We start from the raw sequence: 115,343 nt of genomic DNA on the forward strand, positions 1-115,343 counted from the left end.
CATCGCGGCGCTGTCGGCGGTGGCCTGGGCCACGCCGTTCCGGCTGGCGCACCAGACCCGCGCCACCGGCCCCAGCCAGGCGCAGTTCAACGACCAGATCAGTTTCTGCGAGCCCGACTCCGGTGGCACCCTGGACCGCGCGATCCAGGTGACCGAAGCGGTGCCGTTGACCGCGGGCGGCTACCCGATCTACTGCCGCTCCAGCGAAAGCGGCGAGAGCTGGCCGGCCATCTACGAGAAGGCCTACGCCAAGCTCAAGACCGGCACCGCCACCGACATGCCCGACATCACCCAGACCGCCTGGGGCGATTGCGTGTGGGCCACCGCCCAACTCAACGGCGGCACGCGTCACTACTACAACACCGCCGACCACAGCGCCGACGAGCTGTGGCAACTGCTGCGCTCCAACTGCCTGTCGTATCGCACCTTCAATCCGATGACGGCGTGGACTTACTCGACCGGCGATGCGGCGCCCGACCATGTCGACTACGCCAGCGCCCACGTGGTGGGCTCGCACTGCTACACCGTGCTCGGCTGGGCGTACGCCCGGTGCCGGCGCTGGATCGTGCTGCGCAACCCCTGGGGCAACACCGAGGCCACCGCCAGCGTGCTGGACGCCACCATCTCGATGTACGACGTGAGCTGGTGGCGGCCAATCACGCTGAAGACCACCGATGGCGTGTTCGCGATGGAGATCGGCGCGTTCAAGAAATACTTCGCCGGTTTCGGCACCGCCCATTGAACGCGCCGTGGCCGCCCTCCGCACCAGTCCGAAGCCTGCGCCGCGTCTGCCCCGTGGCAAGCGGCGCGGGAGAAGCAACCGGGCAAACCGGGTGCAATCGTTCGCGCTGCGCCTCGGGGCCGGGTCAGTCCTGACCCGGTCGCAGCGCCGCCGGCGGGGCCGCGGCCCGGCGCCATGCCGTTTTCACGCCGGCGGCCACTGGCACACTCGTTGCCAGAGTCGACGCAGATGCGGGATGTCGCCATGACCAAGCCCTCGACTAGCGGGTCCCCGGCAAGCGATGACGACGAGATTCGCCATTCGGTGCTGGCGTATCTGCAGGATCACCCGCGCGCGGCAGACACCTTGCGCGGCGTCGTCAACTGGTGGTTGCCGCAGCAGCGCTACGAGAACAGCCGCCAGCGCATCGAGCAGGTGCTGTCGGCGCTGGTGGCGGAGGGCCTGCTGCATCGCGACCGGCTCCCCGATGGCGAGGTGTTGTACGCGTTGAACGAGCACCGGCGACCGCCGCCGCATTGATCGCCACAGGGGTTTTCACTTTCGGAGGACCGATCCCATGCCATCTGCGCTCACCTATCCGGGCGTCTACATCGAGGAAATTCCCAGCGGCGTGCGCACCATCACGGGGGTGGCCACGTCGATCGCGGCGTTCGCCGGCTGGGCGCCGCGCGGGCCGACCGGGCGCGCCGCCCTGGTGCTCGGCTACGCCGACTTCGCGCGCCAGTTCGGCGGCATCGACAGCCGCAGCCTGCTCGGCTACGCGGTCAACCAGTTCTTCGCCAACGGCGGCCAGCAGGCTTACATCGTGCGCCTGGTCGACGCCAGCGCGAAGGCGGCCAAGGTCACCCTCGACGGCAAGCTGCTGCTTGCCGCGAGCAGCGAAGGTCTCTGGGCCAACGACTTCGCCGTGGTCATCCGGAAATCGAGCTTCGACGCCAGCCGGTTCCGCCTGAGCGTGGTGAACTGGCAGCTCGACCCTGCCGGCGTGGCGGTGGAGACGTTCGACAACCTGTCGATGAAGGCCGACGACGCCCGCTTCGTCACCAGCGTGCTGGCCGCGCAGTCCGCCTACGTCACGGCTGCGGTGCAGGGTGGAGCCACCGATCCGCCTGCGGATACCGCGGCCGGCAACATTCCCGACGGCGCGAAGCTGGCCGGCGGCGCCGACGGCACGGTGCTGGCGCCGAACGACCCTGCGTTCGAGACCGCGCTGCTGCCGCTGTCCGGCACCGGTGGTCTGTACCAGCTCGATCGCGTCGACCTGTTCAACCTGCTGTGCGTGCCCGGCGAAACCGGTACCGGCACGATCTCCGCCTTGCAGAAATTCTGCCGCGATCGCCGCGCGTTCCTGATCGCCGACAGCGCCGATGGCACCACCTTCGACACGCAGAAGGACGGCCCCGGCGACATCACCGGCGACGACGCGATCAACGCCGCGTTCTACTACCCGTGGATCATCGCCGCCGATCCGCTGCAGCAAAACCGGCCGCGCGCGTTCCCGCCCAGCGGCTTCGTGGCCGGCATCTACGCGCGCACCGACGCAGCGCGCGGCGTGTGGAAGGCGCCCGCCGGCAGCGAGGCCAGCGTGACCGGCGCGCTCGGCGTCGGCACCGTGCTCACCGATGGCGAAAACGGCGTGCTCAATCCGCGGGCGATCAACTGCATCCGCAACTTCCCGGTCTACGGCACCGTGGTGTGGGGCGCACGCACCCTGCAGGGCAACGACGAACGCGGCTCGGAGTGGAAGTATGTGCCGGTGCGGCGCACCGCACTGTTCATCGAGGAGAGCCTGTATCGCGGCACCCAGTGGGTGGTGTTCGAGCCGAACGACGAACCGCTGTGGTCGCAGATCCGCCTCAACGTGGGCGCCTTCATGCAGAACCTGTTCCGCCAGGGCGCGTTCCAGGGCAAGACGCCGAATGACGCGTACTTCGTGAAGTGCGACAAGGAAACCACCACGCAGAACGACATCAACCTCGGCATCGTCAACATCGTGGTCGGCTTCGCGCCGCTCAAGCCCGCCGAGTTCGTGGTCATCCAGCTGCAGCAGATGGCCGGCCAGATCCAGTCTTGAGGAAACCACCATGGCTCAGTTCAGCGTCAATGCGCAGCGCTTCGATCCGTACAAGAACTTCAAGTTCCGGGTGAAGTGGGATGGCCGCTACGTGGCCGGCGTCAGCAAGGTGTCGGGCCTGAAGCGCACCACCGAGGTGGTCAAGCACCGCGAGGGCGGCGACCCCAGCAGCACGCGCAAGTCGCCGGGGCGCACCGAGTACGAGGCGATCACCATCGAGCGCGGCGTCACCCACGACACCGAGTTCGAGAAGTGGGCGAACAAGGTGTGGAACTTCGGCGCCGGGCTCGGCGCGGAAGTCTCGCTGAAGGACTTCCGCAAGGACCTGATCCTCGAGGTCTACAACGAGGCCGGCCAGCTCGCGCTGGCGTACAAGCTGTACCGCTGCTGGGTCTCGGAGTACCAGGCGATGCCCGACCTGGACGCGAACGCGAACGCGGTGGCGATCCAGCACCTGAAGCTGGAGAACGAGGGCTGGGAGCGCGATGTCGGTGTGTCGGAGCCGGCCGAGCCGAGCTTCACCGTACCCGCCGGCTGAGCGCCATGCACACGCCCACCCCCGCGCAGCTGCTGCAGGTCTGGGAACGCGGGGGCGACCCGTCCGCCGCGGCACGGGGACTGTTGCTGCTCGGCTGCAGCTGCGACGAATACTCCGCCGAAACGCAGGCAGCCTTGCCGCTGGGCCGGCGCGATGCGCTGCTGCTGGAGTTGCGCGAGCGCCTGTTCGGCGCCGCGATCGACGCTGTGGCGGCGTGCCCGCATTGCGCGGCCACGGTCGAGGCGACGTTCCGCTGCGATGACCTGCGGCTGCCGGATGCGGACGCCGCCGCCTCCACGCTGGAGCACGCCGCGCACGGCATCCGCGTGCAGTTCCGCCTGCCCGACAGCCGTGACCTGCTGGCGCTGGAAAGCTGCGGCGACGCCGGGGCCGCGCGCGCCATGCTGCTCGAACGTTGCGTGCTCGCCGCGCAGCATGGCGGCGAATCGCTCGAGCCGTGCAGTTTGCCGCTCGAGCTGCAGGCGCAGATCGCGCTGGCGATGGCGCAGGCCGATCCGCAAGCCGACCTGCAACTGGCGTTCCGCTGTCCGGACTGCGGTCACGAATGGCAGCCGCTGTTCGACGTCGCCCGCTTCCTGTGGCAGGAGCTGCACGCCTGGGCGCTGCACATGCTGCGCGAGGTGGACACGCTGGCGCAGGCCTACCACTGGGCCGAGGCCGACATCCTCGCGCTGAGCCCGCGCCGCCGCCAGGCTTACCTGGAGCTGTGCGCGCCATGAACGATTTCCTCGACCGGCTGGCGGCACGCGCGATCGGCAGCGAGACCACGCTGGCGCCACGGCTGCCGTCGCTGTTCGAACCGCTGCAGCGCGCGCCGGTCATGCCGCCGGCCGACGAGAGCGAGGCACCCGCGCGCGCTCGCGAGGCGAGCCCGGCAGTGCCGCCAGTGCCGGATGTCGCACCGCCACCGCGCGCGCCGACCCATGCGCGCGAGTCGATCGAGCCACGTGCCGCCCGCGTCGCGCCGGTGGAGCGCCCGGCGTTGCCGACGACGGCAGGCACCGCCGCCGATGTACCGCACGCGCCGATAACGTCGCCGCCGCGCGCGGCCTCGCCGGTGCGCGCCATCGGCGCCGAACAGGCCAGCACCCCGCCCACGCCGGAACGTCCGGCGGTCACTTCCTCGTTCGCCTTCCCGCGCCCGCCGCGCGTGGCGCGCACTCGCCGGGAAACCGCATCGGCGCCCGCACCGAACGGCGTCTTGTTGGCCGCACCAGCGCCGGTGTTTGCCGCGACCGGCGCGGCATCCACGCGATCCGAACGCACCGTCGCCGCGCGGGCCGCCGCCGCGCGAGCCGAAGGCAAGGCCGATGCAGCGCGCGAGCCGGTGGTACACGTGAGCATCGGCCGGCTCGAAGTGCGCGCCGCGCCGGCGGCTGCCGCGCCGCCGCGTCGTCGCGACGGCCCGCAGCCCGGCAGCCTCGACGACTACCTGCGCCAGCGCGGTGGCAAGGCCTCGCCATGAGCAACGTGCTGGCCATCGCCGCGACCACGCGCACGTTGCGCAACCTGCTGCTGGCGCAGATGCCAGTGCTGGATGCGGAACTGAGCGACCTGGAAGTGACCCTGCAGCCGCCGGACGTGGCGCGCAAGGGCATCAGCAAGGCGCAGCTCAACCTGTTCCTGTACCAGGTGGTCGCCAATGCCGCCTGGCGCAACCTCGACCTGCCGGGGCAAGTGCGTCCCGGCGAGACCGCGCCGCCGCCGCTGGCGCTGAACCTGCATTACGTGATCACCGCCTGGGGCCGCGGCGAAAACGACAACGATGCGCTCAGCCACCGCGTGCTGGCCGCCGCGATGAGCACCCTGCACGACCGCGGCGTGCTCGACGGCAACGACATCCGCAACGCGCTGCCGGACAACGACCTGGCCGGCCAGATCGAGCGCGTGCGCGTCACCCCGCTGCCGCAGAGTGTGGACGAGCTGTCCCGGCTGTGGACCGCGTTCCAGACCAACTACCGTGCCTCGGCCGTCTACGAGGCGGCGGTGGTGTTGATCGACAGCCAGGCGGCGATGCGCGCGCCGCTGCCGGTGCTGCGGCGCGGCCCGCAGGATCGCGGCGTGATCGCCACCGCGTCCGCCGCCGCGGTGCTGGACGCGCTCGACTACCCGCGCCATCAGGCTGCCGTGCGCCTTGGCGAGGACATCGTGCTGAACGGTCGCCAGCTCGCGACGGATCATGCGCTGGCCCGCTTCAGCAGCCTGCGCCTGGACGCGCCGATCGATCTCGCGCCGCAACCCGGCGACGCGGCCGGCACGTTGCGCGTGCATCTCGCCGACACCGCCGACGATGCCGACGCCGTCGCGCGCTGGGCGCCGGGCATCTACACCGTGGCCCTGCGGGTGCAGCCGCCGGAACTGCCGCCGCTGCTCAGCAATGAGCTGCCGCTGGTGCTGGCGCCGCGCATCACGCTCGGCTCGCTCGCCGCCGCGGCCGGCGACTTCGCCTTGAACCTGACCTGCACGCCGCGCATCCGCGACGGCCAGCGCGTGTTCCTGCTGTTCGGCGATCGCCTGCTGGTGCCGGCCAGCCTCGGCAACCCGGCCGACACGCACCAGCCGACCGCACTGGTCTTCCAGCTCACCGGCGTGGCCGCGGGCAGGTACACCGTGCGCCTGCGCGTGGACGGCGCCGACAGCATCCCGGTCGACTTCAGCGGCAGCGTGCCCGCGTTCGCCGCGGACCAGCAGGTGGTCGTGTCATGAACGACTACGCGCCGTGGCTGGAAGCGAACGACCGCTACCTCGCCGGTGCGCTGGCCGAGCTGCGCGCGCGGCTGGAGCGCGCCGCGCAACGGCACGACACGCCGCCAGCGGCACCGGCGGCGGCCACCGCGCTGATGGAATCCGCGCCGGCGGTGAGCGCGCCGGCCGGGCCCAAGCATTCCTGGGTCGCGCGGATCTTCAGCGGCCAGCACACACCGCCGCCGCTCGCAGCGGCGAATGCCGACGAACCGCCCGCCGCCCGACCGCTCGTCGCCGCGGTGCCGGATGACGGCACGACCGCTGCCGCACCGGACGACGACGAGGGCGGCCACACCCCGGCGCTGGCCGTGCTCGCGAACCGCCTCGGCCTGTCCGCGTTCGAGCGCGACGTGCTCCTGCTGTGCATCGGCATGGAACTGGACACGCGTTTCCCCGCGCTGTGCGCGCAGGCCCAGCACGATCCGGCGCGGCCGTACCCCACCTTCGCGCTGGCCTTCGCCGTGCTCGATGCGCCGAGCTGGGACGCGCTGTCGCCGCAGCGGCCGCTGCGCTACTGGCGCCTGCTCGACATCCACCAGCCCGGCGCGCAGCCGCTGATCGGCGCGGCGCTCAGCGCCGACGAGCGCGTGGTGAATTTCGTCAAGGGCATGAACTACCTGGACGACCGGCTGACGCCGCTGCTCACCGCCTTGCCGCCGGCCACGCTGCCGCCGTCGCAGCAGGCGATCGCCGATCAGCTGCTGGACAGCCTGCACCACGTGCCGCCGGGCGAGCCGCTGCCGCTGGTGCAACTGCTCGGCAGCGACAGCGTCAGCAAGCAGGCGATCGCGCAGGCCATTGCCGCCGCGTTTGGCGCGCAGGCCTATCGCCTGTCGGCCGAGCTGCTGCCGGCCGCGGTCGCCGAACAGGAAACCCTGCTGCGGCTGTGGCAGCGCGAAAGCCAGCTGCTGCCGCTGGCGCTGTACCTCGACGCGGCCGAGGTCGAACACGGCGACGCCACTGCCGCATGGGTCAGGCGTTTCCTCGCGCGCACCGGCGGGCTCGCCTTCGTCGACGCGCGCGAGCCGTGGGCGGGTGCGGCCACGCAGGCGCTCAGCGTCGACGTGGCCAAGCCCACCGCGGTCGAGCAGCGTTCGCTGTGGCAGCGCCTGCTCGGCGACGCCGCTGGCGCGCAGCCGCAGCAGCTGGCCGGCCACTTCGATTTCAACCTGGGCAGGATCGAGCAGATCGCGCACGCTGCGCTGGCAGCGGCCGAGGACAAGCCCGCCGCGCTGGCGCAGACGCTGTGGCAGGGCGCACTGGCGCATACGCGACCGGCATTGGATCAACTCGCCCAGCGGATCGAGCCGAAGGCCGGCTGGGACGACCTGAAACTGCCCGACAGCGAGAAGGCCCTGCTGCGCCAGATCGCCGACCAGGTTGCCCAGCGCACCACCGTCTACGACGACTGGGGTTTCCGCCAGCGGATGAATCGCGGGCTGTCGATCAGCGCGCTGTTCACCGGCGAAAGCGGCACCGGCAAGACCATGGCGGCGGAAGTGCTGGCGCAGGAACTCGGCCTGTCGCTGTACCGCATCGACCTGTCGGCGGTGGTCAGCAAGTACATCGGCGAGACCGAGAAGAACCTGCGCAAGCTGTTCGACGCGGCCGAGGGCGGCGGCGCGATCCTGTTCTTCGACGAGGCCGACGCGCTGTTCGGCAAGCGCAGCGAAGTGAAGGACAGCCACGACCGCTACGCCAACATCGAGGTGAACTACCTGCTGCAGCGGCTGGAGTCGTTCCGCGGGCTGGCGATCCTGGCCACCAACATGAAGGGCGCGCTGGACAGCGCGTTCCTGCGCCGGCTGCGCTTCGTCATCAACTTCCCGTTCCCCGGCACGGCCGAACGCCGCGCGATCTGGGCCTCGGTGTTCCCGGCGCAGGCGGCGGTGGGCGCGCTGGACTTCGACCGGCTGGCGCGGCTCCCGCTCACCGGCGGCAGCATCCAGGGCATCGCGCTCAACGCGGCATTCATGGCGGCCAAGGCTGGCGTGTCGATCGGCATGCCGCTGCTGCTGGATGCCGTGCGCACCGAATACCGCAAGCTGGACAAGCCGATCAACGAAGCGGACTTCCGCTGGCTGGAAAGCGCCGGAGGCAAACCGTGAACATCGAGCTTCACATAGAGCGGCTGGTGATCGACGAAGCCGCGCTAGGCGGCGAGCGCGCTGCCGGCGTGCGTGCCGCGATCGAGCGCGAACTGGCCCGGCGGCTGGCGCAACCCGGCGTCGTCGACGCGCTGCGCGGTCTCGGCGCCGTGGCCACGCTGCCGGCGGCGACGCTGCCGGCGGCCAGCCATCCGCACGAGCGCCTCGGCGTGCGCATCGCCACGGCGGTGCAGCACGGCCTCGGCATCACGCCCGCCGCGCGCGTCGCGGGCAAGGAGCATTGACATGAAAGCGATCCCCAAACCCCGTCCCGACGGCATCGTGCGTTTCGGCAAACGGAAGGCCAGACGCGACGACCGCAACCTGATGTTCGCCGCCTTGCTGAAGGCACCGCCCGCGCTGCCGGCCGAATACGACTTCGACGTGGTCCACCACGGCATCCCCACGCCGATGTTCGGCAACGACCAGTACGGCGACTGCGTGATCGCCGGCCGCGCGCACCAGACCCTGCGCTTCGAGAAGGCCGAGCAGAACAAGCTGATCGCGATCAGCGACAACGACGTGCTGCACGAATACTTCGGTGAAACCGGTGGAGCGGACAGCGGCCTGGTCGTGCTCGATTCGCTGAAGGAATGGCGCAGCAAGGGCTGGCTCGCGGCGAAGCGGCGCTACAGGATCAAGGCCTTCGCGCAGATCGACCAGGCCAGGCGCAACGAGGTCAAGCGCGCGGTGTTCATGGACATCGGCGTCGGCCTCGGCTTCAGCCTGCCCGATGCGGCGCTGACCCAGTTCTATGCCGGCAAGCCGTGGGCGGTGGTGAGCGGCAAGGCCGGCCAGCCGAATCCGCGCAACGGCCACTACGTCTACGTGCCCGGCTACACCCGGAGCGGCCCGGTCTGCGTCACCTGGGGCCGCAAGCAGCAGATGAGCTGGGCCTTCCTCGTCAAGTACTGCGACGAAGCCTACGCGGTCATCGACGCGATCGACACCGCGAAGAAGAAGCGCGGACTGGATGCGGGCAAGCTCGACGCCTTCCTCGCCGGGTTGCGCAATACGAAGCGGGCGGCGAAGAGCGCGGCTACGCGCACCGGAGGCGGACGTGGCTGAGCGCAGCGCCAGTATGGCGGCGGCGCAGGTGGCCCCGGCGGCCGCCTTCGTGCTGCAGCGGAAGTGCGGCTGTGGCCGGCATGTGCCGGGCGGCGGAACCTGCGCCGAATGCGCCCGCAAGCGCCATCCCTTGCAACGCAAGGCCGGGCCATCCCTCGCGTCCGGCGCCCAGGTACCGGACGCGGTGCTGGCCGTGTTGCGTTCGCCCGGAACGCCGCTCGATCCGGCCGCCCGCCAGTACATGGAGCCGCGGTTCGGCCGCGATTTCTCCGCGATACGCGTGCATGCCGACGACAGTGCGGCGGCTTCGGCCAGGGCCGTGGGCGCGCTGGCATACACCGTGGGGCAGCACATCGTGTTTGCCGAGGGGCAGCTCGCCCCGCGCTCCGCCGCGGGGCGCCACCTGCTGGCGCACGAGCTGACGCATACCATCCAGCAGGGCACGTCACCGGCGTCGTTGAGTCCCCGGCTCGCCGTCGGTGCAGTGGATTCGAGCGCCGAAATCGAGGCGGATCGCGTTGCCGACCGGGTGGTGACCGGTGCCGCCGTGCCAGCCGTACGCGCCGCGCCTTCCGCCGCCTTGCAGCGCAAGCCCGGGCCGACCCTGGTCGACGCGCCCGCTCCCACCGACGCGGAACCGGATTTCAAATCGCCGCAGATGCGAGGTGGCCGAGGGCGTGCTGCCAGCGTCGATGGCGGAAAGCGTGGCGATGACCAGGTCGTCATTCGCATCATCCGCTATCTGTGTGCCTGCGCCGGACGCAACGTCACGCGCACCAGGGCATCCGCGCAGCTGACTCCGAATCCTGGCGTGACGCTGGAGATCTGCAGCGGCAAGGTCACCGCGCGGGTTACTGGCGACATCGTTCCCAAGACTCTCACGACGGGTACGGCGAAAGTCGGCGTGGACGTCAACGTTGCCGACAAAGTGAATGTCGGAGTCCAGGGGCAGGTTCAGAACATCGGCAAAGAACCGCAGGCCGGCGGTTCGGCGGACCTCCGCATCAAGCTGCCCAACGGCGGCCAGATCGGCGGCAGCGGCGGAGTCCTGAAGGGGACGCAGACAGGGAAAGTGGACTTGCAGGCGGGGGCCGGCTACGAAATGCCGGGTGGCACCAGGATCGGCGTTCAAGTAACCGATACGCCGGGCGGTCCCTTCACGATCACCGGTGGCGTGGGCGGAAATCTTCCCGGCCAAACCGTCAGCGACCGGACCTGCCGCGAATGCCGCTGCCCGGTTTCCTACCAGTGCTACGAGGACATTCCACCGCGCGATGTCCAGGAGCCGGTCACCGTGGATGTCGTGCAGCGCGGCCGGTTGCGCTACTACTTCAGTCTGGACAGCGACCGCGACACGCTTGATCCGCAGTTGAAGGGAGAGTCGAAGCACACCCTCGATGAGGTAGCGCAGCAGGTCGCGGCGGGAAGCCAGGTCAATTCCATCAGTGGCTATGCCTCGCCGGAAGACAACCGCGAAAAGCCCGAGCCGAACCAGAAGCTCTCGCTGTCGCGCGCACGGCGCCTGCGCGACCTGCTGGCTCAACGGCTCGGCCCGCGCGTCCCGCTGCCGGCGCCGATGGCCGGTGGCGAACTGCTCGGGCGCGTGCCGACGATCGCGCCGGGCAGCAGCCTTGCCGACGCCCTGCGCGACGTGGGCTTCGGCGATGCGGAAGACGTCACCCAGTTCCTGGTCGGCGGCGACATCCCCAACCCCCGGCTTGCTGATCAGTTCCTTGGCCTGCTCGATCGCGTCACCGACCCGGGTGAGCGGTTGAAGCTGTTCGGCGTGGCCGCCGGTTCGCCGGCAGCGCCGAAGCTGCTGGCCGCGATCGAACAGTTCCGCAAGAACCGGGGCCGGGGGCGTCGCCCATGGGAAGGCATCTTCGGCTACCTGCGCTACGCGACGGTCGAACTCGGCACCACGCACAAGGAACAACGCATGGAGCAGCACCGGACCAGCGGCTCGCTCACCCCCATGAACGAGGCGGCCTGCAAGCCCTATTCGCGCCAAGCGGAGGACGTGGGCAAGTTCGGCCCGGCTGAGAGGGAGCCGGACAGGAATGCCGATTGTCCCCTGGGCGAACCACGCAACCAGCCGGAGACCGCAAAGCAATGCAACTACGACTGATCCTGCATGGGCCGGGCCGGCTGGACCGCTTGCCTGGCTGCGGCGGCCAGCCATGAGCACCTTCCCCGGCTCCCCGCGCATTCTCAAGGGCGGCATCGTGCTGATCGACGCGGCCAGCTCGGCGGTGTTGCGGGTGATCGCGCTGCAGTACAACCCCGATTCGCTCACGCGCTCGCTGCAGGTGCAGGCGGTCAGCGCGGATGGCGGCGATCGTTCAGAGGTGCTGCGCCTGAAGGGGCCGCCGGTGGAGACGCTGAAGCTGGAGGTGGAGATCGACGCCACCGACCAGCTGGAATTTCCGGAGCAGAACGGCGGGGTCACCCAGTCCGGCATCTTCGCCCAGCTGGCGGCACTGGAAACCATGGTCTACCCGAGCAGCGGGCAACTGCGCGCGAACGATGTGCTGGCGCAGATCGGCACGCTGGAGATCGTGCCGATGGAGACGCCGCTGGCGCTGTTCGTGTGGAGCAAGTCGCGCATCCTGCCGGTGCGCGTCACCGAGTTCGGCATCACCGAGGAAGCGTTCGACACGGCGCTGAACCCGATCCGCGCCAAGGTCAGCCTGGGCTTGCGCGTGCTGTCGGTGAACGACGTGCCCTCCGGGCACAAGGCCGCCAGCCTGTTCATGAGCTACCTGCAGCAGAAGGAGCGCCTGGCCGGCGGCGCGGGCGGCCAGCTGTCCGCGCTCGGCTTGAGCGGCGTGCCGTGAATACCCCGCGAACACATCGGAGAGCGACATGCGTATCGAGGAAATGATTGCCGCCGTACAGCAGGCCCTCGGCGTGGAGGTGGACGGCAAGGCCGGCCCGCAGACCTGGGGCGCGATCTACGCGCGGCTGGTGGACAAGAAGATCGATCAGATGAAGCCGGCCGAAGCCGTTTCGCCGGTGGACGGTCGCAGCGAGAAGGTGATCGCCACGCTGCTGCCGCAGGTGCGTCCGATTGCGCGCGCCCTGGTGCAGAAAGCCGCTGCCGCCGGGATCACCATCCGCGTGATCAGCGGCCTGCGCAGCTACGAGGAGCAGGCGGCGTTGTATGCGCAGGGGCGCACGGCGCCGGGGAAGAAGGTGACCAACGCGCGCGCCGGCTACTCCAACCACAACTTCGGCATCGCCTTCGACATCGGCGTGTTCGAGGGCAACCGCTACCTGCCGGAGTCGCCGAAGTACAAGGCCGTCGGCGCGCTGGGCATGGACCTGGGCCTGGAGTGGGGCGGCAACTGGAAAACCATCGTCGACCAGCCGCACTTCCAGTTGCGACCCGCCTGGGCGGCCGACGAAAGCGAGCAGCAGATGCTGGCCGAACTGCGATCGAGGAAGGATCGCGGCGAGGCGGTGTACGCCTGACATCACCGGAACGATCGACACGCCCGCGACGGAGCAGCTTCCATGACCTCGAACTTCCCGCCCACCAGCCGCTACGCGCTGACGCCCACCACGAGCCTCGTGCGCGCCGACGGCACCGCAGTGACGTACCTGAAGCGCCGCTTCGTGCCGCCGCCGGAAAACCTCGCCCTGCTGCAGTGGCATCGTGTGGTGCAGGGCGAGCGGCTGGACAACATCGCGGCGAAGTACCTGGGCGACCCCGAACAGTTCTGGCGGCTGTGCGACGCGAATCGCGCGCTGTGCCCGGAGGAACTGACCGCGACGATCGGGAAAAAGCTGCGCATCACCTTGCCCGAAGGCATCCCGGGGGTGCCGCATGCTTGAGGGCGTCCACCTGACGCTGTTGGTCGGGCCGGTGGTGCCGGTGCCGGTGCCGCAGCTCGTGCTGGACGCGCTCACCCGGATCGAGGTGAACGCGCCGGACGAAGCTGCCGGCGCGTTCACCCTGCAGTTCACGCTGAGCGTGCAGTCGCCGCTGCACACGCTGTTCCTGCTCTCGGGCGGCGGCGTGGTGCCGCTGCTGCGGGTGATCGTGGTGGTCACCGTGAACGGCATGCCGCAGGTGCTGATCGACGGCGTGGTGACCCGCACCGAAGTGGTGCCGGGCGCGGACCAGCGCCACACCACGCTGCAGGTCACCGGCGACGACCTCACCGCGGTGATGACCAAGCTGGAATTCTCCGGCCTGCCCGGCCTGCCGTATCCGGCGATGCCGGCCGAGGCGATCGTGGCGCTGCTGCTGGCGAAATACGCGTTCCTCGGCATCGTGCCGCTGGTGATCCCCAGCATCGCGATCGACGTGCCGATCCCGACCAATCGCATCCCGACCCAGCAGGGCAGCGACCTGGAATACATCCGCCTGCTGGCCGAGCGCGTCGGCTACGTGTTCTACCTCGAGCCCGGCCCGCTGCCCGGCATGAGCACCGCGTACTGGGGGCCGAAGATCAAGGTGGGCGTGCCGCAGCCGGCGCTGAACGCGGACATGGACGCGGCCAGCAACGTCGACGAGCTCAGTTTCAGCTACGACGGCAACGCGCGGCAGCTGCCGGTGGTCTACATCCAGAACGAGCAGACCAAGGTGCCGTTGCCGCTGCCGATCCCCGACATCGGCCCGCTCAATCCGCCGCTGGGCCTGATCGATCCGCCGCCGCAGCAGTTCCGCCCCTTGCCCGAGACCGCGAAGTATTCGCCGCAGCGCGCGCTGCTGCTGGGCATGGCCGAGGCGGCGAAATCCGCCGACACCGTCACCGGCCGTGGCAGCCTCGACGTGGTGCGCTACGGCCGCGTGCTGCAGCCGCGCCAGCTGGTCGGCGTGCGCGGCGTCGGCCCCGCGTTCGACGGCCTGCACTACGTCACCCAGGTGCGCCACACGATCCGCCGCGGCGAGTACCGGCAGAGCTTCCAGCTGTCGCGCAAGGGCCTGGTTTCCACCGTGCCGCTGGTGCCGGCATGAGGATCCCGTCATGAACCGGTTCTTCGGCAAGTACCGCGGCACGGTGGTCCAGAACGTGGACCCGGAACAGCGCGGGCGCATCCAGGTGATGGTGCCGGACGTGTCCGGGCTGATCCCGTCCAGCTGGGCGATGCCGTGCGTGCCGATCGCCGGCAAGCAGAGCGGCGTGTACGTGGTGCCGCAGATCGGCGCCGGCGTGTGGATCGAGTTCGAGCAGGGCGACCCGGATTATCCGGTCTGGGTCGGCGGCTTCTGGGGCAGCGCGGCGGAAGTGCCGGCGCTGGCGCTGGCCGGCAATCCGGCCAGTCCGAGCGTGGTGCTGCAGTCGGGCCTGCAGAACACCATCGCGATCAGCGACGTGCCGGGGCCGGCCGGCGGCATCCTGCTGAAGAGCGTCACCGGCGCGATGATCATGGTCAACGAGATCGGCATCACCATCTCCAACGGCCAGGGCGCCACCATCGTGCTGGCCGGGCCGACGGTGACGGTCAACAACGGCGCGCTGGTAGTGACCTAGGGAGATGCGCGATGCCGGGCTTCCTCATCCATGTCGGTGCCAGCGTGCTCTGCTCGCACGGCGGGCAGGCGCAGGCCACCGCACCGAATCCGCGCGTCACCGTCAGCGGCCAGCCCACGGTGACGATGCCGGCGCCGTGGCTGGTCGCCGGCTGCGCGCTGCCGCCGCCGACGGCGGCAAACGGGCCATGCGTCAGCGCGCAGTTCGTCACTGCCGCCACCCGCGTGACTTCCAACGGCCAGCCGCTGCTGCTCATCGACAGCCAGGCGATCTGCGCGCCGACCGGCACGCCGCTGCTGATCGTCGCCAGCCAGACGCGCGTCACCGCGATGTGAGGACGTCATCATGAACATGGATTACCCATTCCATTTCGACAACCGCGGCCGCAGCGCGGAAACCGGCGACGACGAACACGTGCGCGACATGATCGAGCAGCTGCTGTTCACCAGCCCCGGCGAACGCGTGAACCGGCCCGACTTCGGCAGCGGACTGCTGCAGCTGGTGTTCGCGCCGAACAGTCCGGAGCTGGCCGCCGCGCTGCAGTTCACCCTGCAGGCGGCGCTGCAGCGCTGGCTGGGCGACGTGATCGACGTGGGCAAGCTCGAAGTCAGCAGCGAGGACGCCGCCCTGCGCGTCGACCTCAGCTACACCGTGCGCGCCAGCGGCGACACGCGCAGCGACAGCTTCGTGCGGAGCCTGCCATGAACCGCGCGAACGCCCATGCGAGTCCCGGCACGATCGGCTGCGCGCCGCTGCCGGCCTGCGGCGTGCCGGCGCGGCGCGACAAGTTGCGGCTGGCCGGCACGCTCAACGGCATCGACTACGTCGAGGTGAGCGACGACGGCGTGAGCCTGTGCGTGCATTTGTTCGGCGAGATTCCGCAGGGCCTCGGCGTGGCCAACGTGCGGATCAGCGGCGGCGACCGTATCACCGGGCTGCGCGTGCTCAGCGTGAACCCCGAGCTGGAACCGGAGCTGCACGACGATGCCTGCCTGCGCGTGGTGCTCGATCGCGAAGGCGACCATACCGCGTACTGCCTGTGCCTGGTGGATGCGGCCTCGGGCAACGACCCGGCGAGCTGGCAGGCCTATCCCGGCTTCGATCCGCGCTACGCCTGCGTCACGCTGCACTTCCGCCTGGACTGCGCGAAGACGCTGGATTGCGCGGACGAGGCGCCGTGCGTGTCGCCACCGTCGCCCGCGCCGGAGATCAACTACCTGGCGAAGGACTATGCCAGCTTCCGCCAGCTGTTCCTCGACCGCCTCGCACTGGACCTGCCGGCATGGCAGGAGCGCCACGTGCCGGACCTCGGCATCGCGCTGGTGGAGACGCTGGCATACACCGCCGACTACCTCAGCTACTACCAGGACGCGGTCGCCACCGAGGCCTACCTGGGCACCGCACGCAAGCGCATCTCGGTGCGCCGGCATGCGCGGCTGGTCGACTACCGCATGCACGAAGGCTGCAATGCGCGCGCCTTCGTCACGCTGGCATCGAGCAACGACCTGAGCCTCGAGCTGGACAACCTGCTGTTGCTGGTGCCGCCGCCCGGGCAGGGCCATCCGCAACCCGGCGTGATCGACGTGGCCCAGCTCGACGCGGCGCGCGCGCAGGGTGCGCTGATCTACGAGCCGATGCCGCTGGACGGCATGGCCACGTTCGACGTGGTCGCCGCGCACAGCGCGATCCGGCTGCACAGCTGGGGCGACGAGCTGTGCTGCCTGCCACGCGGCAGCACACGGGCGACCCTGATCGACACGCCGCCATCGACGCTGCCGGCAGCGACGGACGCCGTCGCGGCCACGGTGCTGCAACGTGCGCTGAAACTCGTGGCTGGCGACCTGCTGATCTTCGAGGAAGTGCGGGGACCGCAGACCGGCAACCCGGCCGATGCCGATCCCGCACACCGGCACGCGGTACGCCTCACGGACGTCCGGACGTCCGTCGATCCGCTCGACGGAACGTTGCTGCTGGAGGTGGCGTGGGATGCCTGCGACGCGCTGCCATTCGACCTGTGCCTGTCGGTGCGCACGCCGGCGCCGGACTGCGCCTGGCTGCACGACGTCAGCCTGGCGTGCGGCAATGTGCTGCTGGTCGACCACGGCGAACACGTGCGCGGCCAGTGCACGTCCACCGCGATCTGCATGCCGACCGGCAGCGACGGCGATTACCCCGGGCTGACCGCCGCGCTCGCCGCGATGCCGGATGCCTGCACGCGCTGCGGCACGCTGGTGGAGGATTGCTGGCTGGTGCCGGGCGGCACGCACTACGGCTGCTGCCGCTGCGACGGCGCGGTGCAGGACGTGCGCCGCCCGCCCGTCGACACCGGCCACGTATTGCCGGATACGCCGCTGACCTGGGCCGAACCATTGCCGCCGCATGCGCCGGTGTGTCGGCTGCTGGCGCGCGACCCGCGCCAGGCGCTGCCTCAGTTGAGCGTATACGGCGGAGCGCTGGCCGACGTGCTGGTCGCCGGCACGCCCGATCCGCGCTGGCAGTGGCAGCCGCGCCAGGACCTGCTGGAGAGCGGTCCGGACGATCGCCACTTCGTGGTCGAGATCGACGACGACGGCGCCGCCCACCTGCGCTTCGGCGACGGCGTGCTGGGCGCGCAGCCGCAGGCCGGCGACTTCTTCCGCGCCGCCTCGCGCATCGGCAACGGCCCGGCCGGCAACGCGGGGCGCGACAGCATCGTGTGGCTGGCGCTGAAGTCGGGCGTGCTGTCCGCCGACCTGGTGCCGCGCAACCCGTTGCCGGCCAGCGGCGGCACCGCGCCGGAGAGCCTGGCCGAGGTGAAGCTGTATGCGCCCGGCGCATTCCGCGCCAAATCACTCCGCGCAGTCGTCGCCGACGACTACGCGAGGTTCGCCGCGCAGGCGCCGGAGCTGCAGGGCGCCGCCGCCGCGCTGGAGTGGAGCGGCAGCTGGTACGCCGCCGACGTGATGGTTGACCCGCTCGGCCGCGAGAACCTGCCGGCCGGGCTGGCGCGGCGGATCAGGGCGCAACTGGAGCGCTATCGCCGCATCGGGCACGACGTCGAGGTGCATGCGGCCTGCTACGTGCCGCTGCGCATCGCGTTGTTCGTCTGCGTGCTGCCGGACTTCCTCGTCGCCCACGTCGAGGCCGAGCTGCGCGACCGCTTTGGTTCGGGCCTGCGCCGTGACGGCACGCCCGGTTTCTTCCATCCGGACCGGCTGAAGCTGGGTGCGCCGGTGTTCGCCAGCGCCCTGCTGGCCGAGGCGCAGTCGATCACCGGCGTGGCCCACGTCGAAGTGTCGTGCCTGGCGCGCGCCGACGACCCGACCGAGGGCGTGCCCGACGACGGCGTATTGCACCTGGCCGCGCGCGAAATCGCCCAGCTCGACAACGACCCGGATCATCCCGACCACGGCAGCATCAGCTTCAACATGGGAGGTGGCCGATGAGCTGCTGTAGCGCCTGTGGCAAACACGCCTGCGCCTGCGGTTGCGGCGCGACCGCCGGCACGCCGTTGTCGTTGACCAACCGGCCGGGGCTCAACAGCCTCGCGTATCGCGTCGGCACCTATGCCGACTTCCGCGCCACCATGCAAGCCGACTTGAGCGATGCCGCACTGCCGGCGCTGGCCGGGCTGCGCACGCGCGAGCAGGACGATCCGGCGATGGCGCTGCTCGACGCGTGGGCGGTCGGCGCCGACGTGCTCACGTTCTACCAGGAACGCATCGCCAACGAAGGCTACCTGCGCACCGCCACCGAACGCCGCTCGGTGCTGGAGCTGGCGCGGCTGGTCGACTACCGCCTGCGCCCCGGCGTCGCCGCCAGCGTGTACCTCGCCTACACGGTGGAGAAGGATTCGCCGCCGGTGACGATTGCCGCCGGCGCACGCGCGCAGTCGGTGCCCGCGCCGGGCGAGCAGATGCAGACGTTCGAGACCGCCGAGCCGCTGGATGCGCGCCACGAATGGAACGCGCTGCAGCCGCGACTGACCCGGCCGCAGAACATCACGCTCGACAACGTCGCCGGCCTCGGCGAGCTGTGGATCGCGAGCACCGCCAGCAACCTCAAGCCGAACGATCGCCTGCTGTTCCTGTTCGGCGACCTCGCCACCGGCGTGCAGGCGATCCGCCTGGTGCGGTCGGTCGAGGTGCAGCAGCAGAGCGGGCGCAGCAAGGTGTCGTTGCAGCCGGTCGACGCGGCGACGGTGCAGATCGTGGCGGCGGCGAACCAGGCGATCGCCGCGTTGAACGCGTCGGCCGCCGGGCCCCATCGCGAAAGATGGCTGGAAGGCATCGAGTCCGCGCGCAGGGATCTGCTGCTGGGCGGCGACAACGGCGGCAGCTTCGACGCGCTGATGAGTCGCCGGCTGGATGGCATTCCCGCCGGGCCGCCGGCCGTCGACGATTTCAAGAACGCGGTGGATGCGGCGTTCGGCACGGCTCCGCCGTCCGCCGTGTCGCCGGGCGGCTTCGGCGCGCTGTTCGGCGCGCTGACGCTCACGCCGACCCTGCAGCCGGCCAGCCGTTTCCGCCTGCAACGCAACGTCGCCAGCGCGCTGGGCAAGGCCAGCGACGTGCGCCCGCAGCTGCTGCTGAATTTCGAGGCGCGGCTGGCCGACAACTTCTACCGCGCCTGGACCAGCGTGCCGCAGGGCGAGCCTTCGCCGGCACTGAGCGGTGTCCATGCACTGCGCGTGTCCGCACCGCTGTTCGGCTACAACGCGCCGCAAAGCATCTCCATCACGCAGACGCCCGATGGTCATGGCGGTTCGACCTCGAAGGTCGCCACCACCGAGCTTTCGCTGGACGAGGATCCGAATGTCGTGCGCCTGGACAATGGCTACGACGGTGTGATGGCGGGCAGTTACCTGGTCATCCAACCGTCTGGCGACGTTCCCACGGTGGCGCGGGTGAAGAGCGTGCAGGTTCATCCGCAGCTGAGCTACGGCATCAGCGGCAAGACCACCGAGATCACGCTCGATGATCCGTCGGCGGATGGCGACTCGGTGGTGTGGCAGGTACCCAGCATGACGGCCTTGCGCAGCACGCAGGTGCATGCGCAGAGCGAACCGTTGTCGCTGGCCGAGCTGACCATCGCCGACACGGTCGGCCGGGTTGCCGATGACAGCGCATCGCGCACGACCAGGGACAACGCCACCCGGCTCACCCTCGACACCGCCGTCGACGGCCTCAAGGCCGGGCGCTGGGTGATCGTCGAGGGCCGGCGCAGCGACGTGCCGGGTACCGATGCGGTGACCGCCGCCGAGCTGGTGATGCTGGCCGCGGTGGAGCAGGGCGTGGACGCGAACCTGCCCGGCGACACGGTGCACAGCACCCTGGTGTTCGCCAACCAGGGCCTGGCATACAGCTACGTGCGCGACAGCGTGACGGTGCGCGCCAACGTGGTGCGCGCCACCCATGGCGAGACGCGCAACGAGGTGCTCGGCAGCGGCAATGGCGCGTTGTCGATGCAGGCCTTCGTGCTGAAGCAGTCGCCGCTGACGTACGTTTCCGCCGCCACCGTCGACGGCGTGCAGAGCACGCTCACGCTGCGCGTCAACGGCATGCAGTGGCACGAGACGCGCAACCTCGCCTTCGCCGGCGCGGCCGAGCGCCACTTCGTCACCGCCATCGACGACGGCGGCAAGACCACCGTGCAGTTCGGCGACGGCACGCACGGCGCGCGGTTGCCTACCGGCATCGAGAACATCGTCGCCACCTACCGCAACGGCATCGGCACGCCGGGCAACGTGCGCGCGCAGCAGGTCAGCCTGCTGGCGACGCGGCCGCTCGGCGTCAAGGACGTGATCAACCCGTTGCGTGCCTCCGGCGGCGCCGACGCGGAGACACGCGACCAGGCGCGCCGCAACGTGCCGCTGGCAGTGCTGGCGCTGGACCGGCTGGTCTCGGTGCCGGACTACGCCGACTTCGCGCGCACGTTCGGCGGCGTCGGCAAGGCGGCGGCGGTCAAGCTCGGCCACCGGGTGCAGGTGACCATCGCCGGTGCCGCCGATGCGCCGATCGACCCGAGCTCCGACCTCTACCGCAACCTGCTGCAGGCACTGCAGCGCTACGGCGATCCGTCGCTGTCGGTGCGCCTGGACATGCGCGAGCTGCTGGCGCTGACCGTGAGCGCGAAGGTGGGGCTGTTGCCGGACTTCGCATGGGAATCGGTCGAGCCGGCCGTGCGCGCGGCGCTGCTGGACGCGTTCGGCTTCGAGCGGCGCGCGCTGGCGCAGAGCGTCTATCTCAGCGAACTGGTCGCCTGCATGCAGGCGGTGCGCGGCGTGGCCTGGGTCGACGTGGACGCGTTCGGCAGCCTCGACGAGGCGTCCCTGCTGGCCGGCTTCGGCGCCGGCGACAACGGCAAGCAGGGCGATGGCGCCGCGTTGATGACCCACGTCACCGCCGCGACCGCCACGACGGTGTCGCCGCGCGTGCCGGTGCTGCCCGCCCGCTACGACGACACCGGCACGCTGCGCCCGGCGCAGCTCGCCTACCTGCCGCCGAACGTCCCCGACACCTTGCTGCTGCAGGAGGCCATGCCATGACTGTGCGCCCGGATCGGCTGTACGACCTGCTGCCGGTGGTCTATCGCATGCGCGATGCGGAGCAGGGCTGGCCGCTGCGCGACTTCCTGCGCGTGCTGGCCAGCCAGGCCGATGTGCTCGAGCAGGACATCGCCCGGCTGTACGACAACTGGTTCATCGAGACCTGCGACGACTGGGTGGTGCCGTATATCGGCGACCTGCTCGGTTACAGCTTGTTGCCGGAAGCGGCCACGCTGGGCGAGGACGGGCGCCGCGACGCCAGCCTCGGCCGCATGCTGGCGCCGCGCGCCGACGTGGCGAACACGATCGACGCGCGGCGGCGCAAGGGCACGCTGTCGCTGCTGGAAGACCTGTCCCGCGACGCGGCGGGCTGGCCGGCGCGCGCGGTGGAGTTCTACCGCCGGCTCGGCTGGATGCAGCACCTCGATCATCAACATCCGCACCGCGGCGGCATGGCCGACCTGCGCGATCCCGGGCGGCTGCAGCGACTCGGCTGGGCGAACGGCGCGTTCGATCCGTTCGCGCACAGCGTCGACCTGCGGCGCATGGGCAGCCGGCATCGGCGCGGCCGCCACAACATCCCGGCGGTCGGCGTGTTCGCCTGCCGCCTGCGCAGCTACCCGGTGAGCTGCACGCCGGCGTACTGCATCGAGGAGCGTGGCCCGCAGTGCTTCAGCTTCAGCGTGCTCGGCAACGACACGCCGCTGTTCCAGCGCCCGATGGCGGAAACCGAACCCACCCACATCGCCGACGAGCGCAACCTGCCGCTGCCGTTGCGCCGCTGGCGTTTCGCCGAGCGCGGGCCGCTGGCCGACTACGCCAGCGTGGCGGCCAAACTCTATGGCGACGGCCGCAGCGTGCAGGTGTGGGCGCCGGACTGGCCGGCGAAGGGGCAGGGAGTGCCGGTGCCGCGCGAGCTGCTGGTGCCGGCGGATCTGTCCGGCTGGCGCGGGCAGGTCAAGCGCGGGCGCGTGGCAGTCGACCCCGAGCGCGGCCGCCTGCTGTTCCCGGCCAACCAGCGGCCGAAGCGCGGCGTGTGGGTGAGCTACCAGTACGGCTTCGCCGCCGACCTCGGCGGCGGCGAATACGCGCGGCTCACGCCGGAGCTGGAAGGTGCCACGCGCTACGTGGTGCATGCCGCCTTGCCGGATCACGCGGCGAGCGTCGGCTGGCCGACCGGCCACTTCGGCAGCATCGCCGACGCACTGGCGGCGTGGGCGCAGGCCAAGGCGGCCACGCCGGCGTTGCGCGCACTGGTGATCGAGCTGGCCGAAAGTGGCGTGTACGAGGGCAGCATCGACTTGCAGCTCGATGCGGGCGAGGCGATCCAGCTGCGCGCCGCCGAGCGCACGCGGCCGGTGCTGCGCCTGCTCGACGTGCGTGCCAGCCAGCCGGACGCGCTCAGCGTCAGCGGCCGCGCCGGCAGCCGCGTGCTGCTGGACGGCTTGCTGATCGTGGGTCGCGGCATCGAGGTGCACGGGCCGGGCGACGAGGCCGCCGCAGACGACGACCTGTGCGAGCTGCTGATCCGCCACTGCACGCTGGTGCCGGGCTGGGCGCTGCACTGCGACTGCGACCCGAAGCGCCCGGGCGAGCCCAGCGTCACGCTCGATGGCACGCGCGCGGCGCTGCGTGTCGAGCACAGCATCCTCGGCGCGATCATGGTGATCAGCCCCGAGCGCCGCGGCGAGCCGCCGCCGCTGGAACTGTGCGACAGCATCCTCGACGCCACCGGCATGGAGCGCGTGGCGCTGGGTGCGCCGGACGAGGTGGTGGCGTACGTCGAGGCCGGCTTCCGCCGCTGCACGGTGATCGGCGAAGTGCAGGCGCATGGCATCGCGCTGGCCGAGGACTCGATCTTCGCCGGTCCGCTGCGCGTGCTGCGCCGGCAGCAGGGCTGCGTGCGCTTCTGCTACGTGGCGGGCGGTTCGCGCACGCCGCGTCGCTTCCACTGCCAGCCCGACCTGGCGCTGGCCGCGGTGGCACCGGAGCAGCGCGAGCACGAACGGCTGCGCGTGGTGCCGCAGTTCCGCAGCCGGCGCTACGGCACGCCGCACTACCTGCGCCTGGCCGACGGCTGCTGCGCGGAGATCCGCCGCGGCGCGTCCGACCGTTCGGCGATGGGCGTCTGGCACGACCTGTACGAACCGCAGCGCGAGGCGAACCTCGCGGCGCGGCTGACCGAATACGTTCCGGCGGGCACGGACGCCGGCATTCTTTTCGCGAATTAGGAGATCGACCATGAAAGGCGACTTCGCACGCGTCAGCTTCGACCCGACCCTGCATTACAGCCAGGTGTTCCAGCAGCAGGGACGCGTGCTGCTGGAGGCGGACTGGAACGAACAGGCGCACATCCAGCTGCACCTGCTGCGCAGCCTGGCGCGCGACCTGGTCGGCCCGTGCTGGGCCGCCGGCAGCGGCTTCGGCATCACCGCCAGCACCACCAACGCCGACGGCAGCAGCAAGCCGTTGCCGCTGACCGACTGGCAGCTGGCGCCGGGGCATTTCTACGTCGACGGCATCCTGTGCGTGAACGAGGCCGCGTGCACGCTGGCGCAGCAACCGAACGCGCCGACCCCCGACTATGGTGTGGCCGACGGCAAGAGCGGTTTCGAGAATCCACCGGCGGGTTTTGCGCTGTGGCTGGACGTGTGGGAGCGGCACCTGTGCGCGCTGGAGGCGCCGGGCATCGCCGACGTGGCGCTGGACGGCGTCGACACCGCCTCGCGCGCGCAGGTGGTATGGCAGCTGCGCCTGCTCGACCAGCCGCGGGCGCAGCAGCAGCTCGACGACGTCACCGCGGCACTGAAGACGCGCCAGCAGGCCGCCGGCAGTTCTGCCGACGCCGCTGCGATCAAGCAGCAGCTCGCCGAGGTTGCGCAGTTGCGCAAGGGTCTCGACGGCGGCAACCAGACCAACGCCTCGCCCTGCGCGTTGCTGCGCCAGCTGCTCGGCGCGCGTGCGGCGTACGCGTTGCCGCGATTGCGCGCGGAGCTGGCTCCGCAGGAGTCCGACGACGATCCCTGCGTGATCGCCGCCGACGCGCGCTACCGCGGCTGCGAGAACCAGCTGTACCGGGTCGAGATCCATCAGGGTGGGCCGGCCGGCACGGCCAGCTTCAAGTGGTCGCGCGAGAACGGCTCGGTGGTGTTTCCGGTCATGCGCAGCGACCTCGGCGCGGCGGCCGATGACGGCAGTGCGCCGCTCACGGTGACGCTGGCCCGGCTCGGTCGCGATGCCCGGCTCGGGCTGGCGGCGAACGACTGGGTGGAACTGGTCGACGACCGCTACACGCTGGGGCAGCGCGCGTATCCGCTGCTGCAGGTGATCGCGATCGACCTGGCAAGCTGCAGCGTCACCCTGAACGTGCCGAAGAACACCACGCCGTGGCCGCTGGACGACGACCCGCGCCGGCATCCGCTGCTGCGCCGCTGGGACCAGCGCGAGGCGGTGAATGCGCAAGGTGTGCTGGCCGTGGCCGAAGGCGCGCCGATCGCGCTGGAGGACGGCATCCAGGTCAGCTTCGAACCGGGCGGGTTGTATGCCACCGGCGACTACTGGCTGATTCCCGCGCGGGTGGCCGGCAACGGCCAGCTCGACTGGCCGATGACGGGTACGGCGCCCGCCGCGCTGCCGCCGCGCGGATTGCATCACCACGCGGTGCTTGGCGTCAGCGGCGACAACGGCGGCTACGACGAATGCTGCTGCCGCTTCGACAGCCTGTGCGAGTTGCTGCGTGCCTCGACCAAGGCCACGCCCGGCACGACCACGCACAAGTTGTCCGCCGCGCCCACGGCCGGCGCGGCCAAGTCCACGGTGGCGGGTGGTGCCAGGCGCAAGCGAACCCGCAAGCCGGTGAAACCCGCCGGCCCGGCCTGAGCATCGTCGTGCCGACGTCTTTTCCGCCCGAGAACATCAACGAGGAAACGGCCCCATGGATCCGCTGACCGCCCCCTACTTCCCGATCATCTACGTCCGCGGCTACGCGATGACGGCGAACGAGATCGCCGACACCGTCGCCACGCCGTACATGGGCTTCAATCTCGGCTCCACCAGGGTGCGCCAGGCCTGGGACGGCACCGTGCGGCGCCACGTGTTCGAATCGCCGCTGGTGCGGCTGATGAAGGACTACGGCTACCGCGACACCTACACCGATGGCAGCGAGATCGACGGCGCGCTGCCGGCGCGCAGCGTGGTGATCTACCGTTACTACGAAACGGCCGATACCGACCTTGGCGATGGCAAGGTACTGTCGATCGTCGAGGCCGCCACCGGCCTGCGCGACCTGATCCGCAAGCTGCGCGACCAGGTTTGCGGCGCCGACGCGGCGCGGAAGAAGGCATTCCGCGTATACCTGGTCGCCCATTCGATGGGTGGACTGGTATGCCGCAGCTTCCTGCAGAACGACAAGATCAGCACCGGCGCCGACCGTGCCATGGTGGACAAGGTGTTCACCTACGCCACCCCGCACAACGGCATCGAGATGGCCGGCTTCAACGTGCCGGCGGTGCTCGGCCTGTGGGACATGAACAACTTCAACCGCAAGACCATGGCCGGCTACCTCGGCCTGAAGGGCACGCCGGAGCGCGTGGACACGCTGGACGGCAAGTTCGATCCGCAGCAGTTTTTCTGCTTTGTCGGCACCAATCACCGCGACTACGAAGCCGCGCTCGGCGTGTCGCGCAAGCTGGCCGGCGAGATGAGCGACGGCCTGGTGAAGATCGAGAACGCCACCGTGAGCGGCGCGCCGCGCGCGTTCGCCTACCGCAGCCACAGCGGCGTGTACGGCGTGGTCAATTCCGAGGAGGGCTACCAGAACCTGGTGCGCTTCCTGTTCGGCGACATGCGCGTGGACGGCACGCTGGAGGTCGACGCGCTGCCGCTGCCGGCCTCGGTGCAGAAAGCCAAGGACGACGGCAAGCAGGTGCGCGCCTCGTACTATTTCGAGGCCACCGTGGCGCCGCGCGGCACCAACAGCTACCGCCTGACCGAGCGCCGCCGCGACACCTTCAGCGCGGTGCTGCGCAGCTTCGACGAACTGCTGCGCCCGGCCAACGCCGGGCTGGACGCACCGCGCTCGCCGGTGCTGTTCTCGGCCTTCCTCGACACCAGCAAGATCACCTCCGGCAAGACCGTCGTGTTCAGCGTGGAGCTGACCGTGTCGACCACCGGCTACACCATCGACAACAAACTGTGGCTGGACAAGCACGTCGAAGGCGAATACCTGTTCCGCGACACGCTGGTGGTGCGTGCCACGCAGACCGACGAAGGCTGGAACCTGCGCTACCTGCTCGTCGACGAGCAGTCCAGCGAGAGCCTGGGCACCCTGGTCGAGCCGCAGGGCGACGGGGGTTACCTCATTCCGCTGTCGTCGCAGAAAGGCTTCCAGGGGCGATTGCGCCTGGCGGTGTCGATGACGCGCGGAAAGGCATAGCCGCCGCCATGCAGCCCGGCTGCCGCCGGTGCGGGCGGCGGCAGCACGTACACTACGCGCATGAACGATTCCGCCGCCGCCTCGCCGTGGCACGTCAGCGTCGCGCCCATGATGGATTGGACCGACCGCCACTGCCGCTACTTCCACCGGCTGCTGTCGCCGCGCGCGCGGCTGTACACCGAGATGGTGACCAGCGCCGCGCTGGTGCGCGGCAAGCAGCTGCGCCTGCTCGAACACAGCCAGCAGGAACATCCGCTGGCGTTGCAGCTGGGCGGCAGCGAGCCGCAGGAACTGGCACAGGCGGCGCGCTTCGGCGCGGAGGCCGGCTACGACGAGATCAACCTCAACGTCGGTTGCCCCTCCGACCGGGTGCAGTCGGGCCGCTTCGGCGCCTGCCTGATGCGCGAACCGGCCCTGGTCGGCGAGTGCGTGAAGGCGATGCGCGATGCGGTCGAGGTGCCGGTGACGGTGAAGTGCCGCATCGGCGTGGACGACCAGGATGACTACGCAGGCCTGCAGCACTTCACCGAGACCATGCTTGAGGCGGGCGTGCGCGTGCTGGTGGTGCACGCGCGCAAGGCCTGGCTCAAGGGCCTGTCGCCGAAGGAGAACCGCGAGATCCCGCCGCTGGACTACGAGCGCGTGTACCGGCTCAAGCGCGAGTTTCCCGAGCTCGTGGTGGTGGTCAACGGGGGCATCACCACGGTCGAGCAGGTGCGTACCCACCTGGCCCGGCTGGATGGGGTGATGCTGGGCCGTGCGGCATACCACGATCCGTACCTGCTGGCACAGATCGAGCACGCGCTGCATGGCGAGCCGCTGCCTACCCGGGAAAGCGTGCTGCAGCGCCTGCGGCCCTACATCGAGGCCGAGCTGGCGCGCGGCACCGCGTTCAAGCACATCAGCCGCCACCTGCTGGGCCTTTACCAGGGCGAGCCTGGCGCACGCGCATTCCGCCGCGCGCTCAGCGAGGGCGCGCATCTGCCCGGGGCAGGCTGGGCATTGCTCCAGCAGGCCATGGCGCCGTGCGCGGCGGCAGCGTGACAGGCGCGCCCCGTCCGGCCAGTATTCAGGCCTGACCTCTTAGGCTGGGCGTTCGCTCAACGCCGGACAGGATATTCACGCATGATCAGGTACAAGAGCATGCTGCTGGCAGCCCTGATCCCGTTCGGGGGCGTGGCGGCGGCGCAGACGGGCAAGCCGGCGGTGACGCTGGATCAGGCGGTGCTCCAGGTGCAGCAGGAAACCGGCGGCAAGGTATTGTCGGCGGAGTCGCGCGGGGTCGGCCGCCGGATGGAGTACCGCATCAAGGTGCTCACCCCGAACGGCCATGTGAAGGTGATGGCGATTTCCTCCGAAGCGAGCAAGAATCCGGGGTCGGCCCAGTCGACCAAGAACCCGCCCGGGCGGAATGCGGGCAGCAAGGAGAAACATTGATATGCGCATCCTGTTGGTGGAAGACGAGGCGCCGTTGCGCGAGACGCTGGCAGCCCGGCTGAAACGCGACGGCTTTGCCGTCGATGCGGCGCAGGACGGCGAAGAGGGCATCTATCTCGGCCGCGAGGTGCCATTCGACCTGGCCATCATCGACCTTGGCCTGCCCAAGATGTCGGGCATGGACCTGGTCAAGGCGTTGCGCGAGGCGGGCCAGCGCTACCCGATCCTGATCCTCACCGCGCGCGGCAGCTGGCAGGACAAGGTCGAGGGGCTGAAGTACGGCGCCGACGACTACCTGGTCAAGCCGTTCCACGTCGAGGAGCTGCTGGCGCGCATCAACGCGCTGGTGCGCCGGGCCAGCGGCTGGTCCAAGCCGATCCTGGCCTGCGGGGTGATCAAGCTCGACACCACCGCGCAGACGGTGACGGTGGAGGGCAAGCTGGTCGACCTCACCAGCTACGAGTACAAGGTGCTCGAATACCTGATGCTGCACGCGGGCGAACTGGTCTCCAAGGCCGACCTCACCGAGCACATCTACCAGCAGGATTTCGACCGCGACTCCAACGTGCTGGAAGTCTTCATCGGCCGCCTGCGCCGCAAGCTCGATCCGGAAGGCACCCTGAAACCCATCGAGACGGTACGTGGACGCGGATACCGCTTTGCCATCCCGCGCACCGACGGCGACGACGAATGAGCCATCGCCCGCGCGCCGCCCGCTGTCGCTGGCGGCGCGCGCGGCGATCGCCACCGGATTCGTGCTGGCCGGCTTCCTCGGCCTGGTCGGCCTGACCCTGTCGCAGGCGAACAAGGAGCGTGCGCTGAGCGCGCTGCACGACCGCCTGCAGAACTTCGCAATCGCCTACATCACCAACTTCGACGTCAACCGCTACGGCCGCATCCTGTCGCCGGACACCTCGCCGGATCCGAATTTCTCGCGCCCGGGTTCCGGCCTCTACGCGGTGGCGGTGGGCGACAAGGACTTCCGCTGGGAGTCACCCTCCGCGATCGGCCGTGACTTCAGTTTCCTGGTGCCGCTGGAGCCGGGCGCCAGCCGCTTCGTCGGCCCGATCGACACGCGCATGGGTCGCCTCTACTACTACAGCTACGGCGTGGCCTGGGACACCGAGGCGGGCAAGTCGGTGCGCTTCACCGTGATGGTGGCGCAGACCGAGGATCAGCTCGAGGGCGGCAACATGGCCTACCGGCGCGCGCTGGTGATCTGGCTGTCGATCCTGGGCGTGATGCTGATGGTGCTCCAGCTATTGCTGCTGCGCTGGAGCCTCACCCCGCTGCGCAAGGTGGCCAGCGACATGAGCCGGGTCGAGCGCGGCGACAGCGAGCAGTTGGACAGCCAGTACCCGCTGGAACTGACCGGCCTGACCGAGCGCATCAACGCCTTCATCACCAACGAGCGCGAGCAGCGCACGCGCTACCGGCACACGCTGGCGGATCTCGCGCACAGCCTGAAGACGCCGCTGGCGGTAATCCGCTCGCAACTGGAATCCACCACCGGCGAGGTGCTGGCCGGGCGCAGCACGGCGGTGCTCGATCAGGTGCGCCGGATGGACGAACTGGTCGCCTATCAACTGGCCCGCGCGGCCACCTCTGGCCGGCAGACTTTCGCCAGCGCGGTGCCGATCGCGGGCGCGGCCGAGGATCTGGTGCAGGGTCTGGAGAAGGTCTACGCGGCCAAGAACGTGTTGTGCGAGTTCGACATCGGCGAGGGCGCGGCGTTCTACGGCGAGCAGGGCGACCTGCTCGAACTGCTCGGCAACCTGCTGGAGAATGCCTTCAAGTGGGCCTCCCACCGCGTGTTGCTGGAGGTCAAGGCGCAACCGGAGCACGGGCGCAAGCGGCCGGGCCTCTACATCAGCGTGGAAGATGACGGCCCCGGCATCGCCGAGGACAAGATCGAGAAAGTCCTGCAGCGCGGCGTGCGCGGCGACGAGCGCGTGCAGGGCCACGGCATCGGCCTGTCGATCGTGCAGGACATCGTGCACGCCTACCAGGGCGAACTGGTGGTCGATCGTTCGCCGGAACTGGGCGGCGCACGCTTCAGCGTGCGGCTGGCGGCGAGCTGATCCTGCTCAGCGGCGACAGCCGCCGCACGGCTCCTCGCCGTCGGCGGGCGAGGGGCCGTAGAACGCGTGCAGCAGTTCGGCCACCGCCGGCTCGGTTTCGCGCAATACGGCTGGCTGCGAGTAGTGCAGCTCGCTGACCACGGCGAAATACTCGCCGGCGCTTTCGGTCGCGTAGTGGTCGATCGGCGCGTGGCCGGGGCCGGCGGCCAGCAGGCGGTCGTAGGCGCGCTGGAACTCCCCGATCCAGCGCCGCCGCGGAATCTCGCGCAATGGCGGCACGCCGTCGGGCGGGCCGTCGAGCATGTCCAGCTTGTGGGCCATCTCGTGCACGACCACGTTGTAGCCGTCCCACGGCTGCTCCAGGTCCAGTTGCACGTCGGCCAGGGACAGCACCAGCGGGCCATGCTCCCAGGCCTCGCCGATCAGCACCTCGTCGCTCTCGGTGACCACGCCGGTGTGGTCGTCATGGTGGCTGCGGCGCACCTTGAACTCGCCCGGGTAGATCAGCACGTCGCGCCAGCCGCGCAGGCTGGTCGCACCCTGCTGCAGTGCCGGCAGGCAGGCCTGCATGGCAATCAGCAATCGCCAGTAGTCGTCCAGTACCGCGCCGGCCAGCGCGTGAAAGCGCTTGCGCGCCAGGAAGATGCCGGCGAGCTGGCGCAGTTGCAGTTGTCGCGCGGGGTCCAGCCGACGCGCCAGCGGACAGGCCGCCAGGGCGCGCCGCCACAGCGGGTCGGCGATCGGTGCAGGTTCAAAGTGTGCCCGCAGGGATGTCCACCAACGGCGCGGCATGCCGCCGAACGCTTACTGGATCGACCCAGGCAGCAGCGATTGCCAACCCAGATGTGGCCGGGGCGCAGGGGCCGGTGCCGGCGAAGCCGCGCCGGAACGGTCGTTGCTGCTGCGCACGGCGCCGCTGGTGCTGCTGCTGCCGGGGCTGCTGTTCTCGCGGTTCATGCCCAGCACGTCGCCGGCGATGCCGTCTTCGCTATCGTGCGATGACGCGTTGCTTGCGGTTGGGCTGCCGCTGTCCACGCCCTGGCTATCGAGGCTGGCCGCTGCTGTCGCGCCGGCGAAGGCGAGGCACAGGATGCAAGCGATGATCCGGTGGGTGGCGCGCATGGCAGTGAAACTCCCCAGGCCGCAAGCGAAGAATCCGATCGTCGCAGAAACCGGGCGCTGCTGCCAGTGCAAGCGGCGGGCGCGCGTGCCGCAGTGCAGCGTGCGGCAGGCTAGAATGATTCGATGGTTCTTTTCTCCACCGTTCCCCTGCCTCGCGCTGCCCCCACGGCGCGCGCCGCCGCGCGCCGGGTTCGCTGATGCAGCCGCTGCAATTGCTGGCCTTGCTGGCTCCCGGCGCACCGCTTTCCGGCGCGGCGCTGGCCGAGCGCAGCGGGGTGACCCGGGCGGCGATCTGGAAGCAGGTCGAGGCACTGCGTGCGCGGGGCGTGCCGGTGCAGACCCGCGGCCGGGCCGGCTATTGCCTGCCGTGGCCACTGCAGATGCTCGACGCGCAGCGCATCCGCGCCGCCTTGCCGGCCGATGTCGCACGCACGCTGGGTACGCTGGAAGTGCACGACGAGCTCGACTCGACCTCCAGCGAACTGCAGCGGCGGCTTGCCGATGCAGCCGACCTTTGCGTGGTGCTGGCCGAATCGCAGAGTGCCGGGCGCGGCCGGCGCGGTCGCGACTGGCTGTCGCCGCCGGGGTTGAACATCTATCTCTCCTGCCTGAAACGATTCGGTGCGGGCTTCGCGGCGCTGGGCGGCCTGTCGCTGGCGATCGGCGTGATCGTGCTGCGCGCGCTGGATGAACTGGGCGTTGCCGGTGCGGGGCTGAAATGGCCGAACGATGTCTTGGCCAGCGACGGCAGCGGCAAGCTGGCGGGCATCCTGGTCGAGCTCAGCGGCGAATTCCAGGGGCCGTGTTCGGCGATCATCGGCATCGGACTCAACCTGCGCCTGACCCCGGCCCTGCAAGGCCAGGCCGGCCAGCCGGCCACCGACCTGGCCAGCCTGTGCGCGGGCGCGCCGCCGGATCGCAACCGCGTGGCCGCGGCGCTGATCGCTGCGTTGGCGCAAGGCCTGGCCGAGTTCGAGCGCGAAGGCTTCCACGCCTTCGCCGCCGACTATGCGCGCCACGACCTGCTGCGCGGCCGGCCGCTGCAACTCAGCGGAGCGCTCGGCACGTTCGACGCACTCGGCGCAGGCATCGACGCGCGCGGCGCCTTGCGGGTGCAACTGCCTGACGGCAGCGAGCGGCGCATCGACAGCGCCGACGTCACGGTGCGCCGCGCATGAGACTGCTGCTGGATCTGGGCAATTCGCGCCTGAAATGGGCGCTGCAGGGACCGTCGCCCGCATGGCTGGCGCAGGGCGTGCTGGAGTGGCGCGAGGATCTGGCCACGCTGCCGGATGCGGCGTGGGCGGGTTTTCCGCGATCGACCCAGGTAGTCGGCGCGTCGGTGGTCGACGACGCGCGCGAGCAGCGCGTTGCCGCCGTGCTGCGGCAGGCATTCGACAGCGCGCCCGAATGGCTGCGCACCCCGGCCAGCGCCTGTGGCGTACGCAATGCCTATGCCGAGCCACAGCGGCTGGGCGTGGATCGCTTCCTCGCCATGGTTGCCGCGCATGCCACCCATCGCGAGCCGTGCGTGCTCGCCAGCGCCGGCACCGCGCTGGTGCTCGATGCGCTGGCCGCCGATGGCCGGCACCTGGGCGGGTTGATCGCGCCGGGCGTGCAGCTGATGCAGCGCTCGCTGCTCGACGCGACTGCGCTGGTGCGCCCGCAGCGACCCGGCGACGTCCTGCAGCTGGCCGACAACACCGCCGATGCGGTGACCTCCGGCTGCTGGCAGGCCGCCGCCGCACTGATCGAGCGCTTCCATGCGCAGATGCGTCCGCGCCTGGGCGGCGAACCGGCGCTGATCCTCGACGGCGGCGATGCGCCGCGACTGGCGCCGTTGCTGTCGCTGCCCGTGCAAGTCGGCCAGGACAGCGTGTTGCGTGGCCTGGCATTGTGGGCGGATGCGCACATGCCGACGCCGGCCAGCCACTAGAATGAGTGGTTGGCGGTCTTGATGGGGGTTCGATGTTCCTGCGTCTGCTGTTTGTCCTGTTGAGCGCGCTGAATATCGCGGTCGGAGCGTGGCTGCTGCTGGGCCAGCCCTATCGGCACGTCGGCGACGCCACCGACCCGGGCGTGGCGCCACTGCAACTGTTGTCGGAACTGCCCGCGGCGGAAGGCACGATCGCGGTGCCCGAAACGCCGGCCGCGGCCGTCGATGCCTCGCAAGGCTTTCGTTGCATGGCGCTGGGGCCGTTTGACACGCCGCAGGACCTGCGCAGCGCGCGCCAGGCGCTGGACCGGCACGTCGCGCGCATGCGCTCGCGCCAGCAACAGACCACCCAGCCCAGCGCGTGGTGGGTCTACCTGCCCGCCGCCGCCAGCCGTGCGCAGGCGTTGCAGACGGCCCGCCAGCTTGCCGCGAAAAACATCAACGACTATTTCGTGGTCGGCTCCGGCGACCAGGCCAACACGGTGTCGCTCGGCCTGTTCCGCGACCCGGCCAATGCGCGCAAGCGCCTGGACCAGGTGGCCGCCGCCGGCTTTCCCGCGCGCATGAGCGAGCGCAGCGAAAGCGTCCCGGAGTACTGGCTCGACCTCGCCATCGGCGCCGCCCAACCCTTCGACTGGCGCCAGTACCTCGGCGCCAGCGACCTCGGCACGCAGGACATCCGCTGCTTCTGAGCGAGCGCAGCGCCCCGCTGCTAGAATCCCCGCCTGCGCCGGCATAGCTCAGTTGGTAGAGCAGCTGATTTGTAATCAGCAGGTCCCGGGTTCGATTCCTGGTGCCGGCACCATCCGCCTGCATGGCCGCCGCCGCGCCATCCGCCCGCGGCGCGCCGACTCCCCACAGCAACTGTAGGCCTGCGCTGACAGACCCGGCGCCAGGCCTCGACACATCCTTGGCAAGCTCCGGTGCGCCCCTGCGCGCATCGGTCTCTATTCTTCGGCCGAGGGGGCGCCCATGAGCGTGGTCCTGACCATCAAGGAAAGCCGCCACGGCCTGTGGCGCATCTGCAGCGGCCCGGACGTCCTGTTCGACCGCCTGCGCTTTGCCCATGCCATCCGCCTGGGTCGCGGCCTGGCCCGCGAGGAGCACGCCAGCTCCGGTACCGCCGCCCGCGTGGAGATGATCTGCAACGATTTCAGCATCCCGCTGGTGCAGTACGCCGAGGTACGCCGCTCCCCGATGACCGCCGTGTCCTGAGCCCAAAGCTTGGCGGTACGTTGCGGCGCGGCGTGCGTGCGTCGCGAAATTTGTTACGATCGCTTCAACGGCTACGCAGGGGTAGCCGGGAGTGATCGACATGCAAACACCGTATGTGCAGCCCGCCCTTTGGCGCGGCTTGCAGCTGTTTGCAGGGATGCTGTGGGGGAAACCGGCCAAACCAGCTACCGCGGGCGTGACAGCGCGTGCGGCGGGCGATCTGGTGACGTGGCGGGCCGGCGCGCGATCGCGCCGCGAGGATGAACTCGAACGCATGCGCGACGACGCACCTCTGACTTGACGGCGTCCTGACCCGGTTTCGGGCTCGTCGTTCCGGCGAAGGCAAGCTGTTGTCCGCAGCAGATCCGTCCTTGACGTCCACCGCGTCAAGGCGCAAGACGGGCGTTGCGTGGCCCACCTCGACACGCCCGCTTGCCCCTTCGTCGGTCCGGCGGAGGCTGGCATTGTCCTTCCGTCAGCCACCACACGGCGCGCGGGCCATGGCAGCCCACGGGCCTCGGGTTTCGCTGTCGTCGCAGGCCACCCGCCCGTCATGGGTGGTGGGTCACGCATCGCGCGTGACGCGGCCCCCACGACCTGATCCGTTAGACTTGCACCATGCGCGGCGGTCATCGCCGCGCATGCATTCTTGCGTCCACGACCGCGCACCATGTTTGCGCGATGTCCCGGTACAGCGCCATGGACGCCGCGTGATCCACCGTGCCGGTGCACCGCGTCAGCGTGCGCGCCGGACTCCACCGCAGGCAAGAACTTCATGAACACACAAACCGTTTCACTGATCGGCGTTCCCACCGACATCGGCGCCGGCCACCGTGGCGCCTCGATGGGGCCGGAAGCCATGCGCGTCGCCAACCTGGCCGCCAAACTCGAACAGCGCGGCCTGCAGGTAATCGACCGCGGCAACCTGCAGGGGCCGCTCAATCCGTGGCTGCCGCCGGTCGACGGCTATCGCCATCTCGACGAAGTGGCCGCATGGAATACGGCCGTCTATACGGCTGTTCGCCAGGAGCTTCAGTCCGGCCGCCTGCCGATCATGCTCGGCGGCGACCATTGCCTCGCCATCGGCTCGATCAGCGCGGTGGCCGACCACTGCCGCGAAACCGGCAAGCAGCTGCGCGTGCTGTGGCTCGACGCGCATTCGGATTTCAACACCGCCGAGGCGACGCCGTCGGGCAACATCCATGGCATGCCGGTGGCCTGCCTGTGCGGCCGCGGCCCGCAAGTATTGACCGGGATCGGCAGCCACACCCCGGCGATCACCCCCGACGTGATCCGCCAGATCGGCATCCGCTCGGTCGACTACGGCGAGAAGCAGCTCGTGCGCGAAGCCAACGTGGGCATCTTCGACATGCGCCGGATCGACGAGGACGGCATGAAGCGGGTGATGGAGCAGGCACTGGAAGGCATGGACGACAACACCCACCTGCACGTCAGCTTCGACGTCGACTTCCTCGACCCCAGCATCGCGCCCGGCGTCGGCACCACCGTGCGCGGCGGCCCCGGTTATCGCGAGGCGCAGCTGTGCATGGAAATGATCTCCGACAGCGGCCGGCTGGCCTCGCTCGACCTGGTCGAACTCAACCCCGCCTTCGACCGCCGCAACGCCACCGCCAAACTGGCAGTGGATCTGATCGAGTCGCTGTTCGGCAAATCCACGCTGATCCGCTGAAGCGGATCGCAAGACCGCTTCATGCGTGCACCATTCCTTCAATACGCGTGCAACGTGTTGACTGAGCAGATTCGTAGGGAAACCTCAGACTCTGCCCATCTTTCTGTGCTGGACTGGGGTCTGGAAACCGCCTAGCTATTTGTATGGGCCTCGCTCATCGAAGAAAACTAACAGGATCGGACTAGTGATTGCCGCGATCAGGTGGGCCAGCGAGGAGAGAAAAAACCTTCGTTGCTTGGCTTGCGACGATGCGTAGAACCTCAAACCCCAAGGCATGCCGCTAAAGAAGGCCCGCAGATACCACCGATTTGCGGCGGAAAAGTCATTTTTAGTATTCTGAAGCACATGGCCCATTATCATCATGGCCTTGGCATTCCCGTCGACAGAGACTGCTCTCTCGCATAAATCAAGAACCTCGTTTGCATTTTCCCTTTCGCTAAGTCTGTACAGCATTCTTGCCCGACCAATTAGGCCTTCACTTTGAAACTCGCCTTCTTCTGAAGATAGCTCGGAAAAAGCACTTAAAGCAACTGGGTTGTTGTTTCCACCAAAGGCACCTTCTTCTTCGAGCCTCGCATAGATATATCGCATTCCAGTAGCACTTGGAAATGAAGAAGGATCGGATTTAGATCTATCCAATAATTTTTTAACCTGATCAAAGTCATCCTTATCAAGGCAACGCATAATTTCACGAAGCTTTTTTTCCGCAAGATATAACTGACTAGTTGATTTCACGCGCTTGTCTCCGACTAATGCCGCCGACCATGGCCACCGTTACTTTATATAGGATGCGAGCCAGGGCGGGCTCTAGATTTTAGGCGGTGGCGGTGGCGGTGGCGGTGGCGATGGCGGCTCGGGCGGTGGCGGACGGCAGGCGATAGGGGCCACCACTGGACGGCACAGGAACGGCTGCGTCCAACCCCAGTGCCGTGGTGTCGCCTCGACCGGGCAGGTGGATGGCGATACCTTGCCAGGCTTCGCCGCGGGAGAAAGCCATGTTAGGCCCGAACGCCAAACCGGGAACGCTTCCCTGGGAGCAACGTTGCGCGCTCCAGCCAGTCGACGTCGGGTAGGTCGCGGCCATCAACGGCACATCGACATCCCAATTGCCCGTGCCTCGAAGCAGAGAGTCGTAGGGCTGGATATCGTCCTGCGGTTGCAGCTCAATGGCCAACGTGCGGGCAAGTTGCACAGGCAAGCCGAAATTGCCCGGCACGTCGATATCGGTGACGGAAAACGACGTCGAGCCATTTGAAAGGCTGACATGTTCGCCCGCAAAGCCGTTCTCTAACGCTGAAATTTGCTGAGTGGCCTTGATGCGCTTGGCATATTCGACCCATGTCGGAATGCCGCCTCCGCTGTCCAGTGCGAACGCCCTCGGCGCGGCACACAGCGGCACCAGCAAAACCATCAGACAAAATGCCACTCGCGTGGCAAACCCTTGCGGTAGCCGCATCGTGTTCCGAGCCATGCTTCCCCCTTTTCCCTGTGCCGCTTCGGCGGAAATCCCTCGTGCACAGGCCTTGCGTAGCCTTGCGCGGCGCGTGGTACGGCGTGTTCGCTCTCAATACTCGCCGCAAGTTCATGCGTCAAGGGGTTGCTGGCGGCAAGCTTTCGCCGTTGATGCAAGATCATGCATGAGGAGACGCATTGACCGCTCCCATGAGGCTGTGCAGGAGCTGCATAGTGGGCGCGCTCGTTGCCTGCCGGCGTGCTACCAGCCCCGCGGTTCAATCCGCGCGGTCCGATGTCGTAGACTGGCGTTTTCCTTGCGCGGCGCAGCATGAACACCCGAGTCCTTACCGGCATCACCACCACCGGCACCCCCCACTTGGGCAACTACGTGGGCGCGATCCGCCCCTCGGTCGAGGCCAGCCGACGGGCGGACGTGGATGCGTTTTTCTTCATGGCCGATTACCACGCCCTGATCAAGAGCGACGACGCGGCGCGGATCGAGCGGTCGCGGCTGGAGATTGCGGCGAGCTGGCTGGCGGCGGGGCTCGATCCGGCGCGGGTGACGTTCTATCGGCAATCGGACATCCCGGAAATCCCCGAGCTGACCTGGTTCCTCACCTGCATCGCGTCCAAGGGCATGCTCAACCGCGCGCACGCATACAAGGCGGCGGTGGACAAGAACGCCGCGGCAGGCGAGGACGCCGACGCCGGCATCACCGCCGGCCTGTACATGTATCCGGTGCTGATGGCGGCCGACATCCTGGCGTTCGATGCGCACCAGGTGCCGGTGGGGCGCGACCAGATCCAGCACATCGAGATGGCGCGCGATCTCGGCCAGCGTTTCAACCATCTGCATGGCCGCGAGTTCTTCGTGCTGCCCGAGGCGCTGATCGAGGAGCAGGTGGCCACGCTGCCGGGGCTCGACGGGCGCAAGATGTCCAAGAGCTACGACAACACGATCCCGCTGTTCGCCGGCGGCAGCAAGGCGCTGCGCGAGGCGATCATGCGCATCGTCACCGACTCGCGTGCGCCGGGCGAGCCGAAGGATCCGGACGACTGCGCGCTGTTCACCATCTTCCGCGCCTTTGCCAGCGAGACCGAAACGGCGGCATTCCGCCGTGCGTTGGAGGAAGGGCTGGGCTGGGGCGAAGCCAAGCAGGTGCTGTACGAGCGCATCGAAACCGACGTGGCGCCGATGCGCGAGCGCTACGACACGCTGATGGCCGACCCGGCCGCGATCGAGGTGATCCTGCAGGAAGGCGCGCGCAAGGCGCGGGCGATCGCCACGCCGAAAGTGGCCGGCCTGCGCGAGGTGCTGGGTTTGCGTGCGATGCGCACGGCTGGCGCAGCGGCGGGCCCGGCGCGGCCGGCGAAGGTGCAGCGCGTCGCACGGCTGGCCAGTTTTCGCGACGACGACGGCAGCTTTCGTTTCCGCCTGTTCTCGGCCGAGGGAGAGGAGCTGCTGCTGTCGGTGCCGTTCGCCGACCCCAAGGCGGCGGGTGCAAGCCAGAAGCGCCTGAAGCAGTTGGGCGCCACCGCGGCCGTGGTGCAGGTGCGCGGCGCGAATCTGGTGCTGGAGATCGATGGCGAGGCCGTGGCGAGCACGCCGGATTATCCGGACGAAGCCGCGCGCGAGCAGGCGCTGACGCGCCTGCGGCTCGCGCTGGACCAGCTCGCGACGCAGGATTGAATGGCCGCGGTGCTCTCGCCGTTCCGACTCGCCGCCGCGCCCTGAAAGGAGATATCCGTGCGTTACCTGTCCATCCTGTTGCTGGCCCCCTGGCTGCTGGTGCTGTGCGTGATCTACTGGATCTGGCCGCGCAGCCTGCCGCGAACGGCGGGCCGGCGCACGTTCGACGTGCTGGTGCTGCTGCTGGCCGGCATCGCCACCGCGCTCGCCGCGCTTGCCGGTTTCGATTCGGCCGTGCTGCCGGAGCCGGGCGAATTCGGCCCGGTCAGCGGGTCGATCTGGCAGCAGGTGCTGCCCGCGTTGTGGGGCTACGGCGCATTTGCCGCGGTGATCGTGCCGGCGCTGGTGCTGCGCCAGTGGTGGTGGGGGCACAAGCGCTGATCGTGTCCCGGCGCGGCGCGGGCCGCGCCTGCGTCATGCCCTTTGCATGACCAATGGCCGTCGAGGAATTCAAACCTTCGCGGCAAGCTGTGCATCTACCCCATGCCGAGCGCGCCGGTTCCACTGCGCCGCGCGGCATTCTTTCCCCGTGGATTCCCCGACATGCGCCTTGCATGCCTGTTGTTCCTGACCCTGGCCGCGGCCTCGGCGCCAGCGCTCGCCGTCGAGATTGACGGTCACATCCAGCCGGCCGAGTGGGCCGGCGCACGACACATCACCGATTTTCGCCAGACCCAACCGCTCAACGGCCAGCCCGGCACGCTGCATACCGAGGCCTGGGTGCTGGCGACGCCGGAGGGGCTGGCGGTGGCGTTCCGCTGCGACCAGCCACCGGAGGTGCCGCGCACGCGCCAGCGCGTGCAGCGCGATTTCGACGACCAGGTGGACCGCGTCAACGTGATGGTCGACTTCAACGGCGACGGGCGCACCGGCTACGATTTCGTGGTCAGCTCGACCAACGGCATCAACGATGCGGTGATCACCAACGAGAGCCGGTTCAACAAGGACTGGGACGGCAGCTGGCAGCACGCGGTGAGCGAAGATGCGGCCGGCTGGAGCGTGGAGATCCTGATCCCCTGGTACACCGCGCCGATGCATGCGGCGAAGGAAGGCCAGCGCACGCTCGGCATCTATCTCGATCGCGTCACCGGCTCCACCGGCGAACGCGACGCATGGCCGGTGGCCAGCTTCATGCGCCCGCGCTTCCTGTCCGAGTTCGAGCGGATCGAGGTGCCGCAGTACCACCAGTCGCTGTTTGCGATCACGCCGTATGCGTCGGGCCTGTACGACAACGTGCGCGGCCGCAGCCATTTCCAGCAGGGCGCCGACATCCTGTGGAAACCGAACGGCCAGTTCCAGCTGACCGCGGCGTTGAACCCGGATTTCGGCCAGGTCGAGAGCGACGACCTGGTGGTCAACTTCGGCGCCACCGAAACCTACGTCAGCGACAAGCGCCCGTTCTTCACCGAGAACCAGGGCATCTTCGATTTCAGCCTACTCGACGACAACAGCCAGCTGGTCTACACGCGCCGCGTCGGTGGTCCTTCGGACGATGGCATGGGCGCGGCGGACATCGACGCCGCGGTGAAGCTCAACGGCAGCGTCGGCACCACCAGCTACGGCGTGCTGGCCGCCGACGAGGACGGTCAGGCCGGGCGCTTCTTCGGGGCCGCGCGGGTGACCCACGACTTCGGCACGCAGAGCCTGGGCATGCTGCTGACCCGCGTCGACCGGCCATGGCTGGATCGCGAGGCGACCGTGCTCGGCGTCGATCACCACTGGTAGCCCACCGCGCAGCTGACCATCGCCACCAACGTGGTGGCCAGCGACATCCTGCAATCGGGAACGCACACGCGCGACAGCGGCGGCACCGTCATCGCCGACCTGGAAATGGGCGACGGCTGGCGCCAGCAATGGCTGGGCATGCACTTCGGCGACCGGCTGCAGGTCAACGATTTCGGCTACCTCGAACGCAACAATTTCAACTACGCCCACTGGGAGGTGCGCAAGCGCTACGCCTCGCTGCCGGCGGACTCGGCCTACAGCTCGCACGACTGGCATTTCCGCGTCGACGCGCTGGACAACGACCACGGCCTGCGCCTGCGGCGGCAATTGCGCATCCGCCGCACCAGCACGTTGCGCGACGGCACCACCGAGGATGCACAGCTCAACGTCAACACGGCCGGCTGGGACGACTTGCTGACGCGCGGGCATGGCGCGCTGTTCCTGCCGCCGTCGCTGGATTTCTTCTACGAGCGCATCAGTCCGCGCCACGGCGATTGGGCGTTCAAGCTGGATGCGGAGGTTTTCACCGGCGGCCTCGGCGGCAACCGGCAGGCCGCCTTCGACATCGAGTTCGTGCCCACCTACTTCATCAACGACGCCTTCAGCGTGTACGCCGGGCCGTCCTGGCAGCGCATTCCGGACTGGCTGGTCTGGCAGCACGACAACCTGATCGGTCGCTTCGACCAGCACACGCTGCAACTCGATGCCGGTTTCGACTGGGCCATCGACCCGCGCCAGGAACTGCGCGTGAAGCTGCAGGCGATCGGGCTGGACGCTCGCCTGCGCGGCGGCTACCGCGTCGGCGCCAGCGGTCGCGCCGAGGCCAGCGACGAGCCGATCGACGACTTCAACGTGCGCAACCTCGGCCTGCAGATCCGCTACCGCTACGAGCTGGCTCCGCTGTCCTACCTGTACGTGGTCTACGGCCGCGGCGGTTACGCGATGGATGGCCTGGCGCGCCACACGGGCGATGTCCTCGGCAACAGCTTTGCGTTGCGCGACGACGAGCAACTGCTGGTCAAGCTGAGTTACCGCTTCGACATGTAGCGGCGCGCGTCGTCGCATCCGCGCGACTTCCGTGGGCGCTCCACCCGGATCGAGGCGGCGCAGTGCGAGAATGGCCGCATGGTCGCGCTCAAGTATCTCCAGGCATACCCCGCCACGCTGCAGGGCAAGGTGCGCGCGCTGATCGCGCAGGAGCGCCTGGGCGAGCACCTGGCCAGGCGTTACCCGGCGCGCCACGACGTGCAGAGCGACAAGGCGCTGTATGCCTACGTGGCTGCCTTGAAACAGAAGCACATGAAGAATGCACCCGGCATCGACAAGGTGCTGTACGACGCCAGGCTCGACGTGCTGCGCAACGCGCTTGGCCTGCACACCGCGGTCTCGCGCGTGCAGGGCGGGCGGCTCAAGGCGAAAAAGGAGATCCGCGTGGCCAGCCTGTTCAAGGCCGCTGCGCCGGAGTTCCTGCAGATGATCGTGGTGCACGAACTGGCGCACCTGAAAGAGATGGAGCACAACAAGGCGTTCTACCAGCTGTGCACGCACATGTTGCCGGACTACCATCAGCTGGAGTTCGACCTGCGTGTCTACCTGACCTGGCGCGAGCTGCCGTCGAACGACACCACCCCCTCGCAGGCATGACGATGGACAGCGCGGCGTTGCAGAAATACCTGTTGCAGTTGTTCGAGCGCCACGACGTCGAGCTGGAAGCGGACGAGGACGGCTGGCTGGTCACCGACGGCGATTTTCCGGCGATCCGCGCTGCCTGGCATGCGGGTGCGGCGAGCGAGCCCGGCCGGCTCGACGTCGACGTGGTGCTGAGCGAGGAGCGCTACATCGAGGAGAGCTTCGCCGGAGCGGGCGGCGGCGACACCGGTTGCCGCGACGCGCTGCGCGCGTTCGAGCACGATGCGTTCCACCCGCTGCTGGCCGCGTGCTGGTACGTCACCGACGACCGCCGCATGCGCATTGCCGCGTGGGAGATCGGCGTGCGCACGTGGGACGTGTTCATCGGCCCGTTCAGTGCACGCGGCGCGGATGCCGCCAGCATGCCCACCGAGGCGCTGGCGTCGATCGAGACGGCATTGAAGCGCGAAGCGCTCAGCCCCGAACTGCACTGGGTTCGCCTCGTGCACAGCCATGCCGCGGATGGCGATTCGCGCTGCGAGGCACTGCTCGACAACGAGCTGTGGACCGCCGGCACGCTGGCGCTCGCCAGCGTCGCATGGCCGCAAGCCGGCGACTACAGCGCGCGCTGTTTCCTGTTGCTGGACGTGCGCGATTATTGAACGGGCGCCACCCGCCGGGCACGCGCGAAGTCTTCCGGTTTGGGTGGTGAATCCCTGGCGGGCATGGCGCAGCGATAGCAAGCTGGCGCTACCGCAGATGCGGCAACCACAGCATCATCGACGCGGCGAAGATGCCGGCTGCCGTCAGCAGCGTCGCGGCAAACAGGCTCGCGGCCATGGCCGTGCGTCCGCGCGACCCGCCTCGTTCCTGCGCGTGGAAGTAGAGCTGGAGCACGGCCAGCGGCAGCAGGTACTGGGCGAACGCGAGGATGGTGAGCGCCGGCCCGGTGAACGTCTCCGGGTCGAAACCCGCCGGCCCCTGGTTCAGCAATATCCAGAACGTCAGGCCGATGCGGAAGAACCACACGCCGCTCACCGCCAGGAACAGGCGCAGCGCCCAGCGCCGATGCAGTGCGAAGCGACGGTCCATGGCGTGGCGCAACGCCATCGCCGCGCACAACAGGATCAGGATCGCGTTGATGCTGATCGCGACGTGCTGCCATGGGCCGCCCACCTTGGTTCCCGTCCATACCATCGCCAGGCCACCCACGCCCATCACGAACGCCGAGGCGAGATAGATGCGTCCGTTCCAGCGATGGAAACGCGGGAACCGCCGCCGCACGCCCGTCGCCAACTGAAGCAGGCCGCCGATGGTGATCAGCGCCGCGAAAGCCAGGTGCGCGGCCACCGCGGCGTTGTGCAGCGGATCTCCCGCCACGTGGGCGCGTGGAAAGATCCGGTTCCAGGCGTCGAATTGGCCGAGCAGCGCGGTGCGGCCGTAAAAGCCGAACAGGTACGCGACGAAGATCAGCTGGCCCAGTCCGGCCACCACGAACCAGCCCGTCGCCGCGGCCTGCAGCACGGATTTTCCGTGCGCAGGTGGTCGCGTGCCAGCGAAGGCCGCCGCCGGTGAATTGCGTATCCGTGGATCGGAGGCGCAAAGGCTGTCGCTGGCAGGCGTCGTCGCGTCGGGCGGAGGAGTCATCGGGCCGGTTCCGGAGTGCATTGCCCGGCAGTGTTGCCAGTGGCGGCATTGCCGGGAACACGTCAGGCGACGGACGGCGGTTTGAGGTTGCCGAGGCACGGTGGGAGACGACGGCGAGCGCTGCCGCCGACCGGTTTCCCCGCGCGCCGGCCTGCGCGCCCGAAGTCGGAGGGCAGCGCCTCGACTTCCTCGCCCTCAAGTGCGAACGGATCTGGATCGGGTACGGCGGTACTGCGCGTCGCCGGTAGCGCAGGATGTTGTCCGGGAACGGGCGGGCCGTGCCCGCCCGCGAGCGTGAAAGAAACAGGGCACCCGCGGGCGCCCTGTTTTCTGCCGGGGGTCGCCCGCTCAGTTCGGCAGGGACAGATCGTCCAGCAGCGCCTTGAGGAAGCGGGCGGCTTCGCCGCCGGTGGCGGCGCGGTGGTCGAAGGTCAGGCTGATCGGCATGCGCCGGTGCACTTCGATGCCGCCCATCACCGCCACCACGTCGTGGCCGAGCTTGCCGGCGCCGATGATGGCGACGGTCGGCGGCACCACGACGGGCGTGGCGTAGCGGCCGGCGAACATGCCGAAGTTGCTCAGGCTGATGGTGTAGCCGGACAACTCGGAGGCCGGGATGGTGCGGTCCTCGACCTGCGTGCGCAGGCGCTTGATCGCGGTGCGGATGCCGGCCGCGTCGAGCATGTCGGCGTTGCGCAACGCCGGCACGAACAGGCCGTCGTCGGTGTCCACCGCGATGCCGATGTCCACCTGCGGGTGCAGCGTGCGGGTGAGGTTCTTGCCGTCGAACCACGCGTTCAGCGCCGGCACCGTCTTGCACGCGGCGACGATCGCGCGGATCAGGCGCGCGGTGATGTCCTGCTTGCCGATCCAGGCGTGCAGGTCGGCGTCGTCGACCAGGGTGGTCGGCACGACCTGCGCGTGGGCGTCGGCCATCACGCGGGCCATGTTGCGGCGCACGCCCTTCAACTGTTCCGGCTGGCCGCTGGCGGTGACGCTCGGCGGCGCGGTGCGCACCGGTTTGCCGGCCAGCGAGACCGGGCTGCGTTGCGGTTCCGGCCGCGGCAGTTCGGGCGCCAGATGGCGTCCGGCAGAGGCCGGCACAGCGCGTGCCGGCGCGGCACCGAGCGCGGCGGTGCCGTTCGCGGCGGCGTCCTTGACGTCCTTCATCGTGACCACGCCGCCGGCGCCGCTGGGGCGCACGCGGGAGAGGTCGACCTTGAGTTTCTTCGCCAGCGCGCGTACCGCCGGCACCGCCTTCACGCCGCCGATGCTGGCGGCCTGCTCGACGTGCACGGTGTTGCCGCTGACCATCGCGCCGACCACGGTGCCTTCGTCCTCGCGCTCCTTGCCGGTCTGCGCGATCTCGCCGCCTTCGTCCGAGGCGATCACCTGGTCGTCGGCGTCGTCCGGGTTCGGCGTGGGCGTGCCGACGCCGGCGGCCGGCTTTTTCGGGCCGTGGTGGTGGCCGGTGGCCTCGGCCTCGGCGCGCTGCTTGGCGTTCGGATCGGGTTCGAACTCGGCCAGCGCGGCGCCGGTCTCGATGATGTCGCCGGGTGCGCCATGCAGCTTGACGACCTTGCCGGTGTAGGGCGAGGGCACGTCGACCACCGCCTTGGCGGTTTCCATCGAACACAGCGGCGCGTCGAGCTTGATGGTGTCGCCCACCTTCACGTGCCATTCGACCACGGTCGCGTCGGGCAGGCCTTCGCCGAGGTCGGGGAGGTAGAACGTCTTGATGTCAGCCATTGGTTTTTCCGGGAATAGGGAATAGGGAATGGGGAATCGGAAGAGCGGGCGGGCATTGCGCTTTGGCTTTGCCCATTCCCTATTCTCTATTCCCGATTCCCGGCGGCAAGCTCAGCTTGCCGCCAACGTGCGCTTCGCCGCGTCGACGACGCGTTCCACGCTCGGCAGGTATTTCATTTCCAGGCGGAACAGCGGGATGTGGGTGTCGGGGCCGGTGACGCGTTCGACCGGGGCAAGCAGGTCGTAGATGCATTCCTCGGCCAGGCGAGCGGCAATCTCGGCGCCGAAGCCGGCGGTCTTGGGGGCTTCGTGCACGATCACGCAGCGACCGGTCTTGGCCACCGACTCGGCGATGGTGTCGAAGTCCAGCGGGGTCAGCGTGGCCACGTCGATCACTTCGGCGCTGATGCCTTCGGCGGCCAGCGCGTCGGCCGCTTCGAGCGACTCCTTCACCTGCGCGCCCCACGTGACGATGGTGACGTCGCTGCCGTCGCGCAGCACGAAGCACACGTCCAGCGGCAGGGCTTCGCCATCGTCCGGCACCTCTTCCTTGTACTGGCGGTAGATGCGCTTGGGCTCGAAGAACATCACCGGATCGGGGTCGCGGATCGCGGCCAGCAGCAGGCCGTAGGCGCGCGCCGGGGAGGAGGGCAGCACCACGCGCAGGCCGGGGATATTGGTGAACAGGTGCTCGTTGGCCTCGGAGTGATGCTCCGGTGCGCGGATGCCGCCGCCCCACGGCGCACGCCACACGGCCGGCACGGTGAGGCGGCCGCGGGTGCGGTTGCGCATGCGTGCCGCATGGCAGGCGATCTGCTCCATCATCGGGTAGATGAAGCCCTCGAACTGCGCCTCGGCGACCGGCTTCATGCCCTGCACGGCGAGGCCGACGGTGACGCCGGCGATGGTGGTTTCGTCCAGCGGCGTGTCGAGCACGCGCAGTTCGCCGAATTTTTCCTGCAGGCCCTGGGTGGCGCGGAATACGCCGCCGTTGACGCCGACGTCTTCGCCCAGCACCACGACCGATTCGTCATGGGCCATTTCGTAGGCGAGCGCCTGGGTGACCGCTTCGATGAGAGTGATTTGTGCCATGGCTTAGTGGGCCTTCTGGTCAAGCGAGAGAACGTGGTCGCGCTGTTTTTCGAGGTCGGCGGGCAGCTCCGCGAAGGTGTAGTCGAACATCGCCGAGACCGGCTGGGTCCTGGTTTCCAGGTACGCGTTGACCTCGTTGTCCATCCACTCGTCGCATTCGGCCTTCCACGCCTCTTCCTTGGCGTCGTCCCACACTTTCTTCTTCACCAGCCAGTTGCGCAGGCGCTTCATCGGCTCCTTGGCCCAGGCCTCGTCGACCTCTTCCTTGCCGCGGTAGCGACGCGCGTCGTCGGCGGTGGTGTGGTCGCCCAGGCGATAGGTGACCAGTTCCAGCACGCTGCCGCCTTCGCCGTTGCGCGCGCGATCGAGTGCGTCCTCCATCGCCTTGCGCACCGCGATGATGTCGTTGCCGTCGACCTGGATGCAGAACAGGCCGGCCGCGATGCCCTTCTGTGCCAGCGTCGGCGCACCGGACTGGATCTTGCGCGGCACCGAGATCGCCCACTGGTTGTTGACGATCACCGCCACCAGCGGCAGGTTCTGCGCGCCGGCGATGTTGATCGCGCCGTAGAAATCGCCCTTGGACGAACCGCCGTCGCCGATGGTGCACACCGCCACGCGCTTCTCGCCGCGGATCTTGAACGCCAGCGCCGAGCCGGCCGCGTGCAGGCATTGCGTGGCGATCGGCACGCTCCACGCGAAGTCGTGGCGCGCCGGCTCCTTCTGGTAGTCGTTGCCGCGTTCGTCGCCCCCCCAGTACATGTAGACCTCGCGCGGCTGCACGCCGCGATACAGCTGCGCGCCGTATTCGCGGTAGCTCGGTGCGTAGACGTCTTCGGGCTTCATCGCGCTGCCGATGCCGACATGGGCAGCCTCGTGGCCGAGGCAGCTGGCGTAGGTGCCCAGCTTGCCGGTGCGCTGCAGCGCGATCGACTTGGCGTCGAACACGCGGGTGGACAGCATCAGCTTGTACAGCTCGACCATGTGGTCGAGGTCCTTGGCGAAGGCCGGGAGATCCTTGCGGACTTCCTTGCCTTCGGCATCGAGGTACTGCAGGTATTCGATTTCAAACTTGGCGGCGATGGTCACGACTCGCTCCGGAGTGAGTACAGAGGAAAACCTGGTGGCGCATGTCCCGCCGGTTGCGATCGGGCCGCAAACGACTGCGCAAGACCGCGCTTGATAACAGGCTGGCATGTTGCACTGCAAGGTACAGTGCAGCATGCGTGGCGGTATGGAAGGGCGGTTGCGGAGCCCGAAACCCCTGCAGGAGAGCACTCCGTGCGCGATGCTTCCGCGAATCCCGGATTCCGTTCCGGAAAGCATCGCGCACGGGGAGGGCTGCGCCTCTGTCCTGGATCAAGGTTCATGCGTCGCCCCAGCCGTTACCATGCCCGTTTCCGATGACACGACGGAACACCATGAGCGACAACCAGCGCGATCTCGAAGCGGGCATCCAGACCGACCTCAACGGACAGATCACCTACGGCGGCTACCTGCAGTTGGACACCTTGCTGTCGGCGCAGCAGCCGCTGAGCAATCCGCCGCATCACGACGAGATGCTGTTCATCGTGCAGCACCACGTGGCCGAGCTGTGGATGAAGCTGATGCTGCACGAGCTCACCGCCGCGGTGGCGCACCTGCAGCGCGATGATGTCGATGCCTGCCTGAAGATCCTGGCGCGGGTGAAGCAGGTGCAGCGCCAACTGTTCGAGCAATGGGCGGTGCTGGAGACGCTCACTCCGTCGGAATACCTGGAGTTCCGCGGCGTGCTGGGGCCATCGTCGGGTTTCCAGTCGCTGCAGTACCGCAAGATCGAGTTCACCTTGGGCAACAAGAATGCGGCGATGCTCAAGGTGTTCGCGCATGACCCGGTCGCGCAGGCCGGATTGCGTGCGGTGCTGGAGGCACCCAGCCTGTACGACGAGTTCCTGCGCTACCTGTCGCGCCGCGGCCATGCGGTGCCGGCCGAGCTGCTCGATCGCGACTGGACCCAGCCCTACCGCCGCAACGCGGGCCTGCTGCCGGTACTCAAGCGCATCTACGAGGGCCGTGCGGATTTCTGGCCGGAGTACCACCTGTGCGAGCAGCTGGTGGACGTGGAGGAGAGCTTCCAGCTGTGGCGCTTCCGCCACATGAAGACGGTGGAGCGCATCATCGGCCATCGCCGCGGCACCGGCGGCTCGTCCGGGGTGAGTTTCCTGAAGAAGGCACTGGACCTGGAGTTTTTCCCCGAGTTGCTCGACGTGCGCACCGAACTCGGCGTCTGACGACGGCGACTCGCTCAGCCGGAAACGGCGTCGAGCGCGTCGGCGTCGATGCCGAACTCGCGCGCCAGCGCCGCCGCGCCCAGCGGGGTAGGTGTCAGTGCGCGGCTGCTCGGCCGCCGGCGCAGCCAGCCGACCCGATCGATCATGCCGTGCGCCAGATCGCGTCCCAGCGTACCGCCGACGTGATGGCGGCGTTCGGTCCAGTCCAGGCATAGCCGGCCGCGCAAGGTGGCCGGGCTGTCGGCGGCCAGCAGGTCGAGCCGCTGCAGCGCGTCGCGTCCTGCCCGGCTGAGGCCGCAACCGTCGCCATCGAGTTGCAGCCAGCCGCGTTGCAGCAGCGATTCGCGCAACAGCACGCCGAGCTGGCCGGCCAGATGGTGGTAGCACAACCGCGCACGCCACAGCGACGGATCGCCCGGCCGCTGGCGCGGTGGCGGTCGTGGCATCAGGCTGGCCATCGCCTCCAGGGCGGCGGCCACGTCGGCATTGGCCAACCGGTAGTAGCGGTGGCGGCCCTGCGGCTCGACCGCGACGAAGCCCTCGGCGACCAGTCGCGCCAGGTGCGCGCTGGCAGTGGCGGCACTGATGCCGGCCAGTTGGGCCAGCTCGCCGGCAGGCAGGGCGACGCCATCCAGCAGGGCTGCGAGCATCGCGGCGCGGCTGGGTTCGGCCAGTGCGGCGGCGGGTTTGAACAGGTGTTCGGGCCAGACGGTTTTGCGCATGCCCGCAGTGTAAGTCGGCGGCCGCGGGGAGGTTTCGTCGCGCGACGAAGCATGGCGGTGGCGACGGTGCGCCGGCGTGCCGCGGGTTGACGGCGCGCCGTGGGCCGGTTACATCTTCGACGCAATATCTTGCGACCACGCCGGCCGCAGCTGGCGCATCACTCTCACGGAAACCCCATGACGACGAGCAACTCCACGGCCGCGCCGCTGCCGGAATACCCGCAACTGCTTGGCCACCCGCGACCGCTGTGGATGCTGTTCATGTCGGAGTTCTGGGAGCGCTTCGCGTTCTACGGCATGCGCTGGGCGCTCACGCTCTACATCGTGGCGCAGTTCTGGGACGGCAACGACGCCGGCCAGGCGGATGCCAGCCGCACCTACGGCGCGTACCTGGCGCTGGTCTACGCCACCGCGGTGTTCGGCGGCTACGTGGCCGACAAGATCCTCGGCTACCAGCGCTCGATCCTGCTCGGCGCGGTGGTGATGGCGGCCGGCCTGTTCATGATCATGCTGCCCAGCCACGAGGTGTTCATGCTGGGCCTGGCCACGATCATCGTCGGCAACGGCCTGTTCAAGCCGAACATCTCCTCGATGGTCGGCCAGCTCTACGCGCCGGGCGACTCGCGCCGCGACCGCGGCTTCACGCTGTTCTACATGGGCATCAACGCCGGTGCGCTGATTGCGCCGGTGCTGACCAGCATCCTGGCCAACAAGGTGTTCGGCACGCCCGGGCACCACAGCTACAACGTGGTGTTCGCCGCCTCCGGCGTGGGCATGCTGATCAGCCTGGTGTGGTTCTGGTTCGGCCGGCGCCAGCTCGGTCCGGTCGGCCGGCCCTCCCCGGAGATGGCCAACCCGATGCGCGTGGTGTACGTGGCGATTGGCGTGCTGGTGGCGATCCCGCTGGTGTACCTGCTGATGGATCGCGCCGGCGCGGTGGTGCTGCAGTGGCTGCTTACCGCGCTGTTCCTGGGCGTGGGCGTGATGCTGGTGATCGAGGCGATCCGCACCGGCCGCGTGCAGATCCAGCGGGTGATCGCGATGCTGATCATCTTCACCTTCAACGTGCTGTTCTGGATGTTCTTCGAACAGGCCGGCAGCTCGTTCAACTTCCTGGCGCAGCACATCGTGGATCGCGACCTGGGCGGCTGGATGTTCCCGATCGGCTGGTTCCAGTCGGTCAACCCGGTGGCGATCGTGCTGCTGGCGCCGCTGATCGCACTGGCCTGGGGCTGGCTGGACAAGCGGCGCATCGAGCCGTCGATCCCGCGCAAGTTCGGCCTGGGCCTGATCGGCAACGCGCTGGGTTTCGCGGTGCTGATGTATGCCTTGTCCAGCCTGGTCGGCGACAACGGCATGATTCCGCTGTGGACGCTGGTGCTGTGCTACGTGCTGCAGACCGCCGGCGAGTTGTGCCTGTCGCCGATCGGCCTGTCGATGGTGACCAAGTTGGCGCCGGTGCGGCTGGTCGGGCTGGGCATGGGCGGCTGGTTCCTGTCCACCGCGATCGGCAACAACCTGGCCGGCCTGTTCGCCGCCCACGTCAGCGGCGAGTCCGGCATGACCGTGGACTCGGCCCTCTCCGGCTACACCTCCGGCTTCTGGATCCTGCTCGGCGGCGGCGTGCTGCTGTTCCTGCTCGCGCCGCTGATCAACAAGCTGATGCACGGGGTTAGGTGAAGGCAGGGAATAGGGAGTAGGGAATAGGGAATGGTCAAAGCGGCAACGCGAAGCCTCGTCCCGCTCTTCCGATTCCCGATTCCCGATTCCCCACTCCCTGACTCTCAACCATTGACGCGACGCTTGGCGCCCGGTTACATCTGGGCGCTTGCGGCTGCCTCACGCATGCCGATGAAGGACTTGCATGAGCCAGACCGGTACCGTCGACGTCGTCCCGACGCCTGATTTCCCGCCATTGCTCGGGCATCCGCGACCGCTGTGGATGCTGTTCATGACCGAGTTCTGGGAGCGCTTCGCGTTCTACAGCGTGAGCTGGGCGCTGGCGTTGTACATCGTGGCCGAGTTCTACCACGGCGACAGTTCGGGCCAGGCCTGGGCCAGCGCGATCTTCGGTTCGTACACCGCACTGATCTATGGCACCGGCATCTTCGGCGGCTGGGTGGCGGACAAGTTGATCGGCTATCAGCGCACGATCCTGCTCGGTGCGGCGGTGATGGCGGCGGGACTGTTCGTGCTGGCGCTGCCCGACCGCGTGATGCTGCTGCTCGGGCTGGCGCTGGTGATCGTCGGCGACGGCCTGTTCAAGCCGAACATCTCCTCGATGGTGGGCCAGCTCTACGGCCGCGACGACCCGCGCCGCGACCGCGGCTTCACCCTGTTCTACATGGGCATCAATGCGGGCGCGCTGATTGCGCCGCTGCTTACCGGCTGGATGGCCGCGCAGTTCACCGCCACCCCGCTGGAGCAGAATTACCGGCTGGTGTTCATCACCGCCGGCGTGGGCATGCTGCTGAGCCTGCTGTGGTTCTGGTTCGGCCGGCGCCAGCTCAAGGGCGTGGGCCGGCCTGCGAACGGCGCGGAAAGCCGCTGGCGCGTGCTGTGGGTGGCGGCCGGCGCGCTCGCCGCGGTGCCGGTGATGTACTGGCTGCTCTCGGGCATCGGCGCGCGCGGCCTGCAATGGGTGCTGGGTGCGCTGTTCGTGGTGGTGGCGGCGATGCTGCTGACGGAGGCGGCGCGGCACGGCCGGGTGCAGACCCGGCGGGTGATCGCGATGCTGATCATCTTCGCCTTCAACGTGCTGTTCTGGATGTTCTACTACCAGCTCGGCACCACCTTCAATTTCCTCGCCGAGAACCTGGTGGATCGCCGGCTGTTCGGCGGCTGGACCTTCCCGGTGGGCTGGTTCCAGTCGGTGAGCCCGCTGGCCATCATCGTGTTCGCGCCGCTGGTGGCGGCGGTGTGGGCGTGGCTGGACAGGCGCCGGCGCGAGCCCTCGATCCCGCGCAAGTTCGGCTTCGGCCTGGTCTTCAACGCGCTGGGTTTCCTGGTGCTGGTGTACGCACTGGGACAGCTGCTGGGCACCGACGGGCTGATCCCGTTCTGGCCGCTGGTGCTGTGCTACGTGATGCAGACCCTGGGCGAGCTGTGCCTGTCGCCGATCGGCCTGTCGATGGTGACCAAGCTGGCGCCGCCGAAGCTGGTGGGCTTCGCGATGGGCGGCTGGTTCCTGTCACTGGCGGTGGGCGGCAACCTGTCCGGCCTGTTCGCCAGCCGCATCACCGGCACCCACGGCCTCACCGCCAGCGCCGCACTCGACGGCTTCACTTTCAGCTTCTGGCTGCTGCTCGGCGCCGGCGTGCTGCTGCTCGCCATCGCGCCGCTGGTGAACCGGTTGATGCACGGGGTGCGTTGAGGCCGGGAATGGGGAATAGGGAATGGAGAATCGTCAAAGCTCACGCCGCGGCGCTGTGCTCTCCCATTCCCGATTCCCTATTCCCCATTCTCGGCCTTCAGGCCAGCAGCTTGTCCAGTATCCGCTCCAGCCACTGGCGCTCCTCGGCATCGAGTTTGGCCAGCACTTCACGTTCGCGGGCGCGGGCCATCGGGGCGACGTCGTCGTGGATGGCCCAGCCGGCGGCGCTGAGCTTGAGCACCGAGCGGCGCTTGTCGTTGTCGTGCACCGTGCGATCCACCCGGCCCGCGGCGACCAGGCGCGCCAGCGCGCGGCTCACCGCCACCTTGTCCATCGCCGTGCGCTCGGCCACCTCGCGCGCGGACAGCCCTTCGAAGCGGGCCAGCACCGCCATCACCCGCCATTCCGTCACCGAGAGATCGTGGCGGCTCTGGTAGTCGTCGGCGATCGTCTGGCTGATCGTGTTGGACAGGATCGACAGCCGGTAGGGCAGGAAGTGCTCCAGTTGCAACGGGGCGTGCTCGGCGCGGGCCGGCGTGCTCTTGTGGCGGAGGGACATGGACGGGTTCCTTGCAATTGGTTTCATTTGTAACTATAACGAAGGATTACCAGTGGTGATGGCACGCTCGTGGGCGGCCATCGTGCACCGACAATCAGGAGAGCGCCATGAACGCCCAGCCCAACCTTGGCATGCAGGTCAGCACCTTCGACAACCCGATGGGGATCGACGGCTTCGAATTCGTCGAGTTCGCCGCGCCCGCCGGTCGTGCCGGGGAGCTGCACGAACTGTTCAAGCGGATGGGCTTCGCGGCAGTGCTGAAACACAAGTCGCGGCCAATCACCGTCTACCGGCAGAACGGCGTGAACTTCCTGGTCAACGAGGACCCCGATTCCTTCGCCGCGGATTTCGCCAAGGCCCACGGCCCCAGCGCCTGCGGTTTCGGCATCCGCTTCCGCAAGCCCGGCGCGCAGGTGCTGCAGGCGGTGCTCGACAACGGCGGCGAGCAGGTCGGCCACAAGGAAGCCAGCAAGGCGGTCAACGCGGCGGTCATCAAGGGCATCGGCGACTGCATGCTGTACCTGGTCGACCGTTACGGCAACCTCGGCAGCATCTACGACGCCGATTACGTGGCGATCGCGGGGGCGGAGCAGAACCCGACCGGGTTCGGCCTCACCTTCATCGACCATCTCACCCACAACCTGTACTTCGGCAACATGCAGAAGTGGTCGGACTACTACGAGAAGCTGTTCAACTTCCGCGAAATCCGCTACTTCGACATCAAGGGCGCCAAGACCGGCCTGGTCTCCAAGGCGATGACCGCGCCGGACGGCGTCGTGCGCATCCCGCTGAACGAGTCGAACGACCCGAAGAGCCAGATCAACGAATACCTCGACGCCTACCACGGCGAAGGCATCCAGCACATCGCCTGCTTCACCGACGACATCTACGCCACGGTGGAGAAGATGCGCGCGGCCGGCGTGGAATTCCTCGACACCCCCGACACCTATTTCGAGGTGATCGACGAGCGCATCCCCGGGCACGGCGAGGACGTGCCGCGGCTGGCGAAGAACAAGATCCTGATCGACGCCGACAAGGAAACGAAGAAGCGCCTGCTGCTGCAGATCTTCACCCAGAACTGCATCGGCCCGATCTTCTTCGAGATCATCCAGCGCAAGGGCAACGAAGGTTTCGGCGAGGGAAATTTCCAGGCGCTGTTCGAGAGTATCGAACGGGACCAGATGAAGCGCGGGGTTCTGTAGTCCCGGACTCGGGCGACCCTTCGACTTCGGCCCTTCGGGCCTACGCTCAGGGCGAGCGGATTGTCTGAACCGATCACCCTGAGCTTAGCCGCGCAGCGGCGAAGTCGAAGGGCACGCAAGCGACCAGACGGCAAGGAAGCCAGCGAAATGGAATTCACCCTGTACATCCTCGAATGCGCCGACGGCAGTTTCTACATCGGTCATACCGACGATCCGAGCAAACGGCTGGCGCAGCATGACGAAGGCAAGGGCAGCGTCCACACCTCAAGCCGGCGCCCACTGAAATTGCTCCACACGGAAGGTTTTGAAACGCGTTACGAAGCCCTGGTCATGGAGCGCAAACTGAAAGGCTGGAGTCGTGCGAAGAAGCTGGCGTACATGGCAGGCGATTGGAAAAAGATTGGCGGCTTGGCCAAGGGCAAGCACCAGCATCAACGCTCGCCCTGAGTCGCTTCGACTCCGCTTGCTGCGCAAGCTACGCTCAGCGCGAACGGTACGGTGAGAACCGATCACCCTGAGCCCTTCGACAAGCTCAGGACAGGCGAAGTCGAAGGGCATGGCTACCTTGAACACGAAATTCGGAGCACCCGCAGTGAACCTGTCACCAGGCTACCAATCCGGCTTCGCCAACGAATTCGCCAGCGAGGCGATCAAGGGTGTGCTGCCCGTCGGCCAGAACTCGCCGCAGCGCGTGGCCCACGGCCTCTACGCCGAACAGCTCTCCGGCACCGCATTCACCGCGCCGCGCCACAGCAACCGGCGCAGCTGGTTGTATCGCATCCGCCCGGCGGCGGTGCATCAGCCGTTCCAGCCGCTGGCGCATGCCACCTTCCACAACCGTTTCGACGAGGCGCCGGCCACGCCGAACCAGTTGCGCTGGGATCCGCTGCCGCTGCCGGCGCAGCCGACGGATTTCATCGACGGCCTGGTCACCCTGGCCGGCAATGGCGGGCCGGCGGAGCAGGCGGGCATCGGCATCCATCTGTATGCGGCTAATCGCTCGATGCAGGGGCGGTTCTTCCACGACGCCGATGGCGAGCTGCTGATCGTGCCGCAACAGGGTCGGCTGCGGCTGGCCACCGAGCTGGGCGTGATCGAGCTGGAGCCGCAGGAGATCGCGGTGGTTCCGCGTGGCGTGCGCTTCCGCGTGGACCTGCTCGATGGCGAGGCGCGCGGTTACGTCTGCGAGAACTTCGGCGCGCTGCTGCGGCTGCCGGATCTCGGCCCGATCGGCTCCAATTGCCTGGCCAACGCGCGCGACTTCCTCACCCCGGTGGCAGCGTACGAGGACGTCGAGGGCGCGTTCGAACTGGTGGCGAAATTCCAGGGTGCGTTGTGGTCGGCGAAGATCGGCCATTCGCCGCTGGACGTGGTCGGCTGGCACGGCAATTACGCGCCGTACAAGTACGACCTGCGCCGTTTCAACACGATCGGCTCGATCAGCGTCGACCATCCCGATCCGTCGATCTTCACCGTGCTGACCTCGCCCAGCGACACCGCCGGCACGGCAAACGTGGATTTCGCGATCTTTCCGCCGCGCTGGCTGGTCGCGCAGCACACGTTCCGGCCGCCGTGGTTCCACCGCAACGTGGCCAGCGAGTTCATGGGCCTGATCACCGGCGTGTACGACGCCAAGGCCGAGGGCTTCGTGCCCGGCGGCGCCTCGCTGCACAACTGCATGAGCGCGCACGGCCCGGATGCGGCGACGTTCGAAAAGGCTTCGACTGCCGACCTGTCCAAGCCTGACGTCATCACCGCCACCATGGCCTTCATGTTCGAGACGCGCAAGGTGATCCGGCCCACGCAGCAGGCGCTGGACGCGCCGCAGTTGCAGCAGAACTATTACGCCTGCTGGCAGGGCATCGCGAAGCACTTCGCGCCGTGACGGCCATCCATCCACGAAGCACATACAAGGCGACACGATGAAACTCGGATCTCTCAAGGAAGGCGGCCGCGACGGCACGCTGATCGTGGTCAGCCGCGACCTCTCCCGCGCGGTGAAGGCCGACGCCATCGCGCCGACGCTGCAGGCGGCGCTGGACGACTGGTCGAACGCGGCGCCGCGGCTCAATGCGCTGTCCGAAGAGTTGAATGCCGGACATGCCGCTGGCGCCTTTGCGCTGGACGTCCACGCGCTGGCCTCGCCGCTGCCGCGCGCCTACGAGTTCGTCGACGGCTCGGCCTACCTGCCGCACGTGGAGCGCGTGCGCAAGGCGCGCGGCGCCGAGGTGCCGGCCTCGTTCTACACCGACCCGCTGATGTACCAGGCCACCAGCGCCGGCTTCCTCGGCCCGCGCGATCCGGTCGTCGTACCCAGCGAGGATTTCGGCATCGACCTGGAAGCGGAAGTGATCGTGGTCACCGACGACGTGCCGATGGCGGCGACGCCGACGCAGGCGTCCGGACACATCCAGCTGGTGGGCCTGGTCAACGACGTCAGCCTGCGCGGACTGATTCCGGGCGAGCTGGCCAAGGGCTTCGGCTTCCTGCAGTCCAAGCCGCGCTCCGCGCTGTCGCCGGTGCTGGTGACGCCGGACGAACTGGGCGACGCCTGGCAGGGTGACAAGCTGCACCTGCCGATGCGCACCTGGCTCAACGGCGCCTGGTTCGGCGAGGCGGAGTGCGGCGTGGACATGCAGTTCTCCTTCGCCGAGCTGGTGGCCCACGTGGCGAAAACGCGCCCGCTCACCGCCGGCACCATCGTCGGCTCCGGCACCATCGCCAACCAGGACACCGGCAAGGGCGCCTCCTGCCTGGCCGAGCAGCGCACCGTGGAAACGCTGCGCGATGGCAAGCCGTCTACGCCGTTCCTCAAGTTCGGCGACCGCCTGAAGATCGACGTCATCGATGCCGCCGGCGCCTCGATCTTCGGCTCCATCGAGCAGCAGGTCGAACCGCTCAAGCGCTGAAAGGCCGGGAATGGGGAATAGGGAATAGGGAATAGGGAATAGAGCATCATGCCCGTCGACACGCCGCGCGAGCCAAGCGCTTCACCGAGGACGGGCGATGCCTGCGTGTGAAGCGTTTCGCCAGCGGGAGCACCTCGGCGTGCGTGTTTCCCCGATTCCCGATTCCCTATTCTCCATTCCCTGCATCAAAGACGCTGCGGCAGGTTGACGCGACTTCCGGCGGGTTGATCCGGATCAAGGCGGACGGGCAGGGGGGTGGACAGACTCGTCCCCATGGCCACTCCCATCGAACCTCCCGACTTCGACCCTGCGCTGATTGCCCGTTACGACGTGGCCGGTCCGCGTTACACCAGCTATCCGACGGCGCCGCAGTTCAAGACCGAATTCGACGAAACCGTGCTGCGCGGCGTGATCCGGGCGTCCAACGAGGAGCCGATCCCGCGCCCGCTCTCGCTGTACGTGCACGTGCCGTTCTGCATGAGCCCGTGCTTCTACTGCGGCTGCAACCGCATCATCACGCGCGACCACAGTCAGGCCGATCGCTACCTCGAACGGCTGTACCGCGAGATCGAGCTGATCGCGCCGTTGTTCGACCGCGACCGTCCGGTGCGCCAGCTGCACTTCGGCGGCGGCACGCCCAACTTCCTCGACATCCGCCAGATGGGCGAACTGCTGGAATCGCTGGCGCGGCATTTCAGCTTCAGCCGCGCGGCGGATCGCGAATTCGGCATCGAGATCGACCCGCGCTTCGCCGACGGTGCCTATGTGCACGGCCTGGGCGAGCTGGGTTTCAACCGCATGTCGGTGGGCATCCAGGATTTCGACCCGGCGGTGCAGGAAGCAGTCAACCGCATCCAGAGTTTCGAGCAAACCCGCGAGGTGCTCGAGGCGGCGCGCAAGTCGTGGTTCCGCTCGACCAGCGTGGATCTGATCTACGGCCTGCCGCTGCAGACCGTCGAGGGCTTCAGCCGCACGCTGGAGCAGGTGGTGTCGCTCGACCCGGATCGCGTGGCCGTCTACGGCTACGCGCACCTGCCGGAGATGTTCAAGGCGCAGCGGCAAATCGCCGCAGCCGACCTGCCCGACGCCGCCACGCGGCTGGCCCTGTTCGGCCGCGCGGTGGCGCAGCTGTCGGCGGCGGGTTACGTCTATGTCGGCATGGACCATTTCGCCAAGGCCACCGACGAACTGGTGCTGGCGCAGCGCGCCGGCACGCTGCAACGCAATTTCCAGGGCTATTCGACCCACGGCCACTGCGACATCGTGGGGCTGGGCGTCAGCGCGATCGGCCGCATCGGCGACAGCTACAGCCAGAACGCGCGCGACCTGATGGGCTATTACGGGGCGCTGGACGCTGGCCGGCTGCCGGTGGCGCGCGGGCTGGAGCTGGACGAGGACGACCTGATCCGGCGCGAGCTGATCGGCGAGCTGATGTGCCACGGGGTGGTCGACAAGCAGCAGTTCGGTGCGCGCCATCGGCTGCTGTTCGACGAATATTTCGTGCGCGCGCGCGAACGCCTCGCGCCGCTGGTGGCCGACGGTTTGGTGGAAGACGACGCGCGCGAGGTGCGGGTGACCTCGCGGGGCCGTCTGCTGTTGCGTATCATCGCCATGTGCTTTGACGCCTATCTCGACGACAAGGCACAGGCGGCGCGCTATTCGCGCGTGATCTGATCCACGCAGCTCCGACCAGGCAACCCGATCGCATCATGGATTCCAAGCACCCGGCAGGGCGCCTGCCCGAGCCGCCCAATCCGATTGCCGACGACGGCGACGAGGCGCACTTCTGCGGTACCTGTGCGTTCTCCAGTGCCTGCATCGCTGCGGGCTACAACAAGCCCGAGCTGGCGCAGTTGCAATGCCTGGTCGAGCATGTCGGGCCGTTCCGTGCCGGCGAGCACATCTTCCGCACCGGCGATCCGTTCCGCGCGATCTTCGCGGTGCGCAGCGGCACGGTCAAAACCCGCATGGTGGACAAGGAGGGCCGCGAGCAGGTGCTGGGTTTCTACCTGCCCGGCGAGGTGATCGGCCTCAACGCGATCTACCCCGAGCATTTCCCGTGCGACGCGGTGGCGCTGGATACCTCGTTCTTCTGCCGCTTCTCCTTCCCCGCGATGAGCGCGCTGGCCTCGCGCATACCGGCAGTGCAGAAGCACCTGTTCCGCCTGTTGAGCAAGGAACTGGGCAGCGCCAGCCTGCTGGCCGGCGACCACAGCGCGGACGAGCGCATGGCGGCGTTCCTGATGGATCTCGCCGGACGCTATGCCGCGCGCGGTTTCTCCGCCACGCGCTTCCACCTCAGCATGTCGCGCGGCGACATCGCCAACTACCTGCGCCTGGCCGCCGAAACGGTGAGCCGCGTGCTGAGCCGCTTCCGCAGCCAGAACCTGATCCGCATCGAGGGTCGCGAACTGGAGCTGCTCAACCCCGATGCCCTGCGCCAGCTCGGCCAGGCGCTGCTGCCGGACTGAGTTCCAAGGTGTTCTGACCAGGCCGTCGTTCCAGCGAGGACTTGGCCATGGTGTCTCTAAGCTGCCGGCACGGCTTCCTCGATCACTCGCGGACGCGCGCGCGAGCGGCGATAGCTGGCGATGATGTCGCCGTAGTGGATCACCCGGCCGATCGTGTAGGTGGTGATGCGGGTGACGTCGCGCACCGGTTTCAGGTGGCTGGGGCGGAACGTGCCGTGGTAGCGCGAGGCGATCGGCACCGAGACGATGCCGAGTTTCTTCTCGCGCGAGGCGGCGATCAGGATGGCGGCCTCGAACACGAAGTTCTCCGCGGCCAGGTCGACCAGTTCCAGTGCCTCGCGCGGATACCAGCGCTGGCCGCTCTGGGTGTCGGCCACCGGTTGGGCGCAGGCCCACGAGATGCCCCAGTCGGCGACCGCGTTGGCCCGGCGACGGCCCTTCGGTTGCTGCGCCTTGTCCAGCAGCCGCGCGCCGATCACGATGTGTTGCGGGTAGCGCGCGGCGGCGGCGACGATGCGCGGGATGTCGCTGGCCAGGTGCTGGCCGTCGCCGTCCATCGTCAGTACCGCGTCGTAGCCCAGGCGCAGCGCCTCGCGGAAGCCCCGGCGCAGCGCCTCGCCCTTGCCGCAGCGTTGTTCGTGGCGCAGCAGGGTTACCGGCAGGCTGGCAGCGATATCCGGCGTGCGATCGTCCGAGCCGTCGTCGATCACGATCACCGGCGCCTCCAGCGCGAGCACGGATTCGATCACTGCGCGGATCGCCGCCTCCTCGTTGAGACAGGGGATCAGGACGCACCAGCGTGCGGTGGATGTATTCACGCGACCTTCTCCATGGCGATCTGCAATCCCAGCGTGGGGGCAGCGGCCAGCCGGCATGATCCCGCATTACTGGCCAGCACGGCGAGCAGGGCGAGGCTGCGGGCCGATGGATTGCCCCGGCACCAACCGGCCAGTGGCTCGGGCAGGGCATCGTCGGGCTGCGGCGGGGCCAGCTGCAGGTCGAGCCGGGCCAGCGTGGCCGCGCCCGCCGCAGGGGCCAGCACCAGCGCGCAGGCGAAGGGCTGGTCGCAGTCGGTGACTTCGGCCAGTGGCCAGCTGCCGGCGCCGTCGCTGCACACCAGCAACACCGCGCGTTGCTCGGTCAGCACCTGGCTGGCCGCTTCGAGCAGGCCGGCACCGAAGCTGGCTGCCTGCGCGGCGATCGCGGTGGACGGCGCGTGGCAGCCGGTGGCGATGGTCCAGTAGCCGACAGCGGCGTTGTGCACCGAGTTGTGGAAGCGGATCGGCGACAGCTCGGCCGGCGCATGGGCGAGCGTGGCGCACATGTAATCGGTGATCGTCTGGTCACCGTGCGAGGAGGCGAACACGCACGCCAGCGTGGCGGCGTCGCAGCCGCTCATCGCGACCGCCTGTCCGGCCGCCTCGATCGCCAGCAGCACGCTGGCCGGTGCGCGCCGGCGCTCGTTCGGCGGCAGCGTGGCGGCAGTGGGGCGCGCCGGCGGCGGCGCTGGCGTCTGTCCGACGAGCAGGCTGCGCAATGCGGCGAAGTCGGCCAGCTGCGGCGACCACAGGCCGATGCCTTCGACGTAGACGCGCAAGTCGCTCATGCGACGAACCCCGCGCGGGCGAAGGCCAGACAGGCATTGTTGCCGCCGAAGCCGAACGAGTTGCTGAGTGCCACGTCGATGCGCTGCTGCTCGTTGTGCCAGGCGAACTGCGCGCCGCAGACCGGGTCGGGCGTGTCGCCGCCGAGGTTGCCGGGCACCAGGTCGTGTTCGATCGCCTGCAGCGCCATGGTCGCCTCGACGATGCCTGCGGCACCCAGCGTGTGGCCGGTGAAACCCTTGGTGGAGCTGGCCCGCGTGGTAGCCGGGAAGGCGCGCGCGACCAGCGCCGCTTCCACTTCGTCGTTCTTCTGGCTGGCGGTGCCGTGCAGGTTGATGTAGCCGACCTGCGCAGGATCGAGCCCGGCGCGCGCCAGCGCGTCGTTCAGTGCCAGCTCCGCACCGAGTCCTTGCGGGTGCGGCGTGGACATGTGGTGCGCGTCGCTGGATTCGCCGTAGCCCAGCAGGCGGGGTGCATCGGGTGCGGTGTCGATGCGCTCCAGCAGCGCGAAGCCGGCGGCCTCGCCGATCGAGATGCCGTTGCGCGCCGCGTCGAACGGCCGGCACGGCTCGGGCGAGACCAGTTCCAGCGCGTTGAAACCGAACAGCACGCTGTCGCACAAGGTGTCCACGCCGCCGACCACGGCCGCGTCGATCAGGCCCAGCCGCAGCATCCGCTCGGCGCTGGCGAACACCTTGGCGCTGGACGAGCAGGCGGTGGAGACGGTCAGGCACGGCCCTTCCAGTGCCAGCGCCGCGGCCACGAAGGCGGCCAGCGAATGCGGCGCGTGGATCGCCGGGCGCAGCATGTCGTCGGGAAAACCGCCGTCGGCGTCGAGCCGCCGATACGCCTCCTCGGTGGCGCCGATGCTGGCGGTGGAGGTGCCCAGCAGCAAGGCGACGCGGCCGGCGCCGTAGCGCGCGCGCGCGGCGCGCACGCGGTCGAGGAAGCCGTCCTGATTCAGGCCGAGCCAGGCCAGCCGGTTGTTGCGGCAATCCCATGACGCGAGCGCGGCGGGCAGCGCGGCGGTTTCCAGGCCATCGACGCGGCCGATCCAGCATGTCAGCGGCGCACTGCTGAAATCGTTCGGACGCAGGCCGCTGCGCTCGCCGCGCAACGCGTCGAGCTGGGCGTCGAGCCCGTGGCCGAGTGCCGACGTGGCGGTGTGCGCGGTGACCGCGAGAGGTGTCATCACATGAGGCATCGCGAAAGCCTAGCGGTCGCCCTGCAGCTTGCCTAGCCTGCGACCATCGGCGGAGTCCGATCGTGGCCAGCACGGCATGAAGATGCCGCGAACGTCGTACACCGTTAAGCTGTCGCGTCTCCCGCACCGACGATGCCTTGGCGTGTCCGCCCCGCGAAAACCCTCGAAATACCTGCGCGACGCCGACGTGCTGCATGCGGCAGTGGTCACCGGGCTGGTCGTGGTGCTGAGTGCCGGCCTGGTCTGGCTCGGCTATCTGGTCCATGTATGGCGCATCGCCACGCGCAGCCCGCTGTCGCCGCCGCGACGGATGACCGTGCTGGTGTTCGGCCGCCGGCTGGAACATGACGCGCCCGGCCATGATTACCGGCAGCGCCTGCAGCGCGCGCTGGTCCTGGCACGGCAGCAACAGACCGATCATCTGCTGCTGCTCGGCGGTTGCAGCGGCAGCGAGCTGAGCGAGGCCGCTGCCGGCGAGGCCTGGTTGCGCCAGCACGAGCTGACCGGCGACGTGCGCGTGGAGCTCGAACAGGATTCGATCGACTCGCTGGAGAACCTGCGCCATGCGCGCCGGCTGCTGCTGGAACGAGGCCACCTGCCGCCGGTGGCGCTGGTGACCAGCCGCTACCACCTTGCGCGCTGTCTGCTGCTGGCGCAGCGGCTCGGCTTCGACAGCATTGCCGTGGCGGCGGAACCGACGCTGCCGCGGCATGCGCGCTACCTCGGCCGGCTCGTGCTGGAAGCGGGCTACCTGATGTGGATCGACATCGGCATGCGCTGGGCGCGGTTGATCGGGCATGCGCGCATGGCCGCACGCATCAGTTGAATTGTGCCGGATCAGGCCGGCGCGGCGCTGCACCGCAGCCGGTCGCGCACGGCTGCTTGCTAAGCTTGGCGCCATCGAATCTTTCGGGCCAGACGATGAGTGCACAAGCCGACCTTGCCGAAACCTTCCTGCGCGAACTGCAGGACCGCATCTGCGCGGCGATCGAGCAGGCCGACGGCGGCGCACGCTTCGTCGAGGATGCGTGGACCCGCGCGGCGGGCGGTGGCGGGCGCACCCGCGTGCTGCGCGATGGCGCGGTGTTCGAGCAGGCCGGGGTGAATTTCTCGCGCGTGCACGGGCATCAGCTGCCACCCAGCGCCACCGCGCACCGGCCCGAGCTGGCCGGCGGCAGCTTCATCGCCACCGGCGTGTCGCTGGTGCTGCATCCGAAGAACCCGCACGTGCCGACCACGCATGCCAACGTGCGCTACTTCGAGGCCAGCAAGGAAGGCGTGGAGCCGGTGTGGTGGTTCGGCGGCGGCTTCGACCTCACCCCGTTCTACCCGGTGGACGAGGACGTGCGCCATTGGCATACCGTGGCGCGCGACCTGTGCGAACCGTATGGCCCGGACGTGTATCCGCGCTACAAGCAATGGTGCGACGAGTACTTCTACCTGAAGCACCGCGACGAAACGCGCGGCGTGGGCGGGCTGTTCTACGACGACATGAACGAGGGCGGCTTCGAGCGCTGCTTCGCGTTCACCCGTGACGTCGGCCAGGGTTTCCTCGATGCCTATCTGCCGATCGTCGAACGGCGCAAGGCCACGCCGTACGGCGAGCGCGAGCGCGAGTTCCAGCTGTACCGGCGCGGTCGCTACGTGGAGTTCAACCTGGTCTACGACCGCGGCACCTTGTTCGGCCTGCAGTCCGGCGGCCGCACCGAATCGATCCTGATGAGCCTGCCGCCGCGCGTGCGCTTCGAGTATGCGTACCAGCCGGAAGCCGGCTCCGCCGAGGCGAAGCTCGCCGACTACCTGAAGCCGCGCGACTGGGTCTGACGCAGCCGCGCGTAGGGCGGGCACCGCCCGCCGATGCCCGTTAGCATGTCGCGACCGCGGCGGGCATTGCCCGCCCTACGATCTGACCTACGGCGTGGCCCCGCTGAACTTCTCCACCGTGGCACCCTTCACCGGGCCGATCTGCGCGCTGTCGCTGACTTTCAGTTCCACCTCGCGGCGGAACTCCAGCGTGCCCTGCACCACGGCGTGCGGGCCGATCACCACCACCGGCTTGCGGCTGTTGAAGTTGAACCAGCCGTTCTGCTTGTCGATCAGGATGCCGCCTTCGACGCGCGAGTTTTCGCCCACGCTGATGTCGCCGCTCACCGTGGCCAGACCGCCGGCGACGTGGGCGGCATCCAGCACGATGGCGCCGTTGACGTTGCCCAGCTTGCCGCCGACCTCGGCGCCGCGCGCCAGGCGGATGCTGCCGTTGACCGCGCTGACGTCACCACTGACCTTGCTGGCTTCGCCCAGCGTGATCGAGCCGTTGACGGTGTCCACCGCGGTGGCCTGGGCGCGGTCGCCGAGCTCCACCGCGCCGTTGACCGTGCCGGCCTTGCGCACGGTGGCGCCATCGCCGACATGGACCGCGCCGTTGACCGAGCTGACGTCGCCGGCCTGTTGGCCCGCCTCGACGCGTACCGCGCCGTTGACCTTGTCGATGTCGCCGTCGCGGGCCACTGCCAGGGCAGGCAGCAAGGCGAACGTGCACAGGAGAAGAATGGTCGAGATGCGATGCATGGCAGGCTCCGTGGTCGGTGGGAGTCTCTAGGATGCCGCCGCCGCGGCAAAGGTTTGCCATGACCTGTGGCAGGGTGCGGATTTGACGCTGCCGGGGCCGCACTGCACCATTCGCGGTTCATCCCGTTTGCTGAGCGCACCCATGCACAAGCTCGTCCTGATCCGCCACGGCCAATCGCAGTGGAACCTCGACAACCGCTTCAGCGGCTGGGCCGACGTCGACCTCACCGAGCAGGGCAGGGCGGAGGCGCGCGAAGCGGGCCGCCTGCTGACCGAAGGCGGCTACAGCTTCGACGTGGCGCACACCTCGGTGCTCAAGCGGGCCGTGCGCACGCTGTGGGGCGTGCAGGACGAGATGGGCCTGATGTGGCTGCCGGTGGTCACCGACTGGCGCCTCAACGAGCGTCACTACGGCGGCCTCACCGGCCTGAACAAGGCCGAGACCGCGGCGAAGTACGGCGAGGAGCAGGTGAAGATCTGGCGGCGCAGCTACGACGTGCCGCCGCCGCCGCTGGAGCGCGCCGCGAACGAGTCGGTGCACGATCCGCGTTACGCGAAGCTCGACCCGAAGGACATCCCCGATACCGAGTGCCTGAAGGACACCGTGGCGCGCGTGCTGCCGTACTGGCACCAGGTGCTGGCGCCGGCGATCAAGGCGGGCCAGCGCGTGCTGGTCGCCGCGCACGGCAACTCGCTGCGCGCGCTGGTGAAATATCTGGACGGCATCTCCGACGAGGCGATCGTCGAGCTCAACATCCCCAACGGCGTGCCGCTGGTGTATGAATTCGACGACGAACTGAAGCCGTTGCGCCATTACTACCTGGGCGACGCCGAGGCGATCGCGGCGAAGATGGCCGCGGTGGCCAACCAGGGCAAGGCGAAGTAGCCGGGATTCGGGCTTCGCCAGGAGCAAAATCGCCGGCAGCCGGTGCGGGTGCCTTCCCGAACCCCGGCCCCCAGTCCCTCATCCACCGGACCACGCCATGCCCGCCCATCTGACCAGTTACCTGATCATGCTGCCGCTGCTGGCCTGGATCGTGTGGCGGCGGGTCAGCCGGCAGTTCGGCCGCCAGCCGATCCGGCGCAAGCGGATGATCGCCCGCATCGTGATCTTCGCGGTCATCGGTGGCCTGCTGGCGCTGAGCGGTTTCCATCATCTGGCGTTGGCCGAAGGGTTGCTCGGCGGGGTGCTGATCGGCGCCGCGATCGGCCTGTTCGGCCTGCGGCTGACCCGCTTCGAGGTCGATCCGGCCAAGGGCGACTGCTACGTGCCCAATCCGTGGATCGGCGCCCTGCTCACCGTGCTGCTGCTCGGGCGCCTGGCCTGGCGGCTGATGGTGGTGTGGCCGCAGCTGCAGCACGCGCAGGCGGCGGCAGACGCGGGCACGTCGATGCAGCCGATGGGCTACGCGTCCAGCCCGCTGACCATGCTGGTGATCGGCCTGCTGGTCGGCTACTACATCGCCTATTACAGCGGCGTGCTGGTGCACCATCGGCGCTTCCTGCGCGCGCATCCTGCTGCGGCGGCCGCTCGAGCGGAGTGATCCGGGGCGGCCCGGCGCTTCACGGCCCCGCGGCTCCCAGATAGTCCAGGCTTGCCTGCAGCATCGACTGCATGCCGACCTTCAGGGCGCCCTCGTCAAGGAAGAACTTCGGCGAATGGTTGGCCGGCGCGGCCGTGGCATCCTGGCCTTTCGGCGTGGCGCCGACGAAGAAATACACGCTGGGGACCGCCTCGGCGAACAGCGCGAAATCCTCCGACGCCATCCACGGTTTCGCCTCGCGCACCTGCGCTGCGCCGTTGATGCGCACCAGGCTGGCGCGCACGTCTGCGGCCAGCTTGTCGTCATTCACCAGCACCGGGTTGCTGAGCAGGGGAATCTGCTCGTCCACCGTGGCGCCATGCGCGGCGGCGACGTTTTCGGCGATGCGCTTGAGGCCGTCCAGCGCCTGCTTCCGCATGGCGGGGTCGAAGGTGCGCAGCGTGCCTTGCAACTCCACCTGGTCGGGCACGATGTTGTAGCGCGCCCCGCCATCGACGATGCCGAAACTGAGCACTGCCGGAAGCTTGCTGATGTCGAGCTGGCGGCTGACGATGGTCTGCGACGCGCTGATGATCTCCGCCGCGGTGACGATCGGATCGATTCCGTTCCACGGCATGGCACCGTGGGTCTGGCGCCCGTGCACCACCAGCTTGAACCAGTCCGAGCCGGCCATGGTCGGCCCCGGCCGCACCGAGACGGTGCCCACGTTGAGCGAGCTGACCACGTGCATGCCGAACATCGCATCCGGCTTGTAGTCGCGGAACATGCCTTCCTTCAACATCAGCTCGGCGCCACCTTCCTCGCCGGCCGGTGCGCCTTCCTCCGCCGGCTGGAACACGAACAGCACCGAGCCGTGCAGTTGCCTTTTCATGCCGGCAAGCGCCTGCGCGATGCCCAGCAGCATCGCCGTGTGCGCGTCATGGCCGCAGGCGTGCATCACGCCGGTCTCCTTGCCGCGGTACTCGCCCTTCGCCTTCGAGGCGAAGGGCAGGTCGACCTCTTCGGTCACGGGCAGCGCATCCATGTCCGCGCGCAGCGCCAGGCGCGGCCCGGGCAAATCCCCCTTCAACAGCGCGACCACGCCGGTGTGGGCGATCCCCGCATGCACTTCCAATCCCAGCTTCTTCAACTCCCTGGCCACGAGCGCCGAGGTGCGCACCTCGCGGTTGCTCAGTTCCGGGTGCTGGTGGATATCGCGCCGCCACGCGGTGACCTGCGGCAGCTCCTGCTGCACCATGGCCTCGACCTGACGGGTCGGCGTCTGGCGGGTGTCGGCGGCGTGCAGCGGCGAGGCGACCAGGGCGGCAAGCGCCAGGGCGAAGGCGGTGCGATGCATGGCTGTCTCCATGGCGGGGGTCGCTCGATGCTAGCGCCTGGACAGGCTGGTGCCTACGTGATGGCCGGCCTCTGCGCCGCGCAGGCGCCGCCGGCTCATTCGGGCCGATGCTCCAGCGCGAGGTATTCCTCGCTCTGCATCTCGATCAGGCGCGATTCGGTGCGGCCGAATTCGGCGCGCAGGCGCTCGCCGTCGTAGAGCTCGGTGATCGGCGCGGCGGCGGAAAGCACCAGCTTCACGCGCCGGTCGTAGAACTCGTCGACCAGTTGCACGAAGCGTTTCGCCGCGTCCTCGCTGTAGATGGTGAACTGCGGCACGTTGGCGACGATCACCGCCGGGCCGGCCTTGGCCAGCGCGATGTAGTCGGCCACGGCGCGCGGGCCCTCGCACAGCGCGGCGAACTGGAACCACAGGATGGTCTCGGCGCGCTTGTGGAACGGGATGTCGCGGCCGTTGATGCGCAGCATGCCGTCGAGTTCGATCGCGCCACTGGCCTGGCTGGCGAAGATGCGCTCCAGTGCGCGATGCGACTCGGCGCCCGGCGGGGTGAGGTAGACCGGCGCCTGGGTCAGCGCGCGCAGGCGCCAGTCATGCGCGGAAACCATCTCGACCACGTGGCAGTGCTGCTCGATCAGCGCGATCGCGGGCAGGAATCGGGCGCGCTGCAGGCCGTCCTTGTACAGGTTCGCCGGCGCGGTATTTGAGGTGGTGACCAGGCTCACCCCGCGCTCGAACAATGCGTCGAGCAGGTTGGCCAGGATCATCGCGTCGCCGATGTCGTTGACCAGGAACTCGTCCAGGCACAGCACGCGGCAGCGTCCGGCAATGCCGGCAGCGACCTCCACCAGCGGGCTCTGCCGCTCGCCCAGGGCGCGCAGGCTGTCGTGCACCTCGCCCATGAAGCGGTGGAAATGCCGCCGCAGCACCACGCCGTGCGGCAGGCTGGCGGCGAACAGGTCCATCAGGAACGTCTTGCCGCGACCCACGCTGCCCCACAGGTACAGTCCGGGCACGGCCGGCGGCGGCTCGTTGCCCAGCAGCGATTTCAGCCGGCCGAACAGGCCGCCTTCGCCGGCAGGTTCCGCGCACAGTGCCGCATGCATGCGGTCGAACTCGGCCAGCAGCGCCAGCTGGGCGGGGTCGGACTCCCAGCGATGGGCGGCCACGCCTTCGGCATAACGCGCGCTGGGCGCGAGCAAAAACGTTTCGGTCATGGAGGGGGTCAGGCCTGGCGTGTCGGCGGCAGCCAGTCGCGCACGGCGTGCTTGATCGCGCCGCGCAGATCCATCAGCCGGCGATGGAAGAAGTGGCTGGTGTCGGGCATGCGCACCAGTTCGGGCGGGTGTTCCAGGCTGTCGAGCCAGTCGAACACCGCCTGCGGTTCGACCACCTCGTCGGCCTCGCCCTGCACGACCAGCCAGGGGCAGGTCGGCGGCGTGATCGCATCGAGCCCGTAACGGCCCGCCGGCGGCGCGATGCTGATCAGCGCATCAGCGTGCAGCGGCGCCGCCTGGGCGATGCTCACGCCGCTGCCGAACGAGAAACCGGCCAGCCACAGCGCATCGTCGGGCCGCACGCGACGCACCCAGGCGACCACGGCGGCGAGATCGTCGCGCTCGCCGCGGCCCTTGTCGAAACTTCCCTCGGAACTGCCCGCCCCGCGGAAGTTGAAGCGTACGGTATCCAGCCCCGACTCGCGCAGCGCGCGTTCGACCATGGTCACCACCTTGTTGTGCATGCTGCCGCCTTCGCTGGTCAGCGGGTGGCAGATCACCGCCACGCCTCGGCGCGCGCCGTCAGGCTCGGCGATGTCGGTGACGGTTTCCAGCTTGCCGACCGGGCCGGTCAGCACGAAACTGGCGGCGACATCCGGAAAGCCGGCAGGGTCGGCAGGGAACGAGGCGGGTTTCATGCCCACGATGATAACCGCGACGCCGCGCTGCCGCCCGCGGCAATGAACCATCTGGCGCATGCGCTGCTGGCCGGCGATGACGAGGCGCTGCAACTGGGCGGCCTGCTCGGCGACTTCGTGCGCGGCCAGCCCGATCCGGCGCAGTTCCCGCCACGGGTGATCCGCGGCATCCGCCTGCACCGCGCCATCGACGGCTACACCGACGCCCACCCCGCCGTGCTGGCCGCCAAGGCGCAGCTGCCACCGCCGTATCGCCGCTACGCCGGCATCCTGCTGGACATGTGGTTCGATCACTTGCTGGCCCGGGAATTTCCACGCTGGAGCGCACAGCCGCTGGAGGACTACTCGCTCGGCCTGCGTGGACTGCTGCGGCGGCGCGATGCCTTGCTGACGCCTGCGTTGCGGCGGTTCCGCAGTTACATGGAAGCCAACGACTTGCCTGGCGGCTACGCCGACCGAGCAGTGCTGGGGCGTGCACTGGCCGGGATCGGCGAGCGGCTCACCCGCGCCAATCCGCTGGATACTGCCTTGCCCGTGCTGGTGGCGCGTGAGGGAGAGTTGCAGCGGCGGTTCGAAGTGTTTTTTCCGGAGTTGCGGGGGTTTGTGGCGGGGTGGATGGAGGGGCAGGGTGATGGGGGTGTGGGAGCGAAACCTGGTTTCCTTCTCCCCTCGGGAGAAGGCGCCCGAAGGGCGGATGAGGGTGCGTGAGGAGTGTGATGGTTCATGCTGCGTCGAACGCTCAAGGCCCTTCACCCGCGAGTACGCACAGGGCCGGGAACCCTCTCCCCAACCCTCTCACCCGCAAGGGGACTCCCTTTGGTCGCCGGAGGGAGAGGGGGCGAACGAAAACGCCGCCCGGAGGGCGGCGTTTATCTTGAACTTCATTGAAGCCGAAATTACTTCGCCTGATCGACGATCCAGTGCACGGCGGCGGTGACCTGCTCGTCGGTGAGCGCGGGATTGCCGCCCTTGGGCGGCATGAAATTGCCGTCGGGGCCGTGGTAGCCCTCGATCGCATGCTTGACCAGCACGTCGATGCCCTGCTTGATGCGTGGGCCCCACATGGCCTTGTCGCCGAGCTTCGGCGCGCCGGCGATGCCGGCCGTATGGCAACTGGTGCACAGGTGGTCGTAGATTTCCTTGCCGTCGGTGGTGCCGCCGTAGGCCACCTGGGAGGCGGCGGCCTTGGCGGCCTGGTCGGCGGCGGCCTGCATGGCGGCACGGCCGGTGTCGCCGGCATAGACGGCGCCGGCGGGGGCGAGCCGTGCGGCGACCGTGGCCGGGTGGTTCGGATTGGTTTCCTTGGGCTCGCTGTTGTTGATCGCCAGCGCGGACAACACAAGGATCACGGTAAGAACCATCAGCGCGCCGATGGTCAGCGAGAACTGACGCAGGAAGCCCTGGTCGGATTTGCTAAGGGGACCGCTCACGCACGTACTCCTGTCAGTGGGCGGGCTTGGACCGCCTTGTTGCCTTACCGTCACGCCGGAATCGCGAAACCGCCGCAGCCGCCAGGGTCGAAAACCTCGATGCACCCCAACCCCTGCTGCCGGTGTCCGGATCGCGCCCTCGGGGGCGCGCTGGCGACCAGTCCGGTATTATAAACGAAGCGCCCGACAAGTTTCAGGGTGACCGATCGGGTGTATGCCGATGCGGTGCCCGGAACGTTGTGCACACGGCCCGGTCCCATGTGCGACGGGGCGCAAAACCCTGCCATCGGTCATGCCCCACCCCTGTCGACCGGCATTGTTCAAAGCGGTTGCCGTCCACCTATGCTTTGTCCATGGGGGCGCGTCTGCCCACGTGGTGCCTGCGGCAGCGGCCTTCCCCGGTTGCTCGCCCCGGTTCAATCCAGGAGTTCCACATGTCGCGTTTTTGGAAGATCGCGTTGATCGTGCTGGCGGTGGTCGTGATCGCCGTGGTCGGCATCCGCATGTTGCACAAGCCGGGCGATGGCGCGGCGAAGGGCGCCAACGGCAAGGGCGGCGACGCGCCGCCGGTGCCGGTGACCGTGGTGCCGGTGGTCAAGCAGAACGTGCCGGTGTACCTGACGGCGCTGGGCACGGTGCAGGCGCTCAACACGGTGACGGTGATCCCGCAGGTGTCCGGGCGGCTGCTCAGCATCGAGTTCACCGAAGGACAGCCGGTGAAGCAGGGCCAGGTGCTGGCGCGCATCGACCCGCGCACCTTCCAGGCCAACTATGACCAGGCGGTCAGCCGGCGCAAGCAGGATCAATCCCTGCTGGCCACGGCGCGCAGCAACTACCAGCGCTCGCAGGACCCCAAGTACAGCCAGTACGTGGCCAAGATCGACCAGGTCACCCAGAAGAACACCGTGGCCCAGTACGAGGCGGCCGTGGCGGCCGACGAGGCCGCGATCCGCGACGCCAAGGTGCAGCTCGACTACACCGAGATCCGCTCGCCGATCGACGGCCTGGCCGGTATCCGCGCGGTGGACCCGGGCAACGTGGTGACCACCTCCAGTGCGATCGTCACGCTGACCCAGCTGCACCCGATCAACGTGATGTTTACCTTGCCGGAGCAGAACCTGGACATGGTGCGCAGCGCGGCGCAGGGCGGCAAGCCACTGGAGGTCACCGCACTAGATCGCGTCGACGCCCATCCGATCGCCAGCGGCGGCGTGCTCAAGGTGATCGACAACCAGATCGACACCAGCACCGGCACGTTCCGCCTGAAGTCGGAGTTTTCCAACGAGCACGACGAGTTGTGGCCGGGCCAGTTCGTCAACGTGCGGCTGCTGGTGAACACCGTCGACGGCGGCCTGGTGATCCCCTCGCAGGGCGTGCAGCGCGGGCCGGACGGTGATTATGTCTACCTCGTGCAGGGCGACAACACGGTCAAGATGCAGTCGATCGTGGTGGCCGGCGAAGTCGGCGACAGCCACGTGATGGTCGGCAGCGGGCTCAAGGTCGGCGACAAGGTGGTGACCGAAGGCCAGTTCCGGCTCAAGCCCGGCAGCAAGGTCAACCCGCTCAAGCCGGGCGAAGTGCCGGCCGCGCCCACCGCGGCGGAATTGCAGAAGTCCAGGCAGGACAACAAGGGTGGCCGCGGTCGTCACTGATGTCCGCGTGAGCCCGCGGCGTTGCCGCGGGCTGGCGCGCGTCTCGAACGCGGCAACTGCCGCCCCACTTCGTCACGGATAGTCATGGGCTTCTCCACCCTCTTCATTCGCCGCCCGATCGCCACTTCGCTGCTGATGGTGGCGGTGCTGCTGCTCGGTATCCTGGGCTTCCGCCAGTTGCCGGTGTCGGCGCTGCCGGAGATCGAGGCGCCCAGCCTGGTGGTGACCACGCAGTATCCGGGTGCCAGCGCCACCACCATGGCGACGCTGATCACCACGCCGCTGGAGCGCAACCTGGGGCAGATCTCCGGGCTCAGCATGATGAGTTCGGACTCGTCCGCCGGCCTGTCGACGATCGTGCTGCAGTTCAACATGGGCCGCGACATCGACATCGCCGCGCAGGATGTGCAGGCGGCGATCAACCAGGCCAAGGGCACGCTGCCGGGCAACCTGCCGTATCCGCCGGTGTACAACCGGGTCAATCCGGCCGATGCGCCGATCCTCACCCTGGCGCTGCAGTCGGACAGCCGCCCGCTGCGCGACGTCAACGACCTGGCCGACTCGATCCTGGCGCAGAAGCTGTCGCAGGTGCAGGGCGTGGGCCTGGTCTCGATCGCCGGCAACGTGCGCCCGGCCGTGCGCATCCAGGTCAACCCGGCGCAACTGGCCAATCTCGGCCTGACCATGGAGGACGTGCGCAGCGCACTGACCCAGGCCAACGTCAACGCGCCCAAGGGCACGCTGAACGGCAAGACGCAGAGCTACTCGATCGGCACCAACGACCAGTTGGCCGATGCCGAGCAGTACAAGAGCACCATCATCAGCTACCGCGGCAACGCGCCGGTGCGGCTGTCCGACGTGGCCAGGGTGGTCAACGGCGTGGAGAACGACCAGCTCGCCGCGTGGGCCAACGGCAAGCCGGCGGTACTGCTGGACGTGCGCCGCCAGCCCGGCGCCAACATCGTGCAGACGGTGGAGCAGATCCGCCGCATCCTGCCCGAGCTGCGCAACGCGCTGCCGGCCGACGTGCACCTGGACGTGTTCGCCGACCGCACGGTGACCATCCGCGCCTCGGTGCACGACGTGGAGTTCACCCTGATCCTCACCGTGTTCCTGGTGGTGGGCGTGATCTTCGTGTTCCTGCGCCGGCTGTGGGCCACCATCATTCCGGCCACCGCGGTGCCGCTGTCGCTGCTGGGCACGTTCGGCGTGATGAGTTTCACCGGCATGTCGCTGGACAATCTCTCGCTGATGGCGCTGACGGTGGCCACCGGCTTCGTGGTCGACGATGCGATCGTGATGATCGAAAACATCGTGCGCTACATCGAACAGGGCAAGAGCGGCAAGGAGGCGGCCGAGATCGGCGCGAAGGAGATCGGCTTCACCGTGCTGTCGCTGACCGTGTCGCTGGTGGCGGTGTTCCTGCCGCTGCTGCTGATGCCCGGTGTCACCGGCCGGTTGTTCCACGAGTTCGCCTGGGTGCTGACCATCGCGGTGAGCATCTCGATGCTGGTCTCGCTGACGCTGACGCCGATGATGTGCGCCTACCTGCTCAAGCCCGACCAGCTGCCGGAAGGCGACGACGCGCACGAGCGCCACGCCGCCGCCGGCAGGCGCACCGTGTGGGCGCGCACCGTGCACGTGTACGAGAATTCGCTGGACTGGGTGCTCGACCACCAGCGCCTGACCATGCTGGTGGCCGGCGCCGCGGTGGTGCTGACCGTGTTCCTGTACATCGCCATCCCCAAGGGCCTGCTGCCCGAGCAGGACACCGGCCTGATCACCGGCGTGGTGCAGGCCGACGACAACATCGCGTTTCCGGCGATGGAGCAGCGCACCAAGGCAGTGGCCGAGGCGTTGCGCAAGGACCCGGCGGTGGCCGGCGTGGCGGCGTTCATCGGCGCCGGCACGATCAACCCCACCTTGAACCAGGGCCAGCTCAGCATCGTGCTGAAGGATCGCGGCGACCGCGACGGCTTGGACAAGCTGCTGCCGCGGCTGCAGCAGAGCGTGGCCGACATCCCTGGCGTGGCGCTGTACCTGAAACCGGTGCAGGACGTGACCCTGGACAGCACCGTGTCGGCCACCGAATACCAGTACGCGCTGTCCCAGGTGGACTCCGCCGAGCTGGCCAAGTACGCCGACCAGATGACCCGCGCCATGCGCCAGCGGCCGGAGCTGGCGGACGTCAGCAACAACCTGGCCGACCGCGGCAACGCGCTCAAGCTGACCATCGATCGCGAGAAGGCCAGTCGCATGGGCGTGCCGGTGCAGACCATCGACGACACCTTGTACGACGCCTTTGGCCAGCGCCAGATCTCCACCATCTTCACCCAGCTCAACCAGTACCGCGTGGTGCTTGAGGTGGCGCCGGAGTTCCGCAACAGCAGCGACCTGCTCAACAAGCTCACCGTGCGCGGCAACGGCTCCGGCGCGCTGACCGGCAGCAACGCCACCAGCTTCGGCCAGGTGAAGTCGAGCAACTCGGCCACCCCCAGCGGCATCGGCAACACCGGCAACATCGGCATCGCGCTGGGCGGCGGCGGCACCATCCCGCTGTCCTCGCTGGCCAATGCCGAGGTCACCAGCGCACCGCTGGTGGTCAGCCACCAGCAGCAGCTGCCGGCGGTGACGCTGTCGTTCAACGTGGCGCCGGGCTATTCGCTGTCCGACGCGGTGTCGGCGATCCACCAGATCAACGCGGAGCTGAACTTCCCGCCACAGGTGCGCGGCCAGTTCATCGGCAAGGCCGCCGAGTTCAACTCCTCGCTGGGCGACGAGGTGCTGTTGCTGCTGGCCGCGATCGTGGTGATCTACATCGTGCTGGGCGTGCTGTACGAGAGCTACATCCACCCGCTGACGATCATCTCCACCCTGCCGCCGGCCGGCGTGGGCGCGCTGCTGGCACTGATGATGTTCGGCATGAGCCTGTCGGTGGACGGCATCGTGGGCATCGTGCTCTTGATCGGCATCGTCAAGAAGAACGCGATCATGATGATCGACTTCGCGATCGAGGCGCGCCGCACCGGCCTCAACGCGCATGACGCGATCCGCCGCGCCTGCCTGCTGCGCTTCCGCCCGATCATGATGACCACCGCGGCGGCGATGCTCGGCGCCTTGCCGCTGGCGCTGGGCACCGGCATCGGCTCGGAGCTGCGCCGGCCGCTGGGCGTGTCGATCGTCGGCGGCCTGCTGCTGTCGCAGCTGGTGACGCTGTACACCACGCCGGTGATCTACCTGTACATGGAGCGTTTCTCCGACTGGCTCGCCGCACGCCGGGAACGGCGTGCGCTGGAACACGCGCGGGCCGATCGCACGACGTGATCCGATCGCTTGCCGCCTGCCCCTGCCCGCGCGACGCCGGCAGGGGTTTTTCCTTTTCGCGTCCCGATCAACCGTTTTGCCGCTGGTGCGTTGAGGGTGGGATGATCCGCCTGGATCCCGCCCGGCATCGTGCCGCCTGCACCACGGTCGTGTTTCCCGCATGAATGTCTCCGGCTCCTTCATCCGCCGTCCGATCGGCACCAGCTTGCTCGCGATCGGCCTGTTCGTCGGCGGCATGATCTGCTACTTCCTGCTCGGCGTGTCGGCGCTGCCGAACATGCAGTTCCCGGCGATCTTCGTGCAGGCCAGCCAGGCCGGCGCCGACGCCAGCACCATGGCCTCCACCGTGGCCGCGCCGCTGGAACGGCACCTGGGCCAGGTGCCCGGCATCGAGACGATGCGCTCGTCCAGTTCGGAAGGGCGCACCTTCGTCTTCATGATGTTCCGCAACGGCACCGACCTGGGTTCGGCCGCGCGCGACGTGCAGGCGGCGATCAACGCGGCCGCGCCGGACCTGCCCAGCGGCCTCAACGGCGCGCCCAGCTACCAGAAGGCCAATCCCAACGACGACCCGGTGATCGCCTTCGCGCTGACCTCCGACACGCAGGCCGCGGGCGATCTCTACAACGTCGCCGACACCTTGCTGGCGCAGCGCCTGCGCCAGTTGCCGGGTGTCTCGTCGGTGGAGATCGCCGGCGCCTCGACCCCGGCGATCCGCGTCGACGTGAACCTGCGCGCGCTCAACGCGATGGGCCTGTCGCCGGACCAGCTGCGCAACGCCTTGCGCGCGGCCAACGTGACCTCGCCGGAAGGCTTCCTCAGCGACGGCAAGACGCGCATGGCGGTGGCCGCCACCACCTCGCTGCACAGCGCCGCGGACTTCGCGAAACTGGTGGTGGCCAGCCACGATGGCACGCCGGTGCGCCTCGCCGACGTGGCGAACGTCTACGCCGGTACCGAGGACGCCTACCAGGCGGCGTGGTTCGGCGGCCAGCCGGCGGTGCTGATGTACGTGTACAAGAAGGCCGACGCCAACGTCATCTCCACCGTGGACCTGGTCAAGGCACAACTGCCGGCGCTGCGCACGTTCCTGCAGCCAGGCACCCGGCTCACCCCGTTCTTCGACGGCACGCCAACCATCCGCGCCTCGCTGCATGAGGTACAGGCGACCTTGCTGATCTCGCTGGCGATGGTGGTGCTGACCATGGCGCTGTTCCTGCGTCGTCTCGCACCCACGCTGATCGCCGCGGTGGCGGTGCCGCTGTCGCTGGCCGGTGCGTTCGTGGCGATGTACATCCTCGACTACACGCTCAACAACCTCACCCTGCTGGCGCTGGTGATCGCGATCGGGTTCGTGGTGGACGACGCGATCGTGGTGATCGAGAACATCATTCGCCACATCGACGACGGCATGACGCGCATGCAGGCCACCCTGGCCGGCGCGCGCGAGATCGGCTTCACCATCGTCTCGATCACCGCCTCGCTGGTGGCGGTGTTCATCCCGCTGCTGTTCGCCGGCGGCATCACCGGCATGTTCATGCACGAGTTCGCGGTGACCCTGGTGGCGGCGATCGTGGTGTCGGCCGCGGTGTCGCTGACGCTCACGCCGGCGCTGTGCGGGCGTTTCCTCGGCGGCCATCGCGCACGCGAGGCCAGCGCCGGGCCCGCGCGCAGCCACGTGCTGGACCGCTTCCACGCCCGCATGCTCGGCGTGTACCGGCGGGCGCTGGATTTCTCGCTGCGCCACGTGCTGGCCTTCTCGCTGACGCCCCTGGTGCTGATCGTCGCCACGTTCTACCTGTTCACCGTGGTCAAGACCGGTCTGTTCCCGCAGCAGGACACCGGCCTGATCTGGGGCCGCGCCACCTCCAGCGCCACGGTATCGTTCGACGAGAGCCGGCAGCGGCTGGAGCGGCTCACCGCGATGCTGCTGGCCGACCCGGACGTGGCCACGGTGGGCACGCGCCTGGGCAGCAGCCGCCAGGGTGCCAGCGGCTCGTTCAACATCGACCTCAAGACGCGCAGCGAAGGGCGCACCGACGACACCTTCACCGTCCTGGCCCGGTTGAGCGCCAAGGCCGCGAAGTATCCCGACCTGCACCTGCGCCTGCGCGCCGTGCAGGACCTGCCCAGCGGCGGTGGCGGCGGCACCAGCCAGGGCGCGCAATACCAAGTCTCGCTGCAGGGCAACGACCTCGCCACGCTGCAACTGTGGCTGCCGCGACTGGTGGCCGAGCTGAAGAAGAACCCGCTGCTGCGCGACGTCGGCAGCGACGTGGAGGAGGGCGGCCTGCGCCAGAACATCGTGATCGATCGCGACACCGCGGCGCGGCTCGGGGTGTCCATCGGCGCCATCGACGGCGCGCTGTACGACGCCTTCGGCCAGCGCCAGGTGTCGACCATCTACTCGGACATCAACCAGTACAGCGTGGTGGTCAACGCGCTGCCCGCGCAGACCGCCACGCCGGACGCGCTCAATCGCGTATACGTGAAATCGAACCAGGGCCAGATGGTGCCGATCACCGCGTTCGCCCGCCAGGAATCCGGCCTGGCGCCGTCGCAGATCACCCACCAGAACCAGTTCACCACGATGGACCTGAGCTTCAACCTCGCGCCCGGGGTGAGCATGGGCCAGGCGATGCAGGTGATCCAGGCCACCGTGGGCAACATGCGCATGCCCGGCGACATCAAGCTCAACATGGGCGGGGATTTCCGCCGCTTCCAGGAATCGCAGAGTGGCATGCTGTGGCTGGTGCTGGCCGCGATCGTCACCGTCTACATCGTGCTTGGCATGCTGTACGAGAGCCTGATCCACCCCGTCACCATCCTTTCCACGCTGCCGGCGGCAGGTGTCGGCGCGTTGCTGGCACTGTGGCTGACCGACACCGAGTTGTCGGTGGTGGCGCAGATCGCGCTGGTGCTGTTGATCGGCATCGTCAAGAAGAACGCGATCATGATGATCGACTTCGCCCTGGTCGCCCAGCGCGAACACCACAAGCCGCCGCTGGAGGCCGTGCGCGAAGCCTGCCTGGTGCGCTTCCGCCCGATCATGATGACCACCATGGTTGCCATCCTCGCCGCGCTGCCGATCGCCATCGGCCTGGGCGAAGGCAGCGAACTGCGCCGCCCGCTCGGCATCGCCCTGATCGGCGGCCTGCTGATCTCGCAAAGCCTCACCCTGCTCAGCACCCCAGCGCTGTACGTGGTGTTCTCCTGCCTGGCCGAACGGCGCAAGGCGTGGAGCGCGCGCCGGCGCGAGCGCAAGCTCGCACGGCGGCAACGCCTGGCCGAGGTGTGAGCGGCGCGCTTCGTGGCAGGAGCATGAACGTTGGGACACCCGCGCTCACGGGGCGTTGATCGCGCAGCCGTTACCCATGGCGCTTGGCATCGGATCGGAGATCGACATGGGCGAGCGGAGTGACCAGCGCGAAGAGGTGCGCCGCCAGGCGGCGGGGATGTCGCCGGCGAGCAAGGCGGATTTCACCGATACCGCGTCGCACGCCAGCGGTGCGGTGGACGGGACCCGCATCTACGAGGTCGCCGCCGGCGACGACCTGCAGGGCATCGCCCGTCGCTTCTACGGCAATGCCGACGGCTGGCGGCGGATCCTGGACGAGAACCGCGACCTCATTGCCGACCCCGGTCGGCTCGTGGCGGGGCAGATGCTGAAGATTCCGGCGAAACCGTGAGCCTCGCGCGGCCAAGGCGACGCGCCGACATCGCGCGTTCAGCTGGCCGCCTCAAGCTGAACGGCGCACCGCGGTGCTGATGGCCTGCTCACGAGCCGTTTACCGCGCCGCCGTTACCTGTGGTCGCCAGCTTCCCGCAGTGCCTTGGTGAAGTCTCGTGTTCGACGCGCTTGGCGACGAACTCCCAACCCGGATCGGACCCAAGCCAGACGGGTCCGTGCAACCCCGGGCTTTCCGCGATGAAAAGAGGTGCCCCCATGAAAACTACCCGACAACCCCTGATGCTTGCCGCGTCGCTGGCCGCAGCACTGGCGCTGGGTGCGTGCGGCAAGAGTGAGCCGGCCTCGCCGGTGCCCTCCAGTCCGCCGCCGAGCGGAACGGCAGCGTCCACCTCGCCGGAGCCACCGGCATTTCCGCCCCCGGCCACCAGCACGGGCTTGGCCAATGAGGGCGCCGTCGCGGCCGTGAGCTTCACCTCGCTTGAAGTGGGTTCGAGCGTCGACGCCAACCACAAGGTCGTGGCCACGGCCACCAGCTTCGCGCCGAAGGACACCATCTACGCGTCGGTCGAGACCACGGGTTCGGGCCACGCCACGCTCACCGCCAGCTGGCTCGACCCACAGGGTCGGACCATGCATGAGGACAGCAAGGAACTCGATGCCATGGGTCCGGCCACAACCGCCTTCATGATCAGCCAGCCGCAAGGTTTCCCCGAAGGCAACTACGGGATCGAGATCTCGCTGGATGGGCGCAAGGTGGCGAGCAAGGACTTCTCGGTGAAAAAATAGCCAGTGAGGAATCATGCGTTGGCGAGATACTGCCAAGGAAGGGATGCGCCGCCGCATCTCTTCCGGTTGAACGCCGAGACTGCAAACCATTCTTGGCTTCCGGTGGATAGACGTCAACGATTCGCCGCCGATTGCCGTCAAGCGTAGCTTGCGCGGCTCGGTGCATCGCGTGTTCGAAATGGCATTGCGCCTATCGGGTGTCGATCATCGCGAAGAACTTGCCCTGCCGGGATTCTGCTGGGCCCCTGCAGTCTCGCCGCTCTTCGCTGCGGATCACCGATGATGTCCGAAAAGACAGGATTGTCGTGGGAGAGCTTCAATGAGGCCGCAGCTCTTCGCTGCGGATCACCGCCGAAGCCGTTTTCCGCGAGGAAATTGCACGCGTTGCTTCAATGAGGCCGCAGCTCTTCGCTGCGGATCACCGCCGCCAGCGTGAACAGGCTGTCGCCGTCGTCCATGCTTCAATGAGGCCGCAGCTCTTCGCTGCGGATCACCTATCAGGCGTTGAACCTGGCCGTGCATTTCGGCGCGCTTCAATGAGGCCGCAGCTCTTCGCTGCGGATCACCGCCGTGCAGCAGTATCAGGCTGCGCTCGACAAGCAGCTTCAATGAGGCCGCAGCTCTTCGCTGCGGATCACGCGCGCAGTTGATGCTGGCCGCGCAGCGCGACATCAAGCTTCAATGAGGCCGCAGCTCTTCGCTGCGGATCACCTGAGTCGTTTGTGCCGGCTCGGCCAGCGGTTAGGTGGCTTCAATGAGGCCGCAGCTCTTCGCTGCGGATCACAGATCGTCGTCGCGCTCGCTTCCGTCGCATCGTGGGCTTCAATGAGGCCGCAGCTCTTCGCTGCGGATCACACCGGCGAGTGCGCAGAGCAGTCGTCCATGATGGCCCGCTTCAATGAGGCCGCAGCTCTTCGCTGCGGATCACTCGGGCAGCTCGCAGAGCTGCAGCACAGCCACAACTCGCTTCAATGAGGCCGCAGCTCATCGCTGCGGATCACGGCAGCGCGCTGGCCCGCTTCGACATCACCCCGGAGGCTTCAATGAGGCCGCAGCTCTTCGCTGCGGATCACCGCGGAAAGAACCGGCCAACTGGTGCGTAAGGCGGCTTCAATGAGGCCGCAGCTCTTCGCTGCGGATCACCGCGCCAACAAGCTGGGAGATCCGGCATGTCGTCGGCGCTTCAATGAGGCCGCAGCTCTTCGCTGCGGATCACCGAAGCCTGCGCCGGAAGCCAACTCGCCCTCGCTTGCTTCAATGAGGCCGCAGTTCTTCGCTGCGGATCACAGTGACGGCCCATGCACTGGCGCCGAAGTTTGCAGTGCTTCAATGAGGCCGCAGTTCTTCGCTGCGGATCACCAGATCGTCAACGAACTGCAGGACGAGATCACGCCGGCTTCAATGAGGCCGCAGTTCTTCGCTGCGGATCACCCATGCACCTTGACCCGAGGACGCCCGCTTCCATCACGCTTCAATGAGGCCGCAGTTCTTCGCTGCGGATCACGCATATCCGCTTGCGGGGTATTGCGCACTACCGCATGCTTCAATGAGGCCGCAGTTCTTCGCTGCGGATCACCAGCGTCTCGCGACGGGAGGCCTGCCGAGGCCAGCGGCTTCAATGAGGCCGCAGTTCTTCGCTGCGGATCACCTGGCGCAGGTTGAGCGGGATCGGGTGGCTGCCGAGGCTTCAATGAGGCCGCAGTTCTTCGATGCGGATCACGCAGATGGAAAACATCGCGCACCAGCTGCAGTCATGCTTCAATGAGGCCGCAGTTCTTCGCTGCGGATCACCGGCGGATGCGCTGCTGCGGGACGTGTCGCGATATATCGCTTCAATGAGGCCGCAGTTCTTCGCTGCGGATCACGAATGCCAGCGGCCACGATCCGGCGAACTGAATCCCGGCTTCAATGAGGCCGCAGTTCCTCGCTGCGGATCACGCCGATTCGCGGATCTATTTTTGCGGCGACTGGGTAGGCTTCAATGAGGCCGCAGTTCTTCGCTGCGGATCACCGCGCAGACCGCCAACCTGGCGACGATCGTTGCCTTGCTTCAATGAGGCCGCAGTTCTTCGCTGCGGATCACATCCGATGTGGCGCGGGCGGGTGGCGTCAGCGTGGTCGCTTCAATGAGGCCGCAGTTCTTCGCTGCGGATCACTGCTGATCTTCAATTACTGGCAGCGTGGGCATGCCCTGCTTCAATGAGGCCGCAGTTCTTCGCTGCGGATCACCAGGGCGGCAAATGGTATTGCGCCGTGGATACGTGGCTTCAATGAGGCCGCAGTTCTTCGCTGCGGATCACGGGGCTGGACGAGACGTGGCGCGACCACATGGAGAAGCTTCAATGAGGCCGCAGTTCTTCGCTGCGGATCACCGCAAGATTGGCGACTTCGATTACTCCGCCTACTTGCTTCAATGAGGCCGCAGTTCTTCGCTGCGGATCACTGCCGCCCTGGGCCACGTATATCACCGTGCCGATATCGCTTCAATGAGGCCGCAGTTCTTCGCTGCGGATCACTTTCCGTTGGACGCGCTTGACCCAGAAACGCTCGAGCTTCAATGAGGCCGCAGTTCTTCGCTGCGGATCACCGCTGCGCGCCAGCCAGAGCTTCGCCGAGCGCCTGTTGCTTCAATGAGGCCGCAGTTCTTCGCTGCGGATCACCGAATGGCTGCGGAACGAAATCCTGGACGGCTTATCGCTTCAATGAGGCCGCAGCTCTTCGCTGCGGATCACGGCCCCGGCGTATGCCCGCTCACGGACGCGTCCTCAAGCTTCAATGAGGCCGCAGCTCTTCGCTGCGGATCACCTGCGTGCGCAATCCGAACACCACGGCGGCACAGTGGCTTCAATGAGGCCGCAGCTCTTCGCTGCGGATCACGTTCTCAACGGGTTCGACAAGCCGCCGACGCACAACTAGCTTCAATGAGGCCGCAGCTCTTCGCTGCGGATCACCATCTAAAAAGGTTGAACTGCCAACTGCACCTATAGCTTCAATGAGGCCGCAGCTCTTCGCTGCGGATCACGAACAGCAGCGCGAACTGGCCACCCTGCGCACGCTGCTTCAATGAGGCCGCAGCTCTTCGCTGCGGATCACCGGCAAGGCGTACCGGCAGAACGCCGGCCTGGACGCGCTTCAATGAGGCCGCAGCTCTTCGCTGCGGATCACCTCGTCCTTCCCAGTAGCTGAGTCCGCCGGTGTGGATGCTTCAATGAGGCCGCAGCTCTTCGCTGCGGATCACTTGCAGCGGGCTAGCGCTTGCTCGATCGGGTGCGTTGCTTCAATGAGGCCGCAGCTCTTCGCTGCGGATCACATTACTCAAGTCGGCGATGGTACGGCGAAAGGCTTGGCTTCAATGAGGCCGCAGCTCTTCGCTGCGGATCACGGACATTGTGTAGATAGTTTCCGACCTCTCCGGCCAGCTTCAATGAGGCCGCAGCTCTTCGCTGCGGATCACACGCGACCTGCGCGTGTCGTCCGTCCTCAAGCTCTGGCTTCAATGAGGCCGCAGCTCTTCGCTGCGGATCACGGATGACGCCACCACGACCGACCTGCCCGAAGGCGCGCTTCAATGAGGCCGCAGCTCTTCGCTGCGGATCACTGCTGCATCAGGAGGTCGTAGCTCATAGCGCGGATTGCTTCAATGAGGCCGCAGCTCTTCGCTGCGGATCACAAGTATCCCGAGTTGAAGTGGCTGCACTCCATCCCGCTTCAATGAGGCCGCAGCTCTTCGCTGCGGATCACCGATACCGTGCGTAGCATCGACCTGGACAACGCGCTGCTTCAATGAGGCCGCAGCTCTTCGCTGCGGATCACCGCCGCGCATGGCGTCCGCGTGAAGGTGAACGCATGCTTCAATGAGGCCGCAGCTCTTCGCTGCGGATCACAATGCACCTGTCGTGGAGCGGTTGCCAGTCCCGGTAGCTTCAATGAGGCCGCAGCTCTTCGCTGCGGATCACACCCCGGCGCCCGTATTGATGGGCCGCGCCGCAACCTGCTTCAATGAGGCCGCAGCTCTTCGCTGCGGATCACTTGACGCATCACGAAGGCAACAACAGGACGGACATGGCTTCAATGAGGCCGCAGCTCTTCGCTGCGGATCACCAAACATCCACGCACTGCTGGAGGCCGCATGTGATCGCTTCAATGAGGCCGCAGCTCTTCGCTGCGGATCACTTTTCCAGCCCTTTGATCCACGACATTTTCAGCATGCTTCAATGAGGCCGCAGCTCTTCGCTGCGGATCACCGCAGAACCGAATGCAGCAGTAAGCAGCGTTGCGATGCTTCAATGAGGCCGCAGCTCTTCGCTGCGGATCACGCGCGCGTCACCTACACCGGATGTTCCTACGAGGAGGGCTTCAATGAGGCCGCAGCTCTTCGCTGCGGATCACCATCTGCTGCACCAGATCCTGCTGCTGCATCTGCTTGCTTCAATGAGGCCGCAGCTCTTCGCTGCGGATCACTTCGATTGAACGTCCTGCGCGATCCCGACCATTACGCGCTTCAATGAGGCCGCAGCTCTTCGCTGCGGATCACAACTGGGTTATCGACTTCCCCAACCTTCCGTAGGTAGCTTCAATGAGGCCGCAGCTCTTCGCTGCGGATCACCGTCCGCGCCGCACGCCGGGCGCCATATTCCGGCAGGCTTCAATGAGGCCGCAGCTCTTCGCTGCGGATCACGACCGCTGGAAATCCCCGGTGCTCACGCTCGGGGGTTGCTTCAATGAGGCCGCAGCTCTTCGCTGCGGATCACATCGAGGTCCGTATCGTCTCCGCCAAGGAGATGGAGCTTCAATGAGGCCGCAGCTCTTCGCTGCGGATCACGACACGAAAACGCTGGCAACGTTGCTGGACGCGTTGCTTCAATGAGGCCGCAGCTCTTCGCTGCGGATCACGCCAGTGCCTCGCCTTGCGGGAGGACAAATGCTCCTCGCTTCAATGAGGCCGCAGCTCTTCGCTGCGGATCACGCAAGCTGAGCCGGTGTTTGTTCATCGTTGACCGCGTGCTTCAATGAGGCCGCAGCTCTTCGCTGCGGATCACCCGCTGGTTCAACAAAATATCGTTCGGCAACGAGGTGCTTCAATGAGGCCGCAGCTCTTCGCTGCGGATCACCCCGCATCGAGCCGATGGCGCGGTCCATGATTCCGGCGCTTCAATGAGGCCGCAGCTCTTCGCTGCGGATCACGGGGTCTTTCGGGCGCTGCGCGCCTAGCGTCACGTTCGCTTCAATGAGGCCGCAGCTCTTCGCTGCGGATCACTCCGGTCGCGTGGCCGCATGACGGCCTGCAGCACGAGCTTCAATGAGGCCGCAGCTCTTCGCTGCGGATCACGCCGGGTCTAGTCTAATTGCCAGTCAGACGTAACCTAGCTTCAATGAGGCCGCAGCTCTTCGCTGCGGATCACTTGCGAGGCCGCGCAGATCCCGCAGGACGGCCGCGGGCTTCAATGAGGCCGCAGCTCTTCGCTGCGGATCACCTGCGCAGCAACTGGACGCCAATGACGCCCGGCTCGCTTCAATGAGGCCGCAGCTCTTCGCTGCGGATCACGCCGCCCAACACCTGATATACGGCACATTTGCCTGAGCTTCAATGAGGCCGCAGCTCTTCGCTGCGGATCACCTTCACGGCGACGCGAATGTCACCGTTCCTGCCAGCGCTTCAATGAGGCCGCAGCTCTTCGCTGCGGATCACTTATGCCGGCATATGCTACAGTCCGATAGTAGGGGACGCTTCAATGAGGCCGCAGCTCTTCGCTGCGGATCACCTGGCTCAGGAACATCGTGCCGGCCTTGTTCACGCTGCTTCAATGAGGCCGCAGCTCTTCGCTGCGGATCACCGTCAAGCTCGCGCAGTCTTCCGATGTGCTGCGCAAGCTTCAATGAGGCCGCAGCTCTTCGCTGCGGATCACGTTCGAGAAGTGGGCGGATGAAAACGGGTTCGGCTTGCTTCAATGAGGCCGCAGCTCTTCGCTGCGGATCACCTTCGCCCCACATCCGTGCAATGTCGGCCTGCGCTTGCTTCAATGAGGCCGCAGCTCTTCGCTGCGGATCACGCAGTTCATCCCGAAGACCTCCAAGAACGAGGAGTAGCTTCAATGAGGCCGCAGCTCTTCGCTGCGGATCACTCGATTCCAAGATCGGCGAACTTCGCGCTCGACTTGGCTTCAATGAGGCCGCAGCTCTTCGCTGCGGATCACAGGCACTCTGCGCGTTGGCGACAATGGATGAAAACCCGCTTCAATGAGGCCGCAGCTCTTCGCTGCGGATCACATTTCGCCTTGATCGATGGGTCGCCGTGATAGGCGCGCTTCAATGAGGCCGCAGCTCTTCGCTGCGGATCACAGACCAGGACATCTGGGTCGAGCTGGCGCTGGGCCAGCTTCAATGAGGCCGCAGCTCTTCGCTGCGGATCACGGTCACCCGCCGACAAGGCGAATACGCGCTGTGTGTGCTTCAATGAGGCCGCAGCTCTTCGCTGCGGATCACGCTGTCATCTGTTCCGCTCACAACGGTACAGCGGGTGGCTTCAATGAGGCCGCAGCTCTTCGCTGCGGATCACCTTCGCCTGGTCGAAGTCTTCCGGACTGACCATGATGCTTCAATGAGGCCGCAGCTCTTCGCTGCGGATCACCGGCCACCGCCTCGATGCCGCCGACGACCTTGGCGCCCGCTTCAATGAGGCCGCAGCTCTTCGCTGCGGATCACAACATCGTCGCGGCCAGCGCGAAGCGCATCGACCAGCTTCAATGAGGCCGCAGCTCTTCGCTGCGGATCACTGCTGGCCAGCAACTTCGCGGCGCGCTGCAGCTGTTCGCTTCAATGAGGCCGCAGCTCTTCGCTGCGGATCACGAGAACCGGCCGCACTGGTTGAACGTGGCGATCAGGCTTCAATGAGGCCGCAGCTCTTCGCTGCGGATCACGTACGAGGCGCTGGGGCTGCTCACCGTCACCGACGGGCTTCAATGAGGCCGCAGCTCTTCGCTGCGGATCACGCGATGTTTTGCCGTGCCGATCACCGCGCCCACCACCGCTTCAATGAGGCCGCAGCTCTTCGCTGCGGATCACATGTTTTCTTTCGTCGGCTGCAGATTGTTTTCTTCGCTTCAATGAGGCCGCAGCTCTTCGCTGCGGATCACGTTTGCACGTCGATGATGTGGCTGCGCTGCTGGCTGAGCTTCAATGAGGCCGCAGCTCTTCGCTGCGGATCACTTCGTTACCGTGGCAAATGCACCGCGCGATACCAGGCTTCAATGAGGCCGCAGCTCTTCGCTGCGGATCACCGCTGTACGTCAATAGGGATTCCTACGTAAATATGGCTTCAATGAGGCCGCAGCTCTTCGCTGCGGATCACCGGCTGGCAGTTGTACCGGCGCGTTGTGGCTGGGACGCTTCAATGAGGCCGCAGCTCTTCGCTGCGGATCACGTCTGCAGCTAGGCGGAAACGGAGCGAACCCCGGCGCTTCAATGAGGCCGCAGCTCTTCGCTGCGGATCACGCATTTAATGCGCCTGTCGGGGCAGCGATGGAGCTTGCTTCAATGAGGCCGCAGCTCTTCGCTGCGGATCACGGCGGGCTATCGGGAAGGTTTCCGGCTCAGCTCTCTTGCTTCAATGAGGCCGCAGCTCTTCGCTGCGGATCACCTTGGTCGCCGCGAGCTGGTCACCGCCGGACATCGCGCTTCAATGAGGCCGCAGCTCTTCGCTGCGGATCACCGTTTCGCGCCAAGGCGATCATCGTAAAACTCGCGGCTTCAATGAGGCCGCAGCTCTTCGCTGCGGATCACGCAACCACTGCGCGGCGTAAGGGTCGATTTCGTTGTAGCTTCAATGAGGCCGCAGCTCTTCGCTGCGGATCACCTTCCGGCCGACTTGGATGTCGCACGCGCGGCCATTGCTTCAATGAGGCCGCAGCTCTTCGCTGCGGATCACCGCGCTGGTCGAGTCGAACATCGGCGCGACGATCTACGCTTCAATGAGGCCGCAGCTCTTCGCTGCGGATCACTGCTGGTGCCGCGTGAGCCGAATGACGCCATGCTCGCTTCAATGAGGCCGCAGCTCTTCGCTGCGGATCACGCGCCAGCAAGGGAAGCATCGTCGGTTTTTCCTGATTGCTTCAATGAGGCCGCAGCTCTTCGCTGCGGATCACAGCAAGGGTGTGAGTGGAACATCGAGGACGGAAGGCTGCTTCAATGAGGCCGCAGCTCTTCGCTGCGGATCACGATGCCCACTGCGAGGGCCGCGGCGCCCAGCAGCAAGCTTCAATGAGGCCGCAGCTCTTCGCTGCGGATCACAGTCCATCCGCAAGTCGTTGCGCGGGTTGACTGTTTGGTGGTTGCTTGCGAGGGGTGCTCGCCACGGTGGCGCGCCAAGCTAGCGCGCGTGATGCCGGATGGCAACAGGGGCGGGTAATTGCTTGATTGTCAGAGAGCATTGGCGTGCGAGCGGTGGCCGGGTTTCGCGGCGTCACTGGAGCGCTCGCAGCATGGGGGCGAAAGAAGGCGAAGGTGGAGGTTAAACGATGATGGGCTCCCGGGCGACGGGTTCGAACTTGTCTCCGAGGCTGACCACGCGAGGCTTGACCTTGTCGGCGGGGCCGATATCGATGATCAGCAGCGCGTCGGTGCGATGCAGGATGATGCCGTCGAGCAGCTGCAGCATTTCGGCGTGCCGACGGCGGCTCAAGCGGCACTGGAAGACCGAAAGCTGCAGCCATTCCCCGAACCCTTTCATGGTCTTGAAGACGCGCCGCCATCGTTTGTCGTCGCGGATGTCGTAGGTCACCAGATACAGATGTTCGTCCATGCTCGTCTCGCCGGTTGCGACGCGCTCAGCGTGTCGTGAAGTTGGGGTAGTCGTCGAGTTCGCCGAGCAGGAAACGCCCGAGCAGGCGAGCCTGCAGCTCCAGCAACCGGCGGTAGCTCAATCGGTAACCGAACAAGGGATGGGTGATCTCGTGGCTGAGCCGGCGCTCGAAAGCGGCAATGAAGCGCTTGCGGCCGCTGGCATCGAGATTCACACTGCCGGCGGCGCTGACGAAGTCGCTGGGGTGCACCTCGCCGTTGTTGATGACCTGCATGACTACCGAGTCGGCCAACAGCGGGCGGAACGGCTCCATCATGTCCAGTGCCAGTGCGGGGCGGCCATAACGGGGTTGGTGATAGAAGCCGCGGTACGCATCGAAACCCACGGCCGTCAGCGTGGTCGTCCAGGTGCGCGCCAGCATGGTGTAAGCGAACGAGAGCATGGCGTTGACCGGGTCGGTGGGCGGGCGCCGGTTGCGCAGGGTGAAGTCGAAGGCAAGCAAGGCCTCGTCGCTCGGGGTGGCAGGCTTCAAGGTCTGGCGGAACTGACCGAAGTACAGCGCAGCAGCCTGGCCCTCGATGCCGAGCAGGGTTTCCAGGCTTTCGGCGCGTTCGGCCTGTTGGCGGATGCGTTTCAGGTCGGCAAGCAGCCGCTCGGGTTTCTCCTCCGGCTTCCAGTTGCGGCGGATCTGCGTGCGGCAGTTGGTGATCTTGGCGGCCACCAGGCCGCGGGCAATGCGCAGGCAGGTGGCATCGTTGAAGCTGGCGCGGTATTGCCCGGTGCGCAGCTCCACGTTCTTGTGCCCGTTGCCCTGGGTGTGGCCGAAGAAGAAGCCACCGTAGCTGTGCCAGCTCACCGGAATATCGCGCTGCATCAGTTCCTGCAGACACGGCGTGGTGACATAGACGTTGCCCTGGATGACCACCTGCGAAACCTCGCGCAGCCGTGCGCTAGCGAGCATGTGGCCGTCCTTGTCGGTCACCTCCAACACCTCGCCCTTCTTCGCCAGCTTGGCGCTGTAGTGCTGGATGTACAGCGGCAGCGCCTCGTGATGCGGCACGGCCAGCGGCCGCGGCGCCAGCTCGGTCTGGTGCAGGAACTGCACCTCGTCCGGCAGGCAGATGGTCACCAGCGAGCAGCGCGGGCACTTGGGGCTGTCCACCAGCGGCGCGGGGATGCGCCCACCGGCAGCCATGGCACGCAGCTCGGCGATGGCGTTGCGGGTGAGCGCGAGCAGCTCGTCGTCGAAGGCGACGGCGACGCGCTCCTTGCTGGCCACGTAGTAGATGGCGCCTTCCTCGCAGGTGTAGCCGTGCTCGCGCAGCAGCAGGCCTTGGGCGCACAGCTGCACGCGCTCCGGGTCGTAGACGCCGCGCGCGGTGTGTGGGCGCCTGCCGCGCTTGTAGTCAACGGGAGTGACCGTGCTGCCTTCGCCTTCGATCAGGTCGAGCTTGGCGACAAGCCCGAGCTTGTTGGACGACAGGGTGATCGAGCGCGCATGGATCTCGGCGCGTTCTTCCTCGGCGGTTTCGGCATCGGGCAGGTCGCCGGATGGCTTGTCCACGCGCAGGTGCTTGTGGCGACCATCCACCGTGTCGGCCGAATCGGCCCACTCGCCTTGCACCCATTCCAGATAAGCCAGGCGCGGACAGTACACGTGCTCGTTGAGCATGCGCACCGGGATCGGCGGCTGGTCGCCGCCCAGTTCCGGAAACGGAAGTTCCAGATCCCCCTGCTTCGGTTCCATCGAAAGCCGCTCCCCTGTGGCGTCCGCTGATCCGTATCCGGGTTTTACTCCCGCGCGGCTGGGGCGGCAACTTCTTGCGCCCGCAGGTGCCGCTTCGCTTCGCGCGCTTCCAGCGCTTCGCGCCGCTCCATCAGCATGCGGCCCCGCGATCCGGCGAAATGTCGCGGAAGATGCCGAACAAGGCCTCCTCGCGCGCAGGTCACGACGGCCCCGCGACCAGGGGCAGGTCGGGCGCGATGGCCACGCTCCGGCGTCGTTCGAGGTAGTCACGGTGGTAAGCGAAGCTGATCGCCTCGCTGGCACCGTGCCGCTCGCAGCGCAGGCTGCCGATGGCCACGGCTGGCCCGAGCGTGGCGTCGTCCAGCACTACGTCCAGTACGGTTTCGGAGCGCGTACTCACGACTTGCGCCTGCCGCGCGGCGCGCCCACCTGTCGAATGTCCTGCAGGCGGCGGCCGAGCTCGTCCTCCTTGGCCAGGAGGTCCAGGTCGTGATCCAGCCCCAGCACCTCCATCGCGCGCAGCAACGTGGCCAGGCTGCTCGAACCTTCGCCTTGCTCCAGCTTGCGCAAGGTGGGCAACGACACATCGGCCCGCGCCGCCAGCGCCGCCTGCGTCATGCGCCGCCGAAGGCGTGCCGCGCGCAACCGGGCACCGAGCGCGGCGAGGCGCTCGGCGGCGGCGGGGAAGATGGGTGGGGTGCGTTTTGGCATGGAAAATAAATTAGTCATTTGGCTCACAAATGACAAGTGTATTTTCCTGCACTTTCCAGCGGATCGAGAAAACAAACTCGGCGCGCCGATGGGCCAGCGCGAGAGTTTCGTGACTGTGCTGAATGCGCCACATGTCGGGGAAGCGTGGCCACCTCAGCCATAACTATGGCTGTATGTACGTTTAGCCTCTCAGGTATACGACACGGGTGTGCCCATCGTGAAGTTGCGGAACTTACCAGTGGTCAGGCGTCGGCTGCGATAGACCTCGACGATGCCGCGCGCGGCGAGGCCCTGCGGCTGCGTGCCGGGTTGGCCGCTTCGGTGCACGGCGGCCATGTCGAGCAGGGAACGCACCGTATCCACCCCTGCGGACGCATTCCAGATCGGCCAGGTCCAGTGCGTCTTGCGCGCGCCCTGCGTATGGAAGCCGGTTGTTTCCAATTGCCGGTGCGTGGGCAGCGTCGGCAGCAAGGGGAGTGCTTCGATGGCCAGGCGGTTGGCACCCCACATCGAGCCGGTCGACTTGCGATCCGGATCCCCGCTCGGATCGGACCAGCGCAAGGCGTAGCGATTGTCGTCGGAAGGATCCCAGCGGAGGGTCATGTTCTGCACCGGGTCGTCATAGCGCCAGGTGGCGAACAGGGCCTTGTGCAGATGTTCCGGCTGCACCTGCTCGATGAAGTTGCACATGAACTTGAGGAAATGCTGGTGTCCGGCGCCGCTCATCGTGCGCAGTGCGGTATCCGGGACTTTGCCATCCTTGTCGACGGGATACTCGCCGGCGAAGGCCACGGCGAAATCCGAACGTAGGCGGTCGCCGTCCCAGGCCGCCTGTGCGCAGGCTTGCGCGTAGGGGCGGAAGAGGCCGAGCGGAACGGAGGGATTGTCGCCCAGCGCGAAGACCTCGGGAGGGATCGAGGTGGCCAGTCTCGCGGATAGGCGTTCGACCAAGGTGTGTTCGTCGAGCGCGGTGTCCAGGGCCAGAACAGGGCGCCAGGCGTTTTCATGCTTCTTCCAGCGCAAGCGGACGCCGCCCGCATCCAGTGACAGTACGCGCAGGGTGCCGATTGCGGCGAGGAAGCCGAGCGGATTCGCGCCGTCGATGCCGTGCAGCAGGATGTCATGCGTCATGGCGGGTCTCCGGTTCTGGTTCGCTGGCCATGTGTTCCTCGAACTCGCTGCGCCGATGATCGGCGAGCATGTGCATGGCTTCGAGGTAGGCCAGCCCCCACCAACCGTACTTGCGTACCAGTCGCCAGAAGCGGTCGCTGACGCCGCTGTCGATGCGCTCAGTGCCGGTCGCTCCGACGTGGCGATACGAGCGGCCATCGTCGGCCAATGCCAGCTCGCAGCCTTGCGCGTCCTCGATGGCGGGTGCGAAGGGGCGGCAACGGCCGTGATGGCTGGCGATCAAATGCCATACGAGGTCGGGATCGTGTGCTTGCGCCTTCACTGCGTCGCTCGATTGCGCGAGCTTCAACGACAGCAATTCGTGGCGGCCGCCTTCCGGGTAGCCCGAGCGGTGGCGGGCGCGATCGCGGGCGCGTCGATCCTGCGCGCCGTTCGATTTCGCGAGCAGGCCGTCGAACGTGTTCGACGCGAAGGTCGGCGCGCCGCCACGCAGCATCGACTGGAAACGCGGGTCGGCCTTGCCGAGGTCGTGCAGGCTCGCCGCGAGCGCGATGTCGTCGACAAGTGCTTTCGGCAACCCGCAGGCCGTCGCGTAGGCGCGCGCGAAGCTGGCAACGCCGTCGAGGTGCTCTTTCAGCGGCACCGCGACGGTGAACGACGAACTGTCGTCCTCGGTGGTGAAGTCGCCTGCGTGAATGACCTTGCCGGGATCCAATACGAGCTTGTGCCGGCTTTCGACGATCCAGCCCTTGCCAAGGGCGCCTCCGGCGTCGGGATACCTCGTGACGCGGAACGATGAGCGTGCCCGCGGCGCACGGAGAGAGCGCGCGGCGATGGCGCGCCAGTCACCGTTTGCATCCGCGGCGAAAGGTGCCAGGGCATCGGTCAATGCGTCGAGCACCTCCCGGGCGTCCGGGTCGATGTCGGCTTGTAGCTTGAGTAGATCGGCAAGCCGTTGGCGTGAGGGATCATCTTTGGCAAGCCGGTCCAGCAACGCCGGGTGTACGCGCAGAACGAGTCGTCGACGCGCCTGCAGCATGGCTGGCTCGGCCAGATCGATGCTCGCTCCCTCTGCTTCCGCCTGGGGGATGTAGCCCAGCGCGTTCCAGCGGTCTCGCGGTGTCGCTCCGTCCCGCGATGTCGTCGGGATGACCAGTGTGTGCCCGGGGCGGATTTTCCGGGGCTCGGTGGTGGTGAAACTCTGGTCGCCAAGCCAGATGAGCACGCTCTGGTTGGTGGTTCCGTCGTCCGTGACATCGTCGTCTGCTGCGTTGACGCCTTCGACGTCGCCCGCGGCCAGGCTTTTTTCCCCACGCATCCAGCGTTGGAACTGCACCAGCGGCACGCTCATGCACTCGCCGACGCTGGGAGGGCACAGTGCCACCACGTCGGCCCAGGCGTCGGGCTTGTCCGGGTCGAGATCGGCGCGCCAGCACAGCTGCACGTCCGGTGACTCGTCTCGCGTTCCATGCAGGAACAGTGAAGGCTCGGCCTCATGCTCGGGTTTCGGGCTGGTCTGCACCCACTGGTCGAGATAGGCGGAATGCATGACCGGTGCGTCGGTCGCGTCGACCAGTGTTTGTGCGGGGGCGCCAGCTTCGAGCCGTGACTTCATCGCCGTGATGCCGAAATCGACCCGGCCTTGTTCATCGGCCTGCTCGCCGAGCCAGGCCCAGGTGCCGCGCAAGGCGGAGCCATAGATCGGGTCGTCGTCCTTCAAGCCGTCCTTCGCGATGACGACGACACCGGGCGGGTGCGCCAGCGGGTCGGCACCGGTGGGCTCGCCGAGGCGATACAGCCGCCCAAAGCGTTGGCGCAGCGCGTCCAGGCTGGCGCATTCGGTGACCAAGGCGTCGAAATCGAGATTGGCGCCCACCTCAATGCATTGGGTCGCCACGACGTACACCGGTTTGTCTGGCGACACGGTGGAGCCGCTGCGCAGCACGTCGCTCCACTGACGCATACTCTCGTCGCGGTCGAGCGGGCGCATGCGGCCGATGAACAGCGCCTTTTGCGACGGCGGCGCGGACAATCGGTGGAAGACGAGCTGTGCGCTGCGCACGCGATTGACGATGATGCCGATGCGCTTCGCACCGGCCTTGGCCAGGACTTCCGCCTGGTCGGCCAGACGGGCGGCAAACGCGTCGGTGGCGGTGCGCTCGCCCAGTTCGATCAATGAAGCGGGCTTGCGCGCGCGCAGCCGGCGTCCCAGCGTCTCGTCGGCTTCGTCGGTGGCATCCAGCCCGAACGACGGTGGCTCGGCATCGTCCGTGCCTACGGCCCGGGGGGTCGCCGACAGCAACGCATACGCAAAGGGGGCAGATGGAGCCGCCGATCCGAACGCCGTCCGATACCGGGTGATCGCTTCCAGCGTCTGCCGGAACGGGTTGGAGCAGTGCGCCTCATCGAGCAGGATCAGCGTGTCGTTGGCGACGAGCCCAGCATGCAGCGGTTGCAAATAGTCACTCACGCCGTAGCCGCGGAACAGCAGGCGCGAGCCGACTTGGTCCACGGTCGAGCAGACCACCGTCGGTTGGCTTGGCGTACGCGCCCAGGCATTGTCGCGATAGGTGCCGCCACGCAGCTGGAAGCAGGCGAGCGGGTCGGTGTCGCCGCTTGGGTCGATGCCACAGCGCTCGCGCAGGCCGTCGGCGACCTCGCGGAGGATGCCGTCATCCGCCTCGCGAAGGCGCTGGGCGATATGGCTGGCGTGGTCGAAGGCCTCATCCACGATGACGCGCCGGTCGACCACGAACAGGATGCGCCGTGGCGCCCGCGGTGCACCGGCCGCCAGCGCATACAGCGCGATGTCGATGCATGAGGTTTTGCCGGTCGCGGTCGGTAGTGACAGTGTGCGCGGCCATTCGCCCTGCATGACCGCGCGGCACAGCCGCTTCTGCCAGGGGAACGCCTGCCGGCCGGGGTGCAGCGCCGCGAAGAAGGTCTCGAATCGTTCCGGTGTCGGGCTCATGCCTTGCCCTCCGGGTACGGCATGCACAGGCCGTAACCGCGGAAGCGTCCGGCGCCGATCAGTACCGGCCCGCGCACGGCCTCCGGGAACTCCAGGCAGACGTGTACCTGCTGGCGCGTGCTGCCATCCTTGCGGCGCAGAGCGGGTACCGTGCGAGCATGGGGCACGCCGGCCAGGAAACCGGTAGAGGCGATCAGAATCTTCGTCGGGCGTGGTAGCCCGATGTGCATGCAGGCCTGGGCGATCCGTTCCCGCGTCTCGTCGCCGAAACGGCCACGCTTGCCATGCCGATCGAGCGCGACCGGCGTGACGCTGGCCCATACGGTGGCGCCGGCGGCCTCGCCGCACCAGCGTTCCGTGCGAAATGCCCGGCGCTCCGAGTCGCCGAGATCGAAGACGACGTCGATGTCGAAGTCGTGTCCGTGATAGATCTGCAGTGGTTTCGGGTTACCGTCGCCATCCAGCTCGAACAGCGGCGACAGGCAGCGGCCCACCTCGTGGTTCGGTACGTCACGCGGGATGGCAAGCGCGACGCCCATCACGTGGCCTTGCGCATGCGGGTTGGCGACATTCGCGATAGGCAACACGGCGAGATGAGGTTGCGCCGTCGGCGTACCGTCGGGGCGATGGCCGCACAGCCATTCCGGCGGTGGCTGAACCGGGCTGCGCGACATGACGGTGTGGCGCCATGCATCCATCAGCAGCGGCATGGTGTCGAGCCAAAGGCGCCGATCAGCGGCATCGGTGCGACCCTTCGGCGGCTTGCCGGCGTTTTCGATGGAAGGCCGGCGGGGTACCTGCCGGAACATCAGCAGGCGATCGCTGAAGATCGTATGCGGGGCGGCAGGTCGTTCCGGGGCGACGATGGCATACGTGATGGAGGTCGCCAGCGGCGGCCGGCGCGACGCGGGCGCGTTTTTTCCGAAACGCGCCTCCAGCTCCTCGCGCAGTTTCTTTCGGGCCGCTCCCTTGGCGCGGGCCATGGCGCTTTCGAGTGCGATCCATGCCAGGCGCTCGCTTTCGTTGTAGGCCTGTTCGAGCTGGGCCAGCCGGCCCGCTTCCGCGACGCGCAAGGGCAATCCCGGGCTACTTGCGGGGCGCATCGTCGGTTCCGGCGGCTCCGGTTCGACCCAGCCCTGTACCAGCGAGGCCGAATGCCCGAGACAGGTCAACTTGGCGCACAGCGCGGCCAGGGCGGCGTGGATGCCCGCGTCGGGTTCAGCGTCCGACCAGATGAAATGCACGGCGTCGTTTTGCGGCACGACGACCGGGAATTGCCGCGCCTGGCGCAGCCGTCGTTCCGGCAACAACAGCAGCCCTTCGGCGACCTGTTTGGCGGTGGCGTTCTCCGCGGAGCGTGGCGGGGCAACGTCGTTGACTGGCACGTAGTGCGTGACGATGGCGCGGCGCGAAACGTCCGTGTCCATGCTTGCGTGCAGTGCGGGAGCGGCTTGCTGCTCCAGCCACAGCAACGCCGCGCGCTCGGCGGGGTCGCGGTCGGTCTCGAAGTGGGCGGCGGCCAGGGCCATGAACAAGCGATCCGGATGCGGCGGCCATTCGGCCGTCGACTTGTCCGATCCATCCGCCGCTGCCGCCATCGACCAACCGTTCAGGTAACGGATGCCGATGGCGATCATCAGTCTTCTCCCGCTTCAGCCGTGGCGACCGCCAGATCCTGGCTCTTGCGCACCAGTGCGGCGAGCTGCGGCGAGGGCACCAGTTCGAGCGGCTCATCCAGCCACGGCAGGCCGGCGGCCTTGGCCGCTTCGACAGCCTCGCGGTACAGCGTGATCGCGTCGGTGCGATCGAGCACGTAGGACTTCGGTTCCTCACCCGGTGCGTCGAGCAGTTCCCAGTGAGAGACTTCCACCGGCACCAGGTGGCAGCGCGAACGCAGGTCACTGCCGGCAGCTTGCGCCAGCGTGGCGCCGCACAGGGCAAGCGCTGCCAACGCTGTCTGGGCGGCACGGTCGCGCGCGGGATCGCGCTGGCCGTCGATCGGGAAACGCAGGCGGCGCAGCGCGGGCAGCGACAGCGTGCTCGTGCGCAGCGCATAGGCGATCGTGAAGCCACCGCGGCTGATGGACGGTGTCACGTTCCCGTGGTTGATTTGCGAAGGCTTTCCGTCACCGTCATTCTTGCCCGGCTTACTGCCCGCCTTGACGGGCTTCCCCTTTTCCTTCGCAGCCTCGTTCTCGTCGAGCGTCCAGCCGCCGCCGGCCCGCAGGTACACCGGGCCGGCACCGAGGCGCACCTCGGCGGGGTCGATGCGGCTCGCGGTCTTCTTGCCGGGCACGGCATCGATGCCGACTACTTCAGAGACGTAGGCGCGCGCGAATTTCGCGCCGAGGCCGCCGCGCGGGCCGGTGGAATCCCACAGTCCATACACGAGCGCGGTCGGACACAGCTCGAACAAGGCCGTCGCGTTGCGCAGATCGACGTGGTCGATCTTGCTGCCGTGCGCCGATTTGCGGAACTCCACGCCGTCCGGCGACAGGCTGTCGCGCAGCAGCGCATCGGCGATGCGGTGCGGTGCCTCCAAGCTGGTCACGCGCAGGTCGCGGCGCAAGCCCTGCTTGGCGAAATCGACCGCGATCACCGGCAGCGGAATCTCCTTGTCGTCCCATGCGTCTAGCAGTGCAAGCTCCACGTGGTTGGCCTCCGATTGCACCGAGTTCAACACCACGCATGGCACCGGGGCCTCGTGTCCGGGAATGCGGCGATCCTCCGTCGCGTACTCGCCTTTCTCATAGGTGGCGGGAAACACGGGGCTGCCTTCGCCACCCGCCGGCTGCAGCTTCTGGCGACAACGAAAAGCCACGGCCGAGCCGGAGACAGCACTGCGAATGAGGTCGAGCGTGAGCTTGTCGTCCATTTCCTTCCCCTGTTGTGTGTGCCGATTGGCGGTAGCACCCTTGCACAGTGTCGTCTCAAAGGTTGAGAGGTGCCCTTGGGCCGAGGCGCGATCGGATCGCGAAGTTAGCGGTCACAGCTCTAAAGCAACTGCCAGGCATCTACTTCAATGAGGCCGCGACGATCGTCCCCTAAGAGATTGCTTGGTGGATTTAGTCGCGGAGGCGACCCAAGGGCACGAAAGCTATGTTAGCTGAAGAATCGTGCTGAAAGTATCCTAATGCAACTACAAGCCATCTTAAGTTGCTTAATGGGCGCCAAGAGAATAACAATGCGTCCCGACGGCTCCGAACCGTCGGGACGCCGCGTACGTCTGCGGATGACGTGCGCATGCTATGCGAACAGCCAGACGAGTGTAACTCCAAGGCTGGCTGTCGGCGACCATCCGGGCCAACCTTGGAGGATCATCATGGATAACCATGTGAGTACGCCGATAGGCAATAATGGGCGGTAGCCCTTGACACTTGACTACAGGATGACAGTCGGGCACCGCCCAAGTAAGCGCACGAACCTCAGCAGGGAACGAGGTTCGTGCATTTCTTCATCGCATTTGTAGCTACATCCCCCCAAACAACGCCTCCAGATCCCTCTCGTCGAACCGCAGGCGCGTGCTGGCGCCGCCGCCTTCGAGCACGGCGCGGGCCAGTTCGGCCTTGCGGTCTTGCATGGCCTGGATTTTTTCCTCGACGGTACCGGCGCAGATCAGGCGGTAGACGAACACCGGCTTGTCCTGGCCGATGCGGTGAGCGCGGTCGGTGGCCTGGGCTTCCACGGCGGGGTTCCACCACGGGTCGTAGTGGATCACGGTGTCGGCGGCGGTGAGGTTGAGGCCGGTGCCGCCGGCTTTCAGGCTGATCAGGAACAGCGGCACGCTGCCTTGCTGGAAGCGCTTGACCATGGCGGTGCGTTCGCGCGCCGGGGTCTGCCCGGTGAGGGTCTGGAACGGCAGCTTGCGTTTGGCGAGCGCGGTTTCGATCAGTGCCAGCATTTCGGTGAACTGCGAGAACAGCAGTACGCGGCGGCCGTCGGCGAGCAGGCCGTCGAGCAATTCCAGCAGGGCGTCGAGCTTGGCGCTTGTCTTGACCTTCTTCGCGCTGGCGAGCTTGACCAGGCGTGGGTCGCAGCAGGCCTGGCGCAGTTTCAGCAGGGCGTCCAGCACGACGATGCCGCTTTGCGCCAGGCCGCGTTCGGCCACCGCCTGGCGCACGCGTTCGTGCTGGGCCAGGCGCAGGGTTTCGTACAGTGCGCGCTGCTCGCCTTCGAGCTCCAGCGTGCGCACGATCTCGGTCTTGGGTGGCAGGTCGGTGAGCACGTCGTCCTTGCGCCGGCGCAGCAGCAGCGGGCCGATGCGCCGGTTGAGCCGTTGCCGGCGATCGGCGTCGCCGTGTTTTTCGATCGGCGTGCGGTACAGCCGGGCGAACTGGCGCTGGCTGCCGAGCAGGCCCGGTTCCACCGCGTCGAACTGCGCCCACAGTTCGCCCAGGTGGTTCTCCAGTGGGGTGCCGGTCATGGCGAGGCGGCGTGTGGCGGGAATCTCACGTACGACCTGGGCGGCCTGGCTGGCGGCGTTCTTGATCGCCTGCGCTTCGTCCAGCACCAGCAGCGCAAAACGTGCCTCCACCAGCTTGTCGCGGTCGCGCGGCAGCAGCGGATAGGTGGTGATGACCAGATCGTGCGCAGCGATCGCGTCGTAGCGGTCGGCGCGGTCGGCGCCGTGGATCACCAGCACCCGCAGCGCGGGGGCGAAGCGCGCGGCCTCGGCTTGCCAGTTGCCGACCAGGCTGGTCGGCGCCACCACCAGTGCCGGCGCATCCAGTCGGCCGCGCTGCTTCTCGCCGAGGATGTGCGCCAGCACCTGCACGGTCTTGCCCAGGCCCATGTCGTCGGCGAGGATGCCGCCGAGCCCGGCCGCGCCAAGGAAGTCCAGCCACGCCAGTCCGTCGCGCTGGTAGGGGCGCAGGGCGGCCTTGAAGCCTTTCGGCGCCTCGGCGCTGCGCGCGGCGCCGGCAAGCAGGTCGAGCTGCGCACGCAGTGCATCGCCGCCGCGCCAGCGGAGCTGGGCGTCGTCGGCCAATGCCTGCAGGCTGCGCGCCTGGCTGCGGTGCAGGCGCAGCGCGCCATCGCCTTCGAGCCATTCCAGCAACGGCTCGATCAGCGCGCGCAGGCGTGCCAGCGGAATCTCGACGCTGCGCTTCTCGTCCACCGTCACGCGCCAGACGGCGCGCTTGCTTTCGCGCGCGGGGGCGACGCGGGGAAAGGCCGGGTCGGCCAGCACGCGGCGCAGTATCGGCAGCAGGTCGATGCGCTGGCCGCCGATGTCGATGCCGAGCGTGACGTCGAACCAGGCGTTGCCGCTGGCCTCGATGTCGGCGTGCCAGGCCTCGATGTCGACCAGTTCATCGTGCGGGAAACCGGCTTCGTACTCGATGCGGAAGCCGGCGGCGGCGAACCGCTCGACGGCGTCGCGCCAGTCGTGCGGCGCCAATGGCGGTTTGCGCGGATGGGGGCGCAGCAGGACGTCGTTGGCGGCGAAGTCATGGCCGCGGGTGGCGTAGTCGTACAGGGCCGGGCCGCAGCGCATGGCGCCGAGCTGTTCCAGCCGCCGCGCTGCCTGTTGTTCGGCGGCTGGGTCGCGATGGATCTCGCGCAGGCGGCCGTCGTGCAAGCTTCGTTCGACGGCAGTCCTGCCGCTGGCTGGCGGCAGGCGTGCGCCGGCATAGTCGACGTCGAAACGCGCGATGCCGATGTCGTGCGATTTCCCGCCCCATTTGACCAGCGTGATGGCGCGCAGGCGCAATACCGGCTGCGGGCGCGCGCGCACGACCTCGGCCGGGCCGCGGTCGATCGGGCTGGGCAGGGCCTGCGGCAGGCCGCCGCGCTGCAGTCGCTGGCGCAGGGCCGCGACTTGCGGTGGCTGCAGCACGGGCGCATGTGCCAGGCGGCCGAGCAGGTGCGGATCGCCATCGACGCGGCCGTAGCGCCCCTGCGCGGGCTGTACGTACCACAGGCCGGCGCCGCGCAGCAGCACGCTGCCGTCGGCGTCGATCCGTGCGCGCAATTGCTGGCTGCCGTCGGCGGCCTCGTGCCAGTACAGCTGCAGGGATTGCGGTTCGGCACGCTGCAGCGGCGTCGAGCCACGCTCGAACCAGACCGGGAAGTGCGCCAGCAGGTATTCCAGCGCCTGCTCTTCGTGGACGGCACGGATCGGTGCCCAGCGCTGGCTGCCGACCGGCACGTACTGGCGCTGCACCAGGGTGACCAGGGCGGCCGCGGCCGCGGGCGGCCAGCCGCCGACCGGCGTGGGCACGGCGCCGTGGCGGTCGTCCAGTTGCAAGGGCTGCGGGTCGACCAGTCCGTTGCCGCTTTGCCGCTTCGACGGACGCAGCCAGGCTGGCCAGGCCAGCAGCCGCGCGGTCGGCATCGTGCCGTCGCCGCGCAGGATCACGCCGAAGCGACGCTCCGGTTCGGCCTGGTGGCTGGCGGCGGGCGGCTGCAGGCTGCGCAGCCAGTCTTCCCAGGATGCCAGCGCGGATTTGCCACTGCCCGGTCTTGGCGTGTCGGCGCGCAAGTCGCGCAGCCAGGCGGGCTCGGCAGGCGCTGCCGTTGTCGCGTTCTCGCCGGCCGCCAGCATCAGCATGGCGGCGGCATGCTTGCAGTCGACGCCGACCGGGCAGCTGCAGTCGGTGTCCACAGTCAGCCATTTGCCGTGGTCATTCACATCCGCCCGGCAGTCGTATCGCTCGCCGTGGCTGCCGGCGACCTGCGCGGTGAGCACGTGGGCGTCGCCCTCGATACGGCCGCGCAGGTTCGACACGCTGCCGTCGCGGGCGTAGGTGCGGGCGCGTTCCAGCGTGCGGTCGTCGAAGTTCGAGCGCCACTCGGCGCGCTGCAGCAGGTGGGCAAGTTCGTCGTGCATGTAGTGAGGATTCTTGCATGCCGGCGATGCCGTCGGTGGCTCCATGCCGGCATTCGCGCGACAATGGAGCATTGCCATCCGCGGTTTTGCCGCCCTTGCCAGGGAACCCCCGCACGCCATGTCCCAGACACCCAGCATCATCTACACGCTGACCGACGAAGCCCCGTTCCTCGCCACGCAGTCGCTGCTGCCGATCATCGCTGCCTTCGCCGGCACCGCCGGCATCGCGGTGGAGACGCGCGACATCTCGCTGGCCGGGCGCATCATCGCGCTGTTCCCCGAGCGCCTGCGCGAGGACCAGCGCATCGCCGACGACCTCGCCGAGCTGGGCCGCCTGGCCACCACGCCGGAGGCGAATATCATCAAGCTGCCCAACATCAGCGCCTCGATGCCGCAGCTGAAGGCCGCGATCAGGGAATTGCAGGGCCAGGGCTACGCGCTTCCGGATTATCCCGACGAGCCGAAGGACGCCGACGAGAAAGACATCAAGGCGCGCTACGACCGGGTCAAGGGCAGCGCGGTGAACCCGGTGCTGCGCGAGGGCAACTCCGACCGCCGCGCGCCGGTTTCCGTGAAGAACTACGCGCGCAAGCATCCGCACCGGATGGGCGCGTGGAGCGCGGATTCGAAGACCCGCGTGGCGCACATGGACGGCGGCGATTTCTACGGCAGCGAGAAATCCGTGACGGTGGAGCATGCCGGCAGCGTGCGCATCGAGTGGTTCGGCAAGGACGGCAGCCAGGTCGTGCTGAAGCCGAAGACGACGCTGCTTGCCGGCGAGATCATCGACGCGGCGGTGATGTCGCGCCGCGCGCTGGCCGCGTTCATCGACGCGCAGATCGCCGACGCAAAGAAGCAGGGCGTATTGTTCTCGCTGCACCTCAAGGCGACCATGATGAAGGTCTCCGACCCGATCATGTTCGGCGTGGCGGTGGGCGAGTTCTACAAGGACGTGCTGGTCAAGCATGCCGACGCGCTGAAGCAGGCCGGCTTCAACCCGAACAACGGCATCGGCGATCTGTACGCGCGCTTCGGCAGTCTGCCGGAGGCGACCCAGGCGGCGATCAGGGCCGACCTCGATGCCGAGTACGCGCAGCGTCCTGCGCTGGCGATGGTGAACTCCGACAAGGGCATCACCAACCTGCACGTGCCCAGCGACGTGATCATCGACGCCTCGATGCCGGCGATGATTCGCGACTCCGGCAAGATGTGGAACGCGAAGGGCGAGCTGCAGGACATCGTGGCGGTGATCCCCGACCGCAGCTACGCCGGCGTCTACCAGGCCACCATCGAGGACTGCAAGGCGCATGGCGCGTTCGATCCGGCCACCATGGGCAGCGTGCCGAACGTGGGCCTGATGGCGCAGGCGGCCGAGGAATACGGCTCGCACGACAAGACCTTCCAGATCGCTGGCGACGGCGTGGTGAAGGTGATCGACGAGGCCGGCAAGGTGCTGCTGCAGCATGACGTGGAAGCCGGCGACATCTGGCGCATGTGCCAGACGAAAGATGCGCCGATCCAGGACTGGGTGAAGCTGGCGGTGAGCCGCGCGCGGCACACGCCGGCGGTGTTCTGGCTGGACCCGCAGCGTGCGCACGACCGCCAGGTGATCGCCAAGGTCGAGCGCTACCTGAAGGACCACGACACCAGCGGCCTGGACATCCGCATCATGGATCCGGTGGCGGCCACGAAGTTTTCGCTCGAGCGCATCCGCCAGGGCCTGGACACGATCTCGGTCACCGGCAACGTGCTGCGCGACTACCTCACCGACCTGTTCCCGATCATGGAGCTGGGCACCAGCGCGAAGATGCTGTCGATCGTGCCGCTGATGGCCGGCGGCGGCCTGTTCGAGACCGGTGCCGGCGGCTCGGCACCGAAGCACGTGCAGCAGTTCCTGGAAGAGAACTACCTGCGCTGGGATTCGCTCGGCGAGTTCCTCGCGCTGGCCGCCTCGCTGGAACACCTCGGCAACCGCCACGGCAACGCCGAGGTCGACGTGCTGGCCAAGACGCTGGACCAGGCCAACGGCAAGTTCCTCGACACCGACAAGTCGCCCTCGCGCAAGGTCGGCGGCATCGACAACCGCGGCAGCCACTTCTACCTCGCCATGTACTGGGCACAGGCGCTGGCGGCGCAGGACGTGAGCGCCGCGCTGAAGGCGAGGTTCGCGCCGCTGGCCAAGGCGCTGACGGAGAACGAGGCGACCATCGTCGACGAGCTCGCCCGCGTGCAGGGCAAGCCGGTCGACATCGGCGGCTATTACCACCCGGACCGGATGAAGGCCGGCGCGGCGATGCGGCCCAGCGCCACGCTCAACACGGCGCTGGGGTTGTTGTCCGCGTGATGGCGTGATCGCGGCGGATCAGGCGCTGGCCTGATCCAGCGCCGCGATCTCGTCGGCGCGCAGCGAGAGCCGCAAGGCTCCGAGCAGTTCGTTCAATTGCGTCACGCTGGTGGCGCTGGCGATCGGCGCACTGATGCCTGGGCGCGCCATCAGCCAGGCCAACGCCACCTGGGCCGGCGTGGCGTGATGGGCGGCGGCCACCGCGTCCAGCGCAGCCAGCACGCCGAGTCCGCGCGGATTGAGGTGGGCGCGCACGCCACCGCTGCGTGCCGGATGGCCGGCGAGGTCGGCCGCCTGGCGGTACTTGCCGCTGAGGAAACCGCTGGCCAACGCGTAGTAGCAGATCACGCCGATGTTTTCGCGGCGGATCAGCGGCTCCAGTTCGGCCTCGTAGCCGCGGCGGCTGACCAGGTTGTATTCCGGCTGCAGCACGTCGTAGCGCGGCAGGTTGTGCTGCTTGGATACGGCCAGTGCGTCGGCGAAGCGTTCGGCGCTGTAGTTGGAGGCGCCGATCGCGCGCACCTTGCCCTGCTCGATGAGTCGCGCGAAGCCGCCCAGGGTGTCGGCCAGCAGCACGCTGGCGTCGTCCTCGTGCGCGAAATACAGGTCGATGTGATCGGTCTGCAGCCGCTGCAGCGAACCCTCCACCGCCTGCTGCAGGTTCACCGGCGCCAGCCCGCGGTGCCGCGTCCATTTGCCGACCTTGCTGGCGATCACCACCTGGTCGCGCTTGCCGCTGCGCCGCAGCCACTTGCCGATGATGGTCTCCGACTCGCCGCCGTGGTTGCCCGGCACCCATGCCGGGTAGACGTCGGCGGTGTCGATCAGGTTGCCGCCGCCATCGACGAAGGCGTCCAGCAGCTCGAACGCGCGCGGCTCGTCCACCGTCCAGCCGAAGACGTTGCTGCCGAAGGCGAGCGGCGCGATCGAAAGGGAGGTGCCGCCGAGTGACCGCTGTTGCATGGAACGCCTCTCCTGGTAACGAGCATGGAAAAAGGCGCGCGACGGTTGTCGCGCACCTTCATTCACATGGTGCATTCCAGACCGCATTCAAGCCGCGGATGGCTAGTGCGGCGCCACGATGCGCGGCCACACGGCGGCGCAGCAGGCCAGTGCCGCGGCCTTGGCGTCGCGGCTGACGGGTGCTTCGACGGCCTCGGTGTCGCCGGTGTCGGCGGCCGGTGTTTCCGTGCGCCATTCGAGGTCGTCCTTGTGCAGCAGGTGGCCGTGCAGGAACAGCAGATCTTTCCAGATCGAGCTCATGGGGTGCCTCCTCGGGAGGGTGTCAGGCTTGGGGTGTGCTCAAGATACGCGCGCGGACAAGCGCCAAAAAGCGATATATTCGCAAGCCAGACTTGAGAGATATTCAAGATGGGCAAGCTGCCGCTGGGACTGCTGCAACAGTTCGTGCTGATCGCCCGCCAGGGCAATCTGTCGCGCGCGGCGCGCGAGGCGAACCTCACCGTCAGCGCGCTCAGCCATCAGATGAAACAGCTGGAGGAGCGGCTGGATCGGCGCCTGTTCGAGCGCGGGCCGCGCGGGGTGACGCTGACCGTCGACGGCAACTGTTTGCTGGAAGCGGTGGGCGAGCACGTCGACGGCATCGAGCACGCGCTCGGCGCCTATCGCACGCGCCACCACGACGCGCTCACGCTCAGCGCCAGCCCCGGCATCATGTCGAGCTGGCTGGTGCCGCGGTTGCCGAAACTGGTCGCTGCGTATCCGGAGCTGGAGCTCAGCCTGCAATCCGGTTCGACCCTGGTGAACTTCGCGCGCGAACCGGTGGACGTGGCGCTGCGTTACGGCCGCGGCCAGTGGCCGGAGCTCCTCTGCGAAAGGCTGTTCGGCGAATGGATCGCACCGGTGGCCGCGCCCGCACTGGTCGCGCGGATGGCCGGCGTCGATCCGCACGATTTGTCGCGCTGGCCACTGCTCGGCGAGCCCGGCGAATCGACCCGCTGGAGCGACTGGTTCGGCCGCACCGGCGGCACGCCGCCGAAACGCTACGTGGCGCAGTTCGACAGCCTCGACGCGCTGCGCCATGCGGCGCTGGAGGGTCTCGGCGTGGCGCTGGGGCGGATGGTGACGTCGAAGTCGCTGATCGACGCCGGCCGCCTGCAGGTGCTGGGCAACAGCTACCTGGCGGTGAAGGAGGCCTATTGGCTGGTGTATCCGCCGCGCTCGCAGGAGCACCGCGGCCTGCAGCGCTTCCGCGACTGGCTGCTGGCGGAGGCGGCCGAATACCGGGGGCAGATGTCGAGCTTCCGGCCCGACGACCTGGCGGTCGATTGACGCAGTTGCGCAAAGTGGCTGAAAACAGGCCATCATCGCGGGTCATTGCCGATCCATTGCGAGGAGTCGAACCATGAAATCACGCGCCGCCGTCGCCTGGGCCGCCGGCCAGCCGCTCTCCATCGAACAGGTCGACGTGGCCGGCCCGAAGGCGGGCGAGGTGCTGGTGCGCATCGTCGCCACCGGCGTGTGCCACACCGATGCGTTCACCTTGTCCGGCGACGATCCGGAAGGGCAGTTCCCGGTGATCCTCGGCCACGAGGGCGGCGGCATCGTCGAGGAAGTCGGCGCGGGCGTGACCTCGCTCAAGGTCGGCGACCACGTGATTCCGCTGTACACGCCCGAGTGCGGCGAGTGCAAGTTCTGCCGCTCGGGCAAGACCAACCTGTGCCAGAAGATCCGCGTCACCCAGGGCCGGGGCCTGATGCCCGACGGCACCTCGCGGTTCTCGCTCGACGGCAAGCCGCTGCTGCACTACATGGGCACCAGCACGTTCAGCGAGTACACCGTGCTGCCGGAAATCTCGCTGGCGAAGATCAACAAGGCCGCGCCGCTGGAAAAGGTCTGCCTGCTCGGCTGCGGCATCACCACCGGCATCGGCGCGGTGCTCAATACGGCGAAAGTGGAACCCGGCGCCTCCGTCGCGGTGTTCGGCCTGGGCGGCATCGGCCTGTCGGTGGTGCAGGGCGCGGTGATGGCCAAGGCCGGACGCATCATCGCGATCGACCGCCACCCGGAAAAATTCGCGATGGCCAAGGCGCTTGGCGCCACCGACTGCATCAACGTGGCCGACTACCCCGACACGCCGATCCAGCAGGTCATCGTCGAGCTCACCGATGGCGGCGTGGACTACTCGTTCGAGTGCATCGGCAACGTGCACGTGATGCGCGCGGCGCTGGAGTGCTGCCACAAGGGCTGGGGCGAGTCGATCATCATCGGCGTGGCCGGCGCGGGCCAGGAGATCAGCACGCGGCCGTTCCAGCTGGTCACCGGCCGGGTGTGGCGCGGCTCGGCGTTCGGCGGCGTCAAGGGTCGCTCGCAACTGCCCGGCTACGTCGACCGCTACCTGGCTGGCGAGATCCACATCGACGAGATGATCAGCCAGGTGCTGCCGCTGGAGCGCATCAACGAGGCGTTCGAGCTGATGCACGGCGGCAAGGTGATCCGCTCGGTGATCCATTACTGAGCCGTTCTTGCGGGCTGCGGGATGCCGTAGAATGGGTGCGCGAGAGGGGCGGGCGCACGGCTCGCTTCCACCTGTCCACCTGGTCTGCACGGTCTTTCCGCCATATTGGCCGCCATCAACCGCTTTGTGCTCCACCTGCCCCGCGACGGCCTCGGCCGGAGGCGGGCAGTCGTGTGGCGCATTCGAACCACCACAGCATCGCGTCCGGACGGCCTGCGGGCCAGGGAGTCAACGATGAACCAAGCGAATCCCGCCAACTCTTCGTCCCGCGCACGATCGCGGCCGCGTTTCGCCTGGCTGCTGATCGCCGCGCTGGCGCTGCCGGCATGTGCGCAACAGGTGGCGCCGGGCGCCTCCACCGAAGCGGACCAGCCGGCCGATGCGCTGGTGCCGCCGACCAGCGCCAGCGATTTCACCGCCTCGCAACTGGACCAGGTGCTGGCGGGCAGCTGGCGTTCGCCGGCCAACCGTGCGCGTGACGTCTATCGCCATCCCAAGGCGACCTTGCAGTTCTTCGGCGTGCAGCCGGACCAGACGGTGATCGAGATCACCCCCGGCGGTGGCTGGTACAGCGAGATCCTGGCGCCGCTGCTCAACGACAACGGCCACTACATCGCCGCAGTGACGGCGCCGCGCCGCGACGCCGAGGCGCGCCGCGACGACAGCGCGCTGCATCGCCTGTTCGCCGCCGATCCGGCGCACTACGGCAACGCGAAAATCATCGAGTTCGATCCGCACGCGCCGGTGTTCGGCCCGCCCGCCTCGGCGGACACGGTGCTGACCTTCCGCAATGTTCACAACTGGGTCCAGGCAGGTACCGCGCCGGCCATGTTCAAGGCGTTCTTCGCGGTGCTGCGGCCCGGCGGCGTGCTGGGCGTGGCCGACCATCGCGCCGCGCCGGGTGCCAGCCTCGAATCGGTGAAGGGCAGCGGCTACCTGCCCACCGACTACGTGGTGAAGCTGGCCGTCGAGGCTGGTTTCGTGCTCGACGGCAGCAGCGAGGTCAACGCCAACCCGCAGGACACGCACGACCATCCCAAGGGCGTGTGGACGCTGCCGCCCACGCTCACCCTGGGCGAGCAGGATCGGGCGAAGTACCAGGCCATCGGCGAGTCGGATCGCATGACGCTGCGCTTCGTCAAGCCGACCGCGCCGACGAGTGCCGCCACTGCCGCCGCCACGTCCGCCCGGTAATCCGGGCGGTCGCTGCACCCGTCATGCTGCTGGCGCTCAACAAGCCGTACGGCGTGCTCTGCCAGTTCACCGACCGCGAAGGCCGCGCCACGCTGGCCGATTACGTCGCGCAAACGGACGTCTATGCGGCTGGACGGCTGGATCGCGACAGTGAAGGTCTGCTGCTGCTCACCGACGACGGCGCACTCGCGCACCGGCTCACCGACCCGCGCCACAAGCAGGCCAAGACCTATCTGGCCCAGGTCGAAGGTTGCATCGACGAGGCCGCGCTGGCCGCGCTGCGCCGTGGCGTGAGATTGAACGACGGCCCGACCCTGCCGGCCGAGGCCGCCTTCGCCGCCGAACCGGACTGGCTGTGGCCGCGCGACCCGCCGGTGCGCTTCCGCCAGGCGATCCCCACCAGCTGGCTCAGCCTCACCCTGCGCGAAGGCCGCAACCGTCAGGTGCGTCGCATGACCGCCGCGGTCGGCTTTCCGACCTTGCGGCTGATCCGCGTGCGCGTCGGCGACCACGCGCTGGATGGCCTGGCCCCCGGCGAGTCGCGCGTGCTGACGGTGTAGGGCGGGCGCTGCCCGCCGCTCTTCACTCTTCGGGACGCGGAATCCGGCGGGCAGTGCCGCCCTACGCCAGCGGCGGCAATCCGAAGAACGCCTCGGCGGTCGCCGTGCTGTTCGCGGCGGTGACTTCCGGACTCTCGCCGCGGTCGCGGGCGATCTCCTCGCAGATGTGCCTCAGGTACATCGGCTCGTTGCGCCGATGCGCCGGCGACGGACGCACCGTGCGTGGCAGCAGGTAGGGCGCGTCGGTCTCGATCATCAGGCGGTGCGCGGGGATCTCGCGCACCAGCTCGCGCAGGTGGGTGCCGCGGCGTTCGTCGCAGATCCAGCCGGTGATCCCGATGTGGCAATCCAGTGCGAGGTAGTCGCGCAGCGCCTCGCCGGTGTCGGTGAAGCAGTGCACCACCGCGCCGGGCACCTTGTCGCGCCAGCGCCGCAGCAGCGCGACGAAATCGTCGTGCGCATCGCGCTGATGCAGGAACAGCGGCTTGTGCACATCCGCCGCGATCCGCAGTTGGCGCTCGAACACGGCCAGCTGGACCTCGCGCGGCGAGTAGTTGCGGTTGTAGTCCAGCCCGGTTTCGCCGACCGCGCGCACCGCCGGGTCGCGCGCCAGCTCGCGCAGCAGCGCCTCGGTGGCGTCGTCGAAGTCGATCGCGTGGTGCGGATGCACGCCGGCGGTGGCGAACAGGCGGCCGGCGTGGTCGTGTGCCAGGGCCAGTGCGTGGCGGCTGCCGGCGGCAGAGGCGCCGGTCACGATCATCCGGCTCACGCCGTGCTCCTGCGCACGCGCCAGCATGGCGTCGAAGTCGTGCCGGAACGATTCGTGGCCGAGATTGGCGCCGATGTCGATGAGCTGCATGAAAGGCCTGCGGGAAGCGTGAAATGGGCGACGAAAGAACACGAGTTTGGACAGGTTCTCGGAATTTTTCCAATTGACGGGCCGCGCACTGCTCACCTACGGTCGCCGATTCGCCGCTCCGGGGAGGGCGGCGGAATCCAGCTGACCGTGCTGCGGCGCCTGCGCGCCGCCACGGCAGATCGTCTGAATGTTTTGGGGGATGGAAATGCTCAACAAGAAACTCGTCGCTGCCCTGGTCCTGGCCCTGGGTGGCGCCACCGCCGCGTCGTGCATGGCCGCAGCGCCGCTGCACATTCGCGCCGGTGCGATGGGCCGGATCGCGCCTGCAACGCTGGTGAACCGACTGGGCCTGGGGACGGACGCCTCGTTCCAGGCGGATCGCCAGCTGCGCACCGCGCACGGCACGCTGAAATCGCGCGAGCGGCAGACCTGGCGCGGCGTGCCGGTTTACGGCCGCAGCGTGGTGGTGGAACGCGACACGCGCGGCGCGGTGCTGTCGGTGGCGGGCTCGGCCGAGCGCGACATCGGCGCGCAACTCGCTTCGGCGCAGCCGCGGCTGACGGCCGCCGCCGCTACCGCCGCGCTGCGCCGGCACATGGGCGATACCGGCCTGGCGGCACGCAATGTCGACAGCGAGCTGTTCGTCTACCCGCAGGCCGGTCGCGCGCCGCGGCTGACCTATCGCGTGTCCTACGTGCTGGACAACCACGGCCAGCCGTCGCGACCGACCGCGATCGTCGACGCCGACACCGGCGCCGTGCTCAAGCAGTGGGACGGGCTCGCCCACGGCCGGCGTCCGCCGGGCGGCGGCAGCACGCCGGTCGCGGTCACCGCCACCGGCCCGGGCGGCAACGCGCTGACCGGCTCGTACAACTACGACAACTCCGGCCCGGGTCGCGAGCGCCTCGATGCGGTGCGCATCGGCAGCGTGTGCTACCTGCAGGACGCCGACGTGGCCACCTACAACCTGGCCGGCGGCCAGCGCGTCACGCAGTGGTCGTTCGGCTGTGCCGGCAGCAATCCGGCGCTGTGGGTGAGCCAGGGCGACGCGATCAACGGCGCATATTCGCCGATCAACGATGCGCATCATTTCGGCGGCGTGGTGCACGACATGTACTCGACCTGGTTCGGCGAGCCACCGCTGAAGAACACCGACGGCTCGGCGATGCAGCTGTCGATGTGGGTGCACTACGGCACCAACTACGAGAACGCGTTCTGGGACGGCCGCGAGATGGTGTTCGGCGACGGCGACCAGTACTTCTTCCCCTTCGTGGTGCTGGACGTGACCGGGCACGAGATCAGCCACGGCTTCACCGAGCAGCATTCGGGGCTGGAATACACCGGCCAGTCCGGCGGCATGAACGAGGCGTTCTCCGACATGGCCGGCGAGGCGGTGAAGTACTTCGACCGCGGCAGTAACGACTTCATGGTCGGCGCGGACATGGTCAAGCCGGCCACGGTGCCGCTGCTGGGCATGGCGGCGCTGCGCGACATGTGCACGCCGAGCAACGATGGTGCGTCCATCGACAGCGCGCGCGATTACAACGACTCGCTCGACGTTCATTACAGCAGCGGCGTGTACAACCGCGCGTTCTGCCTGCTGGCCAAGACCAGCGGCTGGAACACGCGCAAGGCGTTCGAGGTGTTCCACGACGCCAATGCGCTGTACTGGAGTCCGCAGGAAACCTTCGACGGCGGCGCCTGCGGAGTGGAACAGGCCGCCACCGACCGTGGCTATGCCGAGGCCGACGTGGCCGCTGCCTTCAACGCAGTGGACGTGGCCTGCGCCGCACCCTGAACCGGCCCGTTCGGGCCGAATCCGCCACCGGGCGTGACCGGCGCAAGCCGCACGCCCCGGTGGCTGCACATCACACGCCAGGCACCGCCACGCGCATCGTCGCGCGGGCGGCGCCGCACAGGAATCTCAAAATCATGAACACGGTCTACAGCAAGATATGGAATGCCGCGCTGGGCGCGGTGGTGGTGGTATCGGAGCTGGCCTCGCGGCGCGGCCGTCGCGGCGGTTCGCGCCTGCGCCTGGTCGCCGCCGGCGTGCTGGCACTGGCGCTGGCGCCGCTGACGATCCACGCGCAGACCGCAGCCGCGAGCTGCACCTACACCGTCGACGGCATCACCACCACGGTGCCGGCCACGCCCACCGGCGACGGCGCCTTCGTCTGCGGCGTGGATGCGGTCGCCAGCGGCGACAACGCCAGCGCATTCGGCTCCCACGCCAGCGCCACCGATGGTTCCGCCACGGCGGTGGGCGGCGACTATGTCGATACCGACGGCACGGTCTACAGCACCGAGGCGAGTGCCTATGGCGCGACCGCGTTGGGCGCCGGCGCCGGCGCGGACGGCGTCGACAGCACCGCGGTCGGCTCGCTGGCGTACGCCACCGGGCAGGGCGCGTTCGCCGGCGGCGCCAACTCCGGCGCGGATGGCTACAACAGCGTGGCGCTCGGCGCCAACGCGCAGGCATCGGACCGCGGCGGCATCGCGATTGGCGGCGGCGATCCGGACCCGGCCAACGGGTTCCTCGCCACCGAAGCCCAGGGTGAGGGTTCCATCGCCGTCGGTTCGCTGGCGGCTGCCGAAGGGCGCGGCGCGATCGCGCTGGGCTACCAGACCGTCGGCGTCGGCGACAACGCCACCGCCACCGGCAACGGTGCCTGGGCGCAGGGCGCCGGCGCGACCTCGGTCGGCGGCGCGGCCTACACCGGCGCCGACGCGGCCACCGCGGTAGGCAACAACGCCACCGCGCTGGCGCAAGGCGCGTTGGCACTGGGCGCAGACAGCCATGCCGAAGGCGTGTTCTCGATCGGCATGGGTACGCAGGACAGCAACGGCTACGGCGGCGCCATTGGCGAACAATCGCTGGCGCTGGGCTACGACAGCGGCGCGCTGAATGCCGGCACG

At 68.1% G+C, this 115,343-nt stretch carries 95 protein-coding genes, 1 tRNA gene, 1 pseudogene and 1 CRISPR repeat array (2 of these 98 only partly in view); of the genes and pseudogenes, 67 read left to right on the top strand and 30 right to left on the bottom strand.

The window, feature by feature from the left end:
* From ACFCQI_RS09750 to ACFCQI_RS09885, 28 genes and pseudogenes are all read left to right on the top strand, one after another.
* A protein-coding gene (locus ACFCQI_RS09750; RefSeq protein WP_395116166.1) for a C2 family cysteine protease crosses the window boundary here: on the top strand, positions 1-742 show its 3' portion. The gene continues 704 nt to the left of window position 1, outside the view; 742 of the gene's 1,446 nt are visible here — the last part of the coding sequence; its start codon lies beyond the left edge, outside the window; it ends in the stop codon at positions 740-742.
* A gap of 243 nt (positions 743-985) precedes the next feature.
* Positions 986-1,261 (top strand): hypothetical protein, encoded by a 276-nt coding sequence (locus ACFCQI_RS09755; RefSeq protein ID WP_395116168.1) that lies wholly within the window; start codon positions 986-988, stop codon positions 1,259-1,261.
* A gap of 37 nt (positions 1,262-1,298) precedes the next feature.
* Positions 1,299-2,816, top strand: coding sequence for a phage tail sheath family protein (locus tag ACFCQI_RS09760; protein ID WP_395116170.1), 1,518 nt, complete (start codon positions 1,299-1,301; stop codon positions 2,814-2,816).
* A 10-nt stretch (positions 2,817-2,826) separates the two neighbouring features.
* Positions 2,827-3,354, top strand: a complete 528-nt coding sequence (locus ACFCQI_RS09765; RefSeq protein ID WP_395116172.1) for a phage tail protein — start codon at positions 2,827-2,829, stop codon at positions 3,352-3,354.
* A gap of 5 nt (positions 3,355-3,359) precedes the next feature.
* Entirely contained in the window at positions 3,360-4,094 is a 735-nt protein-coding gene (locus ACFCQI_RS09770; RefSeq protein WP_395116174.1) for a hypothetical protein, read from the top strand.
* On the top strand, positions 4,091-4,840 hold the full coding sequence (locus ACFCQI_RS09775) for a hypothetical protein (RefSeq protein WP_395116176.1): 750 nt from the start codon (positions 4,091-4,093) through the stop codon (positions 4,838-4,840). The genes ACFCQI_RS09770 and ACFCQI_RS09775 overlap by 4 nt, the downstream gene beginning before the upstream one ends.
* The gene (locus tag ACFCQI_RS09780; RefSeq protein ID WP_395116178.1) at positions 4,837-6,081 is read left to right on the top strand and encodes a DUF4255 domain-containing protein; all 1,245 of its coding nucleotides are present in this window, start codon (positions 4,837-4,839) and stop codon (positions 6,079-6,081) included. Before ACFCQI_RS09775 ends, ACFCQI_RS09780 begins: the two co-directional genes overlap by 4 nt.
* Positions 6,078-8,228 (top strand): ATP-binding protein, encoded by a 2,151-nt coding sequence (locus ACFCQI_RS09785; RefSeq protein WP_395116180.1) that lies wholly within the window; start codon positions 6,078-6,080, stop codon positions 8,226-8,228. Before ACFCQI_RS09780 ends, ACFCQI_RS09785 begins: the two co-directional genes overlap by 4 nt.
* The gene (locus tag ACFCQI_RS09790) at positions 8,225-8,512 is read left to right on the top strand and encodes a hypothetical protein (RefSeq protein WP_395116182.1); all 288 of its coding nucleotides are present in this window, start codon (positions 8,225-8,227) and stop codon (positions 8,510-8,512) included. The genes ACFCQI_RS09785 and ACFCQI_RS09790 overlap by 4 nt, the downstream gene beginning before the upstream one ends.
* A gap of 1 nt (position 8,513) precedes the next feature.
* Positions 8,514-9,335, top strand: coding sequence for a hypothetical protein (locus tag ACFCQI_RS09795; RefSeq protein ID WP_395116184.1), 822 nt, complete (start codon positions 8,514-8,516; stop codon positions 9,333-9,335).
* Positions 9,328-11,463: a DUF4157 domain-containing protein gene (locus ACFCQI_RS09800; protein WP_395116186.1), complete on the top strand. Its 2,136-nt coding sequence runs from the start codon at positions 9,328-9,330 to the stop codon at positions 11,461-11,463. The genes ACFCQI_RS09795 and ACFCQI_RS09800 overlap by 8 nt, the downstream gene beginning before the upstream one ends.
* 52 nt (positions 11,464-11,515) lie before the next feature.
* Positions 11,516-12,172 (top strand): hypothetical protein, encoded by a 657-nt coding sequence (locus tag ACFCQI_RS09805; RefSeq protein ID WP_395116188.1) that lies wholly within the window; start codon positions 11,516-11,518, stop codon positions 12,170-12,172.
* A gap of 22 nt (positions 12,173-12,194) precedes the next feature.
* Positions 12,195-12,278, top strand: a pseudogene (locus tag ACFCQI_RS09810) (peptidoglycan-binding protein); the annotation flags it as partial.
* Positions 12,279-12,323: 45 nt separating this feature from the next.
* Positions 12,324-12,809, top strand: a complete 486-nt coding sequence (locus ACFCQI_RS09815) for a M15 family metallopeptidase (RefSeq protein WP_395121328.1) — start codon at positions 12,324-12,326, stop codon at positions 12,807-12,809.
* A 42-nt stretch (positions 12,810-12,851) separates the two neighbouring features.
* On the top strand, positions 12,852-13,172 hold the full coding sequence (locus tag ACFCQI_RS09820) for a LysM domain-containing protein (RefSeq protein WP_395116190.1): 321 nt from the start codon (positions 12,852-12,854) through the stop codon (positions 13,170-13,172).
* Positions 13,165-14,301 carry a hypothetical protein gene (locus tag ACFCQI_RS09825; RefSeq protein ID WP_395116192.1) on the top strand — a complete coding sequence of 379 codons (1,137 nt, stop codon included), beginning with the start codon at positions 13,165-13,167 and terminating at the stop codon, positions 14,299-14,301. Before ACFCQI_RS09820 ends, ACFCQI_RS09825 begins: the two co-directional genes overlap by 8 nt.
* A 10-nt stretch (positions 14,302-14,311) precedes the next feature.
* Positions 14,312-14,818 (top strand): phage baseplate assembly protein V, encoded by a 507-nt coding sequence (locus ACFCQI_RS09830; protein ID WP_395116194.1) that lies wholly within the window; start codon positions 14,312-14,314, stop codon positions 14,816-14,818.
* A gap of 11 nt (positions 14,819-14,829) precedes the next feature.
* Entirely contained in the window at positions 14,830-15,153 is a 324-nt protein-coding gene (locus tag ACFCQI_RS09835) for a hypothetical protein (RefSeq protein ID WP_395116196.1), read from the top strand.
* A 10-nt stretch (positions 15,154-15,163) separates the two neighbouring features.
* On the top strand, positions 15,164-15,523 hold the full coding sequence (locus tag ACFCQI_RS09840; protein ID WP_395116198.1) for a GPW/gp25 family protein: 360 nt from the start codon (positions 15,164-15,166) through the stop codon (positions 15,521-15,523).
* Positions 15,520-18,243 carry a putative baseplate assembly protein gene (locus ACFCQI_RS09845; protein ID WP_395116200.1) on the top strand — a complete coding sequence of 908 codons (2,724 nt, stop codon included), beginning with the start codon at positions 15,520-15,522 and terminating at the stop codon, positions 18,241-18,243. Before ACFCQI_RS09840 ends, ACFCQI_RS09845 begins: the two co-directional genes overlap by 4 nt.
* The gene (locus ACFCQI_RS09850) at positions 18,240-21,344 is read left to right on the top strand and encodes a putative baseplate assembly protein (protein WP_395116202.1); all 3,105 of its coding nucleotides are present in this window, start codon (positions 18,240-18,242) and stop codon (positions 21,342-21,344) included. The genes ACFCQI_RS09845 and ACFCQI_RS09850 overlap by 4 nt, the downstream gene beginning before the upstream one ends.
* Positions 21,341-23,575 carry a hypothetical protein gene (locus tag ACFCQI_RS09855; protein WP_395116204.1) on the top strand — a complete coding sequence of 745 codons (2,235 nt, stop codon included), beginning with the start codon at positions 21,341-21,343 and terminating at the stop codon, positions 23,573-23,575. Before ACFCQI_RS09850 ends, ACFCQI_RS09855 begins: the two co-directional genes overlap by 4 nt.
* Before the next feature lie 10 nt (positions 23,576-23,585).
* A complete protein-coding gene (locus tag ACFCQI_RS09860; protein ID WP_395116206.1) occupies positions 23,586-25,223 on the top strand; it encodes a DUF6519 domain-containing protein in 1,638 nt (545 codons plus the stop codon).
* Between the two features lie 55 nt (positions 25,224-25,278).
* On the top strand, positions 25,279-26,778 hold the full coding sequence (locus tag ACFCQI_RS09865) for an esterase/lipase family protein (RefSeq protein ID WP_395116208.1): 1,500 nt from the start codon (positions 25,279-25,281) through the stop codon (positions 26,776-26,778).
* A 60-nt stretch (positions 26,779-26,838) separates the two neighbouring features.
* Entirely contained in the window at positions 26,839-27,822 is a 984-nt protein-coding gene (dusA, locus tag ACFCQI_RS09870) for a tRNA dihydrouridine(20/20a) synthase DusA (RefSeq protein WP_395116210.1), read from the top strand.
* Between the two features lie 81 nt (positions 27,823-27,903).
* Complete coding sequence (locus ACFCQI_RS09875) at positions 27,904-28,215, top strand: PepSY domain-containing protein (protein ID WP_298851460.1); 312 nt, start codon at positions 27,904-27,906, stop codon at positions 28,213-28,215.
* 1 nt (position 28,216) lies between these two features.
* Positions 28,217-28,909 (top strand): response regulator transcription factor, encoded by a 693-nt coding sequence (locus ACFCQI_RS09880; protein WP_136259750.1) that lies wholly within the window; start codon positions 28,217-28,219, stop codon positions 28,907-28,909.
* Positions 28,875-30,296: an ATP-binding protein gene (locus ACFCQI_RS09885; RefSeq protein WP_395121329.1), complete on the top strand. Its 1,422-nt coding sequence runs from the start codon at positions 28,875-28,877 to the stop codon at positions 30,294-30,296. The genes ACFCQI_RS09880 and ACFCQI_RS09885 overlap by 35 nt, the downstream gene beginning before the upstream one ends.
* A 6-nt stretch (positions 30,297-30,302) precedes the next feature.
* Here ACFCQI_RS09885 and ACFCQI_RS09890 read toward each other — a convergent pair whose 3' ends face one another.
* Positions 30,303-31,088, bottom strand: coding sequence for a zinc-dependent peptidase (locus tag ACFCQI_RS09890; RefSeq protein ID WP_395116212.1), 786 nt, complete (start codon positions 31,086-31,088; stop codon positions 30,303-30,305).
* A 12-nt stretch (positions 31,089-31,100) separates the two neighbouring features.
* Positions 31,101-31,418 carry a hypothetical protein gene (locus tag ACFCQI_RS09895; protein WP_395116214.1) on the bottom strand — a complete coding sequence of 106 codons (318 nt, stop codon included), beginning with the start codon at positions 31,416-31,418 and terminating at the stop codon, positions 31,101-31,103.
* A gap of 197 nt (positions 31,419-31,615) precedes the next feature.
* Between ACFCQI_RS09895 and ACFCQI_RS09900 the strand changes: the two genes are divergently transcribed.
* The 7 genes from ACFCQI_RS09900 to rocF all read left to right on the top strand — a co-directional run bounded on the left by ACFCQI_RS09900 (position 31,616) and on the right by rocF (position 36,259).
* Positions 31,616-32,596, top strand: a complete 981-nt coding sequence (locus tag ACFCQI_RS09900) for a biotin--[acetyl-CoA-carboxylase] ligase (RefSeq protein WP_395116216.1) — start codon at positions 31,616-31,618, stop codon at positions 32,594-32,596.
* Positions 32,593-33,354 carry a type III pantothenate kinase gene (locus ACFCQI_RS09905; protein ID WP_395116217.1) on the top strand — a complete coding sequence of 254 codons (762 nt, stop codon included), beginning with the start codon at positions 32,593-32,595 and terminating at the stop codon, positions 33,352-33,354. Before ACFCQI_RS09900 ends, ACFCQI_RS09905 begins: the two co-directional genes overlap by 4 nt.
* A 32-nt stretch (positions 33,355-33,386) precedes the next feature.
* Complete coding sequence (locus ACFCQI_RS09910) at positions 33,387-34,046, top strand: SPOR domain-containing protein (RefSeq protein WP_395116219.1); 660 nt, start codon at positions 33,387-33,389, stop codon at positions 34,044-34,046.
* A 37-nt stretch (positions 34,047-34,083) separates the two neighbouring features.
* Positions 34,084-34,159 (top strand) — tRNA-Thr (locus ACFCQI_RS09915).
* A 167-nt stretch (positions 34,160-34,326) separates the two neighbouring features.
* Complete coding sequence (locus tag ACFCQI_RS09920; protein WP_395116221.1) at positions 34,327-34,569, top strand: hypothetical protein; 243 nt, start codon at positions 34,327-34,329, stop codon at positions 34,567-34,569.
* A gap of 100 nt (positions 34,570-34,669) precedes the next feature.
* Positions 34,670-34,870 carry a hypothetical protein gene (locus tag ACFCQI_RS09925; protein WP_395116223.1) on the top strand — a complete coding sequence of 67 codons (201 nt, stop codon included), beginning with the start codon at positions 34,670-34,672 and terminating at the stop codon, positions 34,868-34,870.
* 474 nt (positions 34,871-35,344) lie between these two features.
* Entirely contained in the window at positions 35,345-36,259 is a 915-nt protein-coding gene (gene rocF / locus ACFCQI_RS09930) for an arginase (protein WP_395116225.1), read from the top strand.
* A gap of 135 nt (positions 36,260-36,394) precedes the next feature.
* Here rocF and ACFCQI_RS09935 read toward each other — a convergent pair whose 3' ends face one another.
* Entirely contained in the window at positions 36,395-36,994 is a 600-nt protein-coding gene (locus ACFCQI_RS09935; protein ID WP_395116227.1) for a hypothetical protein, read from the bottom strand.
* A 79-nt stretch (positions 36,995-37,073) separates the two neighbouring features.
* The gene (locus ACFCQI_RS09940) at positions 37,074-37,670 is read right to left on the bottom strand and encodes a hypothetical protein (RefSeq protein ID WP_395116229.1); all 597 of its coding nucleotides are present in this window, start codon (positions 37,668-37,670) and stop codon (positions 37,074-37,076) included.
* Positions 37,671-38,042: 372 nt separating this feature from the next.
* Between ACFCQI_RS09940 and ACFCQI_RS09945 the strand changes: the two genes are divergently transcribed.
* The 6 genes from ACFCQI_RS09945 (at position 38,043) to ACFCQI_RS09970 (ending at position 43,420) form a co-directional block, all read left to right on the top strand.
* Positions 38,043-39,404: a tryptophan--tRNA ligase gene (locus tag ACFCQI_RS09945; protein WP_395116231.1), complete on the top strand. Its 1,362-nt coding sequence runs from the start codon at positions 38,043-38,045 to the stop codon at positions 39,402-39,404.
* Between the two features lie 57 nt (positions 39,405-39,461).
* The gene (locus tag ACFCQI_RS09950; protein ID WP_395116233.1) at positions 39,462-39,785 is read left to right on the top strand and encodes a hypothetical protein; all 324 of its coding nucleotides are present in this window, start codon (positions 39,462-39,464) and stop codon (positions 39,783-39,785) included.
* A 162-nt stretch (positions 39,786-39,947) separates the two neighbouring features.
* Positions 39,948-41,129, top strand: a complete 1,182-nt coding sequence (locus tag ACFCQI_RS09955) for a DUF5916 domain-containing protein (RefSeq protein ID WP_395116235.1) — start codon at positions 39,948-39,950, stop codon at positions 41,127-41,129.
* 33 nt (positions 41,130-41,162) lie between these two features.
* Positions 41,163-42,176: a DUF5916 domain-containing protein gene (locus ACFCQI_RS09960; RefSeq protein WP_395116237.1), complete on the top strand. Its 1,014-nt coding sequence runs from the start codon at positions 41,163-41,165 to the stop codon at positions 42,174-42,176.
* A gap of 78 nt (positions 42,177-42,254) precedes the next feature.
* A complete protein-coding gene (locus tag ACFCQI_RS09965; RefSeq protein WP_395116239.1) occupies positions 42,255-42,773 on the top strand; it encodes a YgjP-like metallopeptidase domain-containing protein in 519 nt (172 codons plus the stop codon).
* A 2-nt stretch (positions 42,774-42,775) separates the two neighbouring features.
* Positions 42,776-43,420: a DUF6348 family protein gene (locus ACFCQI_RS09970; RefSeq protein ID WP_395121330.1), complete on the top strand. Its 645-nt coding sequence runs from the start codon at positions 42,776-42,778 to the stop codon at positions 43,418-43,420.
* 88 nt (positions 43,421-43,508) lie between these two features.
* Here the strand turns inward: ACFCQI_RS09970 and ACFCQI_RS09975 are convergent, their stop codons facing one another.
* From ACFCQI_RS09975 to pdhA, 4 genes are all read right to left on the bottom strand, one after another.
* Positions 43,509-44,282, bottom strand: a complete 774-nt coding sequence (locus ACFCQI_RS09975) for a DUF2306 domain-containing protein (RefSeq protein ID WP_395116241.1) — start codon at positions 44,280-44,282, stop codon at positions 43,509-43,511.
* Positions 44,283-44,753: 471 nt separating this feature from the next.
* Complete coding sequence (locus ACFCQI_RS09980) at positions 44,754-46,154, bottom strand: dihydrolipoamide acetyltransferase family protein (RefSeq protein WP_395116243.1); 1,401 nt, start codon at positions 46,152-46,154, stop codon at positions 44,754-44,756.
* A gap of 111 nt (positions 46,155-46,265) precedes the next feature.
* On the bottom strand, positions 46,266-47,246 hold the full coding sequence (locus tag ACFCQI_RS09985; protein WP_395116245.1) for an alpha-ketoacid dehydrogenase subunit beta: 981 nt from the start codon (positions 47,244-47,246) through the stop codon (positions 46,266-46,268).
* Positions 47,247-47,249: 3 nt separating this feature from the next.
* Complete coding sequence (gene pdhA, locus ACFCQI_RS09990) at positions 47,250-48,335, bottom strand: pyruvate dehydrogenase (acetyl-transferring) E1 component subunit alpha (RefSeq protein WP_395116247.1); 1,086 nt, start codon at positions 48,333-48,335, stop codon at positions 47,250-47,252.
* A 332-nt stretch (positions 48,336-48,667) separates the two neighbouring features.
* On the opposite strand from pdhA, the gene ACFCQI_RS09995 reads away from it, so the two are divergent.
* Positions 48,668-49,516 carry a tryptophan 2,3-dioxygenase gene (locus ACFCQI_RS09995; RefSeq protein ID WP_395116249.1) on the top strand — a complete coding sequence of 283 codons (849 nt, stop codon included), beginning with the start codon at positions 48,668-48,670 and terminating at the stop codon, positions 49,514-49,516.
* Between the two features lie 14 nt (positions 49,517-49,530).
* Here ACFCQI_RS09995 and ACFCQI_RS10000 read toward each other — a convergent pair whose 3' ends face one another.
* The gene (locus ACFCQI_RS10000) at positions 49,531-50,238 is read right to left on the bottom strand and encodes an ArsR/SmtB family transcription factor (protein ID WP_395116251.1); all 708 of its coding nucleotides are present in this window, start codon (positions 50,236-50,238) and stop codon (positions 49,531-49,533) included.
* A gap of 177 nt (positions 50,239-50,415) precedes the next feature.
* Here ACFCQI_RS10000 and ACFCQI_RS10005 point away from each other — a divergent pair, with 177 nt between their 5' ends.
* On the top strand, positions 50,416-51,918 hold the full coding sequence (locus ACFCQI_RS10005) for a peptide MFS transporter (RefSeq protein ID WP_395116253.1): 1,503 nt from the start codon (positions 50,416-50,418) through the stop codon (positions 51,916-51,918).
* Positions 51,919-52,102: 184 nt separating this feature from the next.
* Positions 52,103-53,611, top strand: a complete 1,509-nt coding sequence (locus ACFCQI_RS10010; protein WP_395116255.1) for a peptide MFS transporter — start codon at positions 52,103-52,105, stop codon at positions 53,609-53,611.
* Between the two features lie 97 nt (positions 53,612-53,708).
* Here the strand turns inward: ACFCQI_RS10010 and ACFCQI_RS10015 are convergent, their stop codons facing one another.
* Positions 53,709-54,170, bottom strand: coding sequence for a MarR family winged helix-turn-helix transcriptional regulator (locus ACFCQI_RS10015; protein ID WP_395116257.1), 462 nt, complete (start codon positions 54,168-54,170; stop codon positions 53,709-53,711).
* Between the two features lie 107 nt (positions 54,171-54,277).
* On the opposite strand from ACFCQI_RS10015, the gene hppD reads away from it, so the two are divergent.
* The 6 genes from hppD (at position 54,278) to ACFCQI_RS10045 (ending at position 60,752) form a co-directional block, all read left to right on the top strand.
* On the top strand, positions 54,278-55,372 hold the full coding sequence (hppD, locus tag ACFCQI_RS10020) for a 4-hydroxyphenylpyruvate dioxygenase (RefSeq protein ID WP_395116259.1): 1,095 nt from the start codon (positions 54,278-54,280) through the stop codon (positions 55,370-55,372).
* Between the two features lie 147 nt (positions 55,373-55,519).
* On the top strand, positions 55,520-55,819 hold the full coding sequence (locus ACFCQI_RS10025) for a GIY-YIG nuclease family protein (RefSeq protein ID WP_395116261.1): 300 nt from the start codon (positions 55,520-55,522) through the stop codon (positions 55,817-55,819).
* A gap of 109 nt (positions 55,820-55,928) precedes the next feature.
* A complete protein-coding gene (gene hmgA / locus ACFCQI_RS10030) occupies positions 55,929-57,257 on the top strand; it encodes a homogentisate 1,2-dioxygenase (RefSeq protein ID WP_395116263.1) in 1,329 nt (442 codons plus the stop codon).
* Positions 57,258-57,294: 37 nt separating this feature from the next.
* Positions 57,295-58,281 carry a fumarylacetoacetate hydrolase family protein gene (locus ACFCQI_RS10035; protein WP_395116265.1) on the top strand — a complete coding sequence of 329 codons (987 nt, stop codon included), beginning with the start codon at positions 57,295-57,297 and terminating at the stop codon, positions 58,279-58,281.
* A 273-nt stretch (positions 58,282-58,554) separates the two neighbouring features.
* The gene (gene hemN / locus ACFCQI_RS10040) at positions 58,555-59,955 is read left to right on the top strand and encodes an oxygen-independent coproporphyrinogen III oxidase (protein ID WP_395116267.1); all 1,401 of its coding nucleotides are present in this window, start codon (positions 58,555-58,557) and stop codon (positions 59,953-59,955) included.
* A gap of 35 nt (positions 59,956-59,990) precedes the next feature.
* Positions 59,991-60,752 carry a helix-turn-helix domain-containing protein gene (locus tag ACFCQI_RS10045; protein WP_395116269.1) on the top strand — a complete coding sequence of 254 codons (762 nt, stop codon included), beginning with the start codon at positions 59,991-59,993 and terminating at the stop codon, positions 60,750-60,752.
* A gap of 56 nt (positions 60,753-60,808) precedes the next feature.
* Here ACFCQI_RS10045 and ACFCQI_RS10050 read toward each other — a convergent pair whose 3' ends face one another.
* Genes ACFCQI_RS10050 through ACFCQI_RS10060 form a run of 3 tightly spaced genes read right to left on the bottom strand, consistent with a single transcriptional unit; the run spans position 60,809 to position 63,548 of the window.
* Positions 60,809-61,570, bottom strand: a complete 762-nt coding sequence (locus ACFCQI_RS10050) for a glycosyltransferase family 2 protein (protein ID WP_395116271.1) — start codon at positions 61,568-61,570, stop codon at positions 60,809-60,811.
* Positions 61,567-62,358: a beta-ketoacyl synthase chain length factor gene (locus ACFCQI_RS10055; RefSeq protein WP_395116273.1), complete on the bottom strand. Its 792-nt coding sequence runs from the start codon at positions 62,356-62,358 to the stop codon at positions 61,567-61,569. Before ACFCQI_RS10055 ends, ACFCQI_RS10050 begins: the two co-directional genes overlap by 4 nt.
* Entirely contained in the window at positions 62,355-63,548 is a 1,194-nt protein-coding gene (locus tag ACFCQI_RS10060; protein WP_395116275.1) for a beta-ketoacyl-[acyl-carrier-protein] synthase family protein, read from the bottom strand. The genes ACFCQI_RS10055 and ACFCQI_RS10060 overlap by 4 nt, the downstream gene beginning before the upstream one ends.
* A gap of 154 nt (positions 63,549-63,702) precedes the next feature.
* Between ACFCQI_RS10060 and ACFCQI_RS10065 the strand changes: the two genes are divergently transcribed.
* Positions 63,703-64,386, top strand: a complete 684-nt coding sequence (locus ACFCQI_RS10065) for a YdcF family protein (RefSeq protein ID WP_395116277.1) — start codon at positions 63,703-63,705, stop codon at positions 64,384-64,386.
* 95 nt (positions 64,387-64,481) lie between these two features.
* On the top strand, positions 64,482-65,384 hold the full coding sequence (gene hemF / locus ACFCQI_RS10070; RefSeq protein ID WP_395116279.1) for an oxygen-dependent coproporphyrinogen oxidase: 903 nt from the start codon (positions 64,482-64,484) through the stop codon (positions 65,382-65,384).
* An 87-nt stretch (positions 65,385-65,471) separates the two neighbouring features.
* Here hemF and ACFCQI_RS10075 read toward each other — a convergent pair whose 3' ends face one another.
* Positions 65,472-66,128, bottom strand: coding sequence for a hypothetical protein (locus ACFCQI_RS10075; RefSeq protein ID WP_395116281.1), 657 nt, complete (start codon positions 66,126-66,128; stop codon positions 65,472-65,474).
* A 142-nt stretch (positions 66,129-66,270) separates the two neighbouring features.
* Between ACFCQI_RS10075 and gpmA the strand changes: the two genes are divergently transcribed.
* Entirely contained in the window at positions 66,271-67,014 is a 744-nt protein-coding gene (gpmA, locus tag ACFCQI_RS10080; protein WP_395116283.1) for a 2,3-diphosphoglycerate-dependent phosphoglycerate mutase, read from the top strand.
* Positions 67,015-67,111: 97 nt separating this feature from the next.
* A complete protein-coding gene (locus ACFCQI_RS10085) occupies positions 67,112-67,672 on the top strand; it encodes a DUF1453 domain-containing protein (protein WP_395116285.1) in 561 nt (186 codons plus the stop codon).
* A 19-nt stretch (positions 67,673-67,691) separates the two neighbouring features.
* Here ACFCQI_RS10085 and ACFCQI_RS10090 read toward each other — a convergent pair whose 3' ends face one another.
* From ACFCQI_RS10090 to ACFCQI_RS10100, 3 genes are all read right to left on the bottom strand, one after another.
* On the bottom strand, positions 67,692-69,008 hold the full coding sequence (locus ACFCQI_RS10090; protein ID WP_395116287.1) for an amidohydrolase: 1,317 nt from the start codon (positions 69,006-69,008) through the stop codon (positions 67,692-67,694).
* Between the two features lie 95 nt (positions 69,009-69,103).
* Positions 69,104-70,222, bottom strand: a complete 1,119-nt coding sequence (zapE, locus tag ACFCQI_RS10095; RefSeq protein ID WP_395116289.1) for a cell division protein ZapE — start codon at positions 70,220-70,222, stop codon at positions 69,104-69,106.
* A gap of 8 nt (positions 70,223-70,230) precedes the next feature.
* Positions 70,231-70,920 (bottom strand): alpha/beta hydrolase, encoded by a 690-nt coding sequence (locus ACFCQI_RS10100; protein WP_395121331.1) that lies wholly within the window; start codon positions 70,918-70,920, stop codon positions 70,231-70,233.
* A gap of 42 nt (positions 70,921-70,962) precedes the next feature.
* On the opposite strand from ACFCQI_RS10100, the gene ACFCQI_RS10105 reads away from it, so the two are divergent.
* A complete protein-coding gene (locus ACFCQI_RS10105; RefSeq protein ID WP_395116291.1) occupies positions 70,963-71,628 on the top strand; it encodes an ACP phosphodiesterase in 666 nt (221 codons plus the stop codon).
* 188 nt (positions 71,629-71,816) lie between these two features.
* On the opposite strand, the gene ACFCQI_RS10110 is transcribed toward ACFCQI_RS10105, so the two are convergent.
* The gene (locus ACFCQI_RS10110) at positions 71,817-72,281 is read right to left on the bottom strand and encodes a c-type cytochrome (RefSeq protein WP_395121332.1); all 465 of its coding nucleotides are present in this window, start codon (positions 72,279-72,281) and stop codon (positions 71,817-71,819) included.
* 503 nt (positions 72,282-72,784) lie between these two features.
* On the opposite strand from ACFCQI_RS10110, the gene ACFCQI_RS10115 reads away from it, so the two are divergent.
* The 5 genes from ACFCQI_RS10115 (at position 72,785) to ACFCQI_RS10135 (ending at position 81,803) form a co-directional block, all read left to right on the top strand.
* Positions 72,785-74,002 (top strand): efflux RND transporter periplasmic adaptor subunit, encoded by a 1,218-nt coding sequence (locus tag ACFCQI_RS10115; RefSeq protein ID WP_395116293.1) that lies wholly within the window; start codon positions 72,785-72,787, stop codon positions 74,000-74,002.
* A gap of 84 nt (positions 74,003-74,086) precedes the next feature.
* Positions 74,087-77,326: an efflux RND transporter permease subunit gene (locus tag ACFCQI_RS10120; protein WP_395116295.1), complete on the top strand. Its 3,240-nt coding sequence runs from the start codon at positions 74,087-74,089 to the stop codon at positions 77,324-77,326.
* A 160-nt stretch (positions 77,327-77,486) separates the two neighbouring features.
* The gene (locus ACFCQI_RS10125; protein ID WP_395116297.1) at positions 77,487-80,624 is read left to right on the top strand and encodes an efflux RND transporter permease subunit; all 3,138 of its coding nucleotides are present in this window, start codon (positions 77,487-77,489) and stop codon (positions 80,622-80,624) included.
* 76 nt (positions 80,625-80,700) lie between these two features.
* Positions 80,701-81,015: a LysM peptidoglycan-binding domain-containing protein gene (locus ACFCQI_RS10130; RefSeq protein ID WP_395116299.1), complete on the top strand. Its 315-nt coding sequence runs from the start codon at positions 80,701-80,703 to the stop codon at positions 81,013-81,015.
* 257 nt (positions 81,016-81,272) lie between these two features.
* Positions 81,273-81,803, top strand: coding sequence for a hypothetical protein (locus ACFCQI_RS10135; protein ID WP_395116301.1), 531 nt, complete (start codon positions 81,273-81,275; stop codon positions 81,801-81,803).
* A gap of 241 nt (positions 81,804-82,044) precedes the next feature.
* Positions 82,045-90,089: a CRISPR direct-repeat array (repeat unit 36 nt; unit sequence GCTTCAATGAGGCCGCAGCTCTTCGCTGCGGATCAC).
* A 220-nt stretch (positions 90,090-90,309) separates the two neighbouring features.
* Here ACFCQI_RS10135 and cas2 read toward each other — a convergent pair.
* The 9 genes from cas2 to ACFCQI_RS10180 all read right to left on the bottom strand — a co-directional run bounded on the left by cas2 (position 90,310) and on the right by ACFCQI_RS10180 (position 103,989).
* The gene (gene cas2, locus ACFCQI_RS10140) at positions 90,310-90,600 is read right to left on the bottom strand and encodes a CRISPR-associated endonuclease Cas2 (protein WP_395116302.1); all 291 of its coding nucleotides are present in this window, start codon (positions 90,598-90,600) and stop codon (positions 90,310-90,312) included.
* Positions 90,601-90,625: 25 nt separating this feature from the next.
* Positions 90,626-92,347 (bottom strand): CRISPR-associated endonuclease Cas1, encoded by a 1,722-nt coding sequence (gene cas1 / locus ACFCQI_RS10145; protein WP_395116303.1) that lies wholly within the window; start codon positions 92,345-92,347, stop codon positions 90,626-90,628.
* A gap of 199 nt (positions 92,348-92,546) precedes the next feature.
* Positions 92,547-92,747, bottom strand: a complete 201-nt coding sequence (locus ACFCQI_RS10150) for a hypothetical protein (protein ID WP_395116305.1) — start codon at positions 92,745-92,747, stop codon at positions 92,547-92,549.
* Positions 92,744-93,058, bottom strand: coding sequence for a helix-turn-helix domain-containing protein (locus ACFCQI_RS10155; protein WP_395116307.1), 315 nt, complete (start codon positions 93,056-93,058; stop codon positions 92,744-92,746). Before ACFCQI_RS10155 ends, ACFCQI_RS10150 begins: the two co-directional genes overlap by 4 nt.
* 189 nt (positions 93,059-93,247) lie before the next feature.
* Complete coding sequence (locus ACFCQI_RS10160) at positions 93,248-94,189, bottom strand: hypothetical protein (RefSeq protein WP_395116308.1); 942 nt, start codon at positions 94,187-94,189, stop codon at positions 93,248-93,250.
* Entirely contained in the window at positions 94,179-97,160 is a 2,982-nt protein-coding gene (gene cas3u, locus ACFCQI_RS10165) for a type I-U CRISPR-associated helicase/endonuclease Cas3 (protein WP_395116309.1), read from the bottom strand. Before cas3u ends, ACFCQI_RS10160 begins: the two co-directional genes overlap by 11 nt.
* Complete coding sequence (csb2, locus tag ACFCQI_RS10170) at positions 97,157-98,797, bottom strand: type I-U CRISPR-associated protein Csb2 (protein WP_395116310.1); 1,641 nt, start codon at positions 98,795-98,797, stop codon at positions 97,157-97,159. The genes cas3u and csb2 overlap by 4 nt, the downstream gene beginning before the upstream one ends.
* A complete protein-coding gene (gene cas7u / locus ACFCQI_RS10175) occupies positions 98,797-100,035 on the bottom strand; it encodes a type I-U CRISPR-associated RAMP protein Csb1/Cas7u (RefSeq protein WP_395116312.1) in 1,239 nt (412 codons plus the stop codon). The genes csb2 and cas7u overlap by 1 nt, the downstream gene beginning before the upstream one ends.
* Before the next feature lie 594 nt (positions 100,036-100,629).
* Positions 100,630-103,989, bottom strand: a complete 3,360-nt coding sequence (locus tag ACFCQI_RS10180; RefSeq protein ID WP_395116314.1) for an SNF2-related protein — start codon at positions 103,987-103,989, stop codon at positions 100,630-100,632.
* 118 nt (positions 103,990-104,107) lie between these two features.
* On the opposite strand from ACFCQI_RS10180, the gene ACFCQI_RS10185 reads away from it, so the two are divergent.
* The gene (locus ACFCQI_RS10185) at positions 104,108-106,333 is read left to right on the top strand and encodes an NADP-dependent isocitrate dehydrogenase (protein WP_395116316.1); all 2,226 of its coding nucleotides are present in this window, start codon (positions 104,108-104,110) and stop codon (positions 106,331-106,333) included.
* Between the two features lie 18 nt (positions 106,334-106,351).
* On the opposite strand, the gene ACFCQI_RS10190 is transcribed toward ACFCQI_RS10185, so the two are convergent.
* Together ACFCQI_RS10190 and ACFCQI_RS10195 are read right to left on the bottom strand one after the other, a co-directional pair.
* Complete coding sequence (locus ACFCQI_RS10190) at positions 106,352-107,296, bottom strand: aldo/keto reductase (protein ID WP_395116317.1); 945 nt, start codon at positions 107,294-107,296, stop codon at positions 106,352-106,354.
* Between the two features lie 102 nt (positions 107,297-107,398).
* The gene (locus ACFCQI_RS10195; RefSeq protein ID WP_395116319.1) at positions 107,399-107,596 is read right to left on the bottom strand and encodes a hypothetical protein; all 198 of its coding nucleotides are present in this window, start codon (positions 107,594-107,596) and stop codon (positions 107,399-107,401) included.
* Positions 107,597-107,704: 108 nt separating this feature from the next.
* Here ACFCQI_RS10195 and ACFCQI_RS10200 point away from each other — a divergent pair, with 108 nt between their 5' ends.
* The 4 genes from ACFCQI_RS10200 to ACFCQI_RS10215 all read left to right on the top strand — a co-directional run bounded on the left by ACFCQI_RS10200 (position 107,705) and on the right by ACFCQI_RS10215 (position 111,565).
* Positions 107,705-108,625 carry a LysR substrate-binding domain-containing protein gene (locus tag ACFCQI_RS10200; protein WP_395116321.1) on the top strand — a complete coding sequence of 307 codons (921 nt, stop codon included), beginning with the start codon at positions 107,705-107,707 and terminating at the stop codon, positions 108,623-108,625.
* 73 nt (positions 108,626-108,698) lie between these two features.
* Entirely contained in the window at positions 108,699-109,811 is a 1,113-nt protein-coding gene (locus tag ACFCQI_RS10205; protein WP_395116322.1) for an S-(hydroxymethyl)glutathione dehydrogenase/class III alcohol dehydrogenase, read from the top strand.
* Between the two features lie 234 nt (positions 109,812-110,045).
* Complete coding sequence (locus tag ACFCQI_RS10210) at positions 110,046-111,005, top strand: class I SAM-dependent methyltransferase (protein ID WP_395116324.1); 960 nt, start codon at positions 110,046-110,048, stop codon at positions 111,003-111,005.
* Positions 111,006-111,028: 23 nt separating this feature from the next.
* On the top strand, positions 111,029-111,565 hold the full coding sequence (locus ACFCQI_RS10215) for a pseudouridine synthase (RefSeq protein ID WP_395116325.1): 537 nt from the start codon (positions 111,029-111,031) through the stop codon (positions 111,563-111,565).
* 61 nt (positions 111,566-111,626) lie between these two features.
* On the opposite strand, the gene ACFCQI_RS10220 is transcribed toward ACFCQI_RS10215, so the two are convergent.
* Positions 111,627-112,424 (bottom strand): TatD family hydrolase, encoded by a 798-nt coding sequence (locus ACFCQI_RS10220; RefSeq protein ID WP_395116326.1) that lies wholly within the window; start codon positions 112,422-112,424, stop codon positions 111,627-111,629.
* A 205-nt stretch (positions 112,425-112,629) separates the two neighbouring features.
* On the opposite strand from ACFCQI_RS10220, the gene ACFCQI_RS10225 reads away from it, so the two are divergent.
* Positions 112,630-114,222: a M4 family metallopeptidase gene (locus ACFCQI_RS10225; protein WP_395116328.1), complete on the top strand. Its 1,593-nt coding sequence runs from the start codon at positions 112,630-112,632 to the stop codon at positions 114,220-114,222.
* Positions 114,223-114,356: 134 nt separating this feature from the next.
* Positions 114,357-115,343 carry the start of an ESPR-type extended signal peptide-containing protein gene (locus ACFCQI_RS10230; RefSeq protein WP_395116330.1) on the top strand. It continues 1,464 nt past the right edge of the window, so only the first 987 of its 2,451 coding nucleotides appear in the window; its start codon is at positions 114,357-114,359; its stop codon lies off the right edge, out of view.

Origin of the sequence: Rhodanobacter sp. FW102-FHT14D06, from assembly GCF_043950705.1 — a bacterium.
Classification (GTDB): domain Bacteria; phylum Pseudomonadota; class Gammaproteobacteria; order Xanthomonadales; family Rhodanobacteraceae; genus Rhodanobacter.

Coding starts and splice junctions, on each gene's coding strand:
- ACFCQI_RS09755 (WP_395116168.1), top strand. CDS start 986: ATGACCAAGCCCTCGACTAGCGGGTCCCCGGCAAGCGATGACGACGAG.
- ACFCQI_RS09760 (WP_395116170.1), top strand. CDS start 1,299: ATGCCATCTGCGCTCACCTATCCGGGCGTCTACATCGAGGAAATTCCC.
- ACFCQI_RS09765 (WP_395116172.1), top strand. CDS start 2,827: ATGGCTCAGTTCAGCGTCAATGCGCAGCGCTTCGATCCGTACAAGAAC.
- ACFCQI_RS09770 (WP_395116174.1), top strand. CDS start 3,360: ATGCACACGCCCACCCCCGCGCAGCTGCTGCAGGTCTGGGAACGCGGG.
- ACFCQI_RS09775 (WP_395116176.1), top strand. CDS start 4,091: ATGAACGATTTCCTCGACCGGCTGGCGGCACGCGCGATCGGCAGCGAG.
- ACFCQI_RS09780 (WP_395116178.1), top strand. CDS start 4,837: ATGAGCAACGTGCTGGCCATCGCCGCGACCACGCGCACGTTGCGCAAC.
- ACFCQI_RS09785 (WP_395116180.1), top strand. CDS start 6,078: ATGAACGACTACGCGCCGTGGCTGGAAGCGAACGACCGCTACCTCGCC.
- ACFCQI_RS09795 (WP_395116184.1), top strand. CDS start 8,514: ATGAAAGCGATCCCCAAACCCCGTCCCGACGGCATCGTGCGTTTCGGC.
- ACFCQI_RS09805 (WP_395116188.1), top strand. CDS start 11,516: ATGAGCACCTTCCCCGGCTCCCCGCGCATTCTCAAGGGCGGCATCGTG.
- ACFCQI_RS09815 (WP_395121328.1), top strand. CDS start 12,324: ATGAAGCCGGCCGAAGCCGTTTCGCCGGTGGACGGTCGCAGCGAGAAG.
- ACFCQI_RS09820 (WP_395116190.1), top strand. CDS start 12,852: ATGACCTCGAACTTCCCGCCCACCAGCCGCTACGCGCTGACGCCCACC.
- ACFCQI_RS09825 (WP_395116192.1), top strand. CDS start 13,165: ATGCTTGAGGGCGTCCACCTGACGCTGTTGGTCGGGCCGGTGGTGCCG.
- ACFCQI_RS09830 (WP_395116194.1), top strand. CDS start 14,312: ATGAACCGGTTCTTCGGCAAGTACCGCGGCACGGTGGTCCAGAACGTG.
- ACFCQI_RS09835 (WP_395116196.1), top strand. CDS start 14,830: ATGCCGGGCTTCCTCATCCATGTCGGTGCCAGCGTGCTCTGCTCGCAC.
- ACFCQI_RS09840 (WP_395116198.1), top strand. CDS start 15,164: ATGAACATGGATTACCCATTCCATTTCGACAACCGCGGCCGCAGCGCG.
- ACFCQI_RS09845 (WP_395116200.1), top strand. CDS start 15,520: ATGAACCGCGCGAACGCCCATGCGAGTCCCGGCACGATCGGCTGCGCG.
- ACFCQI_RS09850 (WP_395116202.1), top strand. CDS start 18,240: ATGAGCTGCTGTAGCGCCTGTGGCAAACACGCCTGCGCCTGCGGTTGC.
- ACFCQI_RS09855 (WP_395116204.1), top strand. CDS start 21,341: ATGACTGTGCGCCCGGATCGGCTGTACGACCTGCTGCCGGTGGTCTAT.
- ACFCQI_RS09860 (WP_395116206.1), top strand. CDS start 23,586: ATGAAAGGCGACTTCGCACGCGTCAGCTTCGACCCGACCCTGCATTAC.
- ACFCQI_RS09865 (WP_395116208.1), top strand. CDS start 25,279: ATGGATCCGCTGACCGCCCCCTACTTCCCGATCATCTACGTCCGCGGC.
- dusA (WP_395116210.1), top strand. CDS start 26,839: ATGAACGATTCCGCCGCCGCCTCGCCGTGGCACGTCAGCGTCGCGCCC.
- ACFCQI_RS09875 (WP_298851460.1), top strand. CDS start 27,904: ATGATCAGGTACAAGAGCATGCTGCTGGCAGCCCTGATCCCGTTCGGG.
- ACFCQI_RS09880 (WP_136259750.1), top strand. CDS start 28,217: ATGCGCATCCTGTTGGTGGAAGACGAGGCGCCGTTGCGCGAGACGCTG.
- ACFCQI_RS09890 (WP_395116212.1), bottom strand. CDS start 31,088: ATGCCGCGCCGTTGGTGGACATCCCTGCGGGCACACTTTGAACCTGCA.
- ACFCQI_RS09895 (WP_395116214.1), bottom strand. CDS start 31,418: ATGCGCGCCACCCACCGGATCATCGCTTGCATCCTGTGCCTCGCCTTC.
- ACFCQI_RS09900 (WP_395116216.1), top strand. CDS start 31,616: ATGCAGCCGCTGCAATTGCTGGCCTTGCTGGCTCCCGGCGCACCGCTT.
- ACFCQI_RS09905 (WP_395116217.1), top strand. CDS start 32,593: ATGAGACTGCTGCTGGATCTGGGCAATTCGCGCCTGAAATGGGCGCTG.
- ACFCQI_RS09910 (WP_395116219.1), top strand. CDS start 33,387: ATGTTCCTGCGTCTGCTGTTTGTCCTGTTGAGCGCGCTGAATATCGCG.
- ACFCQI_RS09920 (WP_395116221.1), top strand. CDS start 34,327: ATGAGCGTGGTCCTGACCATCAAGGAAAGCCGCCACGGCCTGTGGCGC.
- ACFCQI_RS09925 (WP_395116223.1), top strand. CDS start 34,670: ATGCAAACACCGTATGTGCAGCCCGCCCTTTGGCGCGGCTTGCAGCTG.
- rocF (WP_395116225.1), top strand. CDS start 35,345: ATGAACACACAAACCGTTTCACTGATCGGCGTTCCCACCGACATCGGC.
- ACFCQI_RS09940 (WP_395116229.1), bottom strand. CDS start 37,670: ATGGTTTTGCTGGTGCCGCTGTGTGCCGCGCCGAGGGCGTTCGCACTG.
- ACFCQI_RS09945 (WP_395116231.1), top strand. CDS start 38,043: ATGAACACCCGAGTCCTTACCGGCATCACCACCACCGGCACCCCCCAC.
- ACFCQI_RS09955 (WP_395116235.1), top strand. CDS start 39,948: ATGCGCCTTGCATGCCTGTTGTTCCTGACCCTGGCCGCGGCCTCGGCG.
- ACFCQI_RS09965 (WP_395116239.1), top strand. CDS start 42,255: ATGGTCGCGCTCAAGTATCTCCAGGCATACCCCGCCACGCTGCAGGGC.
- ACFCQI_RS09970 (WP_395121330.1), top strand. CDS start 42,776: ATGGACAGCGCGGCGTTGCAGAAATACCTGTTGCAGTTGTTCGAGCGC.
- ACFCQI_RS09980 (WP_395116243.1), bottom strand. CDS start 46,154: ATGGCTGACATCAAGACGTTCTACCTCCCCGACCTCGGCGAAGGCCTG.
- ACFCQI_RS09985 (WP_395116245.1), bottom strand. CDS start 47,246: ATGGCACAAATCACTCTCATCGAAGCGGTCACCCAGGCGCTCGCCTAC.
- ACFCQI_RS09995 (WP_395116249.1), top strand. CDS start 48,668: ATGAGCGACAACCAGCGCGATCTCGAAGCGGGCATCCAGACCGACCTC.
- ACFCQI_RS10000 (WP_395116251.1), bottom strand. CDS start 50,238: ATGCGCAAAACCGTCTGGCCCGAACACCTGTTCAAACCCGCCGCCGCA.
- ACFCQI_RS10005 (WP_395116253.1), top strand. CDS start 50,416: ATGACGACGAGCAACTCCACGGCCGCGCCGCTGCCGGAATACCCGCAA.
- ACFCQI_RS10010 (WP_395116255.1), top strand. CDS start 52,103: ATGAGCCAGACCGGTACCGTCGACGTCGTCCCGACGCCTGATTTCCCG.
- ACFCQI_RS10015 (WP_395116257.1), bottom strand. CDS start 54,170: ATGTCCCTCCGCCACAAGAGCACGCCGGCCCGCGCCGAGCACGCCCCG.
- hppD (WP_395116259.1), top strand. CDS start 54,278: ATGAACGCCCAGCCCAACCTTGGCATGCAGGTCAGCACCTTCGACAAC.
- ACFCQI_RS10025 (WP_395116261.1), top strand. CDS start 55,520: ATGGAATTCACCCTGTACATCCTCGAATGCGCCGACGGCAGTTTCTAC.
- hmgA (WP_395116263.1), top strand. CDS start 55,929: ATGGCTACCTTGAACACGAAATTCGGAGCACCCGCAGTGAACCTGTCA.
- ACFCQI_RS10035 (WP_395116265.1), top strand. CDS start 57,295: ATGAAACTCGGATCTCTCAAGGAAGGCGGCCGCGACGGCACGCTGATC.
- hemN (WP_395116267.1), top strand. CDS start 58,555: ATGGCCACTCCCATCGAACCTCCCGACTTCGACCCTGCGCTGATTGCC.
- ACFCQI_RS10045 (WP_395116269.1), top strand. CDS start 59,991: ATGGATTCCAAGCACCCGGCAGGGCGCCTGCCCGAGCCGCCCAATCCG.
- ACFCQI_RS10055 (WP_395116273.1), bottom strand. CDS start 62,358: ATGAGCGACTTGCGCGTCTACGTCGAAGGCATCGGCCTGTGGTCGCCG.
- ACFCQI_RS10060 (WP_395116275.1), bottom strand. CDS start 63,548: ATGACACCTCTCGCGGTCACCGCGCACACCGCCACGTCGGCACTCGGC.
- hemF (WP_395116279.1), top strand. CDS start 64,482: ATGAGTGCACAAGCCGACCTTGCCGAAACCTTCCTGCGCGAACTGCAG.
- ACFCQI_RS10075 (WP_395116281.1), bottom strand. CDS start 66,128: ATGCATCGCATCTCGACCATTCTTCTCCTGTGCACGTTCGCCTTGCTG.
- gpmA (WP_395116283.1), top strand. CDS start 66,271: ATGCACAAGCTCGTCCTGATCCGCCACGGCCAATCGCAGTGGAACCTC.
- ACFCQI_RS10085 (WP_395116285.1), top strand. CDS start 67,112: ATGCCCGCCCATCTGACCAGTTACCTGATCATGCTGCCGCTGCTGGCC.
- ACFCQI_RS10090 (WP_395116287.1), bottom strand. CDS start 69,008: ATGCATCGCACCGCCTTCGCCCTGGCGCTTGCCGCCCTGGTCGCCTCG.
- zapE (WP_395116289.1), bottom strand. CDS start 70,222: ATGACCGAAACGTTTTTGCTCGCGCCCAGCGCGCGTTATGCCGAAGGC.
- ACFCQI_RS10100 (WP_395121331.1), bottom strand. CDS start 70,920: ATGAAACCCGCCTCGTTCCCTGCCGACCCTGCCGGCTTTCCGGATGTC.
- ACFCQI_RS10105 (WP_395116291.1), top strand. CDS start 70,963: ATGAACCATCTGGCGCATGCGCTGCTGGCCGGCGATGACGAGGCGCTG.
- ACFCQI_RS10110 (WP_395121332.1), bottom strand. CDS start 72,281: ATGGTTCTTACCGTGATCCTTGTGTTGTCCGCGCTGGCGATCAACAAC.
- ACFCQI_RS10115 (WP_395116293.1), top strand. CDS start 72,785: ATGTCGCGTTTTTGGAAGATCGCGTTGATCGTGCTGGCGGTGGTCGTG.
- ACFCQI_RS10120 (WP_395116295.1), top strand. CDS start 74,087: ATGGGCTTCTCCACCCTCTTCATTCGCCGCCCGATCGCCACTTCGCTG.
- ACFCQI_RS10125 (WP_395116297.1), top strand. CDS start 77,487: ATGAATGTCTCCGGCTCCTTCATCCGCCGTCCGATCGGCACCAGCTTG.
- ACFCQI_RS10130 (WP_395116299.1), top strand. CDS start 80,701: ATGGCGCTTGGCATCGGATCGGAGATCGACATGGGCGAGCGGAGTGAC.
- ACFCQI_RS10135 (WP_395116301.1), top strand. CDS start 81,273: ATGAAAACTACCCGACAACCCCTGATGCTTGCCGCGTCGCTGGCCGCA.
- cas2 (WP_395116302.1), bottom strand. CDS start 90,600: ATGGACGAACATCTGTATCTGGTGACCTACGACATCCGCGACGACAAA.
- cas1 (WP_395116303.1), bottom strand. CDS start 92,347: ATGGAACCGAAGCAGGGGGATCTGGAACTTCCGTTTCCGGAACTGGGC.
- ACFCQI_RS10155 (WP_395116307.1), bottom strand. CDS start 93,058: ATGCCAAAACGCACCCCACCCATCTTCCCCGCCGCCGCCGAGCGCCTC.
- ACFCQI_RS10160 (WP_395116308.1), bottom strand. CDS start 94,189: ATGACGCATGACATCCTGCTGCACGGCATCGACGGCGCGAATCCGCTC.
- cas3u (WP_395116309.1), bottom strand. CDS start 97,160: ATGAGCCCGACACCGGAACGATTCGAGACCTTCTTCGCGGCGCTGCAC.
- csb2 (WP_395116310.1), bottom strand. CDS start 98,797: ATGATCGCCATCGGCATCCGTTACCTGAACGGTTGGTCGATGGCGGCA.
- cas7u (WP_395116312.1), bottom strand. CDS start 100,035: ATGGACGACAAGCTCACGCTCGACCTCATTCGCAGTGCTGTCTCCGGC.
- ACFCQI_RS10180 (WP_395116314.1), bottom strand. CDS start 103,989: ATGCACGACGAACTTGCCCACCTGCTGCAGCGCGCCGAGTGGCGCTCG.
- ACFCQI_RS10185 (WP_395116316.1), top strand. CDS start 104,108: ATGTCCCAGACACCCAGCATCATCTACACGCTGACCGACGAAGCCCCG.
- ACFCQI_RS10190 (WP_395116317.1), bottom strand. CDS start 107,296: ATGCAACAGCGGTCACTCGGCGGCACCTCCCTTTCGATCGCGCCGCTC.
- ACFCQI_RS10195 (WP_395116319.1), bottom strand. CDS start 107,596: ATGAGCTCGATCTGGAAAGATCTGCTGTTCCTGCACGGCCACCTGCTG.
- ACFCQI_RS10200 (WP_395116321.1), top strand. CDS start 107,705: ATGGGCAAGCTGCCGCTGGGACTGCTGCAACAGTTCGTGCTGATCGCC.
- ACFCQI_RS10205 (WP_395116322.1), top strand. CDS start 108,699: ATGAAATCACGCGCCGCCGTCGCCTGGGCCGCCGGCCAGCCGCTCTCC.
- ACFCQI_RS10210 (WP_395116324.1), top strand. CDS start 110,046: ATGAACCAAGCGAATCCCGCCAACTCTTCGTCCCGCGCACGATCGCGG.
- ACFCQI_RS10215 (WP_395116325.1), top strand. CDS start 111,029: ATGCTGCTGGCGCTCAACAAGCCGTACGGCGTGCTCTGCCAGTTCACC.
- ACFCQI_RS10220 (WP_395116326.1), bottom strand. CDS start 112,424: ATGCAGCTCATCGACATCGGCGCCAATCTCGGCCACGAATCGTTCCGG.
- ACFCQI_RS10225 (WP_395116328.1), top strand. CDS start 112,630: ATGCTCAACAAGAAACTCGTCGCTGCCCTGGTCCTGGCCCTGGGTGGC.